The following is an 84,124-nucleotide window of genomic DNA, read 5'->3' as shown; positions in this document are numbered from 1 at the left end:
CGGGGACGCCGCAAGTACGTCCATGTAGGCTTGGCAGCCGCATCCATGCGGCTGACACCCCGCACTCCGACACCGCCCCACCTCTGACAGATTTCCGCGATCTGATGGATCCACGCCATGCGTGGATGAATCTCCATCGAGTTCGAACATTTCGACAATTGATCGAAGAGCATCCACGCATGGCGTGGATCTACCGTATCGACCAAGGTCGACACCCACCGACCGCACCAGCACCGACAGATCGCCGGAAACTGTCAAAGGCGGGGTGGGTCCGGTTGCGGGGGCGTGAGCCGCACGGAAGCGGCGACCGAGCTTACATGGACGTACTTGCAGCGGCCCCCGCAACCGGACCCACCCCGCCATCTCACGGAATGCACGCTGTTGCTGTTGCTTTGGCCTCGGCGGGTGCAGGGCGCAGCCCTGCCAAAGCCCTACCCCCTGGCCATTGCCTCCCACCACTGCGACAGCAGCTCCGGCCTGCGCAGGCGCTCGCGCCACCAGCGCAGTGCCGCGCCATCCTCACCGGTGCGCCAGGCCAGCCAGAACGTTTCCTCCGGCTTGTGTTCCTCCACCTCGCGGATCACCAGCTGGCCACGCGCCACCGCAGCACGCGCGCATGGCTCGGGCAAGAAGCCGAAGCCCACGCCTTCGCACTGCAGCTTCAATTTGCTGGCCATGTCGGGCACGGTCAGCATCTCCTGCCCCATCAACAGGCCCACCGTGCGCGGCAGCAGCCTGCGCGCCGAATCGGAAACGGCGATCGCGCAATGCTCGACCAGCTGCTCACGGCCCAGCACGCCCTGCACGTTGGCCAACGGATGATCGGGTGCCACCGCGAACACGAACGCCACCGTGCCCAGCGGCTCGACCACATAGCCACCACCACTGGGCCCCTCGCCCGGCGCGCCGACCAACAGGTCGGCACGGCGGTCGAGCAGAGCCTCCCAGGTGCCGGACAGGGCCTCGCCGATCAACCGCAACCGGGTTGGTGCCTCGGCCTCACGGAATGCGGCGATATCCGGCCCAAGCAGCCAGGTCGGGAACACCGAATCCACCGCCAGGGTCAGTTCGGTCTCCCAACCCGACGCCACCCGGCGCACCCGCAGCTCCAGCTCGCGGGCCGCGCGCAGCAGGTGTCGGCCTTCGTCCAGCAGCGCGCGCCCGGCCTCGGTCAGCTCTGCACGTGGGCCGACCCGGTCGAACAGCTGCACGCCCAGATCCTCCTCCAGCTTGGCCACGGTATAGGAGATCGTCGAGGGCACCTTGTGCAGGGCCTTGCCGGCGGCGGCAAAGGAGCCACGGCGGTCGATGGCATCCAGGATCTGCAGGGCATCGAGGCTGAGCTTGAGCATTCGAATTTTTCGATGATGGCTGTCAAAACTATCCGTTTTTAAAACCCCGGGCGCAAGCGGATACTTCTCTCCAACGGGGAAACACAGCGGCTACTGGTCCACCCCGCCCCATCGAAACCATCGAACAAGGAGATTCCATCATGCTGCAGATCCGCAAGAGCGCTACCCGTGGCCTGGCCGAGCATGGCTGGCTGTCCTCGCGCCATACCTTCTCCTTCGCCAACTACTACGACCCCCGCTACGTCAGCTTCGGCCCGCTGCGGGTGATCAACGAAGACAAGGTGATCGGCGGCCAGGGCTTCGGCACCCACGGCCACAGCAACATGGAAATCATCTCCTACGTGCTGGGCGGTGCGCTGGAACACAAGGACTCGATGGGCACCGGTTCGGTGCTGCGCTATGGCGACGTGCAGCGCATGAGCGCCGGCAGCGGCGTCACCCACAGCGAATTCAACCACTCGGCCGACGAGACCGTGCACTTCCTGCAGATCTGGATCTTCCCGGACACCGAGAACATCACGCCGTCCTACGAGGAGACCCACTTCGCGCCGGAGACCAAGCGCGGCCAGCTGCGCCTGATCGCCTCGCCGGACGGTGCCGACGGTTCGCTGCGCATCCACCAGGATGCCCGCATCTTCGCCAGCATCCTCGATGGCGGCCAGAAGCTGCACCACGCGCTTGGCAACGGTCGTGGCGCCTATGTGCAGGTGGCGCGTGGCCAGCTGCAGGTCAACGGCATCACCCTGGAAGCCGGCGATGCGCTGCAGGTCAGTGACGAAGCCCAGCTGACCCTGGAAAACGGCAACGACGCCGAAGTGCTGGTGTTCGACCTGCCGCTGTAAACACGCCCTGTCCTGAAGACGTGGCCCGGCGATGCGGAAAGGCATCGCCGGGCCCGCTGCGCCTGATGGACGGCCCGCAATCGTATTCGGCCTTCGGTGACCCGAATGCCTCTTGCTCGATGCGACTGGAAACGCTTTCATGGCAGCGTTTATCCGGACCCGCCCTCGCATGACGCCTTCATCTCCGCGTGCCCAGCAGCACGCCACCCGTGCCGCCTTCTTCATTCCTGGATTCGCCACCGCCGCGTGGGCGCCGATGGTGCCTTACGCCAAGGCCAAGGCCGGGCTGTCCGACGCCAGCCTGGGCGCCGTGCTGCTGTGCCTCGGGCTCGGCTCGCTGCTGGCGATGCCGCTGGCAGGTGCACTGACGGGGCGGTTGGGTTGCCGCCGGGTGATGGTGATCACCTGCGCGATGATGCTGTGCGCCCTGCCTTTGCTGGTGCTGGCACCCTCGCCGGTGTCGCTGGGCGCGGCGCTGTTCGTGTTCGGTGCCGGCGTCGGTGCACTGGATTGTGCGATGAACATGCAGGCGGTGGCGGTCGAGCGCGATGCCGGGCGCGCGATGATGTCCGGCTTCCACGCCTTCTACAGCATCGGTGGATTCGTCGGTGCTGGCTGCATGACCGGGCTGCTGATCCTCGGCACGCCGCTGTGGCTGGCCGCGCTGGTTTCGGTGGTGGCACTTCTGCTGGTTGCGATGCTGTCGGCGCCGCATTGGCGTCCGCAACGGATCCTGCACGAAGGCCCGCTGCTGGCACTGCCGCATGGCGTGGTGCTGTTCATCGGCGTACTGGCCTTCGTGGTGTTCCTCGCCGAGGGCTCGATGCTGGACTGGAGCGCCGTGTTCCTGGCCGAAGTGCGGCAGGTGCCGCGTGACCAGGCCGGGGCCGGCTTCGCGTTGTTCACCCTGGCGATGACGGCAATGCGCCTGTTCGGTGACGGCATCGTCGAGCACCTCGGCCGCACCCGCACCCTGGTCTTTGGCGGTATCACGGCCGCGGCAGGCTTCACCCTGGCCACGCTGGTGCCCTCGTTTCCGGTGGCGCTGGCCGGCTACGTACTGGTCGGGCTGGGCTGCGCCAACATCGTGCCGGCGCTGTTCTCGATGGCAGGCCAGCAGCGGGTGATGCCGGAAAGCATCGCCATCACTGCCGTGACCACACTGGGTTACGCCGGCATCCTCGCTGGCCCGGCTGCGATCGGCGCAGTGGCGCACGCCACCAGCCTCGGCTTTGCCTTCCTGTGCGTCGCCGTACTGCTGCTGGGCGTAGCCGCCTCCGCCCGCTCACTGGCCCGACGCGTGGCCTGACAGAAAAAGGGGACGGAGGGGATTAAGTCGCACCTGCCCCGAGTGTGCTGCAAACGACTTAATCCCCTCCGTCCCCTTTTTTCAGCCGTGTGCCAGCCATTCGGCCTGGGCCGGCAGCTGTGGGGCTGGGCACGCGCCCTGCGGGTGGCGCTGGTCGCGCGCCATCCAGTCATCGACCACGCCGGCCAGCAGGTCCAGCCGCAGCGGCAGGGTGATGTGGTCCTCTCCGCGCATTTCGATGTAGTGCGCGCGCGGGTTGGCCTGCGCAAGCTGCCGGCCCTGGCTGACTGGAATATGCTGATCACCCTGCCCGTGCAGCAGCAGCACGCAGGCGCGGGTATCGGCCAGCGCACGCGCGACGTCGACGCGGTCCAGATCGACATCGATACGGCGGCTGGCGGCGGCGATCACCTGGTTGATGTCCTGGCCCCCATAGCGCCAGCGTGCGTACGACGCCACCGCCTGCGCCTTCAGGCCCTCCGGCTGCAGTCCCATCAGGTGCGGGATCATCGTGCGGATCGCCGCACCGGCATTGGCGAACGATTCCATCGCCACCACACCGGCTACCTGGTCACCCAGCTTGTCGGCGGTGAACACCGCCGTGGCCGCACCATAGGACACACCGAACAGGTACAGCGGGCCGGTCACTTCGCCGCGCGCGCGCAGCTCGCCGATGACATCGACGACGTCATCCGATTCATAGGTGCCATAGCCGGACGGACCTGCACCGGACTGGCCATGGTTGCGAAGGTCGAGCGTGACCACGCGGTAGCCGGACTCGGCCAGCTGCAGCGACCATGGCAGCATCGAATCACCATTCATCATCCACCCGTGCAGCAGCACCACGGTGCCGCGTGGCGCCTGCGCGCGGAACGGCTGCGGCACGGCCAGACTCAGGCCGGTATCAAGAGGCAGGCCGTTCTCATGACGCTGCGGAAGGTAGTGGTAGTGCGCGCCGTAGTCGCCGGGGTCGAACGCGCGCCAGAAGATCGGCACGCCATCGCGACCCGCTGCGAAGCCATGCCGGTTGGGCAGCCCGGCAATGGCCGCGGCGATGCGCGGGCGATCGAGCAGGGTCGACACGCCGCCTGGCGCGATCAGCCGGTCGGCAAGCGAGGTGGACGAGGCGTTGATCGAGGATGAGCATGCAGCCAGCCACAGGCCGGCGCACGCCAGCAACAACAGCAGCAGGCGCTTCATGGGCAATCGGGAAAGGATGCGACAGCGTGGCAGGTTAACGACGCGGGCGTGGGCCATCTATCGCGCGTGGATGACGGCTTGATGACAATGCGGGATCGATTCAGGTTGTCACAATGGCGCGATCGACCTCGGCATTGATCCGGATCAATGAATACGCCGGCATGCTTGCCCACAGTGCCCCCATGCGCACCTCGTTCAAGCTCGCCATTGCCCTGGCCGCCACGCTGGCCGCCGCCTATGGCATCGCCCGCAGCGCGCCCTACTGGTTCGCACCTCGGCAGGCCGCGCAGGTCGACATCCACGACCCGGCGCTGATCGCACAGGGGCAGTACCTGTCGCGCGCCGCCGACTGTGCGGCCTGCCACACCGCGCCGGGCGGCAAGCCGTTCGCCGGTGGCCTCGGCATGCAGACGCCGATGGGGACGATCTACTCGACCAACATCACCCCCGATCCGGAAACCGGCATCGGCGCCTACGACTATGCCGACTTTGAACGCGCGGTACGTCGCGGCATCCGTCACGATGGCCAGCCGTTGTATCCGGCAATGCCGTACGCCTCGTACGTGATTGCCCGCGACGCCGAGATAAAGGCGCTGTACGCCTATTTCATGGGCTCGGTGCAGCCGGTGAAGCAGGACAACGCCGACAGCACGATTCCATGGCCAGCCAACATGCGCTGGCCTCTGGCATGGTGGCAACTGCTGTTCGCACGCCCACGCAGCTTCAGCCCGGATCCGTCGCTGGACGCCGGCCAGCAGCGTGGTGCCGAACTGGTGGAAGGCCTGGCGCATTGCGGTGCCTGCCACACGCCACGCGGGCTGGCGTTCCAGGAAAAGGCGATGGCCGATGATGGCAGCCGCCAGTTCCTGTCCGGTTCGGTGCTGGAAGGCTGGTACGCGAAGAACCTGCGCAACGAATCGACCGGCCTGGCCAGCTGGAGCGAAGGCGAGATCGTCGACTTCCTGCGCACTGGCCGCACCGATCGTTCGGCGGCTTTCGGCGGCATGGCCGATGTGGTCGAGCACAGCACGCAGTACCTGTCCGACGCGGACCTGCTGGCGATGGCACGCTACCTGAAGCAGCTGCCCGCCCGCGAAGGACGCAGCGCACAGTGGTCGCCCGGTACTGACACCACCACCGCCGCACTGCGCAGCGGCGACTACCGCGTGGCCGGTTCGCTGGCCTATGCCGAGCACTGCCAGGCCTGCCACCGCGCCGACGGCCGCGGCATGCCGCGCGTCTATCCGGCCCTGGCCGGCAACTCGATCGTGTTCGCCGACGATCCCAGCTCGCTGGTGCAGGTGACCCTGATCGGCGGCCGCACGCCACAGACCCCGCACGACCGCATGGCCTTCACCATGCCAGGCTTCGAGCAGCTGCCGAACGCGCAGCTGGCACAGATCCTGACCTTCATCCGCAGCAGCTGGGGCAATCAGGCCAGCGCAGTGAGCGAGGTCGACGTGGCGCGCATGCGCCGGGTGGTGCGCGACAAGCCGGTGCACTACGTTCCGCAGGAGGCCGCACAATGAAGCGTTCGCGCACGCGTTCCCGCCTGCTGATCGGTAGTGCGATCACCCTGGTGCTGCTGGCCGGCGCCGGTACCCTCGCTTACCGTCATCTGTACCCGGATCTAGATGCCGCCGTGACCGGCACGATCGATATTCTCGATGCACAGGGCAAGGTGGTCGGCGCCTACCATGCGCCGAGCGCCGAAGAAATCGCCGGGCTCGGCAATGCCGAGTCGGTGATGCTCGGCCGCCGCATCCTCAACGAAACCGCACGACTGCTGCCGGACAACGTCGGCAACGATCTGAACTGCAATTCGTGCCACATGGCCGAGGGCAAGCGTCCCTTCGGCAACCACTACTTCAACACCGGTGGCGGCGCCTATCCGCGTTACATGCCGCGGCCTGGCAAGGTGATCGGCCTGACCGAACGCATCAATGGCTGCCTGCAGCGTTCGATGAACGGCAGGCCGCTGCCGAAGGACGCGTCACAGATGCGCGCGATGCTCGACTACATGGCGTGGCTAAACAGTGCAGTGCCGGACGGTGCAAAAGTCGCCGCGCCAAGCGAAGGGCCCATCGACAGCACGCTCGCCCCGGATCCGATCCGCGGCCAGGCGCTGTACGCCGTACAGTGCGCTGCCTGCCACGGCGACAACGGCGAAGGCCGGCGCGACGCCAGTGGTGACATCGCCTTCCCGCCGCTGTGGGGCGACCACAGCTTCAACATCGGCGCCGGCATGGCGCGCCTGTATAAGGCGGCCGGTTTCGTCAAGCACAACATGCCACCGGCAGTGACCCGCGAACCTCCGCTGGGGCAACAGGTGATGCCCGACCAGGATGCGGTGGACATCGCCAGCTATTTCATCAACCAGCCGCGGCCGGACTTCGCCAACAAGGCCAAGGACTGGCCGCGCGACCCGAAACCCAAGGACGCGCGGTACTGATGCCGGCAGCAGCTGCGGGCCGTCACACAACACGGTTCCTGCATCTTCGCGTCATGCCGATGTCATTGGCGCTGCCGACACTCCGGGGCTTCCCTCTGCTGAAGGTCCGGTTTCGATGCGAACGATTGCGTGCTTTCCCCGTGTTTCGCTGCTTGCCCTGCTGATCGCCCCTGCACTGGACGCCCTGGCCGAAGCACCGCAGGGCGATGCGGCCGAGGCGCGCAGCACTGATGCTCGTACCCTGGACCAGGTGCAGGTGATCGGCCAGGCCACCAGCTACGCCAAGACGGCGGTGCGCGCGGAAACGCTGAACCGGCAGACCGTGATGAGCAGCGTCAACGACGCGCTCAATGAAGTGCCCGGCGTGGTGGTCAGCGAAGCCGATGCCACCGGCTCATCGGTGTGGGGCACGCAGATCAGCATGCGTGGCTTCGTCACCAACCGCGACACACAGCAGATCGGCACTACCATCGACGGCCTGCCCAACGGCGGTTCCGGTTACGGCGGCGGCTCGCTGGCCAACCGCTACATCGACACCCTCGACCTGGAAACGGTGGAAGTCAGCCAGGGCACCGCTGATATCTCCTCGCGCTCGAACGAAGCGCTGGGCGGCACCCTCAACTTCCTCACCAGCGATCCGCTGCAGGACAGCCGCCTGCGCTTCGTGGTCGGCGCCGGTGACAACGAGGCGCGCAAGTACTACGTGCGCTACGACACCGGCCTGCTCGGCGGCCACACCCGCGCCTGGGTCAGCGCCTCCTCGTCGAAGGTGCACGACTGGATCGACGGCACCGGGCACGCCAGCAACGACCACATCGCCGGCAAGTTCATCACCGAACTGGATCGCTGGACCCTGACCGGCTACCTGTCCTACAACGATGCGGACGAGCCGGAATACACCAGCGTCTCACCGAAGGGCTTCGCCACCAATCCTGATCGTGACAACCTGGTCGGCACCCTCACCGGCATTCCCTACCTGGACCAGAACTACCGTTCCGGCTCGCGTGCGCTGCGCGAGAACAGCTTCGGCTACCTGCGCGCGGCCTTCGACGGTGGCAACGGCTTCAAGGCCTCGGTGGCGGCTTACGGACACCGCATGGAAGGTCGTGGCGACTGGCTGCCACCGTACCTTGCGCAGGTCAGCGATGACGGAGCGGGCCGCCCCGAGTCGGAGTACGTCGGAGGAAAGACCGTGTACGGCGGCAGCAACCGTGGCCAGATCTTCTTCGTCAGTCCCGACGGCAGCGCCGCGCAGCGCCTGGCCAACTGCACACCGCAGCTGGGTTTCACTGCCGAATATGATCCGAACTGCTACGCCGGCAACGTGCTGGGCGCGCAGTCGTATCGCCACACGCACTACGACAACGACCGCATGGGCGTGACCGCCGACGTCGAGTGGCGGCAGACCTTCGGCACGGTCGACAACACGATCCGTGGTGGCCTGTGGGTGGAGAAGCTGGACCGATCGGCACGCCGCGACTGGCATCGCCTGCTCAACGTCGGCCAGGATATCGCCTTCGACCATCAACCGTACTGGGTACAGTTCGAGGACAAGTACAAGGTTGACGAGCAGATGTACTACGTCGAGGACGTGGCGAGGTTCGGGCCGTTCAGCGCACGCCTGGGCGTGAAGCAGTTCTTCGTCGACCAGTCGCGCCGCCGCGTGATCGGTGCCAGCGAGCAGGTCAGATCCGATTCCAGGTCCGACCCGCTGCTGTCCACCGGCTTGACCTGGGCGCCGGGCGTGGAAGGCATGGAGCTGTTCGCCGGCTTCTCGCAGAACTTCGCCGCGATTCCTTCCGGCGTGCTCGGCGAGACCGACCCGCAGCGCTTCCGCAACGTCGAGCCGGAGACCGCCGACAACATTGAAGTGGGCATGCGCATCAGCCGCTGGCCGCTGACCGCCTCGGTCACGCTGTACAACATCAAGTTCGACAACCGCATCGTCTACCTGCCGGCCGGCTTCGTCAGCGGCATTGACTACCTGGGCGAGACCGACGGTGTCTACGAGAACTTCGGCGGCGTGGAAAGCAACGGCCTGGAAGCGGCGTTCGGCTATGGCTGGGACAACGGCTGGCGCCTCAACGCCGCCTATACCTACAACCGCTCCAAGTACCTGGGCAGTGGCGATGCCGCGCGTGATACCCAGCTGGGCATCGTCGACGGCGCCAAGGTGATCGGCCAGCCCGAACAGACCCTCGTCCTGTCGGCGGACTGGCAGGGTGAGAACTGGAACTTCGGCCTGTCCGGCCGTTACCTGGGCACGCGCTATCTCGACGCCGCCAACGTCAACAAGCTGCCGTCGGCCACCGTGTTCAACGCCAACATCGGCTTCGACCTGCAGGGCCTGTCGCCGCGCCTGAAGGGCATGGGCGCCAACCTGGTGGTGAGCAACCTCACCGATAAGCGGTATCTTGCAGGGGTGGACGGCCGCGACAACGCCTTCATCGGCGCTCCGCGCACCGTCGGGATCTCTTTCCGCGTGGACCTGTGAGTGAGCCCGTGACCGATATCGGCCGACGCCGGTTGTTGCAGGCCGGCGTTGCCGCCGGCTTTTCTCCACTGCTGCCCAGCATCGCCCGGGCCGCCGCGATCGCCCCCGCCGCGCAGACGCGCAGCCTGGAAGACCTGCAGCACATCGTGGTGTTCATGCAGGAGAACCGTTCGTTCGACCACTACTTCGGCACGCTGCCGGGCGTACGTGGCTTCGGTGATCGGTTCGTCGCCCCGGCCGCCGCGCTGCAAGCTGGTGACCGCGTCCGCAGCCTGTGGCTGCAGCCCGATGCCAGCGGCAAGCGCGCGATCGCGCCGTTCCCGCTGGATACCGCCGCGCATTTCGGCTACATGCGCGTGGAAGGCACGCCGCATACCTGGCCCGACGCGCAGCGCGCCTGGGACCAAGGTCGCATGGGGCAATGGCCGAAGGCCAAGCAGAACCACTCGATGGGCTACTTCCAGCGCAGCGACCTGCCGTTCCAGTTCGCGCTGGCCGATGCCTTCACGATCTGCGATGCCTACCACTGCGCGATGCAGGCCGGCACCAACCCGAACCGGGTGTTCCTGTGGACCGGCCACAACGATCCGCAGGCCCACGCCGGTGGCCCGGTGATCGCCAACTCGCACGACAATTTCCCTGAACAGGGTGGGCATCCGGCGTCGTACCGCTGGACCAGCTATGTCGAGCGCCTGCAGAGGGCCGGCGTGTCCTGGCAGATCTACCAGGACATGGCCGACAACTTCACCGACAACCCGCTGGCGGGTTTCGAGGCCTTCCGTCAGGCCCACCGCGCGGCGCCAGGGCATGACCCGCAGCTGCGCGCGCGCGGGGTCAGCACGCGGGGCCTGACGCAGCTGCGCCAGGACGTCATTGACGGGCGCCTGCCGCAGGTCAGCTTCATCATCGCCGACGCGGCCGGCAGCGAACATCCCGGCCCGTCCAGCCCGGCACAGGGCGCGGCCTATACCGCACGCGTGCTGGATGCGCTGACCGCCGATCCGGACGTGTGGAGCCGCACCGCCCTGCTGCTGATGTTCGACGAGAACGATGGCTTCTTCGACCACATGCCGCCCCCTGCCCCGCCTTCGCCGGTGGACGGTGGCTGGGCGGGTGTGTCCTCGGTCAGCACCGAAGGCGAGTACCACCGGCACCCGGCACCGGGTGACGAAAAGTACGATCTCGCCGAACTGCGCGGGCGCCCGTACGGTCTGGGACCGCGCGTACCCCTGTACGTGATCTCGCCGTGGAGTCGCGGCGGCTGGGTCGATTCGCAGGTGTACGACCACACCTCGGTCATACGGCTGATCGAGCGCCGCTTTGGCGTGGCCGCACCGGACATCTCGCCGTGGCGCCGCGCGGTCTGCGGCGACCTCAGCAATGCGTTCGACTTTGCCCAGCGCGATACCCGCCCGTTCGTCCGCGGCCTGCCCGACGTGAGTGCGGTTGCCGCACGCGCCGCTGCCTTGCCGGGACGCACCGTGCCTACGCTGCCAGAGGGGCTGAAACCAGCGAAACAGGAAAGCGGTGTACGCCCGGCGCGCGCCCTACCCTATCGTCCGCAGGCATCGATTGCCGCAGTCGATGCCTCGGGTGTGGATCTGACGCTGTCCTGCGAAGGCGCGGCGGCCGTGCTGCATGTCTACGATCGGCTGCGGCTGGATGCGGTACCACGCCGCTACACGCTGCTGCCAGGTACGCCACTGCGCGAGCGCTGGCCGCTGGACGCCCAGGGCCGCTATGACCTTTGGCTGCTTGGTCCGAACGGCTTCCACCGCCACTTCCAGGGTGCGGTCAAGGCGCCTGCCGTGCAGGCTTCGATCGAGCGCGCGGACGGCCAGCTACGGCTGCACCTGCGCAATCTGCACAACAGCGCGCAGAATGTGCGGGTGCAGGCCGGCGCCTATGCCAGGCACATGCCGGAGCAGGCGCTGGTGCTGCCGGCGCATGCTGAGGCCACGGTGGCGTGGGACGCGGCGCCCACCGCAGGGTGGTACGACCTGCGCATCGGTGCGGGCGACAGTGCACTGCGACTGGCCGGCCGCGCCGAGGATGGGCGCCCCGGCACCAGTGACCCGGCAATGGGCAGCGAGCCATTGCGGTTCGAGCACGATTGAGGAGCCCTCTGTAGAGCCGAGCCCACGCTCGGCTACTTCTCGCCCTGGTCGCATTGCACCGAAAAAGCAGCCGAGCGTGGGCTCGGCTCTACAGCGCAGACCGGTAGATTCAGGCCTCCTGCAGCCCCGGCCGGCCGTGCTCCACCGCATAGCGCTTCCAGCTCTGCAGCGCGCCATTCGGCTGCATTACGGTATCCAGCGTCTTCATGTCGCCGATCCACGCATCGCGGGTGACATCGCACAGCACGTAGCCACGCTTGTCGGTGGTCGCCTTCAGGTAGGGACTGTGCGCAAGCTGGTTCATGGCATACGCGTCAACGCCCTGGCCGTCGGCACCGGAAGTGATCGAGGTGGCGAGGAACTCGCTGGAGACCACACCCGAGTCACGGTGGTCCTGTACCAGATCGCTGGCGTAGTGGCGATGCGCGTCGCCGCAAGCGGTCACCACGTTGCCGAAGCCCACCTTCTGGATGTGATCGAGCAGGCGTCGGCGGCTGTCCAGATAGCCCGACCACTGGTCGTCGGACGACTGCACTACCCCGTCCTTCTCGCGCATGTAATTGCCCAGCGCCACCTGGTGGGCGATCGTGTGCCAGCGCGGCGCGGCATCGGACAGGCCGTCGAACAGCCAGCGCTCCTGCTTCGCCCCCACAATGCTGCGCTCCGTCGATTCCACCTCCTCACGCAACGCCATGTTCACCTGCTTGCTGCGGTACTGGCGGGTATCGAGCAGGTGCAGGTCCATCAGCGTGCCGTAGCGTGCGCGCCGGTACATCTGCATGTGGCCATCGCGCGGGAATGCCGAGCGGCGCAGTGGCATGTTCTCGTAGTAGGCCTGGAACGCTTGTGCGCGACGCAGCAGGAACACTTCGCTGGGCGTGTCATCCTGGTCTTCGGCACCGGCCCAGTTGTTGTCCACTTCATGGTCGTCAAAAGTGACGAACCACGGTGCCGCCGCATGCGCGGCCTGCAGGTCGGGATCGCTCTTGTACTGGGCGTAGCGGCGGCGGTAATCATCCAGCGTGTAGATCTGCGGGCCGACGTGGTTGCGCAGGTTGGTGAACGGCTGGCCGTTCATCTTCCGCGGGCCCGGCTGGCTTTCGCCTTCGTAGATGTAATCGCCATAGTGGAAGACGAAATCGAGCGGTTCCTCGGCGATGCGTCGCCACGCGGTGTAGTGGCCTTCTTCGTAGTGCTGGCAACCAGCCACCACAAAGCGCACCCGGTCCACCGCTGCCGTGGCTGACGGCAGCGTGCGCGTACAACCCACTGCGCTGGCGTGGCCGCCTACGGTGAAGCGATACCAGTAGGGTCGGCCCGGTGCCAACCCTTCCAGCTCCACGTGCACCGCGTGGCCGAGTTCGGGATGCGCCATTGCCGAGCCCTGGCGTACCACCCTGCGCATGCCTTCGTCTGCTGCCAGCTGCCACTCGACCACCATCGGCCGGGCCGGCATGCCACCACCGAACACCAGCGGCTCGGTCGCCAGCCGTGTCCACAGCACCATGCCATCGGCCGACGGATCACCCGAGGCCACGCCCAGGGTGAAGGGCGTGCTGGCAAAGCGCGGCGAGGCCAGCAGGTTGCGTGGGTTCAGTGCAGTGGCTTCGGTCTGCGCGGCCAGTGCGCGCGCCGTGCCCATCCAGGCCCCTGCGGCCGACAGGCCGGCCAAGGCCAGGAATCGCCTGCGATTGATCGTCTCCACGGATGACCCCTCAGTTGTAGATGATGTGGAAATAGAAGAAGCGGCCGTAGTCGTCGATCTCGGTTCGGAAACGCCCGTTCGGACCGGTGCTGTAGGTTGGCTGGGTGTTGAACAGGTTCTTGGCCTCGTACTTCAGCGTTACGTGCTTGCCGACCTTGTGGCTGAAAGCCATGTTGAACGTCATGTATGGGTCGTAGTACGAATCCAGCCATTCGGTGTCACCGAAGTCGACCAGCATCCGGCTGCGGTAGGTTCCGGACAGGCGCAGTTGCGAGCTCTTCCACGGCATGCGCCAGATCACCGACCCATTGAGCGACCAGTCCGGCTGGTACAGCAGGCGGTCCAGGCGCCGCTCGGTGCCATCGGTGATGCGGTAGTTGGTCTGGCCTTCCAGACGCGTCGCGTTGAAGTACATGTCGAAGCGCTGGCGGCCCCACTGCAGATTGCGATTGGCCACCGCGAACTCAACGCCACGCAGCTTCGACTCGTCGGTGTTCATCGGCTGGGTGACCCGGTAGCGGGTGTCCCCCACGTTCTCGAACGTGGTCAGGGTGTAGATATCGTCCTTGATCACCTTGTCGAACAGCGCTACCGAGACCAGGCCATTGTTGCCGTTGAAATACAGGTCCCACGCCAGGTCGACGTTGGTGGAACGGCGCGGCTGCAGGTTGGCATTGCCCTGCTTGATGGTGCAGAAGCCCCTGCCCTCCTCGTCATCGCCACAGCTGGTGCTGGTGGCCTGGGCGATGTTGCTCGGCGTCGGCCGGCCCAGCGTACGGCTGGCGGAGAAGCGCAGGCGCTGGTCCTCGCTCAGCTTGAACGTCGCATTCAACGAAGGCAGCAGGTTGTTGTAGCCACCGCTCGTGTTGCGGAAGGCGGAGGTATACGTACTGCCGCCATCATCGCTGAACGGGCTGTAGGCATCGAAGCGGGTGTGGTCGTAACGCAGGCCGCCGATCAGCAGCAGCCGGTCCCAGGCGTAGTGAGCGGACACATAGGCATTGGTGATGTCCTCCACGTACTTGTAGTCGCTGGTGAAGTTGGCATTCGGATACGCCGCATTGTTGTTGCCCAGCTTCGGCAGCAGTTCCTCGTTCCACTTGCGGTTGTCGATCAGAGGGAAGCCCGGCACGCTGCCCAGCAGCGTCGACCCCGGGTACAGGTAGTCGTTGAGCGTGGCACTGCTCCTGAAGTAGTCGAAATCGATGTCCTGCCAGATCTTCAGGTGGCGGTACTCGGCACCGGTGGCCAGGCCGAAGCCACGCGCATCGGCGTCGATGTTGTAGCTGAAGTCCGCGCGCAGGTTGTCGATGCTCTCCTTGGCATCGCGCGGGGAGACATAGGCCTGCGCCGGATTGAGCTTGAACGCGGAGCTGGTCAACAGGCTGGAATCAGAAACCGCTACCGCGTTTGGGAACCCGTGACTGTCATTCTCGTAGTCGACGAACAGATTGCTTGGATAGGCACGCACACCCCAGTAGACCTGGTTGTTGTGGAAGGTCTCTTCGGTGTGGCCACCACGCAGGGTCAGGCGCGAACGGTCGCCGACGTCCCAGTTGAAGCTGGCGATGGCGCCACGGTTGCTGCGGTCCCAGCGGTCGTGACGGTTCTTGATGTAGATGCTGTTGATCTGGGTGGTGCCGCTGTCCTCGGTCTGGTTGCGGATCGGAAACTTGGCGTTGCCATACAGATCCGTCTTGTTCATCGTTGAGTTCTCGTAGAACCGGTACGAGTACAGCAGCAGCGATGCGTAGAACGGATCATCCGAGGGCTTCCACTCAAGCTTGGCGGAGCCACCGAAGTTGGTGATGAAGTTGGTATAGGTGCCGGTGCTGAAGTTGCCAGGCGCACGCAGGCCGTTCCAGCCCTTGGCCTCGCCCGGACCGGTGGTGCCGTCGGTGAGGTATTTTCCAGCGTCGTTGTAGTAGTAGTTCGACTCCACCCAGCGCTTGACGCTGTTGCGTGAACGCTGCTCATAGCGTGCCACCGCAACGATGCCGAATTCCTGGTCGGCGCCGAACTGGTTGGAGAACACCATCTTGGCGCTCTTGCCGAAATGGCCCAGGGTCTCGTGGTTGCCGCCGGCGCTGCGCTCGACGTTGGTCTCGGCAGTGGAATAGATGCCTGCCACATCGGCAAACACGTACCTGCCGGACCGGTCGAAGGCACTACGGCTGATGATGTCGATCACACCGCCGATCGCATCCGGTGCCTGCTCCGCACTGAAGCTCTTGTAGATGTCGGTTCGGGTACCGATGTCGCTGGGAATCAGCTGCAGGTTGTTCATGCGCTCCCCGGAGCCACTGCCCCCCACGCTGGCGATCGCGATGCCATCGATGGTGGTGTAGTTGAGGTTGGCCTGCACGCCGCGCACGGTCACGTAGCGTGGTTCGCCGGCATCCTCCACCGCACTCAGGCCTGGAGCGGCCATCAGGCTCTCGGCCAGGGTCTCGTCGCCGTAGCTGTCCATCTCGTCGTAGACCACCGAATCCTTGATCACCGGCGACGACTTCTTCTGGTCGATGACCTCATGCGCGGCAATCACCTTCACCGTGCCCAGGGTCGGCGCCAGCACCGCCCCGGCCTCGCGCGGCATCGGCGCGGCTGGCTTCGGCGCATTGCGTGCGGGTGCCGGATCGATGGCGATGACATTGCCATCCACTACTGTGTAGCCAAGACCGGTACCCGCCAGCAGTGCGTCCAACGCCTGCTTACGGTGGCGCCCCGCGGCACAGCCCCGGCCATGTGCGCTTCACCGCTGCCCGAGTACAGGAACTGCACGCCGGAACTGCGCGACAGCTGCTCAAGTGCACGTGCCAGCGGTTGCGCCGCGATCGCCGCCGACACGCGGGTTTCAAGGCCATCGGCAGTGGCCGCGGCCGCCATTGGCACACTGCAGGGAGACAGGGCGAGGATGATCGACAGGTAGAGCGTGTTGCGCATCACGGGTCCTTGGAAGAGAGAAGGCAGCAGGCGCAGCTGCGTGGCTCGGCAGCGGCTTCTTCCAAGTAAGAGCCCGCTTCCACCGAAGTGGAGAACGCGGATTCGATGAATTTTTTCTGACAGCTCACGACCGCGCGGGCCTCAGCGACTGCCGACCCGCACTGTGTCGCCTTCGCGCCTCACCACGAAGCGTGGGTCGCGTTCGAGGAAGGCCTGCAGCGCACCGATGCGATGCGCATCGAGGCTGCCCGACAACCGTGCCGATGCTGCGCCTTCGTCCAGCACGCGCACCTGCACCTGGTTGTGCCGGTTGAAGGCAGCTGCCACCTCATCGAGCCGCTCATCGAGGAAGGAGACTTTGCGCTGCTGCCAGTCCAGCAGCATTGACAGCGGCATGTCCACTGACTCGACGGCATGGCTTCGCGCGTCGACCTGCACCACCCGGCCCTGCTCCAGCTGGGCCAGGCGGCGGGCACCCGCGCCCTGGCTCCAGACCTCGACCTCGCCGGAGACCACGCCGATGCGGGTGCTCTGCAGCCGTCGCGATACATCGAATACAGTGCCGATATCCCGGATCTCCAGGCCGTTCACTTCCACCTCGAACGGACGGCGGTCGCGGGCGATGTCGAACGTGGCCTCCCCCTGCAGCAGCTCCACCCTTCGACTGAACCAGCTCATGCGTACCCGCAGTCGGCTGTCCGCGTTGAGCCGCACCTGGGTCTGGTCGGGCAGCACCAGGTCGCGGAGTTCACCATGCCCGGCACTGTAGAGCTGCTGGGTGGGCATCATCTGCGAAACCAGGCCCACGCCGAGCAGGGCAACACAGGCCGCGGCAGAGACCGTCCACCAGCGCACGCGACCGCGACGCAGCACGGCGCGGGGCGGCGCGTGCGCACGACCGAACAGCGGCACCACCTTGGCGGCGACCTGCTGCGGTGGCACCAGCGCCGCATCAGCCAACGGCGATTGCAGCGCCTCGCCCACCTGCCGGTGCAACGCGAGCGCGCGCATGTAGGCGCGAACATGCTCGGGCGAGCGCTTCATCCAGTCCAGGAACGCGACACGCCCGGCCTTGTCCAGCACCCCCTCGCGATTGCACAGGAACCAGTGCGCCGCCTCACGTTCGATCGTGTCGTCAGGCCTGCGTGATGGATACCGATTCATGTGAGCTCCCTGGCGCCCAGCGCCTTCCTGCAGGCGTCCAGCCCCTTGCCGATATGCTTGCGCACCATGTGCACCGACACCTGCAGCTGCTGGCTGATTCCCGGGCAGTCCAGCCCGTCGCGGTAGTGCAGCTCCATCACCCGGCGCGTGGTCGCCGGCAACCGCGCGATGGTGCTGCGGATGTCGTTCCAGCGCTGCGCACGCTCGAATTCGCCCTCGATGTCTTCTTCGCTTTTCAGCACTTCGGCCAGCAGATCGACGTCCTCCAGCGGCGGTAGCGACGACCGCGCTCGTGCATGCTCGCGCGCCAGGTTGGCCGCCACGGTGAACAGGTAGGCTTCCGGGTTCTCGACCGCGTCGGCATCCTCGCCGGTGCTGCGCAGCAGCCGCAGGTAGACCTCCTGCGCCAGGTCTTCGGCATCCTCGCTGGCCGAACCGCGACGCAGGAAGAAGCCACGCAGCAGCCGGCGCCGCAGTTCGTAGCTCTTCTCCCAGATCCTCACGCTGTTCACGGCCGGCCAACCACCCCGAGGCTGGAAAGCCCAGCAGGGTGACCGCCATCGATGACAGTGGCGTTTCAACGACGGGAAGGCAGCCGCTAGAATGCGGCCCCTGCATTGTCCCGGCAGCCCGCACAAGGAGTGCTCCCATCAACGCACGCACCGCCATCAACACCTTCAGCAGCCTGCTGTTCCTGCTGCTGGTCGCCCACACCACCGCCTACCAGCAGCAGATGTGGCCACCCAGCCGGGTCATCCATGTGCATCCGGTAATCGTCGTCCTCGCCTATGCGCTGGGTGTGCTCACGCTGCTGTTGTGGATCAGCGGTCGTCGTGCGCCGGAACCCGCCCAACGCCTGGCGCGCTGGTTGCCCATCGTCGCCTGGTGCCTGCTGGGCATCGGCGTGGCGATCATCCCGGTGTTCCTGCCGGGGCTGTCCCCGGCCTGATCAGCGGCAGCGCCCAGCGCATCGGCCCATGATACGGCGCGCGGCACCAACCCTTGCTTGCCAGAGACCCAAGCCCCGCCCGCCTACCGAAGCGCGGGGGGCAGGCCTACGCTTGTCTTCTCGGTGGCCGCCACGGTCGCCCTTCGCGTCACGGCGCCCGCCGTTGCGACCCCGCTCCAGTGCTGTGCGCCCTGCCGGTGTTGTCGCCCAGGCAGACGTCCGACCGGCGCCCTCTGGAGACAGCCATGAACCAAGCCCTCATTCCCTTCGATACCGATCCGCTGGAAACCCAGGAGTGGCGTGAATCGCTGCAGGCGGTGACGCAGGCCGGTGGCCGGCCACGCGCGCACTACCTGATCGACCAGCTGAGCGGGCTGGACGCCCAGCAGCACGGCGACCTGCATACCCGCGCATGGACGGCCTACGTCAATACCATCCCGCCCGAACGCCAGCCGGCCTATCCGGGCGACCTGGCCGTCGAGCGCCGCCTGAACGCGATGATCCGCTGGAACGTGATGGTCATGGTGCTGCGTGCTGGATGCAGGACGCCATGGGCAGGTATGGCATCGACACCGGCAAGCGCGACCCGGCCCCGGTGTAAGGCGGCGGTGTTCACCACGCCCGTTGTGCGGGCGTGGTGAACGCAGGATCGCTACGGCATGCGTTTGAACAGGTTGGTCTGCAGGATCGGGGTCCCGTCGTGAGCGTAGAACGCCTTGGTCTCGGTCATCGTTGCCTGGTCATCGGCGACGGTGTAGATACGGGTGGAGGCCGGCGTACCGTGGTCCACCAGCTGCATCACCAGGGTGTTCGGCGCCGGCAGCTTCAGGTTGGCCTTGTCCGCGCCATAGGTGCCGGACAAAGGGCCCGGCGTACCGTCCAGCGCCAGCGTGCCGTCGGACTTCATGGTATTGCCATCATGCAGGACGATATCCACGTGCGAGCTCCAGCGGCCACCACCGGCGTCCTTGAACTCCAGCACCACCCGCTTCGGACGCTGCGCCTCGGGCAGTGCCGAGGTCGCGGTGTCCAGCGACCAGCGCCCCAGCAGCGGCGACGGGGACGCTTCCACCGCCAGCGCCAACCCGGCCGGCAGCGAACACGCACACAACAACACAGCGGACAACAGCTTCATACGTTGCTCCGTTCCAGTGAAGAAGGTGCTGCGTGACGCGTTGTGGGGCGCAGCGCTTCGGATCGTGCACAGCATCGGAGCCCCGCACAAGGCAGGGCGCTGAACGCGCGGCAACCTCGTTCGCGCCTCCCGCGATTCAGGTCTGGCGGCATGGCCTCATCACGTCCTTGTCGATACATATCGTTACGTTATAACATTTCATTTCTATTTCACGAGTCCTGCTATGCTTCGCCACCTGCTTGCTGCTGCCATCCTGCTCGCCGTCCACACCGCCCAGGCCGCGGACGAGCCCACCCTTCCCACCCTCCAGGTCCAGGCCTCCCCGCCCTCGCGCGTCGACAACCGGGTCACCGTCGACAATCCACAGGCGCAGAACCGTACCCTCGGAAGCCTGCTCGAGCATGTCTCCGGCGTGCAGAGCAGCGCCTTCGGGCCGAACGCGGGCGCCCCGGTCATCCGCAGCCTCAGTGGCAACCGCGTGCAGATCCTGCAGGATGGCCAGTCCATTCTCGGCATGAACGCGATCAGCGGCGACATCAACATTCCGTTCGATCCGCTGTTCGTGCGCAGCGTCATCGTCAACAAGTCCTCCGATACCGTGCGCTATGGCGGCAATGCGATCGGCGGCAGTGTGGAGATCGATTCCGGCCTCATCCCGCGCAGCATGGAAGACACGGAGCAGTCGATGGAGCTGGTCCTGCGCCAGGGCTTCAATGCCGCCGACGCGCAGGGCTTCCGCATGAACTTCAACAACCAGCGCAACCTCTCGACCAACCTGCAGGTCTCGCGTCAGCGCATCTCGCACTACGACATCCCGGGCAACAGCAAGGCCGCCGTCTGCAACACCCGCCTGTTCCCGCCGACCGGCGGCGTCAACTCGGCGCTGGCCGACAGCTGCCAGAAAGAGGCGCGCGTCCAGCAGATCTACAACAAGGCCTCGCAGCCCTACATCGACCAGTTCATGAGCGAGAATCCGGACTGGGCCGATGGTGACTTCTCGTTCTACACCAACCATCCGACCTCGGTCTGGCAGCGCCGCACCTACATCAATCCGGCCAACCCGGCCTACGTGCCCGGCACGCCGTCGTACGTGCAGAAGCAGATCAACAACGATGTCACGCCCGACTACCATCACCGGCTGGGCAACAGCTACGCACGCAACTCGCAGGTGGCCTTCGGCTCGACGCTGTTTTTCGACCGTGGCTACGTGGGTGTCAGCATCGATGCCAAGGACAGCGAATACGGCGTACCGGGCTTCTCGATGCAGAACCTGTCGTTCGGTTCCAACCATGCCGATGGCCTGCCGGTGGGCGTGGTGATCAAACAGGAACGCTACGCACTGGAAGCCCTGCTGCGCGATCCGCTGCCGTGGTTCGAGCGCGCGGAGCTGCGAGTTTCCAGGCTGGACAACACGTCGGGCGAGCGCCTCGGTGCATCCAAGGCCAATGACTACGACTTCGAAAGCTCCCAGGCCGAGCTGCTTCTGAGCCATCAACGCGTCGGTCCGCTCAGCGGCCTGCTCGGCTTCAGCCACCAGTCGCGCCAGGTCACCGGCAGCGGTTCACTGCGCTACCTGCCCGACGTCGACACCCGCAGCAACGCGGTGTTCCTGAAGGAGACGCTGGACTTCGGCTGGGCCAGTTTCGATGCAGGCGTGCGCCACGAGCGCGTTGACCATGACCTGCAACCAAGCCGCTTCAAGACAGCGCGCAATGCCGCCAACACGAAATTGCAGGACCGCGACTACCGGCTCAACAGCTACACCCTCGGATCGTATGTCGAGCTAGGCCCCTTGTTCGCCGCCAAGGTGCGCTACGCATCCTCGCAGCGCGCACCGGAGATCAACGAGCTGTATGCCAGCAACGCACACTATTCGGTGATGACCCAGGAAGAAGGCAACCAGAACCTCAAGCCTGAGCGCGCGAAGAACCTGGAGCTGACCGGCCTGTTCCACATCGGCGGTTTCGAGCTGTCGGCCACCGCTTACCGGATGAAGTACGAGAACTATCTCTACCTCGGCCATTCCGGCCTGCAGACCGCCAACCGTCTGCCGCTCAAGTACTGGAAGCAGACCGACACCACGGTGAAGGGTTTCGAGATCGACGCATCTCAGGTGCTGGACCTGGGCCGGTATGGCACGTTGAACATCTCTGCCTTCGCCGATCTGGTGAAGAACAAGGCCGACCACCCCGATCCGCTGCGCGCCCACAACGATGGCGAGTACCTCCCGAACATGCCGACCAACCGCTACGGTGCCAACCTGCAATGGCAGCGCAAAGGCTGGAAGGCGCAGCTGTCGAGCACCTGCTACGACACGCAGAAGTACCTCGGCCGCAACGTCAGCGAGGAAATCCCGCTGGACGCGTTCAACCTGGTTGATCTGCAGGTCAGCCGCGAACTGCCGGTGCGCAGCAGCTACATCGCCGGCATGGAAGTGTTCGTCAACGGCAGCAACCTGCTCAATGAGGAAGCGCGTCCACACAACTCGCCGCTGAAGTACATCGCGCCGCTGCCGGGGCGGGGCTTCCAGGTGGGTGTGACGGTAAAGCTCTGAGGAGAGCCTGATTCAGTCGCCATCAGCGATCAATGATCGCTGGATGGCACGCCGGGACCCTGCATCCGCGCAAAGAAAAACGCCTGCAGATCGAGGATCTGCAGGCGCTTCTTTGTATCTGGCGGAGTGAGAGGGATTCGAACCCTCGATAGAGCTTTTGACCCTATACTCCCTTAGCAGGGGAGCCCCTTCGGCCACTCGGGCATCACTCCGGGGTTTTCTCCGCGTCTGGTGCGTTGCACCTCAGCGGGGCGTGAATCATAACGTTAATCGAGTGCGAAGGTAAAGCGTTATTCGGCAGAATTTTCGCTACCGGTGCCACCGGCTTCATCACCACGCTGGATGCGCTGATAGATCTCTTCGCGATGCACAGCGACGTCCTTCGGCGCAGTGATGCCGATACGCACCTGGTTACCCTTGACGCCAAGCACGGTGACGCTCACCGAGTCTCCGATCATCAGGGTTTCGCCGACGCGGCGAGTCAGGATCAACATTTTTGTAAGTCTCCATGGAACCGTGTGGAAGGGTATCCCCCACCGGCTTGACGCTCCGTCAAGAAGCGCTACCACGACAAAGGGAAAAGATTCGCAATGGTACCGTCAGCCGTCCCGCTCCTACAAGGAGGGGGACGGCCAGGTTCATCACAGGCGGGGGCTGACCCATTCGACGACTGCAGCCAGCGCAGTGGCAAGGGCGGGCCCGTCCTCGCCACCACCCTGGGCGAGGTCCGGGCGTCCGCCGCCCTTGCCCCCGATCTGACCGGCGATATGGGACAACAGTTCCCCGGCCTTGACCTTGCCCATTGCGCTGCCGTTCACGCCTGCGACCAGGGCTGCCTTGCCGTCCTGGGCGCCGGCCAGCACGATCACCGCGTCGCCCAGCTGCTGCTTGAGGCGATCCATGGCGTCACGCAGGGCCTTGGCGTCGAAGCCCTCCAGGCGGGCAGCCAGCACCTTCACGCCAGCGACCTCGACGGCCTGGCCGGACAGGTCGGCCGTGGCACCCGCAGCAACCTTGGCCTTCACGGCCTCCAGTTCGCGCTCCAGCTGCTTCTGGCGCTGGCCGAGGGCACGGATCTTCTCGACCACGTCGGCGGCGCTGCCGCCGAGCAGCTCAGCGGCCTCGGCCAGGCGGGCCTCTTCGGCGTCCACGTAGTCCAGCGCGCCCTGGCCGGTCACGGCCTCAATGCGGCGCACGCCCGCGGAGACGCCGCCCTCGGAGGTGATCTTGAACAGGCCGATGTCGCCGGTACGGTTGACGTGGGTACCACCGCAAAGCTCGGTGGAGTAGTCACCCATCTTCAGCACGCGCACGTGCTCGCCGTACTTCTCGCCGAACAGGGCCATCGCGCCGAAGTCCAGCGCTTCCTGCATGCCCATGGTGTGCACTTCGGCGGCGTTGTTGGCGCGCACCTGCTGGTTGACCTTGCGCTCGATCACCGCCAGTTCGTCGGCACTGATCGGCTGGAAGTGCGAGAAGTCGAAACGCAGGCGGTCCGGGGCGACCAGCGAGCCCTTCTGCTGCACGTGGGTGCCCAGCACTTCGCGCAGGGCGGCGTGCAGCAGGTGGGTGGCCGAATGGTTGAGGATGGTGGCGCCGCGGCGCTCGCCATCGACCTGGCCGGAGAGCACGTCGCCGACCTTCAGGCCGCCGCCGGATAGGGTGCCGACGTGGCCATGGAACTGGCCGGCGAACTTCTGGGTGTCTTCCACGACCATGCGCACGCCGTTGCCGGTCAGCACCCCGGTGTCGCCGACCTGGCCGCCGGACTCGGCGTAGAACGGGGTCTGGTTGGTGATGACGATGACTGCGTCACCCGCATCGGCCGACTGCACCGGACGACCGTCCTTGAGCAGGGCCAGCACGCCCAGGCCGTCGGCCTGCAGGCGGTCGTAGCCCAGGAACTGGGTCGGGCTGAGGGTCGCCACCAGCTCGGCTGGCAGGGTTACGCCGCCACCGAACTTGCCGGCCGCGCGCGCGGTCTCGCGCTGCTGCTCCATCGCGGCATCGAAGCCGGCGATGTCGACGGTCAGGTCGCGCTCGCGGGCGATGTCCTGGGTCAGGTCGAGCGGGAAGCCATAGGTGTCATACAGGCGGAAGGCGTCAACGCCCGGGATCACGCCATTGCTGGCCTTGCCGGCCACGTCTTCGAAGATCTTCATGCCGGCATCGAGGGTTTCGGCGAAACGCTCTTCCTCGGCCTGCAGCGCACGGATGACGGTGTCCACCGCCGCCGGCAGTTCCGGATAGGCCTCGCCCATCTGCTCGACCAGCGTCGGCACCAGCTTGCTGAAGAACGGCTGGCGCACGCCCAGCATCCAGCCGTGGCGCAGGGCGCGGCGGATGATACGGCGCAGCACGTAACCCCGGCCTTCGTTGGACGGCAGCACGCCGTCGACGATCAGGAACGAGCAGGCGCGGATGTGGTCGGCAATCACGCGCAGCGACTTGTTCTCCAGGTCGGCGGTGCCGGTCAGCTCGGAGGCCTTGCGGATCAGCGCCTGGAACAGGTCGATCTCGTAGTTGGTGTGCACGTGCTGCAGGATCGCAGCCAGGCGCTCCAGGCCCATGCCGGTATCCACGCACGGCGCCGGCAGCGGCACCAGGGTGCCGTCGGGCTGGCGGTCGAACTGCATGAACACCAGGTTCCAGATTTCGATGAAGCGGTCGCCGTCTTCATCCGGCGAACCCGGGGGGCCGCCGGCGATATGGTCGCCGTGGTCGTAGAAGATCTCGGTGCACGGACCACACGGACCGGTGTCGGCCATCTGCCAGAAGTTGTCCGAAGCGAACGGCGCACCCTTGTTGTCGCCGATGCGCACGATGCGCTCTTCCGGCACGCCGACCATGTCGCGCCACAGCGCATAGGCTTCGTCATCGGTCTGGTAGACGGTGACCAGCAGGCGTTCGGCCGGCAGCTTCCAGACCTGGGTCAGCAGTTCCCAGGCCCAGGCGATCGCGTCCTTCTTGAAGTAGTCGCCGAACGACCAGTTGCCCAGCATTTCGAAGAAGGTGTGGTGGCGTGCGGTGTAGCCGACCTGGTCGAGATCGTTGTGCTTGCCGCCCGCGCGCAGGCAGCGCTGCACGTCGGCCGCGCGCACGTAGCTACGCTTCTCCGCGCCGAGGAACACGTCCTTGAACTGCACCATGCCGGAGTTGGTGAACAGCAGGGTCGGATCATTGCCCGGCACCAGCGGCGCCGAGGGCACGATGGTGTGGCCTTTGCCCTTGAAGAATTCAAGGAAGTCCTTGCGGATCTGGGATGTCGTGAATTTGGCGGATGCGTTCATTGGGGGCTGGCAGTCTGCGGGCCGGCGGACCCGGACCACCGACCGTGTTGGCCAGAGTCGCGAGGGACCGCCGAAAACCTAAAGGGTATCAGGCCCGGCGCCGCCAGTCTCAGTCATCCGGGTCGTAGCGGGTCGCACGGCGGATGCTGTCGCCGTCGAAGCCCCGTCGGGCCAGCAGATCGGCGGCCTTGCGCCGCTGCGTCAGGTCCTGCGGACCGGCCTCGCCAAAGCGTCGGCGGACCAGATCACGGGCGTTCTCCTGCCAGTCGCCTTCGTAGCTGTCCATCGCTGCAGCAATCGCGGCACTGTCCAGGCCGTGGGTCCCCAGCTCGGCGCGGACATGGATCGGCCCATAACCGGTGTTGGCGCGCATCCTCACCAGGTTCTCGGCAAAACGGGTGTCGTCCTGCCAGCCCGCCTCGGTCAGCTTGGCGACAGCGGCCTGCGCGGCTTCGTCTTCGATGCCACGGGCGGTCAGCTTGCGGGTGAGTTCCTTGCGCGAGTGCTCGCGACGGACCAGCAGGCCCAGCGCCCGTTGGACGGGAGTCTGCTCACGCTGCCGGCGCTTGCGGCCGGTGGGAATGTCTTCGGCGTCGGACATCGGTGCTCCAAGGGTGGCGCCGTCCTTGGCGCCCTGCCCATCCCTGGGCGATTCGAACCTGCGGGACAGGGCGACGTCACTGACGGCGCCGCCCTGCCCCACAGCAAGCCTTACTCGTCGTCGCCTTCGTCGTCGCCTTCCTCGCGGGCCGCTTCGGCCGGCTGGAATTTCTCACGCAGCTCGGCCTCGAGCTTGGCGGCGACGGTCGGGTTGTCGCGCAGGTAGCCGCGGGCATTGTCCTTGCCCTGGCCAATGCGCTCTTCACCATAGCTGTACCAGGCGCCGGCCTTCTCGACCAGCTTGGCATCCACGCCCATGTCGATCAGTTCGCCCTCGCGGCTGATGCCTTCGCCGTACAGGATCTCGGTGATGACCTGCTTGAACGGAGGCGCCAGCTTGTTCTTGACGACCTTGATCTTGGTCTGGTTGCCGATGATCTCATCGCCCTTCTTGATCGCACCGATACGGCGGATGTCCAGGCGGACCGAGGCGTAGAACTTCAGCGCGTTGCCACCGGTGGTGGTTTCCGGGCTCTGGCCCGGCATCATCACGCCGATCTTCATGCGCAGCTGATTGATGAAGATCACCAGGGTGTTGGAACGCTTGATGTTGCCGGTCAGCTTGCGCAGCGCCTGGCTCATCAGGCGGGCCTGCAGACCCGGCAGCTGGTCACCCATTTCGCCTTCGATTTCGGCCTTCGGGGTCAGCGCGGCGACCGAGTCGACCACCAGGATGTCGACCGAGCCCGAACGGACCAGCATGTCGGCGATTTCCAGCGCCTGCTCACCGGTATCCGGCTGCGACAGCAGCAGGTCGTCCACGTTCACGCCCAGCTTCGCGGCGTAGATCGGGTCAAGCGCGTGCTCGGCATCGATGAAGGCCGCGGTACCGCCCATCTTCTGGCATTCGGCGATGGCCTGAAGGGTCAGGGTGGTCTTGCCCGAGGATTCCGGGCCGTAGATCTCAACGACACGGCCCTTCGGCAGACCGCCAATGCCCAGTGCGATGTCGAGCATCAGCGAACCGGTCGGGATGGCTTCGACGGGCTCGACCACGCGGTCGCCCATGCGCATCACCGAGCCCTTGCCAAACTGCTTCTCGATCTGGCCCAGAGCAGCAGCCAAGGCGCGCTTCTTGTTCTCGTCCATCGTATTGGTCCTTGCAGAGGTCATGTCGTTGGGGGTGCTGTCTTTGGGGGTCTTCTTTGCCATGGGTTCACTTTAAGTCGGACGCATCGCACAGGCTGAGATTCTGCCCGGCGCTCTGAAAAGAATTATCGGACATCCGTACCAACCTCAGTGGAACCAGAGAATCGCCACAAAAGACCGCCGGGTAATGCACTATGGAGCGGGTCAACGATTGGGCCGAAGCAGGCCGCAATAGAGGCCTTCGATCGCAAAATCCTGGTCCGGCAGCACCTCGATCGGCTTGTAATCGGGATTGCGCGGCAGCAGGCGGATGCGGTCCTTGGCGATCTTCAGCAGCTTGACGGTGATCTCGTCATCGATGCGGGCCACCACGATCTGCCCGGAACGGGCGTCGCGGGTGCGGTGTACGCCGATCAGGTCGCCGTCGAAGATGCCCTCGTCGATCATTGAGTCGCCCTGCACTTTCAGCAGGTAGTCCGGCGCCGGCGAGAAGAACACCCGGTCCAGCACCACGAAATCGTCGGAGCCGATGTCGGCACCGATCGGCAGGCCGGCAGCGACCCGGCCCAGCACCGGCAAGCGCAGCACACTGTCCGGAAGGCCCGGCTCGGCGAGCTTTTCGACCGGCGGTGCCTGCACCAGGCGGATGCCGCGAGCCTGGCCCGGGATGCGACGGATCGCACCGGCCTGCTCCAGGGCTTCCAGGTGGTACTGGGCCGCGCGCACGCCCTTGAAGCCGAACGCACGTGCGATTTCAGTCTGCGACGGCGGTGCGCCTTCGCTCTCGATACGCTCGGCGATCAACTGCAGGATCGCCTGCTGGGTGTCGGTCAGGTCCATGGTTAGTAGTATTACTACTAATGCGCACAACTGCAAGTGCCGGGTCTGTAGTGCCGCGCCATGCTCGGCAGTTGGGCCAATGGCCGGGCGGCAAAGGCAAAAAGCAGCCGACCAGCGATTGGCCCTACCGGAATCGCGCAGCGATTCCGCGGTTCCAGTGGGGAACCGCTGCGGCAAGCACACTAGGTATGCTTGCCGCTCCTCCATATCGAGTACAGGATCCACACGCCACAGAAGCCGGCGCCGATGAACCCGCACACCCCCAGCGCCAGCAGCCAGCGACTGGAGACCCCGCCAACGCTGTGCATGACGATCGAGGACCCGATGATCAGCGCGGCGGTGACGATACCCATCACCAGCCGGTTCGCTGCCCGATTCACCTGTTCGCCGAAGCCCTGTAGCGCGGTGGTCTCCACCTTCAGCTGGAGGCGGCCGCGGCGTGCCGCCTGGACCAGCTTGCGCAGGTCGCGCGGCAGTTCCCCGGCGAAGTCGACCAGGCCCAGCAGGCTGCGTCGGCCACGCTTGAGCAGCGCCTTGGGCGCATAGCGCTGCAGCACCACCCGTTCCAGGAACGGGCGCGCGGCACTGGCCATGTCGAAATCCGGGTCCAGCTGGCGACCCATGCCTTCCAGGGTCAGGAAGGCCTTGATCATCAGCGCCAGATCGGCCGGCAGGGTCAGGCTGTAGCTGCGCAGCAGCTGGGTGATATCGCCCAGCATCAGGCCGATGCGCAGGTCCTTCAGCGGCACGCCGCGATACTGGTCGACGAACTGGCTGATGTCGTGCTGCAGGCGGTTCTCGTCCACTTCCACGCCGCCGGCCCAGTCCAGCAGCACATCGGCCACGATCTGCGGGTCCTGCTCGACCAGCCCGTGCAGCAGCTGCGCGACCTGGAAGCGGCGCACTTCGGACAACGCGCCGACCATGCCGAAGTCAATCACGCCGATGCGGCCGTCACGCAGGTAGAAGATGTTGCCGGGGTGCGGGTCGGCGTGGAAGCAGCCGTCCTCCAGCACCATCTTGAGCACGATGCCGGCACCGCGCCGAGCCAGTTCGCGCCGGTCCAGGCCCGCCGCATCGACGCCGGCCAGGTCACGCCCGGGAATGCCGTCGACGAAGTCCTGCACATTCAGGCTTTCACAGGTCCACTGCCAGTGCACGCTGGGGATCAGGATGTCGTCACGGCCGTTGAAGTTGCGCGCGATGCGCTCGGCGTTGCGGCATTCGGCGGCGAAATCCAGCTCGCGTCGCAGCGACACGGTGAACTGCTGCACGACCTCGGCCGGACGATAGCGGCGCAGGTCCGGCAGCCGCGCCTCGACGATTTCGGCCAGGCGCGCCAGCAACCGCAGGTCGGCCTCGACCACGTCGCGGATACCGGGGCGCCGCACCTTCAGCACCACCTCGCGGCCGTCATGCAGGCGCGCGCGATGGGCCTGCGCCAGCGAGGCGGCGGCCATCGGGATTTCATCGAGGAAGGCGAACACGTCTGCAGGCGAGGCGCCCAGGTCGGCCTCCAGCTGCTCGCGGATATCGGCATACGGCAGTGCGGGTACCGCGTTCTGCAGCTCGGACAGTTCAGCGATCCATTCCGGCGGCAGCAGGTCGACGCGCGTCGCCAGCACCTGCCCGAGCTTGACGAAGGTCGGGCCGAGATCCTGCATCGCGCTGCGTACGCGCACCGGCGCGGTCATCCGCAGCAGTTCCTGGCGATCCTCGTTCCAGTGCAGAAGGCGTCCAGCGCGCTCCAGCGTGGTGGCCAGGCCGATGCGCCGCACCACGTCACCGAAGCCATAGCGGATCAGGACGACCGCAATTTCCTGCAGTCGGCCCAGGTCACGGACCGTGCCCAGCGTTTCCCACATCATGCGTGCTCCGGACGATTACCGGAGCAGCATGTCACAGCTGGGCGTCGATGCCGCGCAATGCCGCCGCTACGGTTTGCCGGCGGATGGCTTCGCGGTCGCCCTCGAACTGGAACAGCTCGGCGCGGGCGTAGCCGCCGCGCCGCTTCCAGCCGATCCAGACGCTGCCGACCGGCTTGCCAGGGCTGCCACCGCCCGGTCCGGCAATGCCGGTCACCGCCACCGCGATGCCGGCACCGGAATTGACCAGCGCGCCCGACACCATCTCCAGCACGGTTTCGCGGCTGACCGCACCAAACTGCTCCAGCGTCTGTGCGCGCACGCCGAGCAGGCGCTGCTTGGCTTCGTAGCTGTAGACCACCATGCCGCAGTCGAAGAATGCCGACGAACCCGCGATGTCGGTCATGCACTTTGCAATCCAGCCACCACTGCAGCTTTCAGCGGTCACCAGCTGCAGCGAGGCCTGCTCCAGGCGCTGCCCAAGCGCGGCGGACTGGCTATTGAGTTCAGCGTCGGTGGGGATGGACATCGGCATGACGGTGGGGTGAAGAACCTGCACGTTGTACCGCAGATGACAGCCAGATGTCGCGCCCATCCGGGATGGTTGCGCTGCCGGCCGGCGGCCGGCACTACCGGGCATCGGCCGCTACCTCACCACTCCGGCGGTTTTTCCGGCAGCAGCGCGCGGATCGTGGCGCCATCGGCACTGCCGGCCAGCTTCTCGGCTTCGGCAATCGGCAAGTCGACATGCAGCAGCCAGCCTTCCTCATCAGCCTGCTCACTGCGGATCACTTCCAGCTGGTGCAGGCGCGCGCGCAGGCGGCCGGCATCCGGCGGCAGGCGCAGTTCGCCGGAGACATGCTGCAGGCCCAGGCGCTTGCCCAGCACCGCCTGCAGCAGCTCCAGCCCCCGCCCGTCACGCGCGGAAATCCAGACCCGCTCACGACGCGACTCATCCGGGATACCGTCCTGGCCATCGTGGCGCACGTCGGCGCCGTCGATGCGGTCGATCTTGTTGAACACCAGCAATTGCGGCAGGTCACCGGCACCGACTGCGGTCAGCACCTCGTCGACCTGGGCGATGCGCTCCTCGCGGTGCGGATCGGCAGCGTCGACCACATGCAGCAGGAAGTCGGCCTCGCGCGCCTCGGACAGGGTCGAGCGGAACGCCGCGACCAGATCATGCGGCAGATCGCGGACGAAGCCGACGGTATCGGCCAGCACCACGTTGCCCCCCGGCACCGCGATGCGGCGCACGGTCGGATCCAGCGTTGCGAACAGCTGGTCGGCGGCATAGGCCTCAGCGCCGGTCATGGCGTTGAACAGAGTCGACTTGCCGGCGTTGGTGTAGCCCACCAGGGCCACGCGCGGCAGCTCGCTGCGCACACGCGCACGGCGCATCTGGGTGCGCTGCACTTCGACCTTTTCCAGGCGCTTCTGCAGCTGTTCCACCCGCTTCTGCAGCAGGCGGCGGTCGGTTTCCAGCTGGGTTTCACCCGGGCCGCGCAGGCCGATCGAACCGCCGCGCTGGCGCTCCAGATGGGTCCAGCCGCGCACCAGCCGCGTAGCCAGGTGGCGCAGCTGTGCCAGTTCGACCTGCAGCTTGCCTTCGTGGCTGTGCGCACGCTGGGCGAAGATGTCCAGGATCAGGCCGGTGCGGTCGATCACGCGGCGCTCGAGGAAACGTTCCAGGTTGCGCTCCTGGCCCGGGCTCAATGCATGGTTGACCAGGATCAGGTCGGCCCCGCTGGCGTCGGCCGCTGCCTTGATCTCGTCCAGCTTGCCGCTGCCGATCAGGGTCGACGGATTCGGACGGTCCAGGCGCGCAGTGATCGTCGCGGCGATGCTGGCCCCGGCCGAGCGGGCCAGATCACCGAATTCTTCGAGCACATCGTCTTCCAGCTTGCCGAAATGGGGCTGGATCAACAGGGCGTGTTCACCCTTCTTCGAGCGGTCAAACATTCACCGCTCCGGTATTACTCGTCTGCTTCATCACCTGCCTGACCACCTTCACCCGACTGCACGTAACCGCCGCCCGGACCGACCTTCACGTTGCGTGCCGGAACGACGGTGGAAATGGCGTGCTTGTAGACCATCTGACTGACCGTGTTGCGCAGCAGGACCACGAACTGGTCGAACGACTCGATCGTGCCCTGCAGCTTGATGCCGTTCACCAGGTACACCGAAACCGGCACGCGTTCGCGCCGCAGTGCGTTCAAGAAAGGATCCTGCAGCGATTGCCCCTTGGACATTGCACACTCCTGATTATTGTTCTTATTGGGTTGCCGACGGTTGCCGCGGCCCCCGAGCCGCCCGCCGACCGATGATGTTACACGGCTGGCGGGGATTCAGCGTGCGACGAAGGTCGACACCGCGCTGGCCAGGCGCTCACCATCAACATGGGGGTCGAACCAGCGCGCATCAAGCTCGCCGCGCAGCCAGGTCAGCTGGCGCTTGGCCAGTTGCCGGGTGGCAAAGATCGCCTTGTCACGGAAACGGGCGGCATCCCCCTCCCCGTCCAGGTACTCCCAGGCCTGCCGATAGCCGACCGCACGCACTGCCGGCAGGTCCAGGGGCGCCGCCACGGCGGCCATTTCCGGCATCGCGCGCAATGCCCGCACCTCGTCGAGAAACCCCTGCCCCAGCATGGCGTCGAAGCGCGCCTCGATGCGCTGGTGAAGAACCGCACGGTCGCGTGGGGCGAGGATCAGCTTGAGGGTGCGCACCGGCAATGGCGCTACGCCCGGCCGGCGCTGCCATTCAGTAATGGGGATACCGGTCAGGCGATAGACCTCCAGCGCCCGCTGGATGCGTTGCGGATCGGTGGCATGGATGCGTGCGGCGGCGGCCGGGTCGACCTTGGCCAGCTCGGCGTGCAGTGCCGCCCAGCCACGCTCGGCCGCCTCGGCGCTGAGCGCTTCGCGTATTGCCGGGTCGGCCTCCGGCATCGGCGACAGGCCCTGCAGCAGCGCCCGGAAGTACAGGCCAGTGCCACCGGCCAGGATCGGCGTCCTGCCACGCGCCACGATGTCGGCCACGACCCGCCCGGCATCGGCGGCGAACTCGGCCGCCGAGTAGGTCTGCCAGGGGTCACGCAGGTCCAGCAGATGGTGCGGCGCCTGCGCGCGCTCCGTCGCATCGGGCTTGGCCGAACCGATGTCCAGGTGGCGGTATACCAGTGCCGAGTCGACGCTGACGATCTCACCGTCCAGCTGCCGCGCCAGGGCGATCGCCGTGGCGGTCTTGCCACTGGCCGTCGGCCCCATCACGGCGATCGCCAGCGGCCGCCGGTCGATGCCCATCAGTCTTCGTCCGGCCAGCGGATCGTCGGCGTGGCGTCGGCGCGCGGCGTTGGCACGGCCTCGACTGCCTGCCAGATCTTCAGCGCATCGACGGTGGCGGCCACGTCATGCACGCGCACGATGCGTGCGCCGCGCTGCACCGCGATCAGGTGCGCGGCCACCGAGGCGGCCACGCGCTCGGACGGCGTGTCGCGACCGGTCAGTTCGCCCAGGCTGCGCTTGCGCGACAGACCCGCCAGCATCGGCACGCCCAGCTCCAGGAACCGCTCGGAGCGTGCCAGCAGGGTCATGTTGTGGGCAGTGGTCTTGCCGAAACCGAAACCGAGATCGATCAGCAGGTTCTTCTTCGCAATGCCCGCCATCTCGGCAGCGAACAGGCGCTGGACCAGGAAGCCGTGCACCTCGGCGACCACGTCGTCGTAATGTGGATCGACCTGCATGTGGCCTGGCTCGCCCTGCATGTGCATCAGCACCACCGGCACGCCGGTTGCAGCGGCGGCGTCCAGCGCCCCTTCCTGACGCAGGCCGAAGATGTCGTTGATCATGCCAGCGCCAGCCGCCACCGCCGCGCGCATCACTTCCGGCTTGAAGGTGTCGATGCTGATCGGCACCCGGGTGCGTGCGGCCAGCTGCTCGATCACCGGAATCACCCGGCGCAGTTCCTCCTCCACCGATACCGGCGCAGCGCCCGGCCGGGTCGATTCGCCGCCGATATCGAGAAGGTCCGCGCCCTCCTCGACCAGCTTCAGGCCATGAGCGACTGCGGCCTCGGTGGTGTCGTGCGCGCCGCCATCGGAGAACGAGTCCGGGGTGACGTTGACGATGCCCATGACCTGGGCACGGTCGAGGCGCAGGATGCGGCCGGCGCAGTCGAGCTGGGGCGAGGTATCGAACATGGGCAATCCTGCAGGGACAACGGTGGGTAGTTTAGTTCGGCAGGGCGGCGCCCTGCACCCGCAGAGGCAACGGCCACAGCAAAAGCCCAAGCCACAGCAGAAGCTGGTTTCCTGAGGGTAGGCGGGGTGGGTCCGGCTGCGGGAGACGCCGTAAACCCCGCTCCGCGGTCCGGCCCAGCCGCTGGCGGCTGTGCGTTCGGGCGCTTGCGAAGCAGTGCTTCGCAAGCAAAGCGCCCTCACCCATGGGGGCTTGGCCGCGGCATCCATGCCGCGGACACTCCCGCAACCGGACCCACCCCGCTTTCGACAGATTTCCGCGATCTGTTGGAACAAATACCGGGGTCAGATCCGTTTTCCGGAGGAAAACGGATCTGACCCCATATTGATTTCGATATCTGACAGAGATTCATCCACGCATGGCGTGGATCTACCGTGTCGACCAAGGTCGACAGCCACCAACAGCAGCAGGAATCTGTCAGAGGTGGGGTGGTGTCGGAGGGCGGGGTGTCAGCCGCATGGATGCGGCTGCCAAGCTTACAGGGACGTACTTGCAGCGCCCCCGCACTCCGACACCGCCCCGCCATCCTACGGAAAGCCCGCTGTTGCTGTTGCTGTTGAGGTTGACGGCCAGCGGCCGGCACTACCGCGGGTGCAGGGCGCAGCCCTGCCGACACCCCCTCAACGGCGGCGGCGCTTGCGGTCCACGTACAGGGTCTTGGCGATGCTCAGCACGATGCCAACGGCGATACCCACCACGCAGCCCAGCAGCAGATTGTCGGCTCCCAGGCCCACACCGACGCCGACCACGGTGGCGATCACCATCTCGGCGGTGTGGGAAATCGGTTCGGGCTTCGGGGCGGACATGCGGGCTCCAGCGTCAGTTCGGTTCTTCGGAATGGGCCGGTAGCCCGGAAACGACGAAGCCGGGTTGCCCCGGCCTCGTCTGGTGTCACGCGCAGCGGGCCGTCAGTGCGATTCGGCCGGGCCCGCGATCGGCGGCAGCGGACGGGCGTCGCCGCCCTTGTCGTTGCCACCATCCTTGTTCGACTTGCTCCAGCCGGCCGGCGGCGGCGGATCGCGGCCTTCCATGATGGCGTCGATCTGCGGCGCGTCGATCGTCTCGTACTGCAGCAGCAGCTGGGACATCGCGTGCAGCTTGTCCAGGTTGGCCGTCATCAGCTCGGTGGTGCGCGCGTAGGCTTCGTCGAGGATCTTGCGCACTTCCTCATCGATGCGACGCGCGGTGTCGTTGGACACGCTCTTGTGCTGGGTGACCGATCGGCCCAGGAACACCTCGTCATCCTCTTCGCCATAGGCGATCGGGCCGAGCTGGTCGGACAGGCCCCACTTGGTGACCATGTTGCGGGCCATCTTGGTGGCGCGTTCGATGTCGTTGGAAGCGCCCGTGGTGACCTTGTCGGCACCGAAGATCAGCTCCTCGGCCACACGACCACCGTACAGCGAGCACAGCTGCGACTTGATCGCCACGCGGTTCATCGAATACTTGTCGCCTTCCGGCAGGTACATGGTCACGCCTAGCGCACGGCCGCGCGGGATGATCGTGACCTTGTAGACCGGGTCGTGCTCGGGCACCAGGCGGCCGACGATGGCGTGGCCGGCTTCGTGGTAGGCGGTCAGGGTCTTCTCTTCTTCGCTCATGGCCATCGAGCGGCGCTCGGCACCCATCAGGATCTTGTCGCGGGCACGGTCGAAGTGGTCCATGCGGACTTCCTTCTCGTTGCCACGCGCAGCGAACAAGGCGGCCTCGTTGCAGAGGTTGGCCAGGTCGGCGCCGGAGAAGCCCGGGGTACCGCGCGCGATCACCATCGGCTCGACGTCGTCGGCCAGCGGCAGCTTGCGCATGTGGACCTTCAGGATGTGCTCGCGGCCCTTCACGTCCGGCAGGCCGACCACGACCTGGCGGTCGAAACGGCCCGGGCGCAGCAGCGCCGGGTCCAGCACGTCCGGACGGTTGGTCGCGGCGATCACGATCACGCCTTCGCCGCCTTCAAAACCGTCCATCTCGACCAGCAGCTGGTTCAGGGTCTGCTCGCGCTCGTCGTGGCCGCCGCCCAGGCCGGCGCCACGGTGGCGGCCGACAGCGTCGATTTCATCGATGAAGATGATGCACGGGGCATGCTTCTTGGCCTGCTCGAACATGTCGCGCACGCGGCTGGCGCCGACGCCGACGAACATTTCCACGAAGTCCGAACCGGAGATCGAGAAGAACGGCACCTTGGCTTCGCCGGCAATGGCCTTGGCCAGCAGCGTCTTGCCGGTACCCGGCGGGCCCACCATCAGCACGCCGCGCGGAATCTTGCCGCCCAGCTTGGTGAACTTGGACGGGTCGCGCAGGAAGTCGACCAGCTCGCCCACTTCTTCCTTGGCCTCGTCGCAGCCGGCGACGTCGGCGAAGGTGACCTTGATCTGGTCCTCGCCCTGCAGCTTGGCGCGCGACTTGCCGAAGGACATCGCGCCCTTGGCACCGCCACCGCCGCCCTGCATCTGGCGCATGATGAACAACCAGAAGCCGATGATCAGGATGACCGGCAGGAAATTCATCAGGATCGCGCCGAGGGAAATGCCGCTGGACGGCTCCTCCTGCACGATCTCCACGTTCTTGGTGCGCAGCACGTTGATCAGGTCGCGATCGAACGGTGCGGTGATGGTGGATGTCTGCCCGCCGCGGGTGGTGTAGGTCAGCTGGCTGGTGCCGCCGCGCATGTCGCCGCCGAAGGCGACCTTCTGCACGTTGCCGCTGTCCACCTGGTCCAGGAACTGCGAGTACGACGCGCCCTGCGCGCCGGCTCCGGAGGACTTCGGCGAGAAGCTCTGGAAGACCACCATCAGCACGACGGCGACGACCACCCATAGCAGGAGGTTCTTGGTCAAGTCGTTCATCCTCATTGGCTCCGGTGTTCCTCTCAGTGCTGGCGTTGCGTGGGGGTCGAACTTGCGTACATTGCGAGCTTACTTCATGTGGGCGCGTTTTCCCTGACCCAAGGCATACACCTCGGGAGAGCGCTTGCGCGAGGCTTCCGGCTTGCGGATGGAGACCTTGTCGTACCGGCGGCGCATGTCGCGCACGTAGTCGTCAAAGCCTTCACCCTGGAACAGCTTGATCAGGAACGCCCCACCGGTCTTGAGGTGGTTGTCGGCAAAATCCAGGGCCAGCTCCGCCAGATGCATCATCCGCGGCTGGTCGACCGCGCCCACACCACTCTTATTGGGGGCCATGTCCGACAGCACAAGGTCTACCGGCTGGTCCCCGAGCATGGCTTCAAACTGCGATAGGACGGCTTCTTCCCTGAAGTCACCATGAAGGAACTCCACGCCGGCCAGCGGCGGCATGTCCAGGATATCCAGGGCCAGCACCCGGCCGGTATCGCCGATCTGTCTCCGCACCTGTTGAGACCAGCCGCCCGGGGCCGCGCCGAGGTCGACCACCACCATGTGCGGCTTCAGCAACCGGTCACGTTCCAGCAGCTCTTCGAGCTTGTAGGCGGCACGCGAGCGCATGCCTTCGGCCTGCGCCTTCTTCACGAAGCGGTCGGAGAAGTGTTCCTTGAGCCAGCGCTGGCTGCTTTTGCTGCGGGTAGCCATTGAAAATAGGGGCTGATGGGGTCCTCATGATACCCTGATCGCCCCATTCAACCGTCTTTTCCTGCATGTCCATCGCCCTGACCGCCTCCCAGACCCGTTTCCTGCGCGGCCAAGCCCACGACCTGAAGGCCCTGCTGCAGACCGGCGGCAAGGGTGTGACCCCGGCCTTCATTGCTGAGCTGAACGAAGTGCTGGAGCGCCACGAGCTGGTCAAGGTGAAGGTCGCTGCCGAAGACCGCGAGGCCCGTGACGTGATGATCGGCGAGATCGTCGAAGCCACCGAAAGCGCGCTGGTGCAGCGCATCGGCCACGTCGCCGTGCTGTACCGCCCGAGCAGGGAACAGCGCCAGATCGTGCTGCCGCGCGGCTGATCGCCCTACCGTCATGCAGCTGAACCACGAACCGCCCGACTACGCCTACAGCCTGCGCGCCGCCGATGGCCGCTCGGCCAAGGTCAATGACCAGGTGCTGGACGGCAGCTTCTTCCTGACCCCGGACCAGCTGGTCGCGCATTGGCCGGTGGCGAGTGCCGCTGCGTTGCAGCTGGCGGACCTCGAGCCGATCCTGGCGCTGAATCCGGCGCTGATCGTGCTGGGTACCGGTGACCGCCAGGTGTTCCCGCCGGCGGTGGTAATGGCCGCCTGCCTGTCCCGCGGCATCGGCCTGGAAGTGATGAACAATCCGGCTGCTGCACGCACCTTCAACATCCTGGCCGGCGAAGGCCGCAAGGTTGCGGCTGCTTTCATCCTGGAAGGCTGAGTTCTCGAGCCACCGGCGCCTCCGGCCGCTAGCGGCCTGAAGGCGCGCAGCGGAGTGCCGAGAACTCCTGGAGCCGGCCGATCAGGTGGCCGCCCTGCCCCCATCGGATATCCATGACCTTCCAGTCGCGGTCCTGCCGCTGCAGCAGGACCCGGTCGGTCCAGCGATAGTCGCCCACTGCCATGTCGACGCGGACCCAGGTCGCGTCACCCCTCGATTCGGGCATTCCCACCGCTACCGTGTCCGGTCGATCCGGCGCCAGCAGATACGGACTCTGGTCGAGCATGTGCGGTTTCTCATCGTGCGCGGCCAGCGCGGTACAGGCCCGCTCGTAAGCATGCTGCGCATCGACCGCTGGCCGCAGTGCATCGCCCAGCAGCGAAGAAATGGCCGTTTCGTTCGACGTCGGCGCCTGGATGGCGTCGTAGAGACGGGTGACCACGTCACGTGGATCGCTGGCGGCGGTCGCCAAAGGCGCGACGATGAGCAGCACGAAAAGGGCTGTTGGTCGAGACATGCGGCACCGGATCGGGGGGGCTGGTTCCGTTGAAGCATGCCGCTTCCCTGGCTTGCCGGGAAGCTTGAGATGCGCCACTGAAGATCGCAGATGGCCACTCGCGGCGGCCAGCGTACAGCGAGTCGAGCATGGTTCGACTCTACAGGTCAGGAACGCCAGGCATGGCCCGGCATTCCCTGTTCCAACCGCGTCACCGTGCCGGCAGGTACTGCTGCGGATCGACCGGCTTGCCGTTGTAGCGAATCTCGAAGTGGACCATGTCGCGGTTCGCACCGGTGCGGCCCATTTCGGCGATCTGCTCGCCAGCCTTCACGCTCTGCCCTTCATTGACCAGGCGCTTGCGGTTGTGACCATAGGCGGACAGCCACTGGTCGCTGTGCTTGATGATGATCAGTTCGCCGTAGCCGACCAGGCCGGCACCGGAGTACACCACCACACCGTTGGCGGTTGCCTTGACCGGCTGGCCGCTGGTGCCGGCGATGTCCACGCCCTGCTTGGTCGCGTCACCGGCCACGTAGCGGCCGACGATCGCGCCATCGGCTGGCCAGCGCCAGGCGATGTTGCTCTTGACCGGCCCGACCGGCGCCGGGGCCGGCGCGGTGCTGCCGCCACTGCTGCCAGCCGAACGCGGCGGGGTGACCACCGTGGTCGGCGCACGGCCGCTGGTGGCCCCCTGCGGATACAGGCGGATCACCTGGCCGGGGTAGATGGTCGACGGGTTGTCCAGACGATTCCAGGCAATCAGGTCGGCCGGGGTGATGTCATGGATGCGGGCCAGCGCATAGATGGTGTCGCCCTTGCGCACCACCACGGTCTGCCCAGGCTTGGGTACCGAGGTCTTCGGCGTGGTCACGCCACCAGCGTTGCCGCCGCCCGGGCGGACCACGGTGGCGGTACCGCAGGCGGCCAGTGTGGAAACCAGCAACGCCAGCGCGCCGATGCGCACTCCCTTGCTCAGACGATCAGGATTCATGCGAACTTCGACCTCCATACAAGCCAGGCGATCAGCACCACCACCAGCACGGTGGCGATCCAGCCCAGCGGTTCAATCCAGCGACGCAGCGCCGCTTCGGCACGCGCACCACCGATACGGATGACCGCGGCCAGCACGAACACGCGCTTGCCACGACCGATCAACATGCTCAACAGGTACTGCGGCATCGGTACGCCGACGATACCCGATGCCCACGTGAAGACCTTCATCGGGATCGGCATGAAGCCGCCCAGCACCAGGAAGGTGAACACCGCCCACGGTGATTCGGCCATCTTCGCCTGCACGGTGGTGATGCCCTGCTCGATCGCTGGAAGCATGCCCAGCGCCTCGAACACTGGCTTGATCGCCTCGAAAGCGTAATGACCCAGCGCGTAACCCACCAGCGCGCCGACCATCGAGCCCGCCAGGCTGAGGGTGGCGAACCACCAGCCACGCTTGGGCTGGGCCACGCACATCGGTGCCAGCATCACTTCCGGCATCACCGGGAAGATGATCGCTTCAAAGAAACTCAATACCGTCAGATAGGTCGGCGCGCGTTCGTGCGCCGCCCACTTCATCGCCCGCTCGTACAGCGGCCCGAAAATCTTCATGCAACCCTGCTCCGTGGATTAGTCGAGCATGCCAGACAGCAGCGGCACGAACGTGACCGGCGCCAGCACGCGTTGTTCGATGCTGCCATCGGGCTTGCGGTCCAGCTGCACCAGCGACTGTCCGCCCGGGCCACCCACCGGCGCCACCAGGCGCCCCCCTTCAGCCAGCTGCCCGACCAGTTCATCGACCAGTGCAGGCGCCGCGGCGGTGACCACGATGGCATCGAACGGACCGTGCTCGGCCCATCCGGCGCGACCGTCGTCATGCTTGGTGCGGATGTTCATGCCCAGTGCGCGGAAGCGCTTGCGTGCCTGCCGCAACAGGTCACCGATTCGCTCCACGGTGTAGACCTCCAGGCCCAGCGCGCCCAGGATGGCGGCCTGGTAGCCCGAGCCGGTGCCGACTTCCAGCACGCGCTTCGGCGCGACCTGGAGCACTGCCTCGGTCATCCGGGCGACCACCCAGGGCTGCGAGATGGTCTGGCCATGGCCGATCGGCAGCGCGGTGTCCTCATAGGCACGCGAGGCCAGTGCTTCATCGATGAACAGGTGGCGCGGCACTACCCGGATTGCGTTCAAGGTGGACTCGTCGACGATGCCAGCTTCGCGCAGGCGATCGACCAGACGGTCACGCACGCGCTGCGAGGTCATGCCGATGCCGACAGCTTCCGGCTGCAGTCGCAGGCGTGGACTCATGCCGGCCGGTCCAGCGCGGCGCTGAGGCCACCCACCCAGCTGGCCACTTTCTCCAGCGCCTGGTAGCGGGTCAGGTCCACCTGGATCGGGGTGATCGAGATGTGGCCGGTACGCACCGCGTGGAAGTCGGTGCCCGGGCCGGAGTCCTGCTCGCGCCCGGCCGGGCCGATCCAGTACACCTCGTTGCCGCGCGGATCCTTCTGCGCGATGCAGCCTTCGGCACGATGGCGGTTGCCGAGGCGGGTGACCTCGAAGCCCTTGACCTCGCTCCACGGCAGATCCGGCACGTTGACGTTGAGGATGGTGTCGGCCGGTAGCGGATCGGCCTTGAGCCGGGCGACGATCTCCACTGCGGCACGCGCGGCGGTGTCGAAGTGCTTCGGATCGTGGTTGCGGGTGACCAGCGAGACCGCCACCGCCGGCAGGCCGAGGAAGCGGCCTTCCATCGCCGCCGAGACGGTGCCGGAATAGATCACGTCGTCGCCGAGGTTGGCGGCGTTGTTGATGCCTGACACGACGATGTCCGGCTCGAATTCAAGCAGGCCGGTCAGCGCCAGATGCACGCAGTCGGTCGGCGTGCCCGCCACCGAGACGGTGTAATGGTCGATGCGCTTGAGCCGGATCGGCAGGTCCAGGGTCAGCGAGTTGCTGGCACCGGAGCGATCGCGGTCAGGCGCGACCACCGTGACTTCGTGTCCGGCCTCGCGCAGGACCGAAGCAAGCATCCGGATGCCTGCGGCGTCGACACCATCGTCATTACTGACCAGGATTCGCATCTTCGATTTAACCGCTTGATTTTCCAAGAATTCGATTCCGTCACCGTGCAGTGTGGGCGGGACCGTCGTACTCCCCTGCGGAAGCCGTCGACCCTGCAAGGGCATCGTCTATTGTGCCGCATGCGAGCCGCCGGTCCTACCCTGCCGGCGGTCACGACCGACATCGAGCCGTCATAGGCAGACCCGCGCCGGCGGTTTACCCTGTGCGCATGTCGCACCCTGAAGACGAAGATCCGGCCGCGCTGTTCCGTGCGGCCATCGGTGAAGTGACGCCGCTGCGCAAGGATGCCGAACCGGCGCCTGCTGCGCCCCGGCCAAAGCCGCGCGCACGCATGGCCGAACGCGACGACGCCGAAGCCGCGGGCGAGTTCGCCCGGCTGCTGCGCGACAGTACGCCGCTGGAAGCGGGCGACGTGGCCAGCTACCGCCGCGACAACCTGCCACCGCGCCTGTTCCAGCGTCTCAAGCGCGGCCAGTATTCGGTGCAGGATGAGCTGGACCTGCACGGCGCCACCGCCGCGCAGGCGGAAATCCTGCTGCGCCAGTTCCTGCTGGAAGCGCATGCACACGAGTATGGCTGCGTGCGCATCATCCACGGCAAGGGCCTTCAATCCGATGGCGGTGCACCGGTGCTGAAGAACCTGGTCGATCGTCTGCTGCGGCTGCGCAACGACGTGCTGGCGTTTCATTCGGCGCCGGCCGGGCAAGGCGGCACCGGCGCGGTGCTGGTGCTGCTGGCACGGCGTTGAGAAACAGGGACGGAGGGAATCAAGTCGTTTGTGCCACAAACGACTTGATTCCCTCCGTCCCCTTTTTCTATCAGGCCTGCGCGGCGTCTTCGACGGGGCCGAGTTCGTGCAGCACGGCGGTGGCGTAGCAGCCCGGCGGCAACGCGAACGAGAGTTCCAGTACATCACTGGCCAGCCACTGATGCTGCAGCAATGCCGGGCGCAGGCGCAGCGCGCGGCGCTCCTGCTTCAGCCGTGCGTCTTCCAGGCCAGCGCGCAGCGCCTTCGATTCCTCGTCGTCCAGCGCGGCCAGCTCCAGCTCACGTGCAGCGTCGGCGCTGCGCAGCTCGCCTTCGCCCCACAGCGGAGCGCTGGGATGGATGTCGAAACGCGCCAGGCGCTCGGCCAGCACGTCGGTGTAGGGTTCGGGGCCGAACACGCTGCGGCTGCCATCGAGCATCCACACTTCACCGTCCAGCGGTTGATCCCAGTTGCCCTGCTCCACGCGCGCGGCGAGCACACGATTGAACAGCGCCGAGCGCGCGGCTGACAGCAGCAGCGAACGCTGGTCCTTGCGCATGCGGCGGCCACCGAACATCGCCAATGCCGCAGGCACGTTGCCGCCGTCGCGGCCGAAGCGCTGCTCGCCAAACCAGTTCGGCAGGCCGCGCCCGGCGATCTGCTGCAGGCGCTCGCTGATCGCCGCAGCATCGCCCTGCACCTCGCGCAGCACCAGCCTGAAGCGGTTGCCGGCCAGTGCGCCACGCTGCAGCTTGCGGTTGTGCCAGGTCGCTTCGAGCACTTCGATCTCGTCACTGGCCAGCTCGGCCAGGTCCGGTGCGATGCGCTTGGGCAGGTGCACGCTGAAACGCTGGGTGGTGACGGCATGCCGATCCTTCATGCCGGCGTAGCTCACCGCCATTTCCGGCAGGCCCGCCCACTTGGCCAGCAGCTTGGCCACATGCACGGTGTTGGCGCCGCGCTTGCGGATGTGCAGCAGCAGGTGCTCGCCTTCACCGGTTGCCTCGAAGGCCGGTAGTTCATCCACCTGGAAATCGTCCGGCGTGGTGCGGATGCGTGCCGTCAACAGCGGCGCACCAAACGCCAACGGCAGCGGGATCATGCCGCCACCAGCAACACGACCGCCTGCGCGGCGATGCCTTCACTGCGACCGGTGAAGCCCAGCTTCTCCGAGGTGGTGGCCTTGACGCTGACCGCGTCCAGCGGCAGCTGCAGCAACCCACCAATGCGCTCACGCATGGCCAGCGCATGCGGGCCAACCTTCGGCCGCTCGCAGATCACGGTGATGTCGGTGTTGCCAACGCGCCAGCCACGCTCGCGCAGCAGGCTGTCGCAATGGCGCACGAAATCGCTGCTGTCGGCGCCCTTCCAGCGATCATCGCTCGGCGGGAAATGCTGGCCGATATCGCCCAGCGCCAGCGCACCGAGCATCGCATCGCACAAGGCGTGCAGGATCACGTCGCCGTCGCTGTGCGCCAGCACGCCGCAGCTGTGCGGCACGTTCACCCCGCCGAGCATGATGTGATCGCCTTCACCGAAGGCATGGACGTCGTAGCCCTGGCCGATACGGACGGGCGGGAACGGTGCGGTGCTCATGGATGCAGCCCTTGCAGCAGGGCCGCGCAGGCAGTCAGCCGGCGCGGCGGGAAAGTACGAATTCGAACCGGTCCAGGTCGGCCGGGGTGGTGACCTTGAAGTTGTCCTCGCTGCCTTCCACCAGCAGCGGGCGCTGGCCCTGGCGCTCCATGGCCATGGCCTCGTCGGTGACTTCAACACCGGCAGCGGCGGCGTCAGACAGCGCGCGGCTGAGCTGGTGGCGGCGGAACAGCTGTGGTGTCAGCGCACGCCACAGCCGCTCGCGCGGTTCGGTGCCATCGATGCCACCGTCGTCGCCCGCACGCTTGAGGGTGTCGCGCACCGGTGCGGCCAGGATCGCCCCGACCGGATCGGCACGCCCGACTTCAAGCAGGCGGCCAAGATCAGCCAGCGACAGGTTGGGTCGCGCGGCGTCGTGGACCAGCACGAATTCGTCGGCGCGCACCGAGTCCGGCAGTGCCTGCAGCCCGGCCAGCACCGAGGCGGCACGGGTCGCGCCACCGATGCAGGTCAGTACCGGTTTGCCGGCCCATTCGCTCCAGCCCGGCCAGTCGCCGTCGTCCTGGCCGATCACCACCATTGCGCCGGCCACGGCCGGATGCGCCAGCAGCGCGTCCAGGGTATGGGCGAGCAGGATCTGCCCGCCCGCCTGCAGGTACTGCTTGGGCAGCGGCGCACCAAAGCGGGCGCCACGGCCGGCAGCCGGAACCACCACCCAGATCGCCGCGCTCATGGCACGTCCGCCGGGTGATCGCCGGCCTGGACAGTGACGCCTGCAGCGGGCTGCGCCGGACGGACCGGCGCATCCTCGACCACGCGGTAGAACTTCTCGCCGGGTTTGATCATGCCCAGCTCGCTGCGCGCGCGTTCCTCGATGGCGGACTGGCCTTCCTTGAGGTCCTTCACTTCGGCGGCCAGCGCGTCGTTGCGCTGCTGCAGGCCCTCATTGTCCCGCTCCTGGTTGGCGACCTGGGCTTCGAGCATCATCACTTCACCCGAATTGCCCGGACCGAACCAGAAGCGGTACTGCAGCCAGCCCAGCAACAGGGCCAGCACCAGCAGCATCCAGCGCCAGTCGCGCATTGGCTCAGCGCTTCAGCGAAACGAACGCGTCACGACCGGCGTAACGCGCGCCGGCGCCGAGGGCTTCCTCGATGCGCAGCAGCTGGTTGTACTTGGCCACGCGATCGCTGCGGCACAGCGAGCCGGTCTTGATCTGGGTGGCGGTGGTGGCCACCGCGATATCGGCGATGGTGGTGTCTTCGGTTTCGCCCGAGCGGTGCGAGACCACGGCGGCATAGCCGGCGCGGTCGGCCATGGCGATCGCTTCCAGCGTTTCGCTGAGGGTGCCGATCTGGTTGACCTTGATCAGGATCGCGTTGGCGGTGCCCGAGTCGATGCCTTCCTGGAAGATCTTCGGGTTGGTCACGAACAGGTCGTCACCGACCAGCTGCACTTTCTTGCCGATGCGGTCGGTCAGCAGCTTCCAGCCGGCCCAGTCGTTCTCGGCCAGGCCGTCTTCGATCGTGATGATCGGGTACTGCGCGGCCCAGTCGGCGAGGAAGTCGACGAACTGCTCGGAGGTCAGGCGCTTGTTCTCGCCGACCAGGTTGTACTTGCCGTTCTCGAAGAACTCACTGGAGGCCACGTCCAGTCCCAGCAGCACGTCTTCACCAGCGGTGTAGCCAGCCTTGCCGATCGCTTCGAGGATGGTGTCCAGCGCTTCGACGTTGCTGCGGAAGTCCGGCGCGAAGCCGCCTTCGTCGCCCACCGCCGTGCTCAGGCCGTGGCCCTTCAGCACCGACTTCAGCGAATGGAAGATTTCGGTACCAGCGCGCAATGCTTCGGAGAACGAGGTGAAGCCCACCGGCAGCACCATGAACTCCTGGAAGTCGACGTTGTTGTCGGCATGCGCACCGCCATTGATGATGTTCATCATCGGCACCGGCAGCGACGGCGCCACGCCGGTCCTGGCCGCCAGGTACTGCCACAGCGCCTGCTTGCTGGATGCGGCGGCGGCGTGCGCGGCGGCCATCGAAACACCCAGCAGCGCGTTGGCACCCAGCCGCCCCTTGTTCTCGGTGCCGTCCAGATCGATCAGGCGACGGTCGAGGCCGGCCTGGTCGGTGGCTTCGAAGCCCTTCAGCGCGGCGGCAATCGTGGTGTTGACGTTGTCCACGGCCTTGCGCACGCCCTTGCCCAGGTAACGGGTCTTGTCGCCGTCACGCAGCTCGACCGCTTCCTTGGTGCCGGTCGAGGCGCCGGAGGGAACCGCGGCACGACCGAACGAACCGTCCTCCAGGATGACTTCGGCTTCCAGCGTGGGGTTGCCACGGCTGTCGAGGATTTCACGGGCGTGGATGCTGCGGATCGTACTCATGGTCGGGCCGGTTACCTGTCTGGAGAGGGGGCGACAAAACGAATGCCGCGTGATTATCCCCGGCTGCCCGCCACTTGCCAAATGGCGCAGGCGCCGTCAGGCCAGAGTGGCCCCGATCACCATCAGGATCAACGACACCAGTACCACCAGCAGGCCACCGGCAATGGCGGCCAATACGCCGCCGCGGCGGCAACGCCAGGCCATCACCATCGCCACCAGGCTGCCAACAAAGGACAGCACGAGCGTGGTCAGTGCAGCCAGGATCCAGTACTGCATGGCCTGCATGCCATGGCTGCCATCCCCGGGCGAACCGAAACTGGCGGCGAAGGCGAATACAGCTGCCACCAGGCCGGCCCAGGCAAGAACAGCCAGCGCCAGCGCGATCAGGCCCCAGGGCCGATCACGGGTTGCCAGGGTCGCATTCATCAGAACAGCCCGTAGAACAGGGCACCAAGCCACAGCGACAGCAGGACGATCGCCAACCCGGCGGCCACCTTGCCACGGTTCAGGCGCCAGGCCAGTACGGCGGCAGCGACGCACCCCACGGCGCCGACCAGCTCTGCCACCAGCAGCGCAATGAAGTACGCCCGAAGATCGGGCGCGCTGCTGCCATCACCCGGTGGCCGCACCGATGCAGCACCGATCAGCACCAGGCAGAACATGCCCACGGTGAACACCACGGACAGCCCCAGCGCGATCAGGCCCCACGGCCACTGTCTCCAGTGCCGGCGGTGACGCTGGGTTTCCAGCGCCACCCACGGGTCACGACTCACGCGAAGCGCGAGAAACCGTGCTTCTTGGTCACCGCGTCGAGTTCCATCAGGGTCTCGAGCAGGGCCTCCATCTGGTCCAGCGGCCACGCGTTGGGACCATCGGACAGCGCCTTGGACGGGTCCGGATGGGTCTCGGCGAACAGGCCGGAGATGCCCACCGCCACGGCGGCACGGGCCAGCACCGGCACGTGCTCACGCTGGCCACCGGAACTGGTGCCCTGCCCGCCCGGCAGCTGCACCGAATGGGTAGCGTCGAACACCACCGGGCAACCGGTCTCGCGCATCACCGCCAGCGAACGCATGTCGCTGACCAGGTTGTTGTAGCCGAAGCTGGCACCGCGCTCGCAGACCATGATCTGCTCGTTGCCGGTGGCCTTGGCCTTCTCCACGACCGGCTTCATGTCCCACGGCGCAAGGAACTGGCCCTTCTTGATGTTGACCGGCTTGCCGGCCGAGCACACCTTGCGGATGAAGTCGGTCTGGCGGACCAGGAAGGCCGGGGTCTGCAGCACGTCCACCACCGAGGCCACTTCGTCCATCGGGGTGTATTCGTGGACGTCGGTCAGCACCGGCACGCCGATCTGCTTCTTCACTTCGGCCAGCACCTTCAGGCCCTCTTCCATGCCCGGGCCGCGGAAGGCGGTACCCGAAGTGCGGTTGGCCTTGTCGAAGCTGGACTTGAAGATGAAGTTGACGCCGAGCTTGTCGGTGATCTCCTTCAGCTTGCCGGCGGTATCGAGCTGCAGCTGCATCGACTCGATCACGCAGGGGCCGGCGATCAGGAACAGGGGCTGGTCCAGCCCGACCTCGAATCCACACAGTTTCATGGCGTTTCCTTGTTGTCCGCAGCACCGGACAAGCCGGTGCGCTGGGGGTTGAAGCATGCAGGATGGGGGCCGAAGCCCCCATTCACAAGTCAGGCGCGCGCTTCGGAAAGCAGCTTGCCGCCGGCCTTGCGCTCGCGCGCGGCACGGATGAAACCGATGAACAGCGGATGGCCGTCACGCGGCGTGGACAGGAATTCCGGGTGCGCCTGGCAGGCCAGGAACCACGGGTGGGCGTCGCGCGGCAGCTCGACCACTTCCACCAGGGTGTCGTCCATCGACTTGCCGGCGATCACCAGGCCCGCATCTTCCAGCTGGGTGCGGTAGCGGTTGTTGAACTCGTAGCGGTGGCGGTGGCGCTCGGCGACCACGTCCTTGCCGTACAGCTCGCGGGCCAGCGTGCCCGGCTTCAGGCGTTGTTCCTGCAGGCCCAGGCGCATGGTGCCGCCGAGGTCGCTCTTGTCGTCGCGCTTCTCGACATCGCCGGTGGCGGTGCGCCATTCGGTGATCAGGCCGATCACTGGGTTCGGCGACTGGCGATCGTTCTCGGTGCTGTTGGCACCTTCCAGCCCAACCACGTTGCGCGCGTAATCGACCACCGCCGCCTGCATGCCGTAGCAGATGCCAAAGTACGGCACCTGCTGCTCGCGGGCGAACTTCGAGGTCAGCACCTTGCCTTCGAAACCACGGTCACCGAAGCCACCCGGCACCAGGATGCCGTCGACATCGGCCAGTGCGGCCATGTCGGTGCCTTCCAGGTCCTGTGCTTCCAGCCACTTCAGGTTGACCTTGGTGCGCTGGCGCAGGCCGCCGTGCTTCAGTGCTTCGCCGACCGACTTGTAGGCGTCCTGGTGATCGACGTACTTGCCGACCACGGCGATGGTCACTTCGTCCAGCGGGTGCAGGGTCGCATCGACCGCGTCTTCCCACATCGACAGATCGACCGGACCGGCCTTGTCGGCCAGCTTCAGCTGGTTCACCACGATTTCGTCCAGGCCCTGTGCATGCAGGCCGGACGGGATGCGGTACAGCACGTCCACGTCCGGCACGCTGATCACCGCACGCTCGGAAACGTTGGTGAACTGGGCGATCTTGCGGCGCTCCGAATCCGGCACCGCCTGCTCGGAGCGGCACAGCAGCACGTCCGGCTGGATGCCGATCGAACGCAGCTCCTTCACCGAGTGCTGGGTCGGCTTGGTCTTCAGCTCACCGGCGGCGCCGATGTACGGCACAAGAGTGAGGTGCATGAACAGCGCCTTCTCCGGGCCACGTTCGGTGCGCACCTGGCGGATCGCCTCCAGGAACGGCAGCGACTCGATGTCGCCAACGGTGCCGCCGATCTCAACCAGTGCCACGTCGTAGCCTTCGGTGGCTTCATCGATGCAGCGACGGATCTCGTCGGTGATGTGCGGAATGACCTGCACGGTCGCGCCCAGGTAGTCGCCGCGGCGCTCCTTGCGGATCACGTTCTCGTAGATGCGGCCGGTGGTGACCGAGTTCTTGCGGCTGAGGCGGGTGCGCACGAAGCGCTCGTAGTGGCCCAGGTCGAGGTCGGTCTCCGCGCCGTCGTCGGTGACATACACCTCACCGTGCTGGAACGGGCTCATGGTGCCCGGGTCGACGTTGATGTACGGGTCGAGCTTCATCATCGTGACCTTCAGGCCACGGGCTTCGAGAATGGCGGCCAGCGACGCGGCGGCAATGCCTTTGCCGAGCGAGGACACCACGCCGCCGGTTACGAATATCAAGGGAGTCATGGCTGCAAGCATCCTGTCTGGAAATGGAAAACGGCAGCACCACGCGCACCCGGAGGGCGGGCATGGTGCTCAGAGGGGGTTTTCCGGTTCGCTGTAGCAGCGAGGGAGGTGCGGATCCGTGCGGCAGCGGGGGCCGGACGGGAACCATCGTGCGAGGTCGGGGCGGCCGTGCCGGTCAAATCGACCGTCACCTGCGACCCGCATTGCTGGCGACCACGCATGGTCGTGCCAGCCCATTCGCAAAGGGTGGACACGCACTTACTCCCGGAAAGCCATAGTTTACAGATTGATGCGCGCCAACCCAAGGGGCAGTTGCGGCCGTCACTCAAAAGAAACGCCCCGCTGGGCGGGGCGTCGGGGGGCGAATCCCTTGCGGCAAGGGCTTCGGAGGGCGGAAGAATTACTTCTTCTTCCGCGCCTCTTCTTCCTCTTCCTGCTGCGGGGCCGGCTGGCCCTGCGCTTTCATTTCGGCATTGGCCTGGGCGCGGCGCTTGGCCTTGGCATCGGCTTCGGCCTGCGCCTTGTCGGCCTGGCCACCCTGCTGCGGGGCCGGCTGGCCGGCGTTCTGCGCCACCACCAGCGGCACTGCAACGGCGGCAGCGGCCAGGATCGCAATGGTCAGCAACTTCTTCATGAGGTCCTCCTCGCGGTATGGCTTGGACGTTCAGACCCAACGGGGCCGCCGGCGTTCAGATTCCAGCGGCTGCCATTTTACCCCCTCCCCGCCGCCGAGGCTGAACCGCAGGCGTGCAAATTCCCGTGCCAGACCCCACACTTGCCCGTCGCTCCAAGCTTTCGAAGACAGATGAACGCCCGCTATAACGCCGCCGATATTGAAGTCCTGTCCGGCCTTGACCCGGTCAAGCGCCGTCCCGGCATGTATACCGACACCGCGCGCCCGAACCACCTGGCGCAGGAAGTGATCGACAACTCGGTGGACGAAGCCCTCGCCGGCCACGCCCGTTCGATCGAGATCACCCTGTACAAGGACGGCAGCGTGGAGGTCAGCGATGACGGCCGCGGCATGCCAGTGGACATCCATCCGGAGGAGAAGATCCCGGGTGTCGAGCTGATCCTCACCCGCCTCCACGCAGGCGGCAAGTTCAGCAACAACAACTACACCTTCTCCGGCGGCCTGCACGGCGTCGGCGTCAGCGTGGTCAATGCGCTGTCGACCCTGGTGGAGGTGCACATCAAGCGCGACGGTGCCGAACACCGCATCACCTTCCGCAACGGCGACCGTGCCACGCCGCTGGAAGTGGTCGGCAGCGTCGGCAAGAAGAACACCGGTACCCGCGTGCGCTTCTGGCCGGACCCGAAGTACTTCGATACGCCGAAGTTCGCGGTGCGCGCGCTCAAGCACCTGCTGCGCGCCAAGGCCGTGCTGTGCCCGGGCCTGACTGTGAAGCTGACCGATGAAGCCACCGGTGAAGTCGATACCTGGTACTACGAAGACGGCCTGCGCGATTACCTGAAGCTGGAGCTGGGTGATCGCGAGATGCTGCCGGCCGAGCTGTTCGTCGGCAGCCTGAAGAAGGACACCGAGGTCGTGGACTGGGCAGTGGCCTGGCTGCCGGAAGGCGAGCTGGTGCAGGAAAGCTACGTCAACCTGATCCCCACCGCCCAGCACGGCACCCACGTCAACGGCCTGCGTACTGGCCTGACCGAGGCGCTGCGCGAGTTCTGCGACTTCCGCAACCTGCTGCCGCGTGGCGTCAAGCTGGCCCCGGAAGACGTGTGGGACCGCGTGTCGTTCGTGCTGTCGCTGAAGATGACCGACCCGCAGTTCAGCGGCCAGACCAAGGAGCGCCTGTCCTCGCGCCAGGCGGCCGGCTTCATCGAAGGTGCCGCCCATGATGCCTTCAGCCTGCTGCTCAACCAGAATGTGGAGCTGGGTGAGAAGATCGCGCAGATCGCCATCGAGCGTGCCAGCGCGCGCCTGAAGACCGAGAAGCTGGTCGTCCGCAAGAAGGTCACCCAAGGCCCGGCCCTGCCCGGCAAGTTGGCAGACTGCATCAGCCAGGACCTGTCGCGCACCGAGCTGTTCCTGGTGGAAGGTGACTCGGCAGGCGGCAGCGCCAAGCAGGCCCGCGACAAGGATTTCCAGGCGATCATGCCGCTGCGTGGCAAGATCCTGAACACCTGGGAAGTCTCGTCCAACAGCGTGCTGGCTTCGGAGGAAGTACACAACCTGGCCATCGCCATCGGCTGCGATCCGGGCAAGGACGACATCAGCGGCCTGCGCTACGGCAAGGTGATCATCCTGGCCGACGCGGACTCCGACGGCCTGCACATCGCAACGCTGCTGACCGCGCTGTTCCTGAAGCACTTCCCGGCGCTGGTTGATGCCGGCCACGTGTTCGTGGCGATGCCGCCGCTGTTCCGCATCGACGTAGGCAAGCAGGTGTTCTATGCCCTGGACGAAGAAGAAAAGCGCTCGATGCTGGACAAGATCGAACGCGAGAAGATCAAGGGCGCCATCAACGTCACCCGCTTCAAGGGCCTGGGCGAAATGAATCCGCCGCAGCTGCGCGAGTCGACCATCCACCCGGATACGCGCCGCCTGGTACAGCTGACCGTGGACGATGGCGAGCAGACCCGCTCGCTGATGGACATGCTGCTGGCCAAGAAGCGCGCGTCCGACCGCAAGGGCTGGCTGGAGTCGAAGGGCGACCTGGCTTCGCTGGAAGTCTGATCCAGCCCCATCATCCGGTAGTGCCGGCCGCTGGCCGGCACCCTCGGCATCCGCGTGATCAGGGCAGATCCGCCGGCCAGCGGCCGGCACTACCGGTTCATGCGCCCTTGGCATTACGCCGCCATCGGCAAACCCGGCGGCGCCATAATGCGCGTCCATCCGTGCGGACCACCGTATTGGCCAGCCACTCGCTGCTGTTCCCCGACCTGCCGCTGCACAGCGCGCGGTTGGTGCTGAGCCCGATCCGCCGTGACGACGCGGCCGCGCTGTTTACGCTGCAGTCCAATCCCGATGTGATGCGCTGGTGGAATCATCCGGCCTGGACGCGACAGGCCGAGGCGCGCGAGCAGATCGACGATGATCTCGCAGCCCATGCCATCGGTACCCAGCTGAAGCTGGCCGTGCGCGAATCGCTGGAAGGTCCACTGCTGGGCATCTGCGTGGTGTTTGCAGTGGACCGCACTGCAGCCCGCGCCGAGATCGGCTACCTGCTGGCACCGGATCGCCAGGGCCAAGGCTACATGCACGAGGCCCTGCAGCAGGTACTGGCCTACCTGTTCGGCACCCTCCACCTGCACCGCGTGGAAGCCGAGATCGACCCGCGCAACGCACCCTCCGCGCACGTGCTCGAACGCCTGGGCTTCCGCCGCGAGGGGGTGCTGCGCCAGCGCTGGCGCATCCAGGGCGAGCTTTCGGACTCGGCCGTCTATGGCTTGCTGGCCAACGACGAAGCGGCAGCCGCCCTGCCCGCTTGACCCAAGCTGGCCAATCGCGGCCGCAACGCCGGGGCCATGCCTTTGGACACATACGGCATGGGCCGCCACCGGCCTAGCATCGGAATCCCCTTCCGCTGCCCACCCGGTGCCATGAAGTCCCTGTTGCACACTGCCGCGCTCTGCGTCGGCCTGCTCATCGCCCCAGCCAGCGTGCTGGCCGCGCCTGATGCCGACGCCAAGCCCGATCCGAAAGACGACAAGACCGAGGCACCTGCGTTGCCCGCAGACGCCTCGGCCCGCCAGAGCATGCGCCTGGCCGGCCGCACCCTGGACTACACCGCCACCGTCGGCACCCTGCCGGTGCGCGATGAGAAGGGCAAGGTCATCGCCGATGTGGTGTTCACTGCGTACACGATGCCGGGCAAGGACCGGCCGGTGACGTTCGCGCTCAATGGCGGCCCCGGTGCCTCGTCGGTGTACCTCAACATGGGCGCGATCGGGCCCAAGGTGGTCACCTTCGGTTCGGAAGGCGACAGCGCCTCGGCGCCCGCCACCCTGCATGACAACCCCGGCACCTGGCTGGACTTCACCGATCTGGTGTTCATCGATCCGGTCGGCACCGGCTTCAGCCGCGCGCGCATCGGCGACGATGAAGCGAAGAAGGCGCTGTACAACCCCAGCGCCGACATCGAATACCTGTCACGCTCGATCTACGACTGGCTGCTGCGCAACCAGCGCATGGCGTCGCGCAAGTACCTGACCGGCGAGAGCTACGGCGGCTACCGTGGCCCGCGCATCACCCACTACCTGCAGACCCGGCTGGGAGTGGCGATGAACGGCCTGGTACTGGTCTCGCCGTACCTGAGCCCGACCCTGGAAGACAACGCCGATGTCTCGCCGATGGCGTGGATGCAGACCCTGCCGTCGATCGCCGCCGCGCACCTGGAGCGCCAGGGCAAGCTGACCGATGCAGCGATGCGCGACGTGGTGGAGTACACCCGTGGCGACTACGCCACCGCGTTGATGAAGGGCCGCAGCGATCCGCAGGCGACCGAGGCGATGCTGCGCCGGGTGACCGAACTGACCGGGCTGGACCCGCAGTTCGTGCGCCGTGCCGGTGGTCGGCTGGAAACCCAGGCCTACCTGCGCGAAGTATTCCGCGACAAGGGCACGCTGGGCAGCCGCTACGACTCCAATGTGACCGCGTTCGATCCATTCCCGAATGACCCGGAGCAGCGCGCCAATGATCCGCTGCTGGACAGCATCATCGCGCCGACCACCACGGCGATGGTCGACTTCGTGACGCGCGTGGTCGGCTGGAAGGTGGATGCGCGGTACCAGGCGCTGAACTACGACGTGAACCGGCTGTGGGACCGCAATGGCGAACTGCGCGATGGCGCGGTGACCCAGCTGCGCCAGGCCGTGGCGATCGACCCGCACCTGCAGGTGCTGATCGTGCATGGCTGGAACGACCTGTCGTGCCCGTTCATGGGTTCGATCCTGACCGTGGACCAGATGCCGACGATGGGCAGCAATCCGGACCGGGTGCAGGTGCGCAGTTATCCGGGCGGGCACATGTTCTACAGCCGGGCGGACAGCCAGGCGGCGTTCCGCAGGGATGTGCAGGCGCTGTTCCAACGCAATTGAGGAGGGTCGGCCGGGCCTGCCGCTGGCCCGGCACCCGCCGGATCAACGGCAACGGCAACGTCAAAAGCAGAGTTTCCGTGGGTTGGCGGGCCGAGGTGGGCAGGCGGGGACGGCAAAAACCGCTCCTGCGTGCCTCGTAGAGCGCCATCCATGGCGCTCTGCGCCCCCGCCTGCCCACCCCGGCCCGCCTTCGACAGATTTCTGCGAGCCGTCGGTGGGTGCCGACCGTTGGTAGGTGCCGACCGTTGGTCGGCACGGGATCCGAACCTGATTCTGCTTTTGGTAGGTGTCGACCTTGGTCGACACGATGGGTGCAGAAATAATGTTCTTCCCATGAAAAAGCCCGCCGGAATCCGGCGGGCTTTTTCGTGTGCACCTTGGCGTGGCGATCAGGTCCAGCCAAACAGCTCGAACAGCTTCAGGATCAGGTACGCACAGCCGCCTGCGGCCGGGATGGTCAGGATCCAGGCCCAGACAATGCGCTCGATCACGCCGAACTTCAGCGAACGCGGGTTCTTGGCGAAACCGACGCCCATGATCGCGGTGGAGATGCTGTGCGTGGTCGAGACCGGCATGCCGAAGTGGGCCGCCAGGGTCAGGATGGTGGCCGAGCTGGTCTCCGCGGCGAAGCCGTGGATCGGGTGCAGCTTGACCATCTTGTGGCCCAGGGTCTTGATGATTTTCCAGCCACCCGAAGCGGTACCGGCCGCCATCACCACCGCGCAGGTCAGCACGATCCACATGGCGATGCCGTCACCGGCGTGCGCGTCCGGGTGCATGAAGGCCAGCCAGGACGGCAGATCGTTCAGTGCGCCGGTGGCTTCGGCACCAATCAGGGTCATCGCGATGATGCCCATGGTCTTCTGCGCGTCGTTGTGGCCGTGGGCGAAGCCCATGTAGGCCGCCGAGGCGATCTGCGCCTTGCCGAAGAAGGCATTGACGATGCGAGGGCGGGCCAGGCGGCCGATGGCGCCACCGACCTTGGCCAGGCCGGCGATCAGCGCCCACAGCAGCACCATCACCACGATGCCGAGCAGGAAGCCGGCGATCGGCGAGGTGATCATCGGCACGAACACCTTCCACAGCAGGCCCTTGTTCTGCGCCCAGCTGCCCAGGCGCTCCGACCAGATCAGCGCGTCCCAGTTGTTGTGGGCCGCGGCCAGACCGGCACCGCAGAGGCCACCGATCAGGGCGTGCGAAGACGAGGACGGCAGGCCCTTCCACCAGGTGATCAGGTTCCAGATGATGCCGCCCAGCAGCGCGCACAGGATCACCTGCGGGGTGACTTCCACCACGTTGGTGTTGAGCAGGCCCGAGGCGATGGTCAGCGCCACCGCCGTACCGGTCAGCGCACCGATGAGGTTCATGAAGGCGGCCAGCATCACCGCCCAGCCGGGCGAGAGCACCTTGGTCGCCACTACGGTGGCAATGGAATTGGCAGTGTCGTGGAAGCCGTTGATGAACTCGAAGACGAGCGCGGCCAGGATCACTACCAGGACAAGGGTCAACATGCGGCGGCGTCCGTCAGCTGTTCTTCAACACGATCTGGTACGCCACCACGCCAGCCTCGCGGCAACGGTCGATGGCCTTTTCCAGGATCTCGAAGAATTCCTTCAGCAGGAACATCTGCAGGTTGTCCAGGCGACCGGAGTAGATGTCGCGGTACAGCTCGAGCATCAGGCGGTCGGCCTCGTTCTCCAGCGAGCGCAGCTTCTCGTTCAGCGCGGTCATCCGGTCCAGGTTCATGTGGCGCAGGTCGGCCACCATCTCCACCACCACGCCGGCGGCCTGTTCCAGCATCGCCGCGCGCGGCGCGAAGTCGATGTGCTCCAGGTGGGTCGTGGCCAGCGAATAGCGATCGGCGAACTTCTCGATCTGCTTCGGAATCTTGTACAGGGCCGAACCCAGCGCTTCGATGTCTTCGCGCTCGATCGGGGTCATGAAGCTGTCGACCAGCGCCTGGCTGATCTTGTCCGAGGCCGCGCGTTCGCGCAGGCGGGCCAGCTTGAAGGCGTCCAGCGCGGGCTGGCGATCGGCCTCGCGCAGCATCGAATGCAGCGCCTTGGCGGCATCGGAAGCCGCGACGGCAGCCTCATCAAGCAGGGTGTAGAACTGTTTGCCGGAACCGAAAATGGTCTGCAGAGAGAACATTGAGAAACCTGTCAGCCGTCGCGGGAAGGACGGCACCAGAGCGAATTATGACGGCTAGATGACCATCACGGGTATCCCCGCGCCCTTTCCGGGCTCTGGGACCCCCAACCTGAACAGGCGGTTGTCACCCTGCCACGCCCCTTTGCTAAGATGCCAGCGCGCCTCCGGGCGCACCTTATGGACGACGACCCTTATCCCCCTGCGCCGCGCCGGACCCTGTTCCTGAGCGCCTGCCGCCATCGCAAGCACCCGCCCTCCCTGCCACCAACCGGGGACGACGCCCGTGTTTGAAATGATCCTGATTGTCTTCGCGCTGGTTCTGCTGAACGGCTTCTTCGCCATGTCCGAGATGTCGGTCATGACCTCGCGCAAGAGCCGCCTGAAGCAGATGGCCGCCACCTCCAAGCGCGCCGCCAAGGCGCTGGAGCTTTCGGAGAAGCCGGAGAGCTTCCTGTCCACGGTGCAGATCGGCATCACCGTGATCGGCGTACTCACCGGCTACCTCGGTGGTGATGCGATCGGCGACGCGATCGCCGGCTGGCTGCAGGGCCTGATGCCCGGCTTTGCGTACGCGCGCGAAGTAGGCACCGCCCTGGCGGTCTCGCTGATCACCTTCATCACGCTGATCTTCGGCGAACTGGTGCCCAAGCGTCTGGCCCTGACCCGCTCCGAGGCCATTGCCGGCCTGGTCGCGATGCCGATGAGCTGGCTGGCCAGGCTGGCCCTGCCCTTCGTTTGGCTCCTGTCCAAGACCACCCAGCTGGTACTGAAGGTGCTGGGCCTGGGCAAGGACGAGGCCGCGCAGGTGACTGAAGAAGAGATCCGGATGCTGGTGGCCGAGAGCCACGAAGCTGGCGTGATCGACGCTCATGAGCGCGACATGATGAACCGCGTCATGCGCCTGGGCGACCGCACCGCCGACAGCCTGATGACCCCGCGCAACCGCATTGCCTGGCTCGACACCCAGGCCGGGCTGGAGCGCAATCTGGACATCATGGCCGAGCACGAGTTCTCGCGGTACCCGGTGTACCGCGACAACGACATGGACGTGGTCGGCGTGCTGGAGCTGAAATCGCTGGCCACGCGCATGGCGCGCGGCGACAACGCGCTGTTCCAGACCCTGCGCGAACCGCTGTACGTCTCCGAATCGACCCACGCGATGAAGCTGCTGGAGATCTTCCGCGAGGAGCAGCAGTCGATGGCGCTGGTGGTGGACGAGTACGGCGAGATCCAGGGCCTGGTGACCATCAGCGACCTGATGGGCGCCGTGGTCGGCCGCCTGCAGGCCGTAGAAAATGCCGACGAGGATGCGCTGGTGGTGACCCGCGAGGACGGCTCGCTGCTGGTCGACGGCTCGCTGCCGATCGAGGACCTGCGCGAGCTGATCGGAAGCAACGACCTGCCCGATGCCGAGGACGGCGATTACTACACGCTGGCCGGCATGTGCATCCACTACTTCGGCCGCATCCCGCACGCAGGCGAGTACTTCGACTGGGCCGGCTGGCGCTTCGAGGTGGTCGACCTGGACGGTGCGCGGGTGGACAAGCTGCTGCTGCGCACGTTGTCCGACGAGCAGGCCGATGAGCTCACCGCCTGAGGCCGGCCAGGGCCAGGGCGCTCAGCGCGCGGCCTACCGCAACGAGGGCATCCGCACCCTGCTGGAGATGTTCGCCTCCGGCGATCCCGCCGAGCACATGCCGCTCGGCCAGATCCTCAGCAACCTGCAGCAGAGCGCGTTCGGCGTGTTCCTGTTCGTGGCGATCCTGCCCTCGTTCATCCCGATCCCGGGCATGGGGGGGGCAGTCAGCGGCCCACTCGTGGTCCTGATCGGACTGCAGATGCTGTGTTGCCTGCGCCGGCCCTGGCTGCCCGGTTTCATTGCCCGACGCGGGCCGAAGCGCGGCACCATGCACCGCTTCCTGGACCGTATCGATCGCCCGTTGCGGCGACTGGACAGGATGCTGAAGCCTCGCCTGCCGCAGTTGCTGACACCGCTGCCCGCGCACGCCTTCAGCGGCCTGCTGCTGGTACTGCTGGGCATCCTGCTGTCATTGCCGATTCCGTTCACCAACTTCCTGTTCGGTTTCCAGCTGCTGCTGTTCTCGCTGGCGCTGCTGGAGCGCGATGGTGCATTGATGCTGTTCAACTGGATCGCAGCGCTGGTGGCGATCGCGTTCTTCGGCTTCAGTTCGGGGCAGCTGGTGGGCTATACAGTGGAACTTTTCCAGCGCTGGTTCTGAAGCGGCATCCGGTAGAGCCGGCCGATGGCCGGCTGCCACGTTTCCAAGGTAGCCGGCCAACGGCCGGCACTACCGGCATCCGCTAGATCCACGCAACGCGTGGATGCGGCAATCACCGAAGGTCGACGAATCCGTTGTCCGCCAGCGGTGCCGGATCGTCCTGCACCGCCGACAGCACGAAGCTCAATGCCTTGCCCAGCAAGGTGCCCGGGCCATCCCAGTATTCGGCGCTATCGGCGCGCACGTGGATCAGGCGAAGGTTGGGGTCTTCCTTGCCGGCGGGGAAGAACAGCTTCATCGCCGGCGACCACAGCTCTTCGATCTTCGCGCGATCATCGACAACCCGCGCCCGCCCCGCCACAGACACATAGGTGTTCTTCGATGGCGAGGCATAGGCCACATTGACGCGCGGGTCGAGCGCGATCTCGGCCACCTTCGGGCTGTCGGCGGTGATCACGAACCACAGGTCACCGTCGAAGGCGACCTGCTGGGTGGCCAACGGCCGGCTGTAGAGCCGCCCATCGACGCCGGTGGTGGTGAACATCGCCACCTCCACGTCCTTGATCAGTTCAGCCAGCTGGGCAATGTGTTCGGCACGGGTCTCGGCCATGGTGGGAACTCCAGAAAGGGGAGCTCCCATCAGACGCGGATCAGCCGCAACGGGCCGTGACGCGACTGTTCAGCCCGCGTGGCGGCCATGCCAGGCGTTCATCGCCAGCTCGAAGGAACGCAGGCGCGCACGGTGGTCATACAGGTTGGCAGTGAGCATCAGCTCGTCAGGCTTGTGCCGCTCAACGAAAGCGGCGATACCCTCGGCCACCTGCTGCGGATCGCCCAGCACGGTGCAGGCCAGGGCCCGTTCCACGCCGAGCTTTTCGTGCGGCTCCCAGAAGGCTTCAATGTCGTCGATCGGCGCCGGGATCTTGCCCGGCCGGCCGCGGCGCAGGTTGACGAAACTCTGCTGTTGGCTGGTGAACAGGCGACGCGACTCGGCCTCGCTGTCGCTGGCAACAACATTCAGGGCCAGCATCGCGTGCGGCTGCTTCAACGTGGCCGAGGGGCGGAATTCGCGGCGGTACACCGCCAGCGCTTCGTCCATCACGTCCGGCGCGAAATGCGAGGCGAATGCATACGGCAGGCCCATCGAGGCGGCCATGCGTGCGCCAAACAGGCTTGAACCGAGGATCCAGGTCGGCACCCGCAGGCCACCACCCGGAACGGCCTGCACCGCCTGTCCAGGCTGGACCGGCTCGAAGTAGTGCAGCAGCTCGCGCACGTCCTGCGGGAACTGGTCGGCGCTATCGAAATAGCGGCGCAGTGCTCGCGCGGTCGGCTGATCGGTGCCCGGCGCACGGCCCAGGCCAAGGTCGATGCGGTCCGGATACAGCGAGGCCAGCGTTCCGAACTGCTCGGCCACCTGCAGCGGGGCATGATTGGGCAGCATGATGCCGCCCGCGCCGACACGGATGCGCCGGGTGCCACCGGCAACATGGCCGATCAGCACGGCGGTGGCGGCACTGGCGATACCGGGCATGTTGTGGTGTTCGGCCAGCCAGTAGCGGCGGTAGCCCAGCGCATCGGCGTGCTGCGCCAGTTCCAGCATGTTGGCGAAGGCGGCGGTGGTGTCACTGCCCTCGCAGACCGGGGCCAGGTCAAGGATCGACAACGGGATCATCAGGCGTTTTTCCGTCACAGGATCACCTTTGCATGGGGGCGGCCGGGCGCAGCGGCCAGTGACGGTGGCGGGATGCTGATTCCCGTAGGGCAGGTTCAGCGCCCACCGGATCGTGTGGAGCCGAGCCCATGCTCGGCTGCCTTTCGTCGACCAACAGCAGCCGAGCATGGGCTCGGCTCTACAGAAGCGCGGTCAGAACGCGCTGGGGCGCGGCTCCGGCAGCGGCTGGTCGACCATCGGCTTCAGCTCGGCATCCAGCGCCACACGCTCATCGAACACGAAGCAGCGGCCTTCGTAGCCTTCGCCGCCCACCTCCTCGAAGTAGCCGAGGATGCCGCCATCGAGCTGCAGCACATTGTCCATGCCGTCATTGACCATCCACAGCGCGGCCTTCTCGCAGCGGATGCCGCCGGTGCAGAAACTGACCACGGTGCTGTCCCGCAGCGCATCGCGATGCGGCGCCAGCGCCTCGGGCAGGTCGGTGAACTTGCGGATGGGCAACACCAGCGCATCCTTGAAGGTGCCGTACTCCACTTCCTGCAGATTTCGGGTATCGAGCATCACCACCGGCTTGCCGGCGTCATCATGCCCCTGCCGCAACCAACGCTGCACGGTGGCCGGATCAACCGCTGGTGCGCGCGGATAGTCCAGCGGCTGGCCGTCATCGCGGCGGAAGCTGATGATCTCGTCCTTGACCTTGGCCTTCAGCCGCGCGAACGGCTGGTGCTCGCTCAGGCTGGTCTTGACCCGCATGTCGGCGAAACGCGCATCGGCACGCAGCGCTGCATAGAAGCCCTCGACCGCCTCCGGCGCCCCCGCCAGGAACAGGTTCAGCCCCTCGCCGGCCACCAGGATCGTGCCGCGCAGCTGCGCCGTCTCGGCACGGGCCAGCAGCTGGTCGCACAGGGCCTGGGGAGCGTCGATGACGGCGAAATGATAGGCAGCGGTATTGGCGATCATCCCGCCATTTTAGCGCCAGACCGCCCCAGGGTCAGATATCCCCATTCATCCACGCATGGTGTGGATCAACTTCAGATCACGGGAACTGTCAGAGGCGGGGCTGTGTGGGCAGGCGGGACCGTTTGATCTGGCCCCCAAAGATGGGTTTACGGCATGTCCTGCCTGCCCACACCGCCGCGCCATCCCACGGAAACCCGCTTTTGACGTTGCCGTTGCCTCTGCGGGTGCCGGGTGCAACCCGGTCGAAACCCGTTACCCCCGCAACAGCAGGAACGGCAGCAGCACCAGCGCCGCCGCGCCGGCCATCGCCAGCAGCACCAGCACCACATAGGCCGGCCGGCGCCGGAACAGGCTGCCGAAGGTCTCGGCCGTGCCATCACGCAATGCCTGCTCACGCTCAGCGCGGATGCGAGGGCCGCGCTCGGCCTGGTACTCGGCCATCAACGCCTTCGCACGCGGATGATCATCGTCGTCGCGCAGCCACAGGCCACCATTGGAAATGCCCCACGGACTGGGTTCAGTGCGATACCAGGCAATGCCGTGCTGGTCGAGCAGCGTGCAGACATCGGCATACTCGTCGTCGCCGACATTACGCAGATTGAGCAGGAGTTTTGCCATGGCCCCATGATACCCGGCGCCGATGCGCTACCCTTGCCGCCCTCGCCCCGCGCCCTTCTGGAGACGCCCGATGCGCCGCCTGCTGCTTCCCCTGCTGCTGTCCCTCGCCGCCGCTGGCTGCTCGACCGAACCATCCGGCCCGCCGCCCGGCGGCACGCTGACCACCTTCGAGCGGATCGATACCGTGCCCGGCACCGGCGCCGAAGCCATCGCCGGCAGCAAGGTCACGGTGCACTACACCGGCTGGATCTACGACAACCGTACCGAGACCAAGCACGGCAAGACCTTTGACAGCTCCTTCAAGCACGGCGAGCCGTTCACCTTCGCGCTCGGCGCCGGCCAGGTCATCCGCGGCTGGGACGAGGGCGTGGCCGGCATGAAGGTCGGCGGCAAGCGCACGCTGATGATTCCGCCGGACTACGGTTACGGGGACCGCAAGGTCGGCCCGATTCCGGCGGGCTCGTCGCTGGTGTTCGACGTCGAGCTGCTCGATGTCAAACCGTAATGCCGCCATGCCCCATCGGGTCGCCGTCATTGGCGGCGGCCCGGCCGGCCTGTTCGCCAGCGAACGCCTGCGTGCCGCTGGGCTGGAGGTCGACCTGTACGAGGCCAAGGGGTCGCCTGGCCGAAAGTTCCTGATCGCCGGCAAGGGCGGCCTCAACCTCTCCCATTCCGATCCGCGGCCGTTGTTCGACAGCCGCTACCGCGAGCAGGCCGCTGTGGTCGGCAACTGGCTGGACGGCTTCGACGCACAGGCACTGCGTGACTGGGCCGCCGGCCTGGGCGTGGAAACCTATGTGGGCAGCTCCGGCCGCGTGTTCCCGGTCGACCGCAAGGCGGCGCCGCTGCTGCGCGGCTGGGTGCGCCGGTTGAAGGAACAGGGCGTGCGCCTGCATGCCAACCACCGTTGGATCGGCTGGAGCGACGACGGCGCCCTGCGCTTTGCCACCGATGCGGGCGAAGTCGATGTCCGCGCCAATGCCACCGTGCTGGCGATGGGCGGCGGCAGCTGGCCGCAGCTCGGCAGTGATGGCGCCTGGGTCGTGCCACTGCAGGCGCGTGGCGTGGACATCGCGCCGCTGCAGTCAGCCAATTGTGGCTTCGACGTGGACTGGACGCCGTTCTTTACCCAGCGCAATGCCGGCGCACCATTGAAGCCGGTGGTCGCGCACTGGATCGACCTGGCTGGACAACCGCGGTCGCTGCAAGGCGAGTGCGTGGCCAGCGAATATGGCATTGAAGGAAGCCTGGTCTACGCGTTGGCCGCCGACCTGCGCGAGACCATCAACCGCGATGGCCACGCAATGCTGTGGCTGGACCTGGTGCCCGGTCGCGACGAGGCGCGCCTGCTGGCCGACCTGTCACGTCCCCGCAACGGCCGAAGCTTCGGCGAGCACCTGCGCCGCCAGGCGGGTCTGGATGCGGTGAAGGCCGCACTCGTGTTCGAGATTCTTGGCAAGGAGGCCGGCAACGACCTGCCGGCTGTGGCCGCCACGCTCAAGCGCCTGCCGCTGCGCCTACTGCGCCCAAGGCCGATGGCCGAGGTGATCAGCACCGCCGGTGGCGTGCGCCTGGATGCGCTGGATGACGGCCTGATGCTGCGGGCCGTTCCTGGCGTGTTCTGCGCCGGTGAAATGCTGGACTGGGAGGCCCCCACCGGCGGCTACCTGCTGACCGCGTGCTACGCCAGTGGCCGGCGTGCCGCCGAGGGCGTGATCGGTTGGTTGGCCGGGCGGTGACGCCTGCCGTGTAGCGTCGAGCCCATGCTCGACGGCGTTACCTGTAGAGCCGAGCCCATGCTCGGCTTGAATCTAACGCAGGGAAAGGCCACTTACCACGGCCTGCGCATGCTCACCGAGGCCAACGCCACACCGCTGGGATGTGCATAGGCTTCCTCACGCACGCTGACAAAGCCCTGCCGTTGATAGAACGGCACCGCATTGAGCGAGGCCGACAGCACCACCTCACGCTCACGATCAGCCATCGCCAGCAGGCGCTGCATCAGCGCCTGGCCAATGCCCAGGCCGCCATGATCCGGATCGACGAACAACGCATCGACTTCATTGGCATCGACATCAAAGACGCCGAAGCCGAGCAGACCACCCTGCCCGTCCTCGGCCACCACGCAACCGCCCTGCCCCAGCAGCCGCGCGTACTGCGCGGGCGGCGGCGACGCCGACCAGGGCGCAATGACCGCGGGTGGGTAATGGCTGCTGCAGGTCTCGCGCACGCAACGCGTGCGCAACGCCCACAACATGGCCACGTCATCCATGGTGCCGGTCCTGAACTGCATGACATCTCCTCGTAGAGCCGAGCCCATGCTCGGCTGTTCTTCGTTCCGACCTCGCGATGAGAACAGCAGCCGAGCATGGGCTCGGCTCTACAACATCACGCTACCGCGACTTGCTGGCGCGCAGAGCCTGGATCTTCGGCGGCGGCTGGAACGAGTCGCTGCGCGCATCGGCCCAGAAGGCATGGAATACCGCATGGTCGGGCACCTTGTGCAGCAGCTCGCCCGGTTCCAGGTAGCGGTAAAGCGACGCCAGCGAACGGATTTCCACCGGCGACACGCGACGCAGGATGTGCTCCGGCCCCAGCTCGGCCGGATCGTTCAGGCCCGCCGCGCACAACAGTTCCTTCAAGGCATGCAGTGTGTGCTCGTGATAGCTGTACACACGGGTGGCCTTGTCCGGTGCATCCAGATGCTTCCAGCGCGCAGGGTCCTGGGTCGCGATGCCGGTCGGGCATTTGTCGGTGTGGCAGCTCAACGACTGGATGCAGCCCAGCGCGAACATGAAGCCTCGGCCGGCATTGCACCAGTCGGCACCCAGCGCGATGGTGCGCGCGATGTCGAACGCACTGGTGATCTTGCCAGCGGCGCCGATGCGGATGCGCTCGCGCAGGTCCAGGCCGACCAGGGTGTTGTGCACCAGCAGCAGTGCTTCATGCATCGGTACGCCGACATGGTCGACGAATTCAGCCGGCGCCGCGCCGGTGCCTCCCTCGGCACCATCGACCACGATGAAGTCCGGCAGCAGCCCGCTTTCCTGCATCGCCTTGGCGATGCCGAACCATTCCCAGGGGTGGCCGATGGCCAGCTTGAAACCGACCGGCTTGCCACCGGACAGCTCGCGCAGCCGGGCCACGAACTGCAACAGTTCGACCGGCGTCGAGAATGCCGAGTGACGCGACGGCGATACGCAGTCCACGCCCATCGGAACACCACGGGTCACCGATATTTCGGCGGTCACCTTTGGTGCCGGCAGCACGCCGCCGTGGCCCGGCTTGGCACCCTGCGACAGCTTGATCTCGATCATCTTGACCTGGTCGTGGGTAGCGTTGGCGACGAAGCGCTCTTCGCTGAAACCACCCTTCTCGTCACGGCAGCCGAAGTAGCCCGAGCCGATTTCCCAGACCAGATCGCCGCCCATCTCGCGGTGGTAGGGCGAAATCGAACCTTCGCCGGTGTCGTGGTAGAAGCCACCGCGCCGCGCACCTTCGTTCAGTGCGCGGATCGCGTTGGCCGAGAGCGAACCGAAGCTCATCGCCGAGATGTTGAACACGCTGGCCGAATAAGGCTTGGCGCAGTTCGGCCCAATCAGCACGCGGAAATCATGCTTGGCGATGGAGGTGGGAGCCAGCGAATGGTTGATCCACTCGTAATCCACCGCATAGGTACTGCGCAGGGTACCGAACGGCACCGTGTCCATTTCGTTCTTTGCGCGCTGGTAGATCAGCGCACGCTGCTGGCGCGAGAACGGCACGTCCTCCAGGTCGCTCTGCACGAAGTACTGGCGGATTTCCGGGCCGATTGATTCCAGGCCATAGCGGAAATGCGCCATCACCGGATAGTTGCGGCGCAGCGTGCTGCGCTTCTGCAGCAGATCCCAGGTCCCCAGCGCCACCATCGCGGCAGTCAGGCCGACGCCCCAGTACCAGGCCGGCCAGATCGTGGCCAACCACAGGCAGATGGGAAACATCAGGATGGCGAGCAGGTAGACGATATACCGGTGCATGGCGTTCCTTGGTTGCAACTGCCTGCGAGTCTACCGCGCCGGCCATCACCGGCGTTTACAGGCGACCGTCAACCACGTTGCGCGGCCAGGCCGATTTCACGTCGTAGACGATGCCGCCGGGCGCCAGCAGCGCCTGGATTGCGGCGTCATCCATGGCTTTGAATCGGGCATGGGCCACTGCCAGAACTACGGCGTCGTAACTCCCCGCCACCGGCTCGGCCAGCCAGTGCACGCCCGCGTCAGCCAATGCCGCCGGGCCGACCCACGGGTCGCTGACCTCCACCTGTGCGCCGGCATCACGCAGGCGCTGCGCCAGTTCCAGCGCGCGGCTGTTGCGCAGGTCCGGGCAATCCTCCTTGAAGGTCACGCCCAGCACCAGGATACGCGACTGCGCAGGTGCGCGGCCACGTTCGGCCAGCATTGCCAGCACACGCGACGCCACGTGCTCACCGACGCGGTTGTTGACCTGCCGCGCGGTGTGGATCAGGTCCGGGTGGTAACCCACGCTCTCGGACTTGTGCAGCAGGTAGTACGGGTCCACGCCGATGCAGTGGCCGCCAACCAGGCCCGGCCGGAATGGCAGGAAGTTCCACTTGCTGCCGGCGGCGTCGAGCACATCCTGGGTGTCGATGCCGAGCCGGTCGAAGATCAGCGCCAGCTCATTGACCAGCGCGATGTTGACGTCACGCTGGATGTTCTCCACCACCTTGGCCGCTTCGGCCACACGCATCGACGGCGCCGGGAAGGTACCGGCGGCGATGATGCGCTGGTACAGGCCATCAATCACCGCAGCCACTTCCGGTGTCGACCCCGAGGTGATCTTGCGGATATCGGCCAGGCGCCGCTGGCGGTCGCCGGGGCTGACCCGCTCCGGGCTGTAACCACAGTAGAAGTCTTCGTTGAAGCGCAGCCCGGAAAGCTGCTCCAGCAGCGGCACGCAGACCTCTTCGGTGGTGCCGGGGTACACCGTGGATTCGTAGATCACCAGGTCACCCGCACGCAGGTGGCTGGCGATCAGCCGCGTCGCCGAACGCAGCGGCTCCAGATCGGGCTGCTCATAGGCATCGATCGGGGTCGGCACGGTAACGATGTAGACATTGCAGGCATCGAGCAAAGCCGGATCGCTGCCGTACTGCAACTGCTGCGCACTGGCCAGCTCATCGGCCTCCATTTCCAGCGTATGGTCCTGGCCGTCGCGGAGCTCGGCGATGCGATCAGCATCGATGTCGAAGCCGAGCGTCGGCCAGTGCCGGCCGAAGGCCACCGCCAGTGGCAGGCCCACGTAGCCCAGCCCGATCACCGCGAAGCGCGGCGACGCTGCTGCCGCAAGCGGCGCGCTCAACGCCGCATCCCATGCAACGGCTGAAATCGCATGCGTACTGCCATGGGCATGGCCGACCTACTCATTCGCTTTGCCACTCCGGGAAGATCCATGCCAGAAAGGCTACAGCCTAACGGCCCGGGTGCCCGGCCGCCAAGGTGGGGTCAGGAACCCAGTGCGACCGCGGCCGGCTCCAGTTCGCCATCGGCGCCGGTCCAGGCCTGCAGCAGGCGCTCGAAGCCACCGCCGCCAAGCACGAAGCCCGGCCATGAGGCGTCGACGATCTGTACCAGCAGTTCTGTATCAATGCGCCGGGTCCCCATCGACCAGCGCGGGAATGCCCGCTGCGCCACCGGCGCGCGGCACAGCACCTTCAGTTGTCCATGGCTGCGCGCATTGGCGATGCGCTGGTACACCGAATCGATGCCATCCTCCGGGCCTTCCAGGTACTGCAGGAAACGGCTGCCATCGAACATCAGCACACCCGTGACACCGGCTACTCGGTTGAATGCCGTGGCATCGGCCAGCAGGCGGTCAAGATCGGTTGTCTGCAGGTCGGCGCGGGCCTCGCTGGCATAGGCAATCGCGTGCAGCGACATCGGGTGGCTCCCCCCCTGGGAACGAGGCTTTGGACTATGACATGAATGGGAGCGACAGTTAAGCACACCGCCGCTCCACTGCAATCCGGTCGGGATTCTGCAGCTGGGCTACAATCGGCGCCGCGCTGCAGGCCCGGATGGCGAAACTGGTAGACGCATCGGACTTAAAATCTGTTTTGTCAAGTCTTTCCTGCTAGAACTACCGAGCCAGAAGGTCAATAGTGACAACGGTTTGCGGGCATCCGAGCTGTAGCTTTGCAGCTAGGCTTGACGGCCAGGGGCCAGCTAGGCGCCAGTAGATGGAGGTAGGTGTTTTCAGTGTGTTGAGCACTACGCCCGAGTGGTGAAATCGGTAGACACAAGGGACTTGAACAATTTGAGCCTTCGGGGGGAAACGCCCGAAGTGAAGCCCGTCAAAGTCGGCGAACGCCCTGGATGCTTTTGCATCCGAGCCAACGCCGAGCCAAGCCCAAGCTACAGCTTGGGAAGGTGTAGAGAGCAGACGGCGGGCACCTACGGCCGCAAGGCTATGGTGAAGGCGTGCTCCAGACCACGAACGCCCTGCGTTGAGCAGGGCGGCGGCGAAAGTCGAAGTGGTAAGAAAATCCCTCGCCGAAAGGCGTGCCGGTTCGATTCCGGCCTCGGGCACCAATCCAGAGCCGCCCCTGTTCACGCAGGGGCGGCTTTTCCGTTCTTGGGCTGTGTGCGCTTGAATCCCCGATCCCCCACCATGAACGCCTCCAGCATGTGCGGGATCAGCGTCACGGCATCGACCGCCTCGCCATACGCCTGCGCGTGCAGCGCGGCGTAGCGGTCGAGGTCGGCTTTCAAGCTGGCCGGGCAGGCAAAGGTCAGTTTGACGCTTTCGGTCTTTGGCAGCGGCCCGAGCCGCAGCTTCTTGGTCGTGCTCATTGCGAGGCTCCCCGATTGAAGAACAGCGGCTGGTACGGCCGCAGCACCAGATCCCGGTTGACGATGATTCGCACGGGCAGGCCAGGCCGCTCGGTCAGCGTCGGCTGGATGTTCATGTTGCGTCGGGTGATCTCCTGGCCAACCTGATTGATGCTGTCCTGGGCGCTGTCACGCCCGGCAATGACGATCCGGTTGCCGTCCTGGCGGTTCTCTGGCGCGGCCAGCTCTGCGCCGACGCCCAGCAGCGTCGTCAGCACCGCTCCGGCAAAGATGCGGTTCCAGTGCCAGTCCACGTCATCCTCCAAGCCCGCGTAGCCGGCCGGGTCGGTGCCGACAAGGTTGTCGAGCGTCAGCGAGGACGTGTCGGGCAGGATGATCCGGTTCCACACCACCTGCACGCGGCTCTGTCCGTAGCTGACCTGGCTGTTGTAGCGCCCGAGGATGCGCGACCCCTGCGGAATCAGCAGGAACTTGCCGGTGGCTGTGTCATAGACCGGCTCCGTCACAGTGCCGATCACGTCGCCCGGCAAGTCCGACTTGATGCCTGTCACCAGCGCACCGGCGATCACCGTTCCGGCCATCACCTGATACGGCGACGCGGGCAGCGCCAGATTGCCGGAATTGCGGGTTTCCGTAGAACCGGCTTTCAGGAACGACTCTTTCTGGTCTTGCCGGTTCTGCACGGCGGTCGGGTCGGCGGGCTGGGCCGCCGTCGAGGCAGGCCCAGCAGCGAGCGGATCGAAGGCCGCAAGCGTACTTGCAGCCCCCGGCGCTGCCTGCGCGACCGTGGCGGCGGTCTGCCCTTGGCCGCCCGAGCGGAAGAACACCGACGAGGCCGCCGCCGCGTCCGCCTCCTTGCGCAAGGCATCGTCGGGATCATGGCCTGGCGGCGAATAGCCCGGCGTCACCGGCTGCTGCGAAGCGACGATGGCCGGGCCAAGGTCGCCGGGCAACGGCGGCCCCAGCTCGGGCACATCGGGCGGTAAGGCTGGTGGCAGCTTCGAGTAGTCCGTCGGCAGCGCATCCAGCCCTTCGGACTTCGAGACGCGATCGACGTTGTAAAGCTCGGTTTGCTCGCCCGTACCGCGCCGCTGCGGTTGCAGCGACCAGATCGTGGCCCCAAGGACGGCGACCGACAGGCCGCCGACGAGGATGGCCAGCGTGCGCCGGTTCAGGCGAGTGACCGGACGCGGCTGGGCGCGCAGCGTCACCGCTTCCGGCGCGACCTTGCCTGCCTGCGGCGTGGCGAGGTCGGGGGTGTCGTCCTGGCTCATGGTCAGTTCCTCCGCGCAACGCCGTCCGTGCGCTCAATTCGCACCACGTCGCCCTTGTCCCCGCCCAGGCGCAGTTCGGCGGCACCGAACAGCCGATCCACGATGTAGTACGGCGAGCGGAAGCGGTAGTTGACCAGTTGCCCGTCGCCTTCCGGCCCGATTACGAACAGCGGCGGCAGCTCGCCTTGCGCGATGCCGGCGGGGAACTGGATATAGACCTTCTGCCCGTCGTCGAAGGCGCGCAGCGGCTTCCACGGCGGGTTGCTACCGCTGACCGCGTAGCGGAAGCGCAGGTTTTCCAGCGACAAGCCGGAGTCCACCGGCGCGGCGGCGCTGGCCGCCTGCGCCTGGCGCTGCAAGGCCAGCATCCGGTCACGCGGATACTCCCAAGAAGCCGAGGCCATCCACGTCTTTTCCGTCGAAGCCAACTCCAGCAGGTACGTCCTGCGGTTGGTGGTAATGACGAGATTGGTCTTGAGGCCCGAGCGGATCGGCTTGACCAGCACATTGACGCGCAGGTCGGCACCGCTACCGCTCGACGTATCGCCCACGATCCAGCGCACGGTATCGCCAGCGGCCACCGTCACCAGTTCCTCGCCCGGCTGGAGCGAAATCACGGTCACGCGGCCCACGGCTGCATAGACTTGGTAGAGCGCGCCATCGGTGAACGGCCACACCTGAATCGCGTTGACGTATCCCTCGCGCGTGGGTGCGACGCGCGCCTCGGCATTGGCCCGTGAGACGCGCACCCTCTCGTCGGCTGGCTCCGGTGCAGGTTTGGCGTCCTCGGCTTCGGGCAACGGCTTCAACTGCGCCGGCATCGGCAGCACCTCGGGCACGGCCACCACCTCCACCGGCGCAGGCGGCTCGGGCAGCGGCTGGGCCTGCACCGGCTCATCGAGCGAGATGGTCGGCGGTGGCTTGCCCTGCGTGGCGCAGCCCGCCAGGGCAAGCAAGATCACCGGCAAGGCGGATTTACGGAAAAGATCATTCATGGCTTGGCTCCTTCGGAAGAATCCAGTTCGCGGCTCCACGACAGGCCGTTGACGTAGATGCCCAGGGGGTTCTTGCGCAGGCGTTCTTCGGTGCGCGGCGGCTGGAGCACGATGGACACCACGGCCGTCCACCGCTCCAAGCCCGCCGCGGCGCCGTTGACGTAGCGGCGTTCCGTCCAGCGCACGTTGAAAGACGTGTCGCTGGCGCGCACGACGCTGGTGATCTGCACCGTCACCGACTCCTTGCCGATGCGTGCGAACGGGTCGTTGACCCGTGCGTAGTCGTTGAGCACGGCCGCGCCCTTGTCGGTCGTGTAGTCGTAGGCGTCGAGCCAGTTCTGGCGGACGACGATGGGGTCGATGGACAGCGAGCGCACCAGCGTCACGAAGCGCGCGATGTGGTGCGCGGTCTGCGCATCGTTGGGCCGGTATGGCGTGGCGGCTTCGCCCACGGCGCGTACCTGGCCCGCGTTGTCCACCTCCACGACGTAGGGCGTCACGATGGACTGCGCCGACCGCCACACCAGGCCGCCGGCCATCAGCAGCGCGAGCGTCAGGCATCCGAAGGCCATCAGCCGCCAGTTCTTCGCCTGCACGCGCGGCGAGCCGATGCGCTCGTCCCACACCTGGCCGGCAGCTTGGTACGGCGTGGCAGGCTGCGGCGTGTCGGCGTAGCGCACCTGCGGTTTCTTGAATCGCATGGTCAGTTCTCCTTATGAGTCGGAATCGCGCAGGCTCGGCCCCTGGCCGGAGCCGCCGCCATCGCCACCGCGCAGCGCGTGGGCGGTGGTGGTCGCGGCGTGGGTGAGTTGCTGGCGGCGATGCAGGCGCTTGGCCCAAGCGGGCTGTTCCTGTGTCTGCGCCGTAGCAGCGCCGGATGCGGCCCCGCCTGCGGCATCCTGACCGGATGCCGCACCTGCGCCGCCATCGGCAGCAGCGCCATTCCAGCCAGCGCGGAAGGGAGCGGCCATGCGTTGCCCGGCAGCGGAAGCACGGGATGCAGCCGCACGTCCGGCGGACTGCGCGCCGGTCTTGGCGACGTTGCCCAGGCCGGCCATCGCGCCCTTCGCGCCACCGCCTGCGGCGGCGGAACCGGCCTGGAACGCCGACCGGGCGCTGCTGGCCGTCGAGGCGGCAGCACGCGCGCCGCTGCCGGCGAGCTTGGCGGCGGCAGGCGCCATGCGCGCCCCGGCCATGACCGCGCCGCCCACGCCCGTCGCGGCAGCGCCTACGGCAACGGCCGTGCCGGCTGCGCCTACAGCAGCGCCGGCCATAGCGCCGGCGCCGAGCTGCGGCGCACCGGACACCAGGCCCGTAGCGATGCCAGGGCCGAAGATGCCCAGCGCCAGCAAGGTGAGCGAGGCAAGCATGATGACCAGCGCGTGGTCGATGGACGGCTCATCGGGATGAACTTGGAACTCGGCGAACAGGCCCGAGCCGATGCCGACGATCACGGCCAGCACCAGTACCTTGACGCCGGACGACACCACGTTGCCCAGCACCTTCTCGGCGAGGAACGCCGTCTTGTTCCACAAGGCAAACGGCACCAGCACGAAGCCCGCGAGCGTCGTCAGCTTGAACTCGATCAGCGTGATGAAAAGCTGGATTGCCAGCACGAAGAAGCACAAGACCACGACCAGCCAAGCGAGGAACATCACCGTGATGGCATCGAGGTTCACAAACACCTCGGGGAAACCGGCCATCTCGCCGACTTGCTCCAGAATCGGAGCGCCTGCGTCGATGCCGGTTTTCGCCAGTCGGCCCGGCTGCAAGAAGTTCTCCATCGTGATGGTCGAGCCGGTGGCCGTCAGGCCCAGCCCGGCGAAGGAGCGGAACACGATGCCGGCCAGCCAGTTGAAGTTGCCGATGATGTAAGCGAAGGCACCGACGTAGAGCACCTTGCGCAGCAGCTTGGCGATCACGTCCTCGCCCTGGCCGGTGGCGTGACTCATCGCCCAATACAGTCCGGCGATCGTCATGTCGATGACGATCAGCGTGGCGGTGAGGAAGGCCACTTCGCCCTGCAACAGCCCGAAACCCGAGTCGATGTAGGTGGAGAAGATGTTGAGGAAGCGGTCGATGATGGTCACGTCATTCATGGCGTGTCCTCCGGTACGGCGGTCAAGGGCGGCGCTTCGCCATCGGCCGGTTCATCGAAGCTCGGCGGGATCGGCGGCAGGTCGGCCAGCGTCTGGTATTCATCCGGCCCGGCCTGGCCGGAGAAGAAGCGCCGCCGGAAGGCTTCGGCGGCGGCGCGGCAGGCGTCCTCGCCCGTGGCCTGCCGGTCGGCTGCGCATTGCGCGCGCAATGCCTTGAGCCGCACGGGATCGGCGGCCAGGGCATCGGCAAGGTGGTCGGCCGGCTGCTCGCTGCACGCGGCCAGCAGCGCGACACACAGGACGAGGACGCATCGCATGGCGGCCTCCCGTCAGTTGTCGTAGAAGTTCACGGACTGCGGCGTGTACGGCGTGCCGTCGCCCAGGAAGCGCCGCCGCACCTCGCGGGCGCGCTCCGTGGCTGCCGCCTGCCGCGCCAGCTCCAGCGCAGTCGCTCGGTCTTGCGTGATCTGGAGCCGCTGCGCCTGGATCGACTGCTTGGCTTGCAAGGCCAGCAACTGATTCATAGCCTGCATTGCTTGCAGCGCGCCTTCGGCCGACTGGCTCTTGCCCACGAGGTCGGCCAGCACGCTTTCGTCTTCGCCCAAGTTCTGCGACACCTGCGCCTGCATCTGCATCGTGGTCTGCAAGCCGTTGAGCGTGTTTCGCCAACGCTCCTGCGCGTCGCGGTACATCTGGTCGCCGCTGATCGTGGCGGCGTACTGCTCGGGATACAGGCGCGCGAACTCCCGATCCAAATTCGTCACGTCGTAGGCCAAGCCCCTGGCCTGGGCGATCAGTCGTTCGGTCGTCGCCAGATTGGCGCGCAACTGGTTCACCACGCTGGACGGCAGGCTGGCGAGGTTGCGCGCCTGGTTCATCAGCATCTGCGCTTCGTTCTGAAGCTGCTGGATCTGGTTGTTGATCTGCTCCAGCGTGCGGATCGCGGTTAGCGTGTTCTGCACGAGGTTCGTCGGATCGACCACGACCCATTGCGCATGGGCGGTGGCAGTGCAAAGCATGGCCGCGATAGCGGCGGCGATAAGGCGCTTTTTCATGACAGGTTCTCCAGGGATTGGTCAGCGAGGGAACCCGGCGCGAGGCCGGGGAACGAGGGCAGCAGGTCCGCCGCCCAATCGAGGCCGCGATGGCGCAGCCAGGCGTCCGCGAAGCCGGGCACGCCGGCGTCCAGCAGCACGCGGTCTATGTCGCGCTGGTCTTGCGGCGTGGAAGCGCCCGCAAACGCCAGCGCTGCCGGCCCCAGATCGAGGTCGAACAGGCGGTTGCCGAGGCGGGATTGGTAGTAGTAGTCTCGCTTGGGCTGCGCAGTGGCGACGATTTCGATCTGCCGCCTGTTGAGGCCGAAGCCCTCGTAGATCGTGCGAATCTGCGGCTCTGTCGCCTGCGGGTTGGGCAAGAAAATCCGACTCGCGCAGCTCTCGATGATCGCGGGCGCGATGCTCGAATCCTTGATGTCGGCGAGGCTCTGCGTGGCGAAGATGACGCTGACGTTCTTCTTGCGCAGTGTCTTGAGCCACTGGCGGATACGCGCGGCAAACACCGGGGCATCGAGGAACAGCCACGCTTCATCGAGGATCAGCAGCGTGGGCGCCCCGTCGAAGCGTTCATCGAAACGCGCAAAGAGGTAATGCAGCACGGCCATGACGGCGGCCTTGCTGTGCATCAGCTCCTCCATCTCGAAGCACTGCACGTCGGCCATGCCCAGCCGGTCATGGTCGGCGTCCAGCAGCTTGCCGTGGGCGCCACCCAGCACATAGGGCGACAGCGCCTGCCGCAACGTGTTCGATTGCAGCAGCACGGAAAGCCCCGTCATCGTGCGCTGCTCCACCGGCGCACCGGCGAGACTTCCCAGCGCCGACCAGATAGCCGCCTTCTCGTCGGGGCCGACCGCCACGCCTTCGTGCAGCAAGCGACCTTCGATCCATTCGGCGGCCCAGGTGCGGTAGCCCTCACGGTCGATGCACGCGAGTGGCTGGAAGGCGATTTCGCCATCCGTGCCCAGGTCGTAGTGCTCGCCGCCCAGCCCGAGGATCGCGGCGCGCATGGAACGGCCCATGTCGAAGGCGAAGATGCGCGAGCCGCAATAGCGGCGAAATTGCATCGCCAGCGTGGCGAGCAAGACCGACTTGCCCATGCCAGTCGGCCCCGCGACCAGCGTGTGGCCCACGTCGCCGATGTGCGTGACCAGCCGGAACGGCGTGGCGCCATCGGTGCGCGTGACGATCAGCGGGGGGCCGTCCAGGTGTTCGTTCTTCTCCGGCCCGGCCCATACCGCCGACACCGGCATCATGTGCGCCAGATTCAGCGTCGAGACGATGGGCTGGCGCACGTTGGCGTAAGCATTGCCGGGGAGCGTGGACAGCCAGGCATCCACGGCATTGAGCGTTTCAGGGATGGTGACGAAGCCCCGACCCTGGATGACGCGCTCTACCATGCGTAGCTTCTCGTCTGCGATGGCGGCGTCCTCGTCCATGACGGTGACGGTCGCCGTCAGATAGCCGAAGGCGACTTGATCGCTGCCCAGCTCCTGCAAGGCCGCGTCGGCGTCGGCCGCCTTGTTGCTGGCGTCGGTATCGACCAGCGGGCTTTCCTGCTGGAAGATCGTCTCGCGCAGCAGCGCGATGACGTTCTTCCTTTTCGCAAACCACTGGCGGCGTAGGCGCCCCAACTCCCGTTCCGCCTCGGCTTTGTCGAGGCAGAGAAAGCGCGTGCTCCAGCGGTACGCAAAACCGAGGCGGTTGAGGTCGTCCAGAATCCCCGGCCAGGTCGAGGTCGGGAAACCCCGCACCGACACCACGCGCAGATGCTGGTCGCCCAGCATGGGCGCCAGGCCACCGACCAGCGGCGAGTCTGTCAGCAGCGCGTCGATGTGGAACGGCACTTCGGGCACGCCCACGCGATAGCGCCCCGTCGAGATGGTCGCGTGCAGGTAGGTCAGCGTCTGCGCGTCATCGAGCCAGTCAATTTCCGGCATCACGCCGTCGAGCAGATCAAAGACGCGATCCGTTTCCGCGACGAAGGCTTGCAGCCGCTCGCGCCAGCCCACGCCATTCGTCGGCGTGTTCTCGTAGAGCATCTTGGCTGCACGGGCACGGGATTCTTCCGGCGGCAGGTAAAGCAGCGTCAGGTGATAGCCGCTCTCGAAGTGATTGCCCGATTCCTCGAAGGCGGCCCGGCGTTCTTCCTCCACCATCCACGAAAGCGGCTCGGGAAACTCCGAGTGCGGATAATCGGCCGCAGACCGGCGCTCGGCTTCGATGAATAGCGCCCAGCCCGATCCCATGCGGCGCAGCGCGTTGTTCAACCGCGCCGACGTGGCGATCAGCTCGCCTTGCGTCGCGCTGTCGAGGTCAGGCCCGCGAAACCGGGCCGTGCGCTGGAAACTGCCGTCCTTGTTCAAGACGACGCCCGGCGCGACCAGCCCGGCCCAGGGCAGCCAGTCGGCAAGCAAGGCCGGGCGCTGGCGGTATTCGGCGAGGTTCAGCATCGCGGCGTCCTCCCCTCACACGTCCAGCAGCGGGCGGTGCTTGATGTGCCGGGCGAAGACCTGCATGAACTGCGGATCGACGCGCGCACCCCATACCGCCAGCGAATGGCCGACGATCCAGAGCACCACGCCGGGAATCCACAGTTGCAGGCCCAGGCCAACAGCGGCGGCCAGCGTGCCGTTGGCGATCGCCACGGTGCGCGGCGCACCGCCCAGCAGAATCGGCTCGGTCAGCGAGCGATGCAGCGGCACCTCGAACCCGGCCGCGAAGGTATCCGGGGCGCTCATACGACGGCCCCGCCTGAGAAGCTGAAGAACGACAGGAAGAAGCTCGAAGCCGCGAACGCGATGGACAGACCGAACACGATCTGGATCAGCTTGCGGAAGCCGCCCGACGTGTCGCCGAAGGCGAGCGCGAGGCCCGTGGCGATGATGATGATGACCGCGACGATGCGCGCCACCGGACCCTGGATGGATTCGAGGATGGATTGCAGCGGGCCTTCCCACGGCATCGAGGAACCGGCGGCCTGCGCGGTTCCGGCCAGGAACAGCAGCAGAGCGGCCAGCAGCAGCCCTTGCCCCGCAGGGCGGGCCAGGCAGCGCAGCCGCGCAAGACGCAAAGCCGGATTTGCAGAAAAACGGAAAGCAGGAATGGTCATCTGCGTCATGGCAGTTCTCCAAGTGAGTCAGGGGATGGGGAAGTCGCCGCAGCGGGTGCGGCATTGGGAAGTGGCGGCAGCTCGGGAAACGGCGTTTCCAGCGCGTCCGCCAGTTGGTAGCCCACGCCGTCGAAGCCGACGACGCGGGCGATGCTCTCGATGCGGCGCTTGCGTCCGCGCCCGGCGATGTAGATCACCACGTTGACCGCCTCAGCGATCAGCGCGCGCGGCGGGTTCACGGCCACTTCGAGAATCAGTTGCTCCAAGCGCAGCAGCGCGCCGAGCGCGGAACCGGCGTGGATCGTGGCGATGCCGCCGGGGTGGCCCGTTCCCCACACCTTGATGAGATCCAGCGCCTCGGCGCCGCGCACCTCGCCGACGACGACGCGATCAGGTCGCAGGCGCATGGATGAACGCACCAGCTCGGTCATGGACACCACGCCTGCGCGCGTGCGCAGCGGAACGTGGTCGCGGGCCGCGCATTGCAGTTCCACCGTGTCTTCGAGCACGAGAACGCGGTCGCCCGTGGCGGCGATCTCGGCCAGGAGAGCATTGGCCAAGGTCGTCTTGCCGCTGCTGGTGGCACCGGCGATCAGGATGTTCTGCCGCTCGCGCACGGCCCGTACCAGAAAGCCCGCCTGCGCGCTGGTCATCATCCCGTCGATGACGTACCGCTCCAGCGGAATCACGCCGATGGCGCGCTTACGCAGCGCGAAGGCTGGCCCCGGCGCGGCGGGCGGCAAGATGCCCTCGAAGCGTTCGCCGGTCTCGGGCAGCTCGGCCGACAGCAGCGGCTGGCCGCGATGCACTTCCGCGCCGACGTGGGCCGCCACAAGACGGATGATTCGCTCGCCGTCCGCTTCGGACAGCTCCACGCCCATCGGCGCACGCCCCGATGAAAGCCGATCCACCCAAAGGGTGCGGTCGGGATTCAGCATGACTTCCACCACGTCCGGGTCTTCGAGCGCGGCGGCGATCAGCGGCCCCATCGCCGTGCGCAACATCTGGATGCGCCGGTCGAGCGACGTGGCGGTCATGGATTGCGGAACGGCGCTCATGACGCACGCTCCTGCGCTTGCGCGGCTGCCGCCGCGTCCTCCATCCGCATCGGGTCGGGATGCAGTTCCTCCACCACGTCGCGCACCAGACTGCGACCGCGCAGCAGGTGGCGGCCAAGCTGCTCGGTGAACTGCTCGAAGCGTGCTTTGCCCTGGGCGCGAGCCGCGTCTTGGTGCGCCTCGGGAACGGGCGTGCTCACGGTCAGGTAGTAGCGGATGAACAGCGCCAGCGTTTCGATGGCGATGTTCTGGTCGCGCTCCATGCGCTCGGCCTGGCGAGACAGGCGATCCAGCCGCTTGGCGATGGCCGCCTCGCGCTGGTCGGCGGCATCGGGCGACAGCCACGATGCGAGCGCCGCCGCGACGATGGACGACTTGGACACGCCTTTCTTGGCGGCCAGCTCGTCCAGGCGCTTGGCGTGCTCCGGCTGGATGAACAGGTTGAGGCGGTAGTGGCTCATAGCTCGATTCCGTCGTTGGGGTCGAGGGAAGCCAGCCGGGCCGTGCGCTGCATGGCTGGATCGAGCTGGCGTGGAAGGGGAAGCGGCAGGTCGTCGTCGTCATCGAGCAGCGCAAGGTCGGCCGCGGGAGCGGCCAGCTCGGGGTCGTAGGCGACGGTTTCGGAGAGTTCGGGCTGACGGCGCGGACCGCCGTCGTCGACCGAACCCAAGTTCTCCAGGCCATCGGCGGATGCCGTGGCAGGCGCAGCGGGCACGGACGGAATCGCCAGCCCGCTCCAGTCGTCGGGCCGCGACGGCGGCGCGTCGGCGTACTGCCCTTCCGCCAGCGTGGGCGGCGGCAGCACGCGGCGCTTGAAATTGGCGTCCGCGTAGTAGCGCAGCTTCTTCGCCTTGATCGGCGCCACGCTGGACACCATGACCACCGCCTCGTCGGGCGGAAGCTGCATGACTTCGCCCGGCGTCAGCAGCGGCCGGGCCGTCTCCTGGCGCGACACCATCAAGTGGCCCAGCCACGGCGCGAGCCGGTGGCCCGCGTAGTTGCGCTGCGCGCGCAGCTCGGTGGCCGTGCCCAGCGTCTCGGAAATGCGCTTCGCCGTGCGTTCGTCGTTCGTGGCGAACGTCACGCGCACATGGCAGTTATCCAGAATCGAATGGTTCTGGCCGTAGGCTTTGTCGATCTGGTTGAGCGACTGCGCAATGAGGAAGCTGCGGATGCCGTAGCCCGCCATGAAGGCCAGCGCCGTCTCGAAAAAATCGAGCCTGCCCAGCGCCGGGAACTCGTCGAGCATCAGCAGCAGCTTGTGGCGGCGCGCGATGCCGTCGGAGCCATCAAGCGATTCGGTTAGGCGCCGCCCGATCTGGTTGAGGATCAGGCGAATCAGCGGTTTCGTCCGCGAAATGTCCGAAGGCGGCACCACCAGATACAGCGACACCGGATGTTCGGCCGCGATCAGGTCGGCAATGCGCCAGTCGCAGCGCGAAGTGACTTCGGCCACCGTGGGATCGCGGTACAGGCCGAGGAACGACATGGCGGTGCTCAACACGCCGGAGCGCTCGTTATCCGACTTGTTGAGCACTTCGCGCGCAGCCGATGCGACTACCGGATGCGGGCCATCGCCCAGGTGGGGCGTGGTCATCATCCGGTGCAAGGTCAGCTCGAAAGGGCTGGCCGGATCGGACAGGAAGTTGGCAACGCCGCGCAGCGTCTTGTCTTCGCCCGCGTAGAGCACATGCAGGATGGCCCCGACCAGCAGCGCGTGCGAAGTCTTTTCCCAATGGTTGCGCTTCTCCAGCGCGCCTTCGGGATCGACCAGAATGTCCGCGATGTTCTGAACGTCGCGCACTTCATGCGCGCCGCGCCGCACCTCCAGCAGTGGGTTGTAGGCTGCCGACTTCGCATCGGTCGGGTTGAACAGCAGGCAGTGCGAGAAACGCGAACGCCAGCCGGCGGTGATGCTCCAGTTCTCGCCCTTGATGTCATGGATGACGGCGGATGCCGGCCAACTCAAGAGTGTGGGAATGACTAGGCCCACGCCTTTGCCCGAGCGCGTGGGCGCGAAGGTCAGGACGTGTTCCGGTCCTTCATGACGTAGGTACTGGTGATCGTGCTGACCGAGGAACACGCCGGCAGGCTGTGTGAGGCCGGCCTTGCGAATGTCGTGCGCATTCGCCCATCGCGCCGAGCCGTAGGTCGTGACCATGCGTGCCTGGCGCGAGCGCCAGACCGACATGGCGATGGCAACGACCACGGCGACCATGCCGCTGGCGCCGGCAATGGCACCGCCGGTGTCGAAGACCTCCGGCGCATAGGCGCCGAAGAAGAACCACCACTCAAACAGCTTCCACGGGTGGTAGATCGACGTGCCAAGAAAGTCGAACCAGGGCGAGCCAAGGCGTACTTGATAGCCAAGGGCCGCCGCTGTCCATTGTGTGGCACCCCACACACCGGCGATCACGATGCCGAATACCACGGCGATCTGACCGAACAGCACGTTCGTCCCTTGCATGACCTGGCCTCCGCTTTCTCCTGCGCTGGTTCCTCATGGAAAGCGCGGCACAGGGACGTGCCGCAAGCGTCAGGATCGGTGCCGGATCAGTGCTGGTCAAAGACCGTTTCAAGCAGAAAGGTCGAGCAAAAAGACAGAATGAATGCAGCGGCAGGCCAAAGAAAAATGCCGCAAGCGAAGGCGCATTGCGGCGTGTCGAACAGAAATATGAAGGCGAGGCGGCGAGCCGCCAACGGTCAGAACTTCGGCGATTCTTTCGGCGGCGTGTAGGGCGTCTCGCCGTCGCCATAGAATCGCTTGCGCGTGGCTTCGGCCACCCGGTTGCACAGCACGTCGCCTAGCTTGGGGCGATCCGTCTTGCATTGCTGGCGCAGTTCCTTCAACCGTTCGGGGTTGGACGCCAGTTCTTCCACCGTCGGGATATTCGCTTCCGACGTGTTGGCCTTCGGAGGCGTTTCGGACTGGCCGCAAGCAGTCAACGCGGCCGCCAGTAAGAACGGGATGATCTTTTTCATGGCTCAGGTTCCTCCAGGGAATCGGAATGACGGCCCGACTTGGGCCTTGGGGGTTCCGGTGACTCGATGGCCTGCACGCGCTCAATGAACCGCGCCAGCACATCGGACGGCTCGCCGGCGGGGTAAAGCAGGTAGGTTGTCAGCGGCGGCACGCGCAACGCCAGCGGTCGGGCCACTACGCCGGAGTCAGGGTTCGCGGCAATGCGCGCGGCACCCGTAAACCCAAGTGCGAAACCGGCCGATACCAAGGCCATCATCAAATCACACGTAGCGACCCGTTCTGCGACCAGCGGCTCCATGTCGGCCCGACGTAGCACCCGATCGACGAATTTGGCATGGCCTTCGCACACTTGTGGATCGCATAGAACCAGCGGATAGCGCAGCAGTTCCTCCAAAGGGATGCGCTTGTGTGCCAGCAGCGGATGTCGCGCTGGCACCGTCACGATGAGCGTGTCTCTCCAGACAGGCATGGTGGTGATGCCATCGCCCACTTCATCGGACTGCGCAAACCCCACGTCGTACAGATCGTCATGCAGCCCCTTGATCTGCTGTGACAGCGGCACCTCGAAGAATCGGAGTTCAACTTCCGGTTCTTCCTGTCGGCATAGCGCCAGTAAAGCCGGTAAGCGCGACGGTGTGATGCCGTCCGACAACGCCACGCGCAATTGTCCGTGGAAGCCGTGGGCCGCCGCTTTCACGCTATCGCGTGCTTGTTCCAAGACTGTGAACACGCGGCGCACGTGTTCCAAGAACAGCTTTCCAGCACGGGTCAGTCGCGTGCTGCGCGTGGTGCGGGCGAACAGCACAACGCCAAGTTCTTCTTCTAGCTCCTTGATCGCACGCGACAGTGGCGATTGTTCGATGTGCAGCTTTTCCGCCGCGCGGGCGAAGTGGAGTTCTTCGGCCACGGCCAGGAAACAGCGCAGATGCCGAAGTTCCATTTCACCCCTCCCGTATCCGGTAGGACGAATCGCCGCAGTGTTCCCGATCATGCGAGCAGACCAATTCCACAACCAACAACAGTTGATCTGTGCGCTCGGAGTACGCGCTAACGAAGCTCGTCATTTCGTCACGCCGCCTTCCGATAGTTGTGTATTGCCAATGGCCTTGTTGACCATCACGTAGCGGGTGCCCACGCGCCCTTCGCTCGCTGCCAATTCGCGGCGCGCCTGCAAATAGCTACGCTGGCTGTCGAGCACGGAGAGGAAATCGGCCATGCCGCCGTCGTAGCGTGCCTGGGCCAGTTCGTAGGCTTGGCCGGCGCTGTGCATTCGGGCTTGCAGTTCACGTTCCTGCTGCTGCTCTGCGGTGTATCCGCTGAGCGCGTCGTCGATCTCCTGCCAGGCTTTGAGCACGGTCCTCTGGTAGTTCACTGCCGCTTCTTGCTGCTCCAGCTCGCGCAACTGCACCACGCTCTTGCGGCGGCCACGGTCGAACAGCGGCAGGCTCAGAGTCGGTCCTATCGACCATGTGCGGCTGCCCCAGGCTGAGAATTCGCCGCTCAGATAGGACTCGTACCCGAACCGCGCACCCAGGCGGATGCTTGGGTACAGCTCGGCTTGCGCAACGCCGATGCTGGCCGTGGCCCGATGCAGGCGAGCCTCGGCGGCGCGAATGTCGGGCCGGCGCAGGGCAACTTCCGACGGCAGCCCCAGCGCCAAGTCCGGCAACGCCGTCCTGCCGTCGTCGGCGACGGCAGCCAGCTCGTTGCGCAAGGCACCGGGCCGCTCGCCCATGGACCGACCAGCCTTTCGTAGACATCCGGACGCCATAATTCATGGCAATGACCGAGGTGTTTATGGGCAACAGCAAGCAGTACACGGATGAGTT

General features: G+C 66.3%; 80 protein-coding genes, 1 tRNA gene and 2 pseudogenes. 19 read left to right on the top strand and 64 right to left on the bottom strand.

Features of this window, described 5'->3' with window-relative positions; all coding sequences use genetic code 11:
• Together ACM0PK_RS18010 and ACM0PK_RS18005 are read right to left on the bottom strand one after the other, a co-directional pair.
• The coding region (locus ACM0PK_RS18010) for a hypothetical protein (RefSeq protein WP_495498537.1) at nucleotides 1–215 on the bottom strand (215 nt) is incomplete at its 3' end.
• A 216-nt stretch (nucleotides 216–431) separates the two neighbouring features.
• Nucleotides 432–1,352 carry a LysR substrate-binding domain-containing protein gene (locus tag ACM0PK_RS18005; RefSeq protein WP_414607924.1) on the bottom strand — a complete coding sequence of 307 codons (921 nt, stop codon included), beginning with the start codon at nucleotides 1,350–1,352 and terminating at the stop codon, nucleotides 432–434.
• Nucleotides 1,353–1,492: 140 nt separating this feature from the next.
• Between ACM0PK_RS18005 and ACM0PK_RS18000 the strand changes: the two genes are divergently transcribed.
• Nucleotides 1,493–2,194 carry a pirin family protein gene (locus ACM0PK_RS18000; protein WP_111097994.1) on the top strand — a complete coding sequence of 234 codons (702 nt, stop codon included), beginning with the start codon at nucleotides 1,493–1,495 and terminating at the stop codon, nucleotides 2,192–2,194.
• 169 nt (nucleotides 2,195–2,363) lie between these two features.
• Nucleotides 2,364–3,503: an MFS transporter gene (locus tag ACM0PK_RS17995; RefSeq protein ID WP_134967730.1), complete on the top strand. Its 1,140-nt coding sequence runs from the start codon at nucleotides 2,364–2,366 to the stop codon at nucleotides 3,501–3,503.
• Nucleotides 3,504–3,584: 81 nt separating this feature from the next.
• Here ACM0PK_RS17995 and ACM0PK_RS17990 read toward each other — a convergent pair whose 3' ends face one another.
• Entirely contained in the window at nucleotides 3,585–4,703 is a 1,119-nt protein-coding gene (locus tag ACM0PK_RS17990) for an alpha/beta hydrolase (RefSeq protein WP_414607923.1), read from the bottom strand.
• A gap of 182 nt (nucleotides 4,704–4,885) precedes the next feature.
• Between ACM0PK_RS17990 and ACM0PK_RS17985 the strand changes: the two genes are divergently transcribed.
• From ACM0PK_RS17985 to ACM0PK_RS17970, 4 genes are all read left to right on the top strand, one after another.
• The gene (locus ACM0PK_RS17985) at nucleotides 4,886–6,232 is read left to right on the top strand and encodes a c-type cytochrome (protein WP_235646679.1); all 1,347 of its coding nucleotides are present in this window, start codon (nucleotides 4,886–4,888) and stop codon (nucleotides 6,230–6,232) included.
• Complete coding sequence (locus tag ACM0PK_RS17980) at nucleotides 6,229–7,155, top strand: c-type cytochrome (protein ID WP_111202121.1); 927 nt, start codon at nucleotides 6,229–6,231, stop codon at nucleotides 7,153–7,155. Before ACM0PK_RS17985 ends, ACM0PK_RS17980 begins: the two co-directional genes overlap by 4 nt.
• Before the next feature lie 115 nt (nucleotides 7,156–7,270).
• On the top strand, nucleotides 7,271–9,649 hold the full coding sequence (locus ACM0PK_RS17975; RefSeq protein ID WP_111202122.1) for a TonB-dependent receptor domain-containing protein: 2,379 nt from the start codon (nucleotides 7,271–7,273) through the stop codon (nucleotides 9,647–9,649).
• A gap of 8 nt (nucleotides 9,650–9,657) precedes the next feature.
• Entirely contained in the window at nucleotides 9,658–11,766 is a 2,109-nt protein-coding gene (locus ACM0PK_RS17970; protein ID WP_111202123.1) for a phosphocholine-specific phospholipase C, read from the top strand.
• 109 nt (nucleotides 11,767–11,875) lie between these two features.
• Here ACM0PK_RS17970 and ACM0PK_RS17965 read toward each other — a convergent pair whose 3' ends face one another.
• The 4 genes and pseudogenes from ACM0PK_RS17965 to ACM0PK_RS17950 form a co-directional block, all read right to left on the bottom strand.
• Nucleotides 11,876–13,471 (bottom strand): alkaline phosphatase D family protein, encoded by a 1,596-nt coding sequence (locus tag ACM0PK_RS17965; RefSeq protein WP_111202124.1) that lies wholly within the window; start codon nucleotides 13,469–13,471, stop codon nucleotides 11,876–11,878.
• A gap of 10 nt (nucleotides 13,472–13,481) precedes the next feature.
• Nucleotides 13,482–16,414, bottom strand: a pseudogene (locus ACM0PK_RS17960) (TonB-dependent receptor).
• 141 nt (nucleotides 16,415–16,555) lie between these two features.
• Nucleotides 16,556–17,578 (bottom strand): FecR family protein, encoded by a 1,023-nt coding sequence (locus tag ACM0PK_RS17955; protein WP_111202126.1) that lies wholly within the window; start codon nucleotides 17,576–17,578, stop codon nucleotides 16,556–16,558.
• On the bottom strand, nucleotides 17,575–18,090 hold the full coding sequence (locus ACM0PK_RS17950) for an RNA polymerase sigma factor (protein WP_111202127.1): 516 nt from the start codon (nucleotides 18,088–18,090) through the stop codon (nucleotides 17,575–17,577). Before ACM0PK_RS17950 ends, ACM0PK_RS17955 begins: the two co-directional genes overlap by 4 nt.
• Nucleotides 18,091–18,128: 38 nt before the next feature.
• On the opposite strand from ACM0PK_RS17950, the gene ACM0PK_RS17945 reads away from it, so the two are divergent.
• Both ACM0PK_RS17945 and ACM0PK_RS17940 read left to right on the top strand, forming a co-directional pair.
• Nucleotides 18,129–18,527 carry a hypothetical protein gene (locus ACM0PK_RS17945; RefSeq protein WP_414607922.1) on the top strand — a complete coding sequence of 133 codons (399 nt, stop codon included), beginning with the start codon at nucleotides 18,129–18,131 and terminating at the stop codon, nucleotides 18,525–18,527.
• A gap of 245 nt (nucleotides 18,528–18,772) precedes the next feature.
• A pseudogene (locus tag ACM0PK_RS17940) lies at nucleotides 18,773–19,111 on the top strand (pyruvate dehydrogenase E1 component-related protein); the annotation flags it as partial.
• Between the two features lie 68 nt (nucleotides 19,112–19,179).
• On the opposite strand, the gene ACM0PK_RS17935 reads toward ACM0PK_RS17940, so the two are convergent.
• Complete coding sequence (locus tag ACM0PK_RS17935; RefSeq protein WP_061480151.1) at nucleotides 19,180–19,662, bottom strand: hypothetical protein; 483 nt, start codon at nucleotides 19,660–19,662, stop codon at nucleotides 19,180–19,182.
• Nucleotides 19,663–19,885: 223 nt separating this feature from the next.
• Between ACM0PK_RS17935 and ACM0PK_RS17930 the strand changes: the two genes are divergently transcribed.
• On the top strand, nucleotides 19,886–22,216 hold the full coding sequence (locus tag ACM0PK_RS17930; RefSeq protein ID WP_414607921.1) for a TonB-dependent receptor: 2,331 nt from the start codon (nucleotides 19,886–19,888) through the stop codon (nucleotides 22,214–22,216).
• Nucleotides 22,217–22,335: 119 nt separating this feature from the next.
• Here ACM0PK_RS17930 and ACM0PK_RS17925 read toward each other — a convergent pair.
• The 15 genes from ACM0PK_RS17925 to rlmE form a co-directional block, all read right to left on the bottom strand.
• Nucleotides 22,336–22,428, bottom strand: a tRNA-Ser gene (locus ACM0PK_RS17925).
• A 78-nt stretch (nucleotides 22,429–22,506) separates the two neighbouring features.
• Complete coding sequence (gene csrA / locus ACM0PK_RS17920) at nucleotides 22,507–22,710, bottom strand: carbon storage regulator CsrA (RefSeq protein WP_004152909.1); 204 nt, start codon at nucleotides 22,708–22,710, stop codon at nucleotides 22,507–22,509.
• 147 nt (nucleotides 22,711–22,857) lie between these two features.
• A complete protein-coding gene (gene alaS, locus ACM0PK_RS17915) occupies nucleotides 22,858–25,506 on the bottom strand; it encodes an alanine--tRNA ligase (protein ID WP_111202130.1) in 2,649 nt (882 codons plus the stop codon).
• 109 nt (nucleotides 25,507–25,615) lie between these two features.
• Entirely contained in the window at nucleotides 25,616–26,107 is a 492-nt protein-coding gene (gene recX / locus ACM0PK_RS17910; protein WP_061480154.1) for a recombination regulator RecX, read from the bottom strand.
• A 110-nt stretch (nucleotides 26,108–26,217) separates the two neighbouring features.
• Nucleotides 26,218–27,255: a recombinase RecA gene (recA, locus tag ACM0PK_RS17905; protein ID WP_005416046.1), complete on the bottom strand. Its 1,038-nt coding sequence runs from the start codon at nucleotides 27,253–27,255 to the stop codon at nucleotides 26,218–26,220.
• 204 nt (nucleotides 27,256–27,459) lie between these two features.
• The gene (lexA, locus tag ACM0PK_RS17900; protein ID WP_005416045.1) at nucleotides 27,460–28,095 is read right to left on the bottom strand and encodes a transcriptional repressor LexA; all 636 of its coding nucleotides are present in this window, start codon (nucleotides 28,093–28,095) and stop codon (nucleotides 27,460–27,462) included.
• 182 nt (nucleotides 28,096–28,277) lie between these two features.
• Nucleotides 28,278–29,960, bottom strand: a complete 1,683-nt coding sequence (gene ubiB, locus ACM0PK_RS17895) for a 2-polyprenylphenol 6-hydroxylase (RefSeq protein WP_414607925.1) — start codon at nucleotides 29,958–29,960, stop codon at nucleotides 28,278–28,280.
• 34 nt (nucleotides 29,961–29,994) lie between these two features.
• Complete coding sequence (locus ACM0PK_RS17890) at nucleotides 29,995–30,489, bottom strand: CinA family protein (protein ID WP_088497763.1); 495 nt, start codon at nucleotides 30,487–30,489, stop codon at nucleotides 29,995–29,997.
• Between the two features lie 122 nt (nucleotides 30,490–30,611).
• Nucleotides 30,612–31,922, bottom strand: coding sequence for a ribosome rescue GTPase HflX (gene hflX / locus ACM0PK_RS17885; protein WP_414607920.1), 1,311 nt, complete (start codon nucleotides 31,920–31,922; stop codon nucleotides 30,612–30,614).
• A 14-nt stretch (nucleotides 31,923–31,936) separates the two neighbouring features.
• Nucleotides 31,937–32,212: an RNA chaperone Hfq gene (hfq, locus tag ACM0PK_RS17880; RefSeq protein ID WP_004152891.1), complete on the bottom strand. Its 276-nt coding sequence runs from the start codon at nucleotides 32,210–32,212 to the stop codon at nucleotides 31,937–31,939.
• A gap of 96 nt (nucleotides 32,213–32,308) precedes the next feature.
• The gene (gene miaA / locus ACM0PK_RS17875; RefSeq protein ID WP_111178621.1) at nucleotides 32,309–33,262 is read right to left on the bottom strand and encodes a tRNA (adenosine(37)-N6)-dimethylallyltransferase MiaA; all 954 of its coding nucleotides are present in this window, start codon (nucleotides 33,260–33,262) and stop codon (nucleotides 32,309–32,311) included.
• Nucleotides 33,262–34,158: a dihydropteroate synthase gene (folP, locus tag ACM0PK_RS17870; RefSeq protein WP_164093503.1), complete on the bottom strand. Its 897-nt coding sequence runs from the start codon at nucleotides 34,156–34,158 to the stop codon at nucleotides 33,262–33,264. The genes miaA and folP overlap by 1 nt, the downstream gene beginning before the upstream one ends.
• A gap of 678 nt (nucleotides 34,159–34,836) precedes the next feature.
• The gene (locus ACM0PK_RS17865) at nucleotides 34,837–35,022 is read right to left on the bottom strand and encodes a hypothetical protein (RefSeq protein ID WP_049482998.1); all 186 of its coding nucleotides are present in this window, start codon (nucleotides 35,020–35,022) and stop codon (nucleotides 34,837–34,839) included.
• Nucleotides 35,023–35,124: 102 nt separating this feature from the next.
• Nucleotides 35,125–37,059, bottom strand: a complete 1,935-nt coding sequence (ftsH, locus tag ACM0PK_RS17860) for an ATP-dependent zinc metalloprotease FtsH (RefSeq protein ID WP_005416038.1) — start codon at nucleotides 37,057–37,059, stop codon at nucleotides 35,125–35,127.
• 69 nt (nucleotides 37,060–37,128) lie between these two features.
• Nucleotides 37,129–37,761, bottom strand: a complete 633-nt coding sequence (rlmE, locus tag ACM0PK_RS17855; RefSeq protein WP_414607620.1) for a 23S rRNA (uridine(2552)-2'-O)-methyltransferase RlmE — start codon at nucleotides 37,759–37,761, stop codon at nucleotides 37,129–37,131.
• A gap of 65 nt (nucleotides 37,762–37,826) precedes the next feature.
• Here rlmE and yhbY point away from each other — a divergent pair, with 65 nt between their 5' ends.
• Both yhbY and ACM0PK_RS17845 read left to right on the top strand, forming a co-directional pair.
• Nucleotides 37,827–38,132, top strand: a complete 306-nt coding sequence (gene yhbY, locus ACM0PK_RS17850) for a ribosome assembly RNA-binding protein YhbY (RefSeq protein ID WP_019658872.1) — start codon at nucleotides 37,827–37,829, stop codon at nucleotides 38,130–38,132.
• Between the two features lie 13 nt (nucleotides 38,133–38,145).
• Nucleotides 38,146–38,520, top strand: a complete 375-nt coding sequence (locus ACM0PK_RS17845) for an Mth938-like domain-containing protein (protein WP_061480160.1) — start codon at nucleotides 38,146–38,148, stop codon at nucleotides 38,518–38,520.
• 28 nt (nucleotides 38,521–38,548) lie between these two features.
• On the opposite strand, the gene ACM0PK_RS17840 is transcribed toward ACM0PK_RS17845, so the two are convergent.
• The 5 genes from ACM0PK_RS17840 to surE form a co-directional block, all read right to left on the bottom strand.
• A complete protein-coding gene (locus ACM0PK_RS17840) occupies nucleotides 38,549–39,037 on the bottom strand; it encodes a hypothetical protein (protein ID WP_414607621.1) in 489 nt (162 codons plus the stop codon).
• A gap of 190 nt (nucleotides 39,038–39,227) precedes the next feature.
• Nucleotides 39,228–40,010: a peptidoglycan DD-metalloendopeptidase family protein gene (locus tag ACM0PK_RS17835; RefSeq protein ID WP_005416034.1), complete on the bottom strand. Its 783-nt coding sequence runs from the start codon at nucleotides 40,008–40,010 to the stop codon at nucleotides 39,228–39,230.
• Complete coding sequence (locus tag ACM0PK_RS17830) at nucleotides 40,007–40,621, bottom strand: YqaA family protein (protein WP_005416033.1); 615 nt, start codon at nucleotides 40,619–40,621, stop codon at nucleotides 40,007–40,009. Before ACM0PK_RS17830 ends, ACM0PK_RS17835 begins: the two co-directional genes overlap by 4 nt.
• Before the next feature lie 18 nt (nucleotides 40,622–40,639).
• Nucleotides 40,640–41,317: a protein-L-isoaspartate(D-aspartate) O-methyltransferase gene (locus ACM0PK_RS17825; protein WP_005416032.1), complete on the bottom strand. Its 678-nt coding sequence runs from the start codon at nucleotides 41,315–41,317 to the stop codon at nucleotides 40,640–40,642.
• The gene (gene surE, locus ACM0PK_RS17820) at nucleotides 41,314–42,093 is read right to left on the bottom strand and encodes a 5'/3'-nucleotidase SurE (RefSeq protein ID WP_005416031.1); all 780 of its coding nucleotides are present in this window, start codon (nucleotides 42,091–42,093) and stop codon (nucleotides 41,314–41,316) included. Before surE ends, ACM0PK_RS17825 begins: the two co-directional genes overlap by 4 nt.
• Before the next feature lie 209 nt (nucleotides 42,094–42,302).
• Here surE and ACM0PK_RS17815 point away from each other — a divergent pair, with 209 nt between their 5' ends.
• Nucleotides 42,303–42,842, top strand: a complete 540-nt coding sequence (locus tag ACM0PK_RS17815) for a Smr/MutS family protein (protein WP_134970137.1) — start codon at nucleotides 42,303–42,305, stop codon at nucleotides 42,840–42,842.
• 70 nt (nucleotides 42,843–42,912) lie between these two features.
• Here ACM0PK_RS17815 and truD read toward each other — a convergent pair whose 3' ends face one another.
• From truD to ACM0PK_RS17765, 10 genes are all read right to left on the bottom strand, one after another.
• Nucleotides 42,913–43,944 (bottom strand): tRNA pseudouridine(13) synthase TruD, encoded by a 1,032-nt coding sequence (truD, locus tag ACM0PK_RS17810; protein WP_072166692.1) that lies wholly within the window; start codon nucleotides 43,942–43,944, stop codon nucleotides 42,913–42,915.
• Complete coding sequence (ispF, locus tag ACM0PK_RS17805; protein ID WP_061480165.1) at nucleotides 43,941–44,438, bottom strand: 2-C-methyl-D-erythritol 2,4-cyclodiphosphate synthase; 498 nt, start codon at nucleotides 44,436–44,438, stop codon at nucleotides 43,941–43,943. Before ispF ends, truD begins: the two co-directional genes overlap by 4 nt.
• A gap of 34 nt (nucleotides 44,439–44,472) precedes the next feature.
• A complete protein-coding gene (gene ispD, locus ACM0PK_RS17800) occupies nucleotides 44,473–45,171 on the bottom strand; it encodes a 2-C-methyl-D-erythritol 4-phosphate cytidylyltransferase (RefSeq protein ID WP_005416029.1) in 699 nt (232 codons plus the stop codon).
• Nucleotides 45,168–45,521 (bottom strand): cell division protein FtsB, encoded by a 354-nt coding sequence (ftsB, locus tag ACM0PK_RS17795; RefSeq protein ID WP_005416028.1) that lies wholly within the window; start codon nucleotides 45,519–45,521, stop codon nucleotides 45,168–45,170. Before ftsB ends, ispD begins: the two co-directional genes overlap by 4 nt.
• Before the next feature lie 4 nt (nucleotides 45,522–45,525).
• Nucleotides 45,526–46,818 (bottom strand): phosphopyruvate hydratase, encoded by a 1,293-nt coding sequence (gene eno / locus ACM0PK_RS17790; RefSeq protein WP_134968047.1) that lies wholly within the window; start codon nucleotides 46,816–46,818, stop codon nucleotides 45,526–45,528.
• A gap of 96 nt (nucleotides 46,819–46,914) precedes the next feature.
• Nucleotides 46,915–47,244: a hypothetical protein gene (locus ACM0PK_RS17785; protein WP_414607622.1), complete on the bottom strand. Its 330-nt coding sequence runs from the start codon at nucleotides 47,242–47,244 to the stop codon at nucleotides 46,915–46,917.
• Complete coding sequence (locus ACM0PK_RS17780; protein WP_134968046.1) at nucleotides 47,244–47,591, bottom strand: hypothetical protein; 348 nt, start codon at nucleotides 47,589–47,591, stop codon at nucleotides 47,244–47,246. Before ACM0PK_RS17780 ends, ACM0PK_RS17785 begins: the two co-directional genes overlap by 1 nt.
• Nucleotides 47,588–48,418, bottom strand: a complete 831-nt coding sequence (gene kdsA / locus ACM0PK_RS17775) for a 3-deoxy-8-phosphooctulonate synthase (protein WP_010485995.1) — start codon at nucleotides 48,416–48,418, stop codon at nucleotides 47,588–47,590. The genes ACM0PK_RS17780 and kdsA overlap by 4 nt, the downstream gene beginning before the upstream one ends.
• Before the next feature lie 89 nt (nucleotides 48,419–48,507).
• Complete coding sequence (pyrG, locus tag ACM0PK_RS17770; RefSeq protein ID WP_005408998.1) at nucleotides 48,508–50,172, bottom strand: CTP synthase; 1,665 nt, start codon at nucleotides 50,170–50,172, stop codon at nucleotides 48,508–48,510.
• A gap of 400 nt (nucleotides 50,173–50,572) precedes the next feature.
• Nucleotides 50,573–50,806: a hypothetical protein gene (locus ACM0PK_RS17765; protein WP_005408997.1), complete on the bottom strand. Its 234-nt coding sequence runs from the start codon at nucleotides 50,804–50,806 to the stop codon at nucleotides 50,573–50,575.
• A 171-nt stretch (nucleotides 50,807–50,977) separates the two neighbouring features.
• On the opposite strand from ACM0PK_RS17765, the gene parE reads away from it, so the two are divergent.
• From parE to ACM0PK_RS17750, 3 genes are all read left to right on the top strand, one after another.
• A complete protein-coding gene (parE, locus tag ACM0PK_RS17760; RefSeq protein WP_061478449.1) occupies nucleotides 50,978–52,867 on the top strand; it encodes a DNA topoisomerase IV subunit B in 1,890 nt (629 codons plus the stop codon).
• A gap of 176 nt (nucleotides 52,868–53,043) precedes the next feature.
• On the top strand, nucleotides 53,044–53,622 hold the full coding sequence (locus ACM0PK_RS17755) for a GNAT family N-acetyltransferase (protein WP_180886044.1): 579 nt from the start codon (nucleotides 53,044–53,046) through the stop codon (nucleotides 53,620–53,622).
• Between the two features lie 111 nt (nucleotides 53,623–53,733).
• On the top strand, nucleotides 53,734–55,230 hold the full coding sequence (locus tag ACM0PK_RS17750) for a S10 family peptidase (RefSeq protein WP_414607623.1): 1,497 nt from the start codon (nucleotides 53,734–53,736) through the stop codon (nucleotides 55,228–55,230).
• Between the two features lie 389 nt (nucleotides 55,231–55,619).
• Here the strand turns inward: ACM0PK_RS17750 and ACM0PK_RS17745 are convergent, their stop codons facing one another.
• Nucleotides 55,620–56,741 (bottom strand): inorganic phosphate transporter, encoded by a 1,122-nt coding sequence (locus tag ACM0PK_RS17745; protein ID WP_019658889.1) that lies wholly within the window; start codon nucleotides 56,739–56,741, stop codon nucleotides 55,620–55,622.
• A gap of 13 nt (nucleotides 56,742–56,754) precedes the next feature.
• The gene (locus tag ACM0PK_RS17740) at nucleotides 56,755–57,381 is read right to left on the bottom strand and encodes a DUF47 domain-containing protein (protein WP_004152833.1); all 627 of its coding nucleotides are present in this window, start codon (nucleotides 57,379–57,381) and stop codon (nucleotides 56,755–56,757) included.
• Between the two features lie 292 nt (nucleotides 57,382–57,673).
• On the opposite strand from ACM0PK_RS17740, the gene ACM0PK_RS17735 reads away from it, so the two are divergent.
• Nucleotides 57,674–58,978 (top strand): hemolysin family protein, encoded by a 1,305-nt coding sequence (locus tag ACM0PK_RS17735; protein WP_005416017.1) that lies wholly within the window; start codon nucleotides 57,674–57,676, stop codon nucleotides 58,976–58,978.
• On the top strand, nucleotides 58,962–59,621 hold the full coding sequence (locus tag ACM0PK_RS17730) for an exopolysaccharide biosynthesis protein (protein ID WP_005416016.1): 660 nt from the start codon (nucleotides 58,962–58,964) through the stop codon (nucleotides 59,619–59,621). The genes ACM0PK_RS17735 and ACM0PK_RS17730 overlap by 17 nt, the downstream gene beginning before the upstream one ends.
• 112 nt (nucleotides 59,622–59,733) lie before the next feature.
• Here the strand turns inward: ACM0PK_RS17730 and ACM0PK_RS17725 are convergent, their stop codons facing one another.
• The 4 genes from ACM0PK_RS17725 to ACM0PK_RS17710 form a co-directional block, all read right to left on the bottom strand.
• Complete coding sequence (locus ACM0PK_RS17725) at nucleotides 59,734–60,231, bottom strand: pyridoxamine 5'-phosphate oxidase family protein (protein WP_005416015.1); 498 nt, start codon at nucleotides 60,229–60,231, stop codon at nucleotides 59,734–59,736.
• Nucleotides 60,232–60,300: 69 nt separating this feature from the next.
• Entirely contained in the window at nucleotides 60,301–61,296 is a 996-nt protein-coding gene (locus ACM0PK_RS17720; RefSeq protein ID WP_072166700.1) for an LLM class flavin-dependent oxidoreductase, read from the bottom strand.
• A 192-nt stretch (nucleotides 61,297–61,488) separates the two neighbouring features.
• On the bottom strand, nucleotides 61,489–62,256 hold the full coding sequence (locus ACM0PK_RS17715; RefSeq protein ID WP_088497739.1) for a sulfurtransferase: 768 nt from the start codon (nucleotides 62,254–62,256) through the stop codon (nucleotides 61,489–61,491).
• A 252-nt stretch (nucleotides 62,257–62,508) separates the two neighbouring features.
• Nucleotides 62,509–62,874 carry a DUF6164 family protein gene (locus ACM0PK_RS17710; protein ID WP_111202140.1) on the bottom strand — a complete coding sequence of 122 codons (366 nt, stop codon included), beginning with the start codon at nucleotides 62,872–62,874 and terminating at the stop codon, nucleotides 62,509–62,511.
• 70 nt (nucleotides 62,875–62,944) lie between these two features.
• Here ACM0PK_RS17710 and ACM0PK_RS17705 point away from each other — a divergent pair, with 70 nt between their 5' ends.
• Both ACM0PK_RS17705 and ACM0PK_RS17700 read left to right on the top strand, forming a co-directional pair.
• Complete coding sequence (locus ACM0PK_RS17705; RefSeq protein WP_005416011.1) at nucleotides 62,945–63,379, top strand: FKBP-type peptidyl-prolyl cis-trans isomerase; 435 nt, start codon at nucleotides 62,945–62,947, stop codon at nucleotides 63,377–63,379.
• Nucleotides 63,366–64,613 (top strand): TIGR03862 family flavoprotein, encoded by a 1,248-nt coding sequence (locus ACM0PK_RS17700; protein ID WP_414607624.1) that lies wholly within the window; start codon nucleotides 63,366–63,368, stop codon nucleotides 64,611–64,613. The genes ACM0PK_RS17705 and ACM0PK_RS17700 overlap by 14 nt, the downstream gene beginning before the upstream one ends.
• A gap of 92 nt (nucleotides 64,614–64,705) precedes the next feature.
• On the opposite strand, the gene ACM0PK_RS17695 is transcribed toward ACM0PK_RS17700, so the two are convergent.
• From ACM0PK_RS17695 to ACM0PK_RS17600, 20 genes are all read right to left on the bottom strand, one after another.
• On the bottom strand, nucleotides 64,706–65,167 hold the full coding sequence (locus ACM0PK_RS17695) for a GNAT family N-acetyltransferase (RefSeq protein WP_072166704.1): 462 nt from the start codon (nucleotides 65,165–65,167) through the stop codon (nucleotides 64,706–64,708).
• A gap of 100 nt (nucleotides 65,168–65,267) precedes the next feature.
• The gene (locus tag ACM0PK_RS17690) at nucleotides 65,268–66,890 is read right to left on the bottom strand and encodes an FMN-binding glutamate synthase family protein (protein ID WP_111202142.1); all 1,623 of its coding nucleotides are present in this window, start codon (nucleotides 66,888–66,890) and stop codon (nucleotides 65,268–65,270) included.
• Between the two features lie 55 nt (nucleotides 66,891–66,945).
• Nucleotides 66,946–68,232 (bottom strand): nucleotide sugar dehydrogenase, encoded by a 1,287-nt coding sequence (locus ACM0PK_RS17685; RefSeq protein WP_072166707.1) that lies wholly within the window; start codon nucleotides 68,230–68,232, stop codon nucleotides 66,946–66,948.
• A 143-nt stretch (nucleotides 68,233–68,375) separates the two neighbouring features.
• Nucleotides 68,376–68,810, bottom strand: a complete 435-nt coding sequence (locus tag ACM0PK_RS17680) for a BLUF domain-containing protein (RefSeq protein WP_088497736.1) — start codon at nucleotides 68,808–68,810, stop codon at nucleotides 68,376–68,378.
• Nucleotides 68,811–69,479: 669 nt separating this feature from the next.
• Nucleotides 69,480–69,722: a DUF2274 domain-containing protein gene (locus ACM0PK_RS17675; RefSeq protein ID WP_017677045.1), complete on the bottom strand. Its 243-nt coding sequence runs from the start codon at nucleotides 69,720–69,722 to the stop codon at nucleotides 69,480–69,482.
• The gene (locus ACM0PK_RS17670) at nucleotides 69,719–70,996 is read right to left on the bottom strand and encodes a TraB/TrbI/VirB10 family type IV secretion system protein (protein WP_298288757.1); all 1,278 of its coding nucleotides are present in this window, start codon (nucleotides 70,994–70,996) and stop codon (nucleotides 69,719–69,721) included. The genes ACM0PK_RS17675 and ACM0PK_RS17670 overlap by 4 nt, the downstream gene beginning before the upstream one ends.
• 2 nt (nucleotides 70,997–70,998) lie before the next feature.
• Entirely contained in the window at nucleotides 70,999–71,991 is a 993-nt protein-coding gene (gene trbG / locus ACM0PK_RS17665) for a P-type conjugative transfer protein TrbG (protein ID WP_414607625.1), read from the bottom strand.
• The gene (trbF, locus tag ACM0PK_RS17660) at nucleotides 71,988–72,692 is read right to left on the bottom strand and encodes a conjugal transfer protein TrbF (protein WP_005304512.1); all 705 of its coding nucleotides are present in this window, start codon (nucleotides 72,690–72,692) and stop codon (nucleotides 71,988–71,990) included. The genes trbG and trbF overlap by 4 nt, the downstream gene beginning before the upstream one ends.
• A gap of 12 nt (nucleotides 72,693–72,704) precedes the next feature.
• The gene (gene trbL, locus ACM0PK_RS17655) at nucleotides 72,705–74,090 is read right to left on the bottom strand and encodes a P-type conjugative transfer protein TrbL (RefSeq protein ID WP_414607626.1); all 1,386 of its coding nucleotides are present in this window, start codon (nucleotides 74,088–74,090) and stop codon (nucleotides 72,705–72,707) included.
• Complete coding sequence (locus ACM0PK_RS17650; protein WP_197597091.1) at nucleotides 74,087–74,407, bottom strand: hypothetical protein; 321 nt, start codon at nucleotides 74,405–74,407, stop codon at nucleotides 74,087–74,089. The genes trbL and ACM0PK_RS17650 overlap by 4 nt, the downstream gene beginning before the upstream one ends.
• 12 nt (nucleotides 74,408–74,419) lie before the next feature.
• Nucleotides 74,420–75,145, bottom strand: a complete 726-nt coding sequence (trbJ, locus tag ACM0PK_RS17645) for a P-type conjugative transfer protein TrbJ (RefSeq protein ID WP_414607627.1) — start codon at nucleotides 75,143–75,145, stop codon at nucleotides 74,420–74,422.
• Nucleotides 75,142–77,595, bottom strand: coding sequence for a conjugal transfer protein TrbE (gene trbE, locus ACM0PK_RS17640; protein ID WP_414607628.1), 2,454 nt, complete (start codon nucleotides 77,593–77,595; stop codon nucleotides 75,142–75,144). The genes trbJ and trbE overlap by 4 nt, the downstream gene beginning before the upstream one ends.
• A gap of 15 nt (nucleotides 77,596–77,610) precedes the next feature.
• Entirely contained in the window at nucleotides 77,611–77,883 is a 273-nt protein-coding gene (locus ACM0PK_RS17635; RefSeq protein ID WP_003291752.1) for a VirB3 family type IV secretion system protein, read from the bottom strand.
• A complete protein-coding gene (locus ACM0PK_RS17630; RefSeq protein WP_003103996.1) occupies nucleotides 77,880–78,263 on the bottom strand; it encodes a TrbC/VirB2 family type IV secretion system protein in 384 nt (127 codons plus the stop codon). Before ACM0PK_RS17630 ends, ACM0PK_RS17635 begins: the two co-directional genes overlap by 4 nt.
• Nucleotides 78,260–79,312, bottom strand: a complete 1,053-nt coding sequence (gene trbB / locus ACM0PK_RS17625; RefSeq protein WP_414607629.1) for a P-type conjugative transfer ATPase TrbB — start codon at nucleotides 79,310–79,312, stop codon at nucleotides 78,260–78,262. The genes ACM0PK_RS17630 and trbB overlap by 4 nt, the downstream gene beginning before the upstream one ends.
• On the bottom strand, nucleotides 79,309–79,773 hold the full coding sequence (locus ACM0PK_RS17620; protein ID WP_003111089.1) for a ribbon-helix-helix protein, CopG family: 465 nt from the start codon (nucleotides 79,771–79,773) through the stop codon (nucleotides 79,309–79,311). Before ACM0PK_RS17620 ends, trbB begins: the two co-directional genes overlap by 4 nt.
• The gene (locus ACM0PK_RS17615) at nucleotides 79,770–81,779 is read right to left on the bottom strand and encodes a conjugal transfer protein TraG (RefSeq protein ID WP_414607630.1); all 2,010 of its coding nucleotides are present in this window, start codon (nucleotides 81,777–81,779) and stop codon (nucleotides 79,770–79,772) included. Before ACM0PK_RS17615 ends, ACM0PK_RS17620 begins: the two co-directional genes overlap by 4 nt.
• A gap of 236 nt (nucleotides 81,780–82,015) precedes the next feature.
• Nucleotides 82,016–82,294 carry an EexN family lipoprotein gene (locus ACM0PK_RS17610; RefSeq protein ID WP_031656913.1) on the bottom strand — a complete coding sequence of 93 codons (279 nt, stop codon included), beginning with the start codon at nucleotides 82,292–82,294 and terminating at the stop codon, nucleotides 82,016–82,018.
• Nucleotides 82,291–83,235 (bottom strand): LysR family transcriptional regulator, encoded by a 945-nt coding sequence (locus ACM0PK_RS17605; protein WP_033475075.1) that lies wholly within the window; start codon nucleotides 83,233–83,235, stop codon nucleotides 82,291–82,293. The genes ACM0PK_RS17610 and ACM0PK_RS17605 overlap by 4 nt, the downstream gene beginning before the upstream one ends.
• Before the next feature lie 120 nt (nucleotides 83,236–83,355).
• Nucleotides 83,356–84,030, bottom strand: a complete 675-nt coding sequence (locus tag ACM0PK_RS17600; RefSeq protein WP_414607631.1) for a TolC family protein — start codon at nucleotides 84,028–84,030, stop codon at nucleotides 83,356–83,358.
• Nucleotides 84,031–84,124 lie beyond the last annotated feature (94 nt).

It is taken from the genome of Stenotrophomonas sp. FR010 (assembly GCF_047520755.2).
GTDB lineage: Bacteria > Pseudomonadota > Gammaproteobacteria > Xanthomonadales > Xanthomonadaceae > Stenotrophomonas > Stenotrophomonas sepilia.
This window is presented reverse-complemented; position numbering and strand designations above follow the sequence as displayed.

What these genes read in the sequence shown, in the direction of transcription:
- ACM0PK_RS18005 (WP_414607924.1), bottom strand. Translation starts at nt 1,352, where the DNA reads ATGCTCAAGCTCAGCCTCGATGCCCTGCAGATCCTGGATGCCATCGAC.
- ACM0PK_RS18000 (WP_111097994.1), top strand. Translation starts at nt 1,493, where the DNA reads ATGCTGCAGATCCGCAAGAGCGCTACCCGTGGCCTGGCCGAGCATGGC.
- ACM0PK_RS17995 (WP_134967730.1), top strand. Translation starts at nt 2,364, where the DNA reads ATGACGCCTTCATCTCCGCGTGCCCAGCAGCACGCCACCCGTGCCGCC.
- ACM0PK_RS17990 (WP_414607923.1), bottom strand. Translation starts at nt 4,703, where the DNA reads ATGAAGCGCCTGCTGCTGTTGTTGCTGGCGTGCGCCGGCCTGTGGCTG.
- ACM0PK_RS17985 (WP_235646679.1), top strand. Translation starts at nt 4,886, where the DNA reads ATGCGCACCTCGTTCAAGCTCGCCATTGCCCTGGCCGCCACGCTGGCC.
- ACM0PK_RS17980 (WP_111202121.1), top strand. Translation starts at nt 6,229, where the DNA reads ATGAAGCGTTCGCGCACGCGTTCCCGCCTGCTGATCGGTAGTGCGATC.
- ACM0PK_RS17975 (WP_111202122.1), top strand. Translation starts at nt 7,271, where the DNA reads ATGCGAACGATTGCGTGCTTTCCCCGTGTTTCGCTGCTTGCCCTGCTG.
- ACM0PK_RS17955 (WP_111202126.1), bottom strand. Translation starts at nt 17,578, where the DNA reads ATGAATCGGTATCCATCACGCAGGCCTGACGACACGATCGAACGTGAG.
- ACM0PK_RS17935 (WP_061480151.1), bottom strand. Translation starts at nt 19,662, where the DNA reads ATGAAGCTGTTGTCCGCTGTGTTGTTGTGTGCGTGTTCGCTGCCGGCC.
- ACM0PK_RS17930 (WP_414607921.1), top strand. Translation starts at nt 19,886, where the DNA reads ATGCTTCGCCACCTGCTTGCTGCTGCCATCCTGCTCGCCGTCCACACC.
- csrA (WP_004152909.1), bottom strand. Translation starts at nt 22,710, where the DNA reads ATGTTGATCCTGACTCGCCGCGTCGGCGAAACCCTGATGATCGGAGAC.
- alaS (WP_111202130.1), bottom strand. Translation starts at nt 25,506, where the DNA reads ATGAACGCATCCGCCAAATTCACGACATCCCAGATCCGCAAGGACTTC.
- recX (WP_061480154.1), bottom strand. Translation starts at nt 26,107, where the DNA reads ATGTCCGACGCCGAAGACATTCCCACCGGCCGCAAGCGCCGGCAGCGT.
- recA (WP_005416046.1), bottom strand. Translation starts at nt 27,255, where the DNA reads ATGGACGAGAACAAGAAGCGCGCCTTGGCTGCTGCTCTGGGCCAGATC.
- lexA (WP_005416045.1), bottom strand. Translation starts at nt 28,095, where the DNA reads ATGGACCTGACCGACACCCAGCAGGCGATCCTGCAGTTGATCGCCGAG.
- ubiB (WP_414607925.1), bottom strand. Translation starts at nt 29,960, where the DNA reads ATGTGGGAAACGCTGGGCACGGTCCGTGACCTGGGCCGACTGCAGGAA.
- ACM0PK_RS17890 (WP_088497763.1), bottom strand. Translation starts at nt 30,489, where the DNA reads ATGTCCATCCCCACCGACGCTGAACTCAATAGCCAGTCCGCCGCGCTT.
- hflX (WP_414607920.1), bottom strand. Translation starts at nt 31,922, where the DNA reads ATGTTTGACCGCTCGAAGAAGGGTGAACACGCCCTGTTGATCCAGCCC.
- hfq (WP_004152891.1), bottom strand. Translation starts at nt 32,212, where the DNA reads ATGTCCAAGGGGCAATCGCTGCAGGATCCTTTCTTGAACGCACTGCGG.
- miaA (WP_111178621.1), bottom strand. Translation starts at nt 33,262, where the DNA reads ATGGGCATCGACCGGCGGCCGCTGGCGATCGCCGTGATGGGGCCGACG.
- folP (WP_164093503.1), bottom strand. Translation starts at nt 34,158, where the DNA reads ATGTTCGATACCTCGCCCCAGCTCGACTGCGCCGGCCGCATCCTGCGC.
- ACM0PK_RS17865 (WP_049482998.1), bottom strand. Translation starts at nt 35,022, where the DNA reads ATGTCCGCCCCGAAGCCCGAACCGATTTCCCACACCGCCGAGATGGTG.
- ftsH (WP_005416038.1), bottom strand. Translation starts at nt 37,059, where the DNA reads ATGAACGACTTGACCAAGAACCTCCTGCTATGGGTGGTCGTCGCCGTC.
- rlmE (WP_414607620.1), bottom strand. Translation starts at nt 37,761, where the DNA reads ATGGCTACCCGCAGCAAAAGCAGCCAGCGCTGGCTCAAGGAACACTTC.
- yhbY (WP_019658872.1), top strand. Translation starts at nt 37,827, where the DNA reads ATGTCCATCGCCCTGACCGCCTCCCAGACCCGTTTCCTGCGCGGCCAA.
- ACM0PK_RS17845 (WP_061480160.1), top strand. Translation starts at nt 38,146, where the DNA reads ATGCAGCTGAACCACGAACCGCCCGACTACGCCTACAGCCTGCGCGCC.
- ACM0PK_RS17840 (WP_414607621.1), bottom strand. Translation starts at nt 39,037, where the DNA reads ATGTCTCGACCAACAGCCCTTTTCGTGCTGCTCATCGTCGCGCCTTTG.
- ACM0PK_RS17835 (WP_005416034.1), bottom strand. Translation starts at nt 40,010, where the DNA reads ATGAATCCTGATCGTCTGAGCAAGGGAGTGCGCATCGGCGCGCTGGCG.
- ACM0PK_RS17830 (WP_005416033.1), bottom strand. Translation starts at nt 40,621, where the DNA reads ATGAAGATTTTCGGGCCGCTGTACGAGCGGGCGATGAAGTGGGCGGCG.
- ACM0PK_RS17825 (WP_005416032.1), bottom strand. Translation starts at nt 41,317, where the DNA reads ATGAGTCCACGCCTGCGACTGCAGCCGGAAGCTGTCGGCATCGGCATG.
- surE (WP_005416031.1), bottom strand. Translation starts at nt 42,093, where the DNA reads ATGCGAATCCTGGTCAGTAATGACGATGGTGTCGACGCCGCAGGCATC.
- ACM0PK_RS17815 (WP_134970137.1), top strand. Translation starts at nt 42,303, where the DNA reads ATGTCGCACCCTGAAGACGAAGATCCGGCCGCGCTGTTCCGTGCGGCC.
- truD (WP_072166692.1), bottom strand. Translation starts at nt 43,944, where the DNA reads ATGATCCCGCTGCCGTTGGCGTTTGGTGCGCCGCTGTTGACGGCACGC.
- ispF (WP_061480165.1), bottom strand. Translation starts at nt 44,438, where the DNA reads ATGAGCACCGCACCGTTCCCGCCCGTCCGTATCGGCCAGGGCTACGAC.
- ispD (WP_005416029.1), bottom strand. Translation starts at nt 45,171, where the DNA reads ATGAGCGCGGCGATCTGGGTGGTGGTTCCGGCTGCCGGCCGTGGCGCC.
- ftsB (WP_005416028.1), bottom strand. Translation starts at nt 45,521, where the DNA reads ATGCGCGACTGGCGCTGGATGCTGCTGGTGCTGGCCCTGTTGCTGGGC.
- eno (WP_134968047.1), bottom strand. Translation starts at nt 46,818, where the DNA reads ATGAGTACGATCCGCAGCATCCACGCCCGTGAAATCCTCGACAGCCGT.
- ACM0PK_RS17785 (WP_414607622.1), bottom strand. Translation starts at nt 47,244, where the DNA reads ATGAATGCGACCCTGGCAACCCGTGATCGGCCCTGGGGCCTGATCGCG.
- kdsA (WP_010485995.1), bottom strand. Translation starts at nt 48,418, where the DNA reads ATGAAACTGTGTGGATTCGAGGTCGGGCTGGACCAGCCCCTGTTCCTG.
- pyrG (WP_005408998.1), bottom strand. Translation starts at nt 50,172, where the DNA reads ATGACTCCCTTGATATTCGTAACCGGCGGCGTGGTGTCCTCGCTCGGC.
- ACM0PK_RS17765 (WP_005408997.1), bottom strand. Translation starts at nt 50,806, where the DNA reads ATGAAGAAGTTGCTGACCATTGCGATCCTGGCCGCTGCCGCCGTTGCA.
- parE (WP_061478449.1), top strand. Translation starts at nt 50,978, where the DNA reads ATGAACGCCCGCTATAACGCCGCCGATATTGAAGTCCTGTCCGGCCTT.
- ACM0PK_RS17750 (WP_414607623.1), top strand. Translation starts at nt 53,734, where the DNA reads ATGAAGTCCCTGTTGCACACTGCCGCGCTCTGCGTCGGCCTGCTCATC.
- ACM0PK_RS17745 (WP_019658889.1), bottom strand. Translation starts at nt 56,741, where the DNA reads ATGTTGACCCTTGTCCTGGTAGTGATCCTGGCCGCGCTCGTCTTCGAG.
- ACM0PK_RS17740 (WP_004152833.1), bottom strand. Translation starts at nt 57,381, where the DNA reads ATGTTCTCTCTGCAGACCATTTTCGGTTCCGGCAAACAGTTCTACACC.
- ACM0PK_RS17735 (WP_005416017.1), top strand. Translation starts at nt 57,674, where the DNA reads ATGATCCTGATTGTCTTCGCGCTGGTTCTGCTGAACGGCTTCTTCGCC.
- ACM0PK_RS17730 (WP_005416016.1), top strand. Translation starts at nt 58,962, where the DNA reads ATGAGCTCACCGCCTGAGGCCGGCCAGGGCCAGGGCGCTCAGCGCGCG.
- ACM0PK_RS17725 (WP_005416015.1), bottom strand. Translation starts at nt 60,231, where the DNA reads ATGGCCGAGACCCGTGCCGAACACATTGCCCAGCTGGCTGAACTGATC.
- ACM0PK_RS17720 (WP_072166700.1), bottom strand. Translation starts at nt 61,296, where the DNA reads ATGATCCCGTTGTCGATCCTTGACCTGGCCCCGGTCTGCGAGGGCAGT.
- ACM0PK_RS17715 (WP_088497739.1), bottom strand. Translation starts at nt 62,256, where the DNA reads ATGATCGCCAATACCGCTGCCTATCATTTCGCCGTCATCGACGCTCCC.
- ACM0PK_RS17710 (WP_111202140.1), bottom strand. Translation starts at nt 62,874, where the DNA reads ATGGCAAAACTCCTGCTCAATCTGCGTAATGTCGGCGACGACGAGTAT.
- ACM0PK_RS17705 (WP_005416011.1), top strand. Translation starts at nt 62,945, where the DNA reads ATGCGCCGCCTGCTGCTTCCCCTGCTGCTGTCCCTCGCCGCCGCTGGC.
- ACM0PK_RS17700 (WP_414607624.1), top strand. Translation starts at nt 63,366, where the DNA reads ATGTCAAACCGTAATGCCGCCATGCCCCATCGGGTCGCCGTCATTGGC.
- ACM0PK_RS17695 (WP_072166704.1), bottom strand. Translation starts at nt 65,167, where the DNA reads ATGCAGTTCAGGACCGGCACCATGGATGACGTGGCCATGTTGTGGGCG.
- ACM0PK_RS17690 (WP_111202142.1), bottom strand. Translation starts at nt 66,890, where the DNA reads ATGCACCGGTATATCGTCTACCTGCTCGCCATCCTGATGTTTCCCATC.
- ACM0PK_RS17680 (WP_088497736.1), bottom strand. Translation starts at nt 68,810, where the DNA reads ATGTCGCTGCACGCGATTGCCTATGCCAGCGAGGCCCGCGCCGACCTG.
- ACM0PK_RS17675 (WP_017677045.1), bottom strand. Translation starts at nt 69,722, where the DNA reads ATGAGCACGACCAAGAAGCTGCGGCTCGGGCCGCTGCCAAAGACCGAA.
- ACM0PK_RS17670 (WP_298288757.1), bottom strand. Translation starts at nt 70,996, where the DNA reads ATGAGCCAGGACGACACCCCCGACCTCGCCACGCCGCAGGCAGGCAAG.
- trbG (WP_414607625.1), bottom strand. Translation starts at nt 71,991, where the DNA reads ATGAATGATCTTTTCCGTAAATCCGCCTTGCCGGTGATCTTGCTTGCC.
- trbF (WP_005304512.1), bottom strand. Translation starts at nt 72,692, where the DNA reads ATGCGATTCAAGAAACCGCAGGTGCGCTACGCCGACACGCCGCAGCCT.
- trbL (WP_414607626.1), bottom strand. Translation starts at nt 74,090, where the DNA reads ATGAATGACGTGACCATCATCGACCGCTTCCTCAACATCTTCTCCACC.
- ACM0PK_RS17650 (WP_197597091.1), bottom strand. Translation starts at nt 74,407, where the DNA reads ATGCGATGCGTCCTCGTCCTGTGTGTCGCGCTGCTGGCCGCGTGCAGC.
- trbJ (WP_414607627.1), bottom strand. Translation starts at nt 75,145, where the DNA reads ATGAAAAAGCGCCTTATCGCCGCCGCTATCGCGGCCATGCTTTGCACT.
- trbE (WP_414607628.1), bottom strand. Translation starts at nt 77,595, where the DNA reads ATGCTGAACCTCGCCGAATACCGCCAGCGCCCGGCCTTGCTTGCCGAC.
- ACM0PK_RS17635 (WP_003291752.1), bottom strand. Translation starts at nt 77,883, where the DNA reads ATGAGCGCCCCGGATACCTTCGCGGCCGGGTTCGAGGTGCCGCTGCAT.
- ACM0PK_RS17630 (WP_003103996.1), bottom strand. Translation starts at nt 78,263, where the DNA reads ATGACGCAGATGACCATTCCTGCTTTCCGTTTTTCTGCAAATCCGGCT.
- trbB (WP_414607629.1), bottom strand. Translation starts at nt 79,312, where the DNA reads ATGAGCGCCGTTCCGCAATCCATGACCGCCACGTCGCTCGACCGGCGC.
- ACM0PK_RS17620 (WP_003111089.1), bottom strand. Translation starts at nt 79,773, where the DNA reads ATGAGCCACTACCGCCTCAACCTGTTCATCCAGCCGGAGCACGCCAAG.
- ACM0PK_RS17615 (WP_414607630.1), bottom strand. Translation starts at nt 81,779, where the DNA reads ATGCAAGGGACGAACGTGCTGTTCGGTCAGATCGCCGTGGTATTCGGC.
- ACM0PK_RS17610 (WP_031656913.1), bottom strand. Translation starts at nt 82,294, where the DNA reads ATGAAAAAGATCATCCCGTTCTTACTGGCGGCCGCGTTGACTGCTTGC.
- ACM0PK_RS17605 (WP_033475075.1), bottom strand. Translation starts at nt 83,235, where the DNA reads ATGGAACTTCGGCATCTGCGCTGTTTCCTGGCCGTGGCCGAAGAACTC.
- ACM0PK_RS17600 (WP_414607631.1), bottom strand. Translation starts at nt 84,030, where the DNA reads ATGGGCGAGCGGCCCGGTGCCTTGCGCAACGAGCTGGCTGCCGTCGCC.